This is a genomic window from Streptomyces sp. NPDC048566 (genome assembly GCF_043199735.1).
Taxonomy (GTDB): domain Bacteria; phylum Actinomycetota; class Actinomycetes; order Streptomycetales; family Streptomycetaceae; genus Streptomyces.
In genome coordinates, this window is record NZ_JBICWL010000006.1 from 57,672 (window position 1) to 171,027 (window position 113,356).

Sequence of the window (113,356 nt, forward strand, 5' to 3'; positions counted from 1 at the left end):
TGCTGGGCGGCGCGGGCCGCGGCGCGGGTACGGGCCCCGGCGGCGGTGGCACCATCTCCGCGGTGAACCCGCTGGTCTCGCTGCGCGACAGTCTGAACGTGGACGAGGACCGCACGGTCATGACCTACCGCACGAACACCGAGGAGACCCAGGACCTGTATCTGCGGATCGTCGCCCTGGACGACTTCGACGGGACGGCCTGGAAGCCGGCGCAGCGGCACATCGAGGACGTGCCGGCGGTGTTCCCGGCGCCGGTCGGTCTCGCCGGGGAGGTGCGGCGGTCGGCGATCCGGACCCGCATCTCGGCCGCCGAGTGGTACGGGCAGGACTGGCTGCCGATGCCCTATCCGGCCAGCAAGGTCGACATCAGCGGCTCCTGGCGCTACGAACCGGTGGGGCGGACCCTCGTCGGGGACCACGGCCAGAACACCCGCGGTGTGCAGTACGAGGTGACCAGCCTGATGGTGCAGCCGACGGCTCGGCAGCTGGCGGACGCGCCGGAACCGCCGGCCGCCCTGCGGCGGGAGTTCACCCGGGTGCCGGAGTCGCTGCCCGCGGTCGTCGGGAACACGGCCCGGAAGGTCACCGAGGGCGCCGCCAACCCCTACGAGGAGGCGGTCAAGCTCCAGGACTACTTCGCCGTCAGCGGCAACTTCCGCTACGACACCCAGGTGCAGGCCGGCAGCGGGTCCGCGGCGATCGCGCGCTTCCTGAAGGACAAGGAGGGCTTCTGCGTCCACTTCTCCTTCGCGATGGCGGCGATGGCCCGGACACTGGGCATCCCGGCCCGGGTGGCGGTCGGTTTCACGCCGGGCACTCCGCAGGCCGACGGGTCGATGGCGATCGGGCTGCGGGACGCGCACGCCTGGCCCGAGCTGTACTTCGAGGGGGTCGGCTGGACCCGCTTCGAGCCCACCCCGAGCCGCGGCACGGTTCCCTCCTACACCCAGTCGGACAGCCCCGGCACCGATGTGCCGACCGTGCCGAAGCCGTCTTCCTCGGCGTCCGCGGCGGCCTCCGCGGCGCCGTCGGCCGAGGAGAGCTGCTCGCCCCAGCTGCGCAGGCTTCAGGCCTGCCCGGGCCAGTCCGCGGCGGCTGCGGTCGGCCCGTCGGACGACGACTGGCCCTGGTTCAGGATTCTCGGGCTCACGCTGGCCGGGCTGCTGGTGCTGGGCGCTCCGCTGCTGCCGATGCTCTGGCGCGCCCGGGTCCGGGCCGTCCGGCTCGGCGGCCACGGCCGCACCGAGGCCGACGTCCCGGCGTACACGCTGGGCGCCTGGCGGGAGGTGACGGACACGGCCTGGGACCACGGGATCGCGCCGGAGGAGTCCCAGACCCCGCGCAAGGCGGCCGAGCGGATCGTGCGGCTGGGCTCCCTCGACCCGGACGCCGCGGCCTCGGTGCACCGGCTGGCCGCGGCGGTGGAGCAGGTGCTCTACGCTCCGCGCCCCCGGCCGGTGGCGGGTCTCGCGGACGACGCGCGCCGGGTCGACCGGGCCCTGCGGGCCTCCGCGAGCCGTCCGGCCCGGCTGCGCGCATTGCTCGCCCCGCGTTCGGCCGTCCGGGTGGCCTGGTCCGCCGCGGCGGCCTGGGCGAGGCTCGGATCGCGTGTGACGGCGCGCCTGGACGCACTCCGGCGCCGGCCGACGGGTCAGAACACCTGAGTGAGGCGGGTGGGGCCGGACGGAGGCGTCCCGGCCCACCCGCGGCCCGCACCCGGGGTGCGCGTGGCGCCGGTGGCGACCGAACCGCTCGCGGGGCTCCGGCCGATGTCTCGCGGGCGCGCGCGACCATGCGGGCCCTCGGTACGGGCGCGCACGGAACAGGCCACCCCCTGGGACGCGCCCGCCCCGGACCCCGGGAACATCCGGTTCGGCTTCGGCGGTCGGGGGTCCGCTTCGGGTGAGCGCGCGCGGCGTGGTGTGCGGGGCGCGGTGTGCGGGGCCGAGGGCCGGTGGCCCACTGAGACGGCCGTCGCCCGTCGCCCGCACCCGCCCGCCCGGCCCTCTTCCAGCAGCGGCGGACCGGGCGGAGAACAGGCGGACCCGCACCCGGCAGCGGCGCACCAGGCGGAGAACAGGCGGACCGGCGGCCGGCAGCGGCGGACCGGACGGAAGAGGGCCGGTGGCCCACTGGGGCGGCCGGTGCCCGCACCCGCCCGTCGGCCCCCTTCCGGCAGCGACGGACCAGGCGGAGAACGGGCGGAGAACCGGTCAGCGGCGGCTCTCACGGCCGCCGGCAGCGCGGACGGAAAGCCGCCGGCAGTGCCGACGGCGGGCCGCCGGGCGCGGGCCGGGCACACGTGTGAGGGGGCGTCCACCCGAACGGGTGGACGCCCCCTCACACACGAGGTCTATGCCGACCGCACGGAGGTCTAGTGACCGCCCTGCTCGTCGCGACGTCGCTGCCAGCGCTGTTCGATCCGGTCCATCACGGACCGGCGTTGCCGGGCCTGACGGCGAGCGGCGGGCGCACCCGCCGCGGTCTGCTGTTCACCCGGCTTGGGGGCTTTGCGCCAGCCGGTGACGGCGAGCACCGCGCACCCCAGCATGACGAGGAAGCCCACCACGCTCAGCCAGATCTGAACCGCGACCATTCCTGCCATGAGGAGCGCGATACCCACCAGGAAGCCCGCGACCGCCTGGTAGACCCGTCGCCGGGTGTACGTACGCAGCCCGCTTCCCTCAAGCGCTGTCGCGAACTTGGGATCTTCGGCGTACAGCGCTCGCTCCATCTGCTCGAGCATTCGCTGCTCGTGCTCCGAGAGCGGCACGGAGTCCTCCTCATCGTGCAGTCGCCGGGGCGACCGGGGGTCCCCTTCAGGATAGGCAGGGAATCGCCCCCGTGAAACCCGCCCCTCTACGCCAATCCGCCAACCGGAACCCGCCATGGCACCCGATTCGCTGAGGCGTGCATTCCCCGGCGAACGGTCCGTCATGCCGGACGGTCTCCCTCGATCATACGGCGCCGGGCACCCGATCGGGTGGTGTGTGGCGTACTCCATCTGACGCCCCGGTGCTGATCAGCGGTGCACCACGGGCGGCACCCGGTCCTCGGCGGCCCCACGGGCCTCACCGAGCACATGGAGCTGGGTGGCCACCGAGTGGAACGCGGCGAGCTCGGCCGCGGCGGCCTCCAGCTTCAGCAGGGCTTCCAGCGCGCCGGGCTCGGTGTCCACCAGGACCCCGGGCACCAGGTCCGCGAAGACCCGGACGCCGTGGACCGCGGCCACGTGCAGGCCCGCCCCGGCAACCAGGGCGGTGAGCTGCTCGGTGGTGAAGCGGTGCGGGACGGGATCACCCTCGCCCCAGCGGCCGTCCGGGTCGTCGAGGGCGTGCCGGGCCTCCGTGAAGTGGCCGGCGAGGGCCCGGGACAGCACGGCGCCGCCGAGGCCGGCGGCGAGGAGGCTGAGGACGCCCTCCGGCCGCAGCGCGTCCACCACGTTGCGGACGCCTTCGGCCGGACTGTCCACGTACTCCAGCACTCCGTGGCAGAGCACGGCGTCGTAGCCGCCGCGCTCGACCACGTCGAAGAGTCCGTGCGCGTCGCCCTGGACGCCCTGCACCCGGTCCTCCACCCCGGCCTCGGCGGCCCGGCGCTCCAGCGCGAAGAGTGCGTTCGGGCTGGGGTCGACGACGGTGACCCGGTGGCCGAGGCGGGCGACGGGCACGGCGAAGTTGCCGCTGCCGCCTCCGGTGTCCAGGACGTCGAGCGCCTCCCGTCCGGCGGCCTTGACCCGGCGGTCGAGAGCGTCCTTGAGGACCTCCCAGACCACGGCGGTACGGAGAGAAGCGCGGGGGCGCATCGGGTCCGACACGGCAGTTGACTCCTCGGCGCGGCACCGCCGGGCGAACGGCGGAGCGATCTTCGGGCCTCCCGGCGGGAGGCAGCAGGCGCCTCCACCCTATTGCCTCGGCGGCCGGGGCAAGGCCCCCCGTCCCAGGCGATCCGCAGCCGCCGGGTCCCGGCCCGGCACCCGGCTCAGCCCGCGTCGGGAACGCGCTCGGCCCGGCCCCGCCTGCCCTCGCCTGCGGCGGCATCCCCCGCGCTCCCGCGGTCGACGGGCCCGCCGCCCTCGCTCCGCGCGGCGGCCTCGCCCGGCCCGGTCTCCCGGTCCTGACGGGGCTGGGGCAGCACGGGTTGCAGCACGAGCAGGCGCTCGACGAGCCGCAGGAACATCGCGACGTCGCGTATCAGGTCGTCGGCGTCGCGGGTGGTGGCCGCTCCGGTGATCCCCGCCTCGGCGCGGGCGCGGCGGGTCGCCCCCGAGGCGAACAGCGCGCTCCACTCGGTCAGTTCGGGCGCGATCTCGGGGAGGACCTCCCAGGCGCTGCGGATGCGCGCCCTCCGGCGGGAGGTGGGCTCCGGGCGGCCCCGGGCGGCCAGTACGGCGGCGGCGGTGCGGAGCGCCGCCAAGTGGGCGGTCGCGTAGCGCTCGTTCGGCGTCTCCAGCGCCGCCGCCTCGTCGAGGCCGGCGCGGGCCTGGGCGAGCAGGTCGAGGGCGGCGGGCGGCGCGGTGGCCCGGCGCAGGACGGGGTGCACGTCGCCGGCGGAGCCGGTCAGTGAGGGGGCAGGGCCGGTGGCGCGGCGCCGGCGGGCGGCGCTTGCGGACGAGCTGGCCATGACGAACCTCCTGTCGTCGTGTGACGGCACTGTGGCCGTATGTGCTCATCGTGCGGTATGCCACTGACAATCCGTTCTGACCTGGGACTTTGCTTCGATCGAAAGTTCGGGCTAGTTTTTGCACTGACCAGTCAGTTCAAAAAGTTCGACGTTCCAGGGGATGGGGAAGCTGTGGACGGTCCGCGGGGACTGCGCGTCACGGCCGAGGGGTTCGGGCTCGAAGGGCCCCGCGGCTGGGCGTTCCGGGGGGTGCGGCTGGACGCGGAACCCGGATCGCTGCTGGCGATCCAGGGACCGTCCGGGTCCGGCCGCACCTGCCTCCTGCTCGCGCTCACGGGGCGGATGCGGGCCACCGAGGGGACGGCGACCGTCGGGGAGGCCCGGCTGCCGAAGCAGTCGGGCACGGTGCGGCGGGCGAGCGCGCTGGCGCACGTACCGGGCGTCACGGACCTCGATCCCGCCCTGACCGTGGGCGAGCACCTGCGGGAGCGGGCTCTCCTGGAGCGGCGCTTCGGCGCTCCGCTGCGCACGCTGCTGCGACCGCGCGGCGAGCGGGCGCGCGAGACCGGCCGGCGCGTCGACGGCGCGCTGGCCGCCGCGGGGCTCGACCTGCGGGACCTCCCCAAGGGCTCCCGGACCGCCGTACGGGACCTGGAGCGTGCCGAGGTGCTGCGGCTGGAGATCGCCCTGGCCCTGATCGGCCGGCCCCGGCTGCTCGGCGTCGACGACGCCGACCTCAAACTCCGGGACGCCGAGCGGGCCGAACTGTGGACGCTGCTCGCCTCGCTGGCGGCCTCCGGGATCACCGTCCTCGCGGTGTGCGGCGAGGCCCCGGACGGCGTCCGGACCGTCTCCACCACCGGAGCGCCGGCGGCCGGGACGGCCGGCACCGGCACCTCCGTCGGCACCGGCACCACCGACGCCGAAGCCGACGGGGACGCCGAAGACGCCGATGCCGACCGCGCATCGGGCGCGGCCACCGGCACGGCGGCAGCGGCCACGGCAAGGGATGGCACCGAAACCGAAACCGACAGCGACAGCGACAGCGACAGCGACAGCGACAGCGAAGTCAACGACGACGACAAGGAGTCGGGCGATGCGCTCGCCGAAACTCGCCGCCCTTGAGCTGCGCCGGTTCGGCCGGGGCCGGCTCCCCCGGGCGGCGATGGCCGCCCTCCTGCTGCTGCCCCTGCTTTACGGCGCCCTCTACCTGTGGTCGTTCTGGGACCCCTACGGCCGCCTGGACCGCATCCCCGTCGCCCTGGTGAACGACGACCGGGGAGCGACGGCCGGCGGCCGGCGGATCGACGTCGGCGACGACATCACCGAGGGCCTGCGCGACAGCGACACCTTCGAGTGGCACCAGGTGAGCGACGCCGAGGCGCGGCGGGGTATCGAGGACGGCACCTACTACCTGTCGCTCACCATGCCGGGCGACTTCAGCGAGCGCATCGCGTCGAGTTCGGGGGCCTCGCCGGAGACGAGCGCCCTCCAGGTGCGCACCAACGACGCGAACAACTACATCGTCGGGCAGATCTCGCGGTCGGTGTTCGGCGAGGTGCGCACGGCGGCGTCCACGAAGGCGTCGCGCTCCTTCCTCGACAGGATCTTCATCTCGTTCTCGGACATCCACGGGAAGACCGTGGAGGCGGCCGAGGGCGCGGACCGGCTCAACGGGGGCCTGGGCAAGGCGAAGAAGGGTTCCAAGACCCTCGCGGACGGGCTGAAGGAGGCCAGGAAGGGCAGCGGGAAGCTCTCCGGCGGGCTGCGCAAGCTCACCAAGGGCGCGAGCGACCTGGAGGACGGGTCGCGCCGGGTGGCGGACGGCACCCGGCAGTTGGCGGACAAGGTCAACGGGGTCTCGGACTCCGTGGGCCCGTTCCTGAAGGACAACGAGAAGACGATCGGGGACACCGCACAGCTCGTCGCCGACTCCACCAGCGCGATCCGCCGCAATCTGGACACCCTGGTGGAGGCGGCGCCGATCGCGGCCAAGGGAGCGCACCTGGCGTCCGAGCGCATGGACGACATCCACCACAGGCGCTGCGAGGTCCTGCCGATCCCCGACCCGGCGTGCCCCGACCTCAAGAAGGCCAAGGAGACGGCCGAGGACGTGGCGAAGGTCGCCGACGACGTGGACACGCTGGTCGACGACCAGGACGGCGACCTCGTCGCCATGGACAAGAACCTCAAGGCCCTGGGGAAGCAGGCGCAGGCGCTCGCCGACCGCTCGCCTCATCTCTCCGAGGACCTGACGGACGCCGTCTCCCGGATCAACAAACTGAACGACGGTGCCGCGGACGTCGCCAAGGGCGCGAAGAAGCTGCACGCCGGGCTCGGCACCGCCAAGAGCGGCGCCGCCGACCTCGACGACGGCCTCGGGCGTCTGACGTCGGGCGCGAACACCCTGGACGGAGGGCTCTACAAACTCGTCGGCGGCTCCGACAAGCTGGCCGGGGGGCTGCACGACGGCGCCGGGAAGATCCCCGACTACGACGAGCAGGACCGGGACCGGCGCACCCAGGTCATGGCCGACCCGGTCCAACTGGCGTCCAGGGACCTGCACAAGGCGCCCAACTACGGCACCGGGTTCGCGCCGTACTTCATCCCGCTGTCCCTGTGGGTCGGGGCGATGGTGGCGTACATGCTGATCCAGCCGCTGAACCGGCGCGCGCTCGCGGCGGGGGCCTCGGCCTGGCGCGTCGCGCTCGCGGGGTGGCTGCCGGTCGCCGTCGTCGGAGTGCTCCAGACGGCCGCGCTGATGGCCGTGCTGCACTGGGCGATCGGGCTGCGGATGGCCCACCCGACCGGAACCGTCGGCTTCCTGTTCCTCGTCACCCTGTGCTTCGCGGCGATCGTGCAGTGGCTGAACGCGCGCTTCGGAGCGGCGGGCCGCATCCTCGTCCTCGCGCTGCTGATGCTCCAGCTGACCTCGGCCGGCGGCACGTACCCCGTCCAGACCAGTCCGGGCTTCTTCAACGCGATCCACCCCTACCTGCCGATGAGTTACGTGGTGCAGGCGCTGCGCCGGCTGATCACCGGGGGCGGGCCGGGGCCGGTCTGGACCGCGTGCGCCGTGCTGGCCGCCTTCACGGTGGGCGCGCTCGCGCTGACCGCCCTGGCGGCGCGCCGCCGACAGGTGTGGACCCTCGACCGGCTGCACCCGGAGCTGAGCCTGTGAGCCGGGGCGCGGGGGCTCCTGTGAGAATCGGGGCCATGGACAGCAGCAGCACCACGACGGGCGGCGGGGGCCGGCGCGAGGCCACCCGGCAGAAGCTCTACGAGGCGGCCGTCACCCTGATCGCCGAACAGGGCTTCTCCGCCACCACGGTCGACGAGATCGCGGAGCGCGCGGGGGTCGCGAAGGGCACCGTCTACTACAACTTCGCGAGCAAGTCGGTCCTCTTCGAGGAGCTGCTGCGGCACGGCGTGGGTCTCCTCACCGCCTCGCTGCGGGAGGCCGCGGAGGGGACCGCACGGGCCGGCGGCGGCAACGTCGACGCGCTGGACGCGATGATCCGCGCGGGCCTCGTCTTCATCGACCGCTACCCCGCCTTCACGCAGTTGTACGTGGCCGAGCTGTGGCGCACCAACCGGGCCTGGCAGTCCACCCTGATGGTGGTGCGGCAGCAGGCGGTCGCGGTCGTCGAGGACGTGCTGCGCGACGCGGTCGCCGCGGGCGAGCTCAGCGACGAGATCGACATCCCGCTGACGGCCGCGGCCCTGGTCGGGATGGTCCTGGTCGCCGCACTGGACTGGCAGGCGTTCCAGCCCGAGCGGTCCCTGGACGACGTCCACGCGGCGCTCTCGCTGCTCCTCCAGGGACGGGTCGGCGGCCGGAGCTGACGCACCCGTGCGCCGGCCCCGGTCCCGGCCGTGGCCCCGAGGCCGCTGCCGCGACCGGGACCGGCGCACCGCCGCGCTCCCCCGCGGGACCCCGAGGGGTGGCCGCGGGGTCTTCCCCGTGTCTCGCTCCCGCCGGCCCGGCCGGCGGAAGGAGCGGCCGAGGGCGCGTGTCCCGTTCCGCCGCCCCGTGTCGGCGGTGCCGGAGCCGCGCCCTCCTCCGTGCCTCCACTCTCCCGTCCCGCGGTCCGGAGGCCATCCGTGCGCCTACTCATCCCGGCGTCCGGGTACGGGTACTCAGGTCTGCGCGCGGATGCCCATGACGAGCGCGCCGCGCGGTGACTACGATCGCCTCCGTGTCCGTACTCCCCCTGGTCTTCACGAGCGGCTGGGCGAGCGGCGTCAACGCGTACGCGGTGGTGCTGCTGCTCGGCCTCTTCGGCGCGACCGGACTGACCGACGAGGTCCCGCAGACCCTCCAGCGCCCCGAGATCCTCGTGACGGTCGGCGTGCTGTTCCTCCTGGAGGCGGTCGCGGACAAGATCCCGTACGTCGACTCGGTCTGGGACTCCGTGCACACCGTGGTCCGGCCCGCCGCGGGCGCCTGGGTCGGCGCGCTGCTGGCGGGGCAGAGCGGTTCGGTCTCGGATCTGTGGGCGGGCGTGCTCGGCGGCTCCACGGCGCTGGCCAGCCACACCGTCAAGGCCGGGACCAGGATGGCGATCAACACCTCGCCCGAGCCGTTCAGCAACCTGGTGATGAGCACCGCCGAGGATCTCGGGGTCGCCGCCGTCCTCACCTTCGCCCTGTTCCACCCGGTGGCCGCCGCGATCATCGCCGCCGTCCTGCTGGCCGCCGGTCTCGTGGTGATCTGCTTCCTCGTCTCCCGCATCCGCAGGTTCCTGCGCCGCCGGGCGCGGCGCCGCGAGGAGCGGCGGCTCGCGGAGCGGGCCGAACCGTCGCCCGGACGGCCCGACCCCGTCCGCCGGGACTGAGCGGCGCGGGCTCCCCTCCCGGCGCCGGGAGGGCCGGCCGCCCTCGCCGCCGGTCGGCCGGCGGCGGCCGATAAAGTCGCCGGCATGGGACGGATTGCGGTGATCGGCGCCGGGATGGGCGCCATGGCGTCCGCCGCCCGGCTGGCCGTCGCGGGCCACCGGGTGGTGGTGTTCGAGCGGGCGTCGACGTACGGGGGCTCCGTGGGCCGCTTCGAGCGGGACGGCTTCGCCTTCGACACCGGTCCGGGGCTGCTGCCGCTGCCCGCGGTGTACCGCGATCTCTTCGTCAAGACGGGCAGGGAGCCGCTGGAGGAGTGCGTCGGCCTCGTGCAGGCCGACCCCTCCGCGCGCCACGTGTTCGCCGACGGGACCGCGGTGTCCCTGCCGAACGCCTCCCGCGCGGGGGTGCTCTGCGCACTGGACGCGGCGCTCGGCGACGGCGCGGGCGCGCGGTGGGGCGACTTCCTGGTACGGGCCCGCGAGGCCTGGGACCGGGCGCGCAGACCGCTTCTCGAGGAGCCGCTGTGGCCGAACTGGCGGGTGCTGGCCGAGCGGGACCCCTATCCGGCGGTGCCGCACAGGAAGCTGCTGCGCACCCGCCGGGCGGTCACGCTCGCCGAGGTCGGTGCCTGGGAGCTGCGGGACGCCCGCCTGGCCGCCCTGCTGGAGAGCCACGCCCTGGCGTACGGGCTCGATCCCCGGACGGCGCCGGCGAGCGCCGCGGTCCTGCCGTACATGGAGCACGCGTTCGGCACCTGGTACGTGCGCGGCGGTCTGCGGGAACTGGCCCGCGCGGTGTACGAGCGGTGCCTGGCGCGCGGAGTGGAGTTCCGGTTCGGGACGCCGGTCGGACGGATCGTGGAGCAGGACGGCCGGGTGGCCGGCGTGGAACTGTCCGCGGGCGCGGAGGCCGGCGGGCCGGGGCGGGGCTCCTTCGAGGCGGCGGACGCCGTGGTGGCCGGCGTCGCCCCCGAGGTGCTGGAGTCCCTGCTGTCCGGGACGGTGGTCCGCGGCGCCGACGACGTGGCCGGGCCGCCGCGGGGGGCGAGCCGGCTGACCGTGCACCTCGCGCTGCGCGGAGGGCGGCCGGCGGGGACGGCGCATCGCACGGTGGTCCACACGGCCGACCGGGACGGGGAGCTGGACCGGCTCTTCGGTGAGCGTCCGGGACCGCCGGCGTCGCCGACCGTCGCGGTCTCGCGCCCCGGCGACCCGGCGCTGGTGCCCGACACGGACCACGAGGCGGTCACGCTGACCGTCACGGTGCCCTCCGGCGTGCCGGTGTCCGCGGCGGACGTGGAGCGCGTCCTCGACGCCGCCGAGCCCGCCCTGCCGGGTCTGCGGGAACGGCTGCTGTGGCACGAGAGCAGGACCCCCGCCGACATCGCGGAGGCGACCGGCGCCCCGGGAGGCGCGGTGCCCGCGCCGGCGCTCGCCGCGGCAGGAGGCCGCCTGCTGTACCCGGCGAACAGCACCCGGCTGCCGGGGCTGTTCACGGCCGGGGGCTGGGCGCATCCCGGCGGCGGACTGCCGCACGCGGGCATGTCGGGTGCCCTGGTGGCGGGGCTGATCGTGGAGGGGCCGGACTTCCGGGGTTCGCAGTGACCGCGGGTCGCGCGTGCGGCGGTGTCCGGGCCGCCCGCGGGCCGTGCGCCCGGCGCTCGGGTCAGTAGCGGTACTGCTCGTCGTATCCGGTGGCGCCGTTCCCCTGGTAGGGGTACTGCTGCTGCTCGGGCGGGAGTTCGCCGCCGTAGGTGTCGTCGGTGTCGCGCTGCTGCGGCACCCAGACGCCGCCGGCCGGCGTCTCCCCCGCGTAGCCGCCGTTGCCGTACTGCTGCTGCTGGCCGTAGCCCTGCTGCGCGTACTGCTGGTCGCCGTAGCCCGTGGTGTCGTACGAGGCGCCGTAGGTCTGGGTGCCGTTGTACGGGTCCGCGTAGGCCGCGTACTGCTGCTGGCCGTTGTCGTAGCCGTACTGCTGCTGGTCGTAGGCCGGGTAGCCGTCGTAGCCGTAGCCCTGCTGGTCCGGGGACTGGGCCGTGGCCGCGTAGGCCTGCTGGTCCTGGGCCGGGTCGGCGTAGGACGGGTCGGCGCCGTAGCCGGCGGTGTCGTACACCCCGTAGGAGCCGGTGTCCTCGGGCAGTGGCTGCGGCTCGTAGACCGCGGTCGACTCGGCGGACGAGGGGTCCGGGGCGCCGGGGGGCATGAACCGGTCGGACGGGGCGGGCGCGAAGACGTCGTCGTCCCCCGCGTACGGGTCGTCGTCGTGCCCGAAGGCGGCCTCGGCGGGCACGTCCGGGCCGTGGCTCTCGGCCGGCGGGTCCGCGGGCTCCGGCTCGCCGCGGCGGCGCTTGCTCGCCTTGGCCGGACGCTCCGCGTCCTCCGGCGCCGAGCGCCCGTTGATGGCCCAGCCCTGGGCGAAGCCCTTGCGGAAGGAGAGGGTCACGTACGTCTGGCCGACGGTGAAGGCGATCGCGCCGAGGCCGATGACGACGACGGAGTGCATCAGGACGCCGAGGACGACACCGAGGAAGCCGACGAAGGCGAGCAGCCGGAACCTCAGGCGCGCCTTGTACTGCAGGAGGACCTCGCCGAGCAGCCACAGCGCGACGATGCCGAACGCAAGATAGAGGACCGTCAAGCCCATGTACGCCCCTCTCCCAGTGGCCGCACGCAGTCTGTCGTACGCGGGTGCGACCGGTCTAGGCCTGCTGTGGGTGGTGCAGGCCCAGATTCTCGTAGATCTCCAGTGTCGCCGTGGAGTTGTTCAGCGTGATGAAGTGCAGTCCGGGGACCCCTTCGTCCAACAGCCTCGCACAGAACTCCGTCGCGAACTCGATGCCAATGGAGCGTACAGCGGCCGGATCGTCTTTGACTGTGAGGATCCGCTCCTTCAGGACGTCCGGGAAGGAGGCGTTGGACAGCTTCGGCAGCCGCTCCAGCATCCGCACGCTCGTCACGGGCATGATCTCCGGGATGACCGGCGTCTCGCAGCCCGCGGCGGCGACGCGGTCGCGCAGCCTCAGGTAGGACTCCGGCCGGAAGAACATCTGGGTGATGGCGTAGTCGGCGCCCGCGCGGCACTTGTCGACGAAGTGGGAGACGTCCACGTCCCAGTGCGCGGACCGGGGGTGCATCTCGGGGAAGGCGGCGACGCCGACGCAGAAGTCACCCGACTCCTTGATGAGGCGCACGAGTTCGGCGGCGTAGGTCAGGCCCTTGGGGTGTGCCACCCACTCGCCCATCGGGTCGCCCGGCGGGTCGCCGCGCACGGCGAGCATGTTGCGGATGCCGGCGTCCGCGTACTGGCCGATGATGTTGCGCAGTTCCGCGACCGAGTGGTCGACGGCCGTCAGGTGGGCGACCGGGGTGAGCGTCGTGTCGAGCACGATCTGCTCGGTCTCCTTGACCGTGCCGGCCCGGGTGGAGCCGCCGGCCCCGTAGGTCACCGAGACGAAGTCGGGGGCCACGGCCTCGACCCGCCGCAGGGCGTTCCACAGGTTCCGCTCGCCCTTCGGGGTCTTGGGCGCGGAGAACTCGAACGAGCAGGTCTGTTTGCCGGTCGCGAGCATGTCGCGCACCGTTCGCGCGCGATCAGTCCTGGTGGAGGCAGATCCGAGGGCCATAGTCGCAGGTTAGCCAGCGGGGGCCGGTCCCCCAACCGAACCGATGGGATTTGTCCCATCTGTCGGCTTCTTGTCCACCCCTCGGACAGCCGGGCCGTTCCCGGCCGGCGGTCACCCCCCGTTCCCGGCCGGGAGCGGGCCGCGACGCCGGCCGAGGCGAGGCCGGCGGGCCGGCGCCTCCCGGACGGCCCGACGGCCTCGCGGGCCGCCGCCGTACGCCCGCCGCGGGAGGGACGGAGCCCGGTGGGAGACGGTCCTACGCGGCGCGCAGCCGCTTGGCGAACTCGGCGGCCGCGGCGCCCGGGTCCTCCGCCTCGGTGATGGCCCGGACCACGACGACCCGGCGGGCGCCCGCTTCGAGGACCTCGTCGAGGCGGCCGAGGTCGATGCCGCCGATCGCGAACCAGGGGCGGTCGGTGCCGAGGCCGGCGGCGTGCCGGACGAGACCGAGGCCGGGGGCGTGCCGGCCGGGCTTGGTGGGGGTGGGCCAGCAGGGGCCGGTGCAGAAGTAGTCCACGCCGTCCTGGGCGGCGGCGGCCTCGGCCTCCGGACCCGCGTGGGTGGAGCGGCCGATCAGCACCCCGTCGCCGACGATCGCGCGGGCGGCGGGGACGGGCAGGTCGCCCTGGCCGAGGTGCAGCACGTCGGCGCCCGCCGCGTGGGCCACGTCGGCCCGGTCGTTGACCGCGAGGAGCTTGCCGTGGCGGGCGCAGGCGTCGGCGAGGACCCGCAGGTGCTCCAGCTCCTGGGCCGCCTCCATGCCCTTGTCGCGCAACTGCACGATGTCCACGCCGCTCGCGAGGACCGTGTCGGCGAACTCGGCGAGGTCGCCCTGGCGCCTGCGGGCGTCGGTGCAGAGGTAGACGCGGGCGTCGGCGAGGCGGGCGCGGGCGGAAGTGGCGGCTGCTGCGGGCATGCGTGGGTCCCCCGTGGTCGGTGCGCGGGGAGCGCGGCGGCCGGGTGCCCGGCCGCCGCGCTCGCCGCGCCGAATCGTCTCGAACAGGTCAGACGGCGAGCGCCTGGGCGCGGCGCTTCACCTCCGTGCCGCGATTCTCGCTCAGCGCCTGCGCGGGGGTGCCGGGCAGGGTGGGGTCGGGGGTGAAGAGCCATTCGAGGGCCTCTTCGTCGGTGAAGCCGTCGTCCCGCAGGAGCGTCAGGGTGCCGGACAGGCCCTTGACGACCTTCTGCTCGTTCCCGTCGATGAAGGCGGCGGGGACGTGCAGCGCGCGGTTCTCACCACGGCGTACGGCGATCAGCTGGCCGTCCTTGACCAGCTGCCGGACGCGGGTCACCTCGACGCCGAACTGCTCGGCGATGTCGGGGAGGGTGAGCCAGGCGGGGACGAGAGCATCGATCTTTGCGTCAATCTCGGTCACGGGACAAGCCTGCCATCCCGGACCGACAGTCGGAAGCCGAGGGCGTCCGACCCGGGACGGGCTCAGGCGGGCGGGGTCTGCGCGGTGGCCGTCTTCAGCGGCCTCGACGGGTCCGCGAGCAGCGGCGCGTCCATGAGGGCCCCCGCCTCGATGAGCCGCCGGCCCTGCGCCAGATCCCTCGGGCGGCCCACCGCCAGCAGGGCGACCAGGCGTGTCCCGCGCAGCCAGCACACCGACCAGGCGGCGCCCGCGGGGTCGCCCCGCCACACCAGCTCGTCGGCGGGCGTGTGGTGGCCGACGTACTGCACGAAACGACCGAACTGCTCGGACCAGAAGTAGGGCACCGGGTCGTAGGCGGCGGGCGTCGCTCCCACGATGTTGGCGGCGACGGTGCGGGGCCCCTGGAGCGCGTTGTCCCAGTGGTGGACCAGGAGGCGGTCCTCGTAGCGTCCGGACGGGAAGGAGGCGCAGTCGCCGACGGCGTACACGTCCGGCAGCGAGGTGCGCAGGTGGGCGTCGGCGAGGATCTCCCGGTCGGCTCCGAGGGCGATGCCGGAGCCGGCGATCCAGCCGGTCGCGGGCCGCGCGCCGATCCCGACGACCACGGCGCCCGCGGGCACCCGGGAGCCGTCGTCCAGCACCACGGCCCCCGGCTCGACGCGCTCCACGCGGGTGCGCGTGCGCAGCGTGGCCCCGCTGTCGGCGTACCAGGCGGCCATCGGGGCGGCCACCTCGGCGGGCAGCACGGCGGCCAGCGGCCGGTCGGCGGCCTCGACGACGGTCACCGCGCAGCCCGCCTCACGCGCCGCGGTGGCGAACTCGGCGCCGATCCAGCCCGCTCCGACGACCACGATGCCCTGCCGGCCCAGCAGGACGGGGCGCAGCCGTTCGGCGTCGTCCAGCGTGCGCAGCAGGTGCACTCCCGGCAGTCCCTCCGCGCCGGGGAGACGGATGGGTTCGGCGCCGGTCGCCACGACCAGGACGTCGTAGGGGACGGGCCCCGCGGCGGTGTCGAGTTCGTGGTCCGCGGCGCGCACGCCGAGGGCCTCCAGGCCGAGCCGCAGCTCGATGTCGAGGGCCGCGAAGTCGACGTCGAGGGCCGCGCCGTCCGCCGTGCCGAGCAGGACCGCCTTGGACAGCGGCGGCCGGTCGTAGGGCTGGTGGGGCTCCGCTCCGATCAGCGTGACGGTGCCGGTGAACCCCTGTTCGCGCAGGGCGACCGCCGTCTGCACCCCGGCCATGCCCGCGCCCACCACCACGACCCGCCGCGCGGTGGACCCCTGCGCCTTCGCCTGCGTCTGCTCGCTCACCAGATCACCATAGACACCTGACGTTGCGTCAGTCATCGCTCACGTCCGGTGATCCGCCGCACAGCGGCCGGCGGAAAAGGCGCCCCCGCGGACGGCGGCCGCTCCCGGCCGCCGGGCACGGCCGGCGGCCGGACGCGGCGGACACCCGGACCGCCCCCGCGCCGAGGGCCCGCTCCGCCGCGGAGCACGGAGCCGTCCGCCCGGGCGCCGGGCCGAGGCTCCCTTACCGGCTCGCGGGGCGCGGGCTAGGGTGGCGGACGCAAAGCACTCGCGGGAGCCCGGCGCAACGGGCTGAGAGGGAGGCTGGGGCGGCCTCCGACCGTACGAACCTGATCCGGGTCATGCCGGCGAAGGGAGGGGCTGGACGCCCATGTCGCCTACACACTCGTCCACACGACCGTCCGACGTCCTCGTCATCGGGGGCGGGATCATCGGCCTGGTCACGGCCTGGCGGGCCGCGCAGCGCGGACTCGCCACCGCGCTCGTCGATCCCGAGCCCGGCGGTGGGGCCGCGCAGGTCGCGGCCGGGATGCTCGCCGCCGTCACCGAACTGCACTACGGCGAGGAGACCCTGCTCGGGCTCAACCTCGCCTCGGCGCGCCGCTACCCGGAGTTCGTCGCCGAGCTCACCGAGGCGAGCGGCCGGGACCCGGGCCACCGGCAGTGCGGCACCCTGGCGGTCGCGCTGGACGCCGACGACCGCGCCCACCTGCGGGACCTGCACGCGCTGCAGAGCCGCTGCGGACTGGCGTCGCAGTGGCTGACAGGCCGGGAGTGCCGCCGCCTGGAGCCGATGCTCGCCCCCGGGGTGCGCGGCGGCCTGCGGGTCGACGGCGACCACCAGATCGACCCGCGGCGCCTCGCCGCGGCCCTGCTCACGGCGTGCGAGCGGGCCGGGGTGCGCCTGCACCGGACCTGGGCGCAGCGGCTGACCGTCGACCGCGACCGGGCCACCGGGGTGGTGACCGCCGACGGCACGGCGCTCGGCGCGGGCCGGGTGGTGCTCGCGGCCGGAAGCCTGAGCGGCCGGCTGGAAGGCGTCCCGGCCGACGTCCTGCCGCCGGTCCGTCCGGTGAAGGGCCAGGTGCTCCGGCTGGCGGTGCCGCGCGACCGCCCGCCGCTGCTGAACCGCACGGTGCGGGCCGTGGTCCGCGGCAGCCACGTCTACCTGGTGCCGCGGGAGAACGGCGAGCTCGTCGTGGGCGCGACCAGCGAGGAACTGGGCTGGGACACGACGGTGACGGCGGGCGGCGTGTACGAGCTGCTGCGCGACGCCCACGAGCTGGTCCCCGGGATCACCGAGCTGCCGCTCACCGAGACCCGCGCGGGCCTGCGCCCCGGCTCCCCCGACAACGCGCCGCTGCTCGGCCCCACCGCACTGGAGGGTCTGCTGCTGGCCACCGGCCACTTCCGCAACGGGGTGCTGCTCACCCCGGTCACCGGCGACGTGCTGGCGCACGTCCTGACCACCGGCGAACTCCCCGCCGAAGCCCGCCCGTTCTCCCCCCGGCGCTTCGGCGCCTCCGCCCTCTCGGAGCAGCCCGCATGAACATCGTCGTCAACGGAGAGCGGCGGCGGATCGCCGCCGGGACCGCTCTCGACGCCCTCGTCGCGACCCTCACCCCGGCGCCCTCGGGGGTGGCCGCCGCCCTGAACGAGACCGTCGTCCCCCGCGGACGGTGGTCGTCCACGGCGCTGGCCGAGGGCGACCGCGTCGAGGTCCTCACCGCCGTACAAGGAGGCTGACCGATGGCCGACGACCCCTTCCTCCTCGGAGGCGGCAGCTACACCTCCCGGCTCGTCATGGGCACGGGCGGGGCGCCCAGCCTCGACGTGCTGGAGCGCGCCCTGGTGGCGTCCGGCACGGAGCTGACGACCGTCGCGATGCGGCGGGTGGACCCGTCCGTGCACGGTTCGGTGCTGTCGGTGCTGGACCGGCTCGGCATCCGCGTGCTGCCGAACACGGCCGGCTGCCACACCGCCGGCGAGGCCGTCCTCACCGCACGCCTCGCGCGCGAGGCGCTCGGCACCGACCTGGTCAAACTGGAGGTCATCGCCGACGAGCGCACCCTGCTACCCGATCCGGTGGAGCTGCTCGACGCGGCGGAGACCCTCGTCGACGACGGCTTCACCGTGCTGCCCTACACCAACGACGACCCGGTGCTCGCCCGCAAGCTGGAGGACGTGGGCTGCGCGGCGGTCATGCCCCTCGGCTCGCCCATCGGCTCCGGGCTGGGCATCCGCAACCCGCACAACTTCGAGCTGATCGTCGAGCGCGCGCGGGTACCGGTGATTCTGGACGCCGGGGCCGGTACGGCCTCGGACGCGGCGCTCGCGATGGAGCTGGGCTGCGCGGGCGTGATGCTCGCCTCGGCGGTGACGCGCGCCCAGGAGCCGGTGCTGATGGCGGAGGCGATGCGGCACGCGGTGGAGGGTGGCCGGCTGGCCCGGCGGGCGGGGCGCATCCCGCGCCGGCACTTCGCCTCCGCCTCCTCCCCCACCGAGGGCCGGGCGGACCTGGACCCGGAGCGGCCGGCCTTCTGACCGGGGCGACGGCCCGCGCGGCGGCGCCCCTCTCGGCGGGCGCGGGCGGGCCGGGCCCGTCCCGCGCCGTGGGGGGACGCGCCTCCCCGAACGGGGCCGGCGCGGGCGGGCGCCGCCGTCGCGGGCGGGGGCCGCCGTCGCGGGCGGGGGCCGCGGCGGTCGCGAACCGGGTCCGCGACCGGGGCGTCGGGGCCCGGCGGAGCGGGTGCGAGCGGGGCGGGCGCGGGCGGGCGGGCCGGTCGGCGGCGGTGCGTCGCGCGTCACAGGTCGGTCGCAGTCGTGCCCCGGTATCGGCCGAACGGGCCGGTCCGACAGTGGCGGCTCGTAGACTCACCTGCGTGGATACGACCCTTCAGGACCCGCTTGTCGGACACGTGCTCGACGGCCGCTACCGCGTCGACGCACGGATCGCGGTGGGCGGGATGGCCACGGTCTACCGGGCCCTGGACATCCGCCTCGACCGCGTGGTCGCGCTCAAGGTGATGCACCCGGCGCTGGCCGCGGACGGCTCCTTCGTCGACCGGTTCATCCGGGAGGCCAAGTCGGTGGCGCGGCTCGCGCACCCGAACGTGGTGCAGGTCTTCGACCAGGGGACGGACGGGTCGTACGTCTACCTGGCCATGGAGTACATCGCCGGCTGCACCCTGCGCGACGTGCTGCGCGAGCGCGGCGCGCTCCAGCCGCGCGCGGCGCTCGACATCCTGGAGCCGGTGCTCGCCGCGCTCGGCGCCGCGCACCGCGCCGGGTTCGTGCACCGCGACATGAAGCCGGAGAACGTCCTCATCGGGGACGACGGCCGGGTCAAGGTCGCCGACTTCGGCCTGGTGCGCGGGGTGGACACCGTGACGAGCACGACGGGCGCCGTCCTCGGCACCGTCTCCTACCTGGCGCCGGAGCAGATCGAGCACGGGACCGCCGACCCCCGCGTCGACGTGTACGCCTGCGGGGTCGTCCTGCACGAGATGCTCACCGGAGCCAAGCCGCACACCGGGGACTCCCCCGCCCAGGTCCTCTACCAGCACCTCCACGCGGACGTTCCCCCGCCCTCGGCCAGGGTGCCGGGCATGGCGCACGACCTGGACCGGCTGGTCACCGGCTCCACCGCCCGCACCCCGCAGGTGCGTCCCGCCGACGCGGTGGCGCTGCTCGGCCTGGTCCTGGAGACCCGCTCGGCGCTGACGGACGAGCAGCTCGACGCCGTCCCGCCGGGCGCGCTCTCCGCGGGCCACGACAACGCCGGCGACCGGACGAGCGTGATCCCCCGCTCGCTGTCCGCGCAGCGCCCGCTGCCGGTGAACGAGGACGAGGACGCCGGGGTCGACCGGACGAGCCGGTTCGAGAGCACCGGCCTCCTCCAGGCCCCGCCCACCGCTGCGCGGCGTCCCGGGAGGCGTCCGCGGCGCGGGCCGCTGCTCGTGGTCGCCGCCGTGCTGCTGGCCCTCGGCCTGGGCGGCGGGGTCTGGTACATCAACTCCGGGCAGTTCACCAAGGTCCCGCCGGTCCTCACGCAGACCGAGCAGCAGGCCAGGGAACGCCTGCGGGGTGCCGGCCTGGACGTGGGGCAGGTGGAGCACGCCTACAGCGACACCGTGAAGCGCGGCAGCGTCATCGGCACCGACCCGGGGGTCGGGGAGCGTATCCGGGAGAACGGCTCCGTGACACTGACCGTGTCGGACGGCCCGCGGACGGTGAAGGTGCCCGACCTGACGGGCGTCGCCCTCGGCCGGGCACGGGCCGAGCTGAAGGACGCCGGACTCGCCGCGGGGATGGTCACCGAGGAGTTCAGCGACGACGTGCCCCGGGGCTCCGTCATCGGCACCGACCCCGGCACCGGCACCACGCGGCGCGCCGGTTCGGCGATCGCGCTGGTGGTGAGCAAGGGCAGCCCGGTGGAGGTGCCCGACGTCACGGGGTCGTCCGTCGAGGACGCGACGGCGGAGCTGGAGGACGCCGGGCTGAAGGTGAAGGTCGCCGCGAAGCAGGTGACCTCCGAGTTCGACAAGGGCCAGGTCGCCGGCCAGTCCCCGGACTCCGGCCGGGAGGCGGCCACGGGCGACACGGTGACGCTGACGGTCTCCAAGGGCCCCGAGATGGTCCAGGTCCCCGACGTCGTCGGCGACAGCGTGGACGAGGCCAGGCAGAAGCTGGAGGACGCCGGGTTCGCGGTGGACGAGGACCGCGGCCTGCTCGGACTCTTCGGCGACACGGTCAAGGCCCAGTCCGTGGACGGCGGGGAGCGCGCGCCCAAGGGCTCGACGATCAAGATCCGGATTCGCTGAGCCCGGCGCGCACCCGGCTCGCCCGTCGAGCGGCCCGGCCCGTCCCGAGGACCGCCCGCGGGCCGGCCGGCCGCGCATGACACCCTGACCGGTGTGATCGGCAACAAGCTCCGCAATCCCGTCGGCGGCCACGTCCCGGTGGCCGGCGGTCTCAGCTCCGTCGGCCTGCCTTACGCGCGCGACCTGGCGGCCGAGGCCGTGCAGGTCTTCGTCGCCAACCCGCGCGGCTGGGCGACACCGGCGGGCAACCCGAAGCAGGACGAGGCGTTCCGCGCGGCGTGCGCCGCCGAGTCCGTCCCCGCCTACGTCCACGCCCCCTATCTGATCAACTTCGGGTCGCACACCGAGGCCACGGTCGAGAAGTCGGTCGCCTCGCTGCGGCACTCGCTGCGCCGCGGCCGGGAGATCGGCGCCCTGGGCGTCGTCGTGCACACCGGCAGTGCCACCGGCGGGCGGGACCGGTCGGTCGCCCTGGACCAGGTGCGGACCCGTCTGCTGCCGCTGCTGGACGAGCTCACCCACGACGACGACCCGTTCCTGCTGCTGGAGTCGACCGCGGGCCAGGGCGCCTCGCTGTGCTCCCGGACCTGGGACTTCGGTCCGTACTTCGAGGCCCTCGACGCCCATCCCAAGCTGGGCGTCTGCCTGGACACCTGCCACATCTTCGCGGCCGGCCACGACCTGACCGGCCCGAGCGGCATGCGGCAGACGCTGGACCTGCTGGTCGACACCGTCGGCGAGGGGCGGCTCCGGCTGATCCACGCCAACGACTCCAAGGACGTGGTCGGCGCGCACAAGGACCGGCACGAGAACATCGGGTCCGGCCACATCGGCGAGGAGCCGTTCCGCGCCATGATGAGCCACCCCGCCACCGAGGGCGTTCCGCTGATCATCGAGACGCCCGGCGGCAAGGAGGGGCACGCCGCGGACATCGCGCGGCTGAAGCGGCTCCGCGACGACCGACCCGGGGGACGCACCCCCGGGGGATGACCGGACGCGCGGTGCGGACACCGCCGCACGGCCCACCGGCCGCGGCGAGCGGCCCGCGCGGTCCGCGCCCACCGCCCGCGCCGCCCGAAACGGCGGCGCCGGACCTCAGAGTTCGGGGCCGTCCCCGGGCTCCTCCTGGTAGGAGTAGCGCTGCTCGCGCCAGGGGTCGCCCACGTTGTGGTAGCCCCGCTCCTCCCAGAAGCCGCGCCGGTCGGCCGTCATGTACTCGATGCCCCGGACCCACTTGGGGCCCTTCCACGCGTAGAGCTGCGGGACGACCAGGCGCAGCGGGAAGCCGTGCTCCGCCGTCAGCAGCTCGCCGTCCTTGTGGGTGGCGAAGATGGTGCGCTCGGCGGCGAAGTCGGCGAGGCGCAGGTTCGAGCTGAAGCCGTACTCGGCCCAGACCATGACGTGGGTGACGGCGGGCGAGGGCGGGGCGATCTCCAGGATCGTGCGGGCGGGCACGCCGCCCCATTCGGCCCCGAGCATGCTGAACTTGGTCACGCAGTGCAGGTCGGCTACGACGGAGGCGTACGGGAGGGCGGTGAACTCCTCGTGGGTCCAGCAGTGCTTCCCGGCGTCGGCGGTGGCCCCGAAGACGCGGAACTCCCAGCGCTCGGGGCGGAACTTGGGGACCGGCCCGTAGTGGGTGACCGGCCAGCCGCGCTGGAGCCGCTGCCCCGGCGGAAGCTCCGACAGTGCCGTGTCTCCCGTTTCCCGCTCCGCCGGCTGACCCATGCCTCCATCCTGACAGACCGGGGGCCGTGCCCATGACCAGCCCGCTCCCGAATCGGGCATCTGCCACTAAGCGTGCACTTACTGGACGGTTTCGGTGGCCGGTGCGAAGATGCGGCGCAACCTGCCCAGTCCCCCGCGTGGAAGGAGCCGCTGCGATGCAGGGCGACCCCGAGGTCATCGAATTCCTGAACGAGCAGCTGACCGGCGAGCTGACGGCGATCAACCAGTACTTCCTGCACGCGAAGATGCAGGAGAACTTCGGCTGGACGAAGCTCGCCAAGTACACCCGCAGCGAGTCCTTCGACGAGATGAAGCACGCGGAGGTGCTCACCGACCGCATCCTCTTCCTGGACGGCCTGCCGAACTACCAGCGGCTCTTCCACGTGCGGGTGGGACAGACCGTCACGGAGATGTTCCAGGCCGACCGGCAGGTCGAGGTCGAGGCGATCGACCGGCTGCGGCGCGGGATCGAGGTGATGCGGGCGAAGGGGGACATCACGTCGGCGAACATCTTCGAGTCGATCCTGGAGGACGAGGAGCACCACATCGACTACCTCGACACCCAGCTCGAACTGGTGGAGAAACTCGGCGAGGCGCTCTACATCGCGCAGCTCATCGAGCAGCCGGAGAGCTAGTTCCGCGACAGGCGACGGCATCGGTCGCCGCGGGGCGCGCCCTTCCCGTGTCCCGTCCGGGAGGCTACGCGGCGTCGCGCCCGGCGGTGCCGCGCGGTGCGGTCGCGCGCAGGACGGCCTCGTACGGGGCCCGCACCCGCTCCTGCACCCCGGCCGGGGCCTGGACCTCGGCGAGGACCGGCACGTCCTGGCCGGCGAGCCGGCGGCGAGGGCAGGAGCCCCGGCCGAGCAGCGACTGGATCTGCCGCACGCAGGACCCGCAGTCCGTGCCCGCCTTGGAGGCCGAGGCGATCTGGCGGGGCGTGCAGGCGCCGTCCGCCGCATGCTCCCTCACCTGCTCCTCGGTGATGCCGAAGCAACTGCACACGTACACGCGGTCCACCTCCCGCCGAATGGTCGGTCACGCCGTCCCGATAATCGGTGAGGCTAACCTAACCTTACCCGGCGCGCCGGAGGGACAAAAGGGGGGTGGGGCGCGGATCGGCTGTGATCCGCGCCCCACCCCCCTTCTCGGGCGACAGGCTCCCCCGGGAGCCGGGGCTCACTGGTCGCGGTACATCTCCGCGACCAGGAAGGCCAGGTCCAGGGACTGGCTGCGGTTCAGGCGGGGGTCGCAGGCCGTCTCGTACCGCTGGTGCAGGTCGTCGACGAAGATCTCGTCGCCGCCGCCCACGCACTCGGTGACGTCGTCACCGGTGAGCTCGACGTGGATGCCTCCGGGGTGCGTGCCGAGGCCCTTGTGGACCTCGAAGAAGCCCTTGACCTCGTCGAGCACGTCGTCGAAACGCCGCGTCTTGTGGCCCGAGGCCGCCTCGAAGGTGTTGCCGTGCATCGGGTCGGTCACCCAGGCCACGGTCGCGCCGGACGCGGTGACCTTCTCCACCAGCTCAGGCAGCTTGTCCCGGACCTTGTCGGCGCCCATGCGGACGATGAAGGTGAGCCGTCCCGGCTCGCGGTCGGGGTCGAGCCGCTCGATGTACTGGAGCGCCTCCTCGGCCGTCGTCGTCGGGCCGAGCTTGATGCCGATCGGGTTGCGGATCTTCGAGGCGAACTCGATGTGCGCGCCGTCGAGCTGACGGGTGCGCTCGCCGATCCACACCATGTGGCCCGACACGTCGTACAGGTGGCCCGTCCGCGAGTCGACACGGGTCAGCGCCGACTCGTAGTCCAGGAGCAGCGCCTCGTGGGAGGCGTAGAACTCGACGGTCTTGAACTCCTCCGGGTCGGTGCCGCAGGCCCGCATGAAGTTCATCGCGTTGTCGATCTCGCGGGCGAGCTGCTCGTAGCGCTGGCCCGAGGGGGACGACTTCACGAAGTCCTGGTTCCAGGCGTGCACCTGGCGCAGGTCGGCGTAGCCGCCGGTGGCGAAGGCGCGCACCAGGTTGAGCGTGGAGGCGGAGGCGTTGTACATCCGCTTGAGGCGCTCGGGGTCCGGGACGCGGGCCTTCTCGTTGAACTCGAAGCCGTTGACCGAGTCGCCCCGGTAGGTCGGCAGGGTCACGCCGTCGCGGGTCTCGGTGCCCTTGGAGCGCGGCTTGGAGTACTGGCCGGCGATGCGGCCGACCTTCACCACCGGCACGGAGGCGGCGTACGTGAGGACGGCGCCCATCTGGAGCAGCGTCTTGAGCTTGTTGCGGATCTGGTCGGCCGACACGGCGTCGAACGCCTCGGCGCAGTCGCCGCCCTGGAGGAGGAACGCCTCTCCCTTGGCGACGGATGCCATCCGGGCGCGCAGCTGGTCGCACTCGCCCGCGAAGACGAGCGGCGGATACGACTCGAGGTCCGCGATCACATCGCGCAGAGCCTCGGCATCGGGGTACTCGGGCTGCTGCGCCGCGGGCAGGTCTCGCCAGGTGTTGCCAGCGCTCGCGCTGGACTTAGCGTTCACGGTCACCCCCACAACATTACGGGGTCGTGTCGGGCGCTCCGTCACATGCTCATCAATTGAGACGAACCCCGCTCGATCGGCGTGTCCCCGGGGGCCGCGTCCGGGCGGCGGCACGGCCCACGGGGCCGCGGCTAGTCCACGTCCAGGCGGTCGCGGTCGATGGAGATGGTCACCCCGCCGTGGGTCTCGGTGGTGTCGCCGAGGTACTGGTGGACGCGCCGGTGCCCGGACCACAGCGTCGCGGGGATCGACGCGTCGGAGGTGGTCGAGGTGCCGTTCCAGCGGGCGAAGTGGATCACGTCCGGCAGGGTGACCTCGTCGCGGTGCGCGATCAGGTCGGCGACCAGGGACGAGGTGTTGCCGTAGGCACCGGCCCGGTAGCCGAGCGCGTGCAGGCGCTCGGTGTAGGCGTCGAGGTAGCCGAGCACCTGGTCGGTGAGCTTCCCGCCGCGCTCGTAGTGCTCCAGGTCGTTGTAGAGCACGGCGCCCTTGCCGAAGCCGAGCGCCGCGGCCTGCGCCGCCGCGTCGTCGGCGGCGGCGGTGCCCTGGGACACCGGGCTGGTGATGGCCGCGCAGCCCCCGCAGCTGCCGCCGTCGGCGGCGGAGGGCTGACGGCCGACGTAGAGCGGGAAGAACCGCCAGCCGCGTTCGTACTGGGCGCGCACCCAGCCGGCGGTCAGGTGCTGCTGGGCGCAGGCGCGGTTCAGGCCGCCGATGTAGACGCCGACGGCTCCGTAGTCGGAGTGGTCGCGCCAGGCGTCCATCGCGCTCTGGCTCGGCGCGGTGCAGGCGTCGAAGCCCTCGCCCCGGAAGGAGGTCGCGTCGGTTGGCAGCGGGGCCGCGGCGGGCCGGTCGGCGGGGGTCCCGGACGTCGCGGTGACGGGCAGCCCGGCGCCGCGCAGGATGCGCTGGATGCGGGTGCGGTCGCGGCCGTAGGCGGCGGTGACGGCGATCCGGTCGGCGGTCGCCCGGTAGGTGCGGGCCGTGACGTTCTCGGTGACGGCCCGCGCGGCGGAGCGCGCGGGCTGGACCAGCAGCGCCTCGGTGCGCCCGCTGGCCCGGGCCGGGCAGTTCTGGTCGCCGCCGGGGGTGCCGAGGTAGACGGCGTGCCGGTCGAAGCGGACACAGGCGTCCGGGTGGCGGTCGAGGTCCACGATCCGCCAGGAGGCGGGGACGGTGAACGCGTGGCCCCGGTAGGCGATCCGCGTGACGTCCTCGGGGTCGGCCGCGCGCGGGGCGGAGCGCGCCGCGCCGAGCGGTCCGGCGGCGAGGGCGGCGGCCGCGAGGAGGACGGTCAGGGTGCGGGCGGCGGCCCTGCGGGGCCGGGGCGGGCGGGCTGGGGGCATGGCGGGGGGCTCCTCGGTCGGGTGGTGCTGTCTGGCCATCCATGGCCGGTGACCGGCCTCCCGGAACGCCGCGCGGAAGCGGTTCACGCTGTTGCCCGTCCGTGACGTCGGGTAGGGTGCGGCGCATGTTCGCGCTCAGGAACCAGAACTGGTGGTGGACCGCTCGTCCGGCGGCCCACTGACAGCGCGTGCACACGACGTCGCGAAGGCCGCCCGAGGGGCGGCCTTCGGCGTTCGCGGGCCCGGGCCGTTCCTCTCCGAGATGCATGATCCGAGAGAAGGAACGCGCCCATGAACCTGTCCGACCTGCCGGCCGATCCCCGTCCGTTCGCCCTGCTGCGCCGCCGCACCCCGGGCCGCGACCACGACGTCGTGGAGCTGCTGCTGGGCCCGGTGCGCGAGGTGGAGCACCTCGCCGAGCTGCCCGGGGAGTGCCTCGCGCTGATTCCGTTCCGGCAGATCCGCGAGCGCGGCTTCGACGTCCGTGACGACGGCACCCCGCTCGCCGTGCTGGTCCCCGAGGAGCGGCACGAACTGCCGCTCGGCCGGGTGCTGGAGGAGTTGCCGGCGCACGGCGTGCGGGTCGAGGACGGCGGCTTCGACATCGGCGACGAGGAGTACTCCGCGATCGTCGAGCGGGTGCTGCGCGAGGAGATCGGTCACGGCGAGGGCGCCAACTTCGTGATCCGGCGCACCTACGAGGGGCGGATCGCGGACTTCACGCGGGCGGACGCGCTGGCCCTGTTCCGCCGGCTGCTGCTCGGCGAGCGCGGCGCGTACTGGACGTTCGTCGTGCACACCGGGGAGCGCACGCTGGTCGGGGCGAGCCCGGAGGTGCACGTCCGGATGTCCGGCGGCACCGTGGTGATGAACCCGATCAGCGGCACGTACCGCTATCCGGCGGGCGGGCCGACCCCCGAGGACCTGCTCGCGTTCCTCTCCGACGGCAAGGAGATCGAGGAGCTCTCCATGGTCGTCGACGAGGAGCTGAAGATGATGTGCACCGTCGGCGACCGGGGCGGGGTCGTGGTCGGACCGCGGCTCAAGGAGATGGCGCACCTCGCGCACACCGAGTACGAGCTGCGCGGCCGGACGTCCCTGGACGTGCGCGAGGTGCTGCGGGAGACCCTGTTCGCGGCGACGGTCACCGGCTCCCCGGTGCAGAACGCCTGCCGGGTCATCGAGCGGCACGAGACGGGTGGGCGGGGCTACTACGCCGGTGCCCTGGCGCTGGTCGGCCGGGACCGGGGGGACGGGCCGGACGGCGCCCTCGGCGCGCAGACGCTGGACTCCCCCATCCTCATCCGCACGGCCGACATCGGCGCGGACGGACGGCTGCGGGTCCCGGTCGGCGCCACGCTCGTCCGGGGGTCGGACCCGGCCGGCGAGGTGGCCGAGACGCACGCGAAGGCGGCCGGGGTGCTGGCCGCGCTGGGGGTCGGGCCCGGCCGTCCGCTCCCGGACGCGGCGCGGCCCCGGCTGGGCGAGGACCCGCGGGTGCGGGCGTCGCTGGACGGCCGCCGCGCCTCGCTGGCACCGTTCTGGCTGCGGATGCAGGAGCGCCCGGCGCGGCCGGCCGGGCACGCGCTGGTCGTCGACGCCGAGGACACCTTCACGGCGATGCTGGCGCACGTGCTCCGGTCCTCGGGGCTCGACGTGACGGTGCGGCGCTTCGACGAGCCGGGGCTGCGGGAGGCCGCCCTCGGGCACCGCGGACCGGTGGTCCTCGGCCCCGGTCCGGGCGACCCCGGCGCTCCGGCGGACCCCCGGATGCGGTTCCTGCGGGAGCTGACCGCGGCGCTGATCCGCGGGCACCGGGACGGCGTGCTCGGGGTCTGCCTCGGGCACGAGCTGATCGCGGCCGAACTGGGCCTGGACATCGTCCGCAAGGACGTCCCGTACCAGGGGGCGCAGACCGTGATCGACCTGTTCGGGCGCCCGGAGACCGTCGGCTTCTACAACAGCTTCACGGCGCGCTGCGACGAGGAGGCGCTGCCGGAGCTCTCGGCGCACGGCGTCGAGGTGAGCCGTGCGGCGAACGGCGAGGTGCACGCGCTGCGCGGTCCGGGCTTCGCCGGGGTGCAGTTCCACCCGGAGTCGGTGCTGAGCCTGAACGGGGCGGCGATCGTCGGGGAGCTGGTCGGTCAGCTCCGGGGCACCAGCACGTTCTCCGAGCGGCGGCCCTTCGCGTAGTCGAGGACGTTGCGGACGGTGGTGTCCACGATCTGGCTGACCGCGTCGGCGGTGTAGTACGCCTGGTGCGAGGTGACCAGGACGTTCGGGAAGGTGACGAGGCGGGCCAGGGTGTCGTCCTCGACGGCTTCGAGGGACTTGTCGAGGAAGAACAGTCCGGCCTCGGCCTCGTACACGTCGAGGCCGACGCCGGTGAAGCGGCCCTCGCGGAGCTGGTCGACCAGCGCCGGGCTGTCGATGAGGCCGCCGCGGCTGGAGTTGACCAGGACGGCGTCGTCCTTCATCAGCCGCAGCGCCCCGGCGTCGATCAGGTGCAGGGTCTGCGGCACCAGCGGGACGTGCAGGGAGACCAGGTCGGACTCGGCGAGGAGGCGTTCCTTGGGGACGTACTCCATGCCGAGGGCGAGGCACGCGGGGTTCTCGGCGATGTCCCAGCCGAGCAGCCTCATGCCGAAGCCGTGGGCGATCCGGGCGAAGGCCTCGCCGATCTTCCCGGTGCCGAGGACGCCGGCCGTGCGCCCGTGCATGTCGCGGCCCATGAGCCCGTCGAGCCGGAAGTCGAAGTCGCGGGTGCGGTTCGCGGCCCGCACGACGCGGCGGTTGACGGCCATGCCGAGCGTCCAGGCGAACTCGGCGACCGAGTAGGGCGAGTAGTACGAGACCCGGGCGACGGTCATGCCGAGGCGTTCGGCGACGTCGAGGTCGATGTTGTTGAAGCCGGTGGAGCGCTGGGCGACGAACTGGGTTCCGCCGGCCGCCAGGGTCTGCAGCACCCGGTTGCCCAGACCGCAGTTGACACTCGTGGAGACGGCCTCGTGGCCGGCGGCGATCGGCGCGGTGTCCTCGGTGAGGAAGACGTCCAGGCAGTGCACGTCGTGGTGTCCGGCGAAGGCCCGCTCGATCAGCGGCTTCTCGTCGGACTGGACCCCGAACGCCAGAATCTCCACCGAGGGCTCCCGTTCTGCGAGGGCATGGGCCGGATGACGAATATACGGCCCGCGCCCCCGGCTCGCAGGGGCGCCGCCGGGGCGGGCGGCGCCCCTGCGAGCCGTCGCCGGGACCGTGCGCGGCGCCCGCGGGTGGAAGGCGTCAGCCGAAGAAGACGCCGATCTCCTCGTACAGCCTCGGGTCGACCGTCTTCAGACGGGCGGTGGCCTCCGCGATGGGGACCCGGACGACGTCCGTGCCGCGCAGGGCGACCATCCTGCCGAAGTCGCCGTCCCGGACGGCCTCGATCGCGTGCAGGCCGAAGCGGGTGGCGAGCCAGCGGTCGAAGGCGCTGGGCGTCCCGCCGCGCTGGACGTGGCCGAGAACGGTGGTGCGGGCCTCCTTGCCGGTGCGCCGCTCGATCTCCTTGGCCAGCCACTCGCCGACGCCGGAGAGCCGCACGTGCCCGAACGAGTCCAGCGTGCCGTCCTTGAGGACCATCTCGCCGTCCTTGGGCATGGCGCCCTCCGCGACGACCACGATCGGCGCGTAGGAGGCCCGGAAGCGGGAGGTCACCCAGGCGCACACCTGGTCGACGTCGAAGCGCTGCTCGGGGATGAGCACGACGTTCGCGCCGCCGGCCAGGCCGGCGTGCACGGCGATCCAGCCGGCATGACGGCCCATCACCTCGCAGACCAGTACCCGCATGTGCGACTCGGCCGTGGTGTGGAGGCGGTCGATGGCCTCGGTCGCGATGCCGACCGCCGTGTCGAAGCCGAAGGTGTAGTCGGTGGCGGACAGGTCGTTGTCTATGGTCTTCGGCACGCCGACGACGGCGACGCCGTGCGCGTCGCCGAGCCGGGCGGCGACACCGAGGGTGTCCTCGCCGCCGATCACGATCAGCGCGTCGACCTCCTGCTTGGCGAGGTTCTCCTTGATCCGGCGGACGCCGTCGTCCTGCTGGAAGGGGTTGGTGCGCGAGGACCCGAGGATGGTGCCGCCGCGCGGCAGGATGCCCCGGACGGCGGGGATGTCCAGCCGGACCGTGTCGTCCTCCAGCGGCCCCCGCCAGCCGTCCCGGAAGCCGACGAAGTCGTAGCCGTACTCCTGTACGCCCTTGCGGACGATGCCCCGGATGACGGCGTTGAGTCCGGGGCAGTCGCCGCCTCCGGTCAGTACTCCGACCCGCATGGAAAGTCCCTTCGCCGATGGGCTGTCGGACTCACGCTAATAGTGATCCACGTCACTCCGGGATGGTGCGGATGGTCAATTCCAGCGCATTTTCCGGTAGTTGATCAGCGTGGATCACCCGAAGGAGCACATCGGGTGGGTGCCGGGCGGTTCAGGCGTCGTCCAGCCCGCGCTCGATGGCGTAGCGGACGAGCTCGACGCGGTTGTGGAGCTGGAGCTTGCCCAGGGTGTTCTGCACATGGTTCTGGACCGTGCGGTGCGAGATGACCAGGCGCTCGGCGATCTGCTTGTAGCTCAGGCCCTTGGCGACCAGCCGCAGCACCTCCGTCTCGCGGTCGGTCAGGCGCGGGGCGCGCGGCTCGTCCGAGCCCGCGGCGGCGGCCGGTTCGGCGGCCAGGCGCCGGTACTCGCCGAGGACCAGGCCCGCGAGCCCCGGCGTGAACACGGGGTCCCCGGCGGCCGTCCGGCGCACCGCGTCGGTCAGCTCCTGCGTGGACGCCGACTTCAGGAGGTAGCCGGTGGCGCCCGACTTCACCGCCTCCAGCACGTCGGCGTGCTCGCCGCTGGCCGACAGGACCAGGACGCGCAGGCCGGGCACGGTGCCCACGAGTTCCCGGCAGACCTGGACGCCGGGCTTCGCGGGCAGGTTCAGGTCGAGAACGAGGACGTCGGGCGCGGCGGCGAGCGCACGGCGCACGGCCTGCTCGCCGTCGCCCGCGGTGGCCACCACCTCGCATCCGGCGGCCTGGAGGTCCCGGGCCACCGCGTCCCGCCACATCGGGTGGTCGTCCACCACCATGACCCTCACCGGCCCCTCGCCGGTCCCCCGCTCCGCCGCCGTGCCGTCCGTCATCGCAGTCCCCTCGTGTCCGTCATCGTGCGTCCGCCTTCCCCTGCGCGGCCTTCGGTACCGTCAGCTCGACCTCCGTGCCCTGCCCCGGCACCGAGAGCAGCTCGGCCGTGCCGCCCAGGTCGCGCAGCCGGCCGCGGATCGACAGCGCCACGCCGAGCCGGCCCTCGCCCTCGGCCTGGTCGAGCCGGCCCTCCGGGATGCCGGGCCCTTCGTCGCGCACGGTCACGACGATCTCGTCCGGTTCGTCCTCGACCAGGATCCACGCGCGGGCGTCCGGGCCGACGTGCCGGCGGACGTTGTCCAGGGCGGCGCCGACGGCCGCGGCCAGTTCGCGTGCGGCGGCGGGGGCGAGCGGCACCGGGGCACCGGGCTCCGAGAACGTCACGCGCGCGGTGGCGTAGGGAGCGAGCAGGCGGCGCAGGTCGACCGGGCCCGCGTCGGCGCCGCCGGGGTCGCCGGGTTCGTCGACGGCCCGGACGAGAGCGCCGTCAGCGGCGTCCTGCGAGACCCGGGAGAGGGGCACCATGCCGCCGGAGACCAGGGTGCGCAGCGCGACCTCCTGCTCCCCGGCCAGCCGGCCCAGTTCGGCGGCCTCCCCGCCCAGCGCGCTGCCCCGCCGCTGCACCATGGCGAGGACCTGGAGCACGCCGTCGTGGATGTCGCGGGCGAGCCGTTCGCGTTCGCGGGTGGCGGCCTCGATCTCCAGCGCGCGGGCGAGGGTGCGCTCGGAGGCACGGGCCACCTCGACGACGTACCCGATGGCGATCGAGGCGACCCAGACGAGGATCACGTTGTGCACGGTGTCGCGGGTCGGGGCGCCGCGCTCGGCGAGGTTGGCGGCGGCGACGAGCGTGGAGGCGAACGCCGCCCACCGCCAGCCGCCCTTGATCGCGAACGCCAGGACGGCGCCGGCGGTCCAGATCGACGGGAGCGTGGGACCGCCCGCGTCGATGCGCTCACCCGCGTCGGCGACGCGGGTGAGCAGGATGCCGGCGATCGCGACGGTGAGATCGGCGGCGAGGAACGGCTTGGTGCAGCGCGCCGCGCCGGAGACCCGCGGCAGCGTGGCCAGGGTCCAGACGAACAGCACCGCGTAGTACGCGACGGCCACCGCGGGGCGGGGGAAACGGTCGTAGGCGGTGGCGAACAGCCCGACCGCGTAGAACAGGGTCAGCACCCGGTACGCGGTCAGGGCGCGCCACAGCGGCTGCTCGACCGACATCCTCATGACTCTCTCGCGCCTGACCATGCCCCACCCCCGTGCCCTCGTCACGACGGACGCTTGCGGCGACCGGATCGTTGCGTCCGGGCCGGCCCGTCTCTCCGGCGGCGGTCGGGCGACCGCCGCCCGGACGCGTCCGCCCGTCCCCGTTCCGGGCGTCCTCGGGCCCGGCGCTCCCCCGTGCGTCCGGCCCGCGGCCCCCGCCCCGTACCGCCCGCCGCGTCCCGGCGGGCTCCCCGCCCGGCGCCTGCCGGGCGGTCACCGGCCCGGCCCCTACGGCGTCCCGTCCGCCTGCCCGCGCGCCTGCGCGAGGGCGGCCTTCTCGGACTTCTCGGCCTTCTCGGCCTCCTTGCCGGCTTCCTTCTCGGCCTTGGCCGCCTCCGCGATCTGCCGCTTCGCGGCGGTCGCGTAGATGTCCACGTACTCCTGGCCGGAGAGCTTCATGATCTCGTACATGACCTCGTCGGTCACCGCGCGCAGCACGAAGCGGTCGTGCTCCATGCCGTTGTACCGGCTGAAGTCCAGCGGCCTGCCGATCCGGATGCCGGGGCGCATCAGCTTGGGCACCACCTTGCCCGGCGGCTGGATCTTCTCGGTGTCGATCATGGCGACCGGGATGACCGGCGCGCCGGTGGCCAGGGCCACGCGCGCCAGGCCCCCCGGCTTGCCCCGGTAGAGCCGGCCGTCCGGCGACCGGGTGCCCTCCGGGTAGATGCCGAACAGCTCGCCGCGCTCGATGACGTCTATGCCGCTCTTGATCGCCGCCTCGCCCGCGCCGCGGGCACCGGAACGGTCCACCGGCAGCTGGCCCACGCCCTTGAAGAACGCGGCCGTCATCCGCCCCTTCAGCCCGGGCGTCGTGAAGTACTCGGCCTTCGCGATGAAGGTGACCTTGCGGTCGAGGACCGCGGGGAGGAAGAAGGAGTCCGAGAACGACAGGTGATTGCTCGCCAGGATGGCGGCCCCTTCGGCAGGGATGTTCTCGAGGCCCTCCACCCAGGGCCTGAAGGCGAGCTTCAGTGACCCTCCGATGGAAAACTTCATTGCGCCGTAGATCACCCGCGTGCCTCCTGTGTCGTGGATCAGACCTTAACCCGGAGCACTGCCGAAGGCGCCGACGACCCTGGTCGGTGTCAGTACCGTCGCGTACGGTGAAGCACACCCGGAGTCGTACGCGTCCTTCTCACGAACAGGAGACCGAGGTGCCGGTCCTTCCCGGAGCCGAGCCGTTCCGCCACGAGGGCGGAGAGGTCGGCGTCCTCCTCTGCCACGGTTTCACCGGCTCCCCGCAGTCGCTCCGCCCGTGGGCGGAGTTCCTGGCCGAGCGCGGCCTCACCGTCGCGCTGCCCCTGCTGCCCGGGCACGGCACCCGCTGGGAGGACATGCAGCTCACCGGCTGGCAGGACTGGTACGCGGAGCTCGACCGCGAGCTGCGCGCCCTGCGCGAACGGTGCTCGCGGGTCTTCGTGTTCGGACTCTCCATGGGCGGAGCGCTGGCCCTGCGGCTCGCCGCCCGGCACGGCGACGCGATCACCGGTGTGGTGGTCGTCAACCCGCTGAACAAGGTGCACGGCCTCGCGGCCCGCGCGCTGCCGGTCGTCCGCCACCTGGTCCCCTCCACCAAGGGCATCGCGAGCGACATCGCCAAGGAGGGCTCCGAGGAGATCGGCTACACGCGCGTCCCGCTGCACGCCGCGCACTCGATGCGGAAACTGTGCGCCGTCGTGGACGCGGAGCTTCCCCAGGTCACCCAGCCGCTCCTGCTGCTGCACAGCCTCCGGGACCACGTGGTCTCCCCCGCCGACTCGGCCCGCATCCTGGGCCGGGTGTCGTCCACGGACCTGACGGAGTCGGTGCTGGAACAGAGCTACCACGTCGCGACGTTGGACCATGACGCGGACCGGATCTTCGAGGAGAGCTACGCCTTCGTCGGCCGCCTCGCTCCCGAGGCGGGCAGGGAGACCGGACCGGGTCGGGTGGACCAGGAGGAAGGGACGGCAGCCGGTGGCTGAGCAGGACGCGGACCGCGGCGATTCCGAGGAGAAGGGCGTCCCGGTCGGCGAGCCCCTCGACGGGGCGCGCGGCGAGGGCCTCGGGGAGAGGCACGCGGACCCCGCGGCCGGACCGCTCGGCGAACCGCCGGGCGACGCTCGGACCGAGGCCGCGGGCACGGGCACGGGCACGGACGGGGGATCCGGCACCGGGGAGGGCGTGCCGTTCGACGAGGACGCCGCCTGGCGGTCGATCGTGCGCGGATACGGCGAGGAGCCGCCGGACCCGCCGGGCGCCCGGCCGTTCAAGCCCGTGGAGGACCTGGCCCTGCCGGACCCCGTGCCGGACGGCGGCCCCGAGGAGGACGGGAGCAGCTCCGGACGGCGCGACGCGGAGGGGGGCGACGACGCGGACGGGAAGCCGGCTCCGGACGCCGCCGAGGATGGTCCGGCCTCCGTCAGACCGCTCGGCGGCTCGATCGCCTTCGCCCCCGGCGTGGGCGCCGGCGCGGGGCCGCGGGACCACACCGTCGCCGAGCCCTCCGACGGCGATTTCGACGAGGACGACGAGGGCCACTTCGTACCGCCGGAGCCGCCGCCGCTCCCGGCCGCGGACACGACCGCCAAGTTCGCCTGGCTCGGCGTGCTCGGCGGCCCCGTCCTGCTGCTGCTCGCGGTGCTGCTCGGCTGGGACATGACCTGGTGGCTCACCACCCTCGGCATCGGCGGCTTCCTCGGCGGCTTCGCCACGCTGGTGATGCGGATGCAGGACGACGAGGACGACCTCGACGATCCGGGCCGCGGCGCGGTGGTCTGACCGGCCCCGGCACGGCCGCCGGGCCGGAGCGGCGGGCCACCGCGGTCGCCGGGGCCACCCGGGCGCGGCACCGCGCCCGCCCCGCGCCGCCGGGCACGGCCCGGGACGGTCCCCGGGGCCTGTCCGGCGGTTCCCGCCCGCCTCGCGCCGCCCCGCACGCGCTCTCGCCGCACCCGACGCCGCGAGGCCGCCCGCCGGGCGACCGGCGGGAGAGGTCGGACGGGACTCCTAGGCCGCGGGCACCCTGAGGGCGGCCAGGACGGGCAGATGGTCCGTGGCCGCGCCCAGGTCGCGCGCGCTGACGCCGGGTAGGCCGAGGGGCACCCCGCAGCCGAGGATCTCGACGCCCGGCGTCGCGAAGATCGCGTCGATGCGGCGCTCCGGCTCGTCCCGCGTCCAGGTGTGCTCCCCTCCCCAGGGGCGGGTGGCCCAGCCGTCCTGGAGGGTGCCCGCGAGGCGCCGGAAGGTCGGTCCCGTCGGCCGTTCGTTGAGGTCGCCGCCCGCGACGGCGTACGGGGTGCCGAGGTCCGCGAGCCGGTCCAGGAGCAGGCCGCCGTGGGCTCTGCGCTCGTCCTGGTGCAGCGACAGATGGCAGCTCAGCACGCCGAGCCGGGCTCCCCCGATCCGGACGACCGCGGTGGCGAAGCCGCGCCGGTGCCGGCCGGGGACGGGGGGCAGCAGCACGTCCTCGGTGCGCTCGACGGTGGCCCGCAGCGAGCACAGCAGGGCGGGACCGGAGGCGGTCGCCCCGCCGGACAGGACGACCTGGCCGGAGGCCGCGGCCAGGCGGGCGAGCTTCTTGCGCCACCGGAAGAAGCGCGGGGCCTCCTGGAGCAGGACGAGGTCGGGCGCGCAGGCGGTGATCACACGGGCGAGCGCGGCGGTGTCGTCGCGCATCGAGCGGATGTTGTAGCTGAGCACCCGGACGACCGCCGAACCGTCGGGTTCGGTGCGGGAGGCGGGCAGCGGACTGGCGGTGGGGCTGGTCGGCATGGCGATCAAGATACGCGCTGCGGGCGGACCCGGCGGGCGGACAGCGCGGTGCGCGGGCTCGCGGGGCAGCGCGGGGCCCGGGGGCGTCCGCACGACGGCGCCCGCCGGCCCCAGGGGGGCCGGCGGGCGCCGTCGTGCAGCGGTGTGCGTCACATGATCGGGTCGGGCTCCCGGGCCAGGTCGGCCGCGCCGACCAGTCCCGCCTTGTTGCCCAGCTGGGCCGCGATCACGTCGGCCACCGGACGCCAGTTGCCGCCCACCAGCCAGCGCTTGTACGACTTGCGGATCGGGTCGAGCACCAGCTCGCCCTCGTCCGACAGACCGCCGCCGACGATGAAGGCGGAGGGGTCGAACAGCGAGGCGAGGTCGGCGAGACCGGCGCCGGCCCAACGGGCCAGCTCGCGGTAGGAGTCCACCGCCACCGCGTCGCCCTGCCGGGCCGCCATGGAGATGTGCTTGCCCTCGATGCCGTCGGGGGTGCCGTCGCCCAGTCCGAGCAGCACCTCGGCCGCCTCCGGGGTGGCGTTGGCCCGCTGCTTGGCATAGCGGACGAGGGCGCGTCCGGAGGCGTACTGCTCCCAGCAGCCCTGCGAACCGCAGCCGCACAGCAGGCCGTCCGGGACCATCCGGATGTGGCCGAACTCGGCGGCCACGCCGAAGTGCCCGCGGCGCAGCTTGTTGCCGATGATGATGCCGCCGCCCAGGCCGGTGCCCAGGGTGATGCAGATGACGTTGCGGTGCCCCTTGCCCGCACCGAACCTGTACTCCCCCCAGGCGGCCGCGTTCGCGTCGTTCTCCACGACGACGGGCAGGCCCACGCGCTGCTCGACCTCGGCCTTGAGCGGCTCCTGGCGCCAGTCGATGTTCGGCGCGAAGTAGACCGTCGAGCGCTGGCGGTTCACGTATCCGGCGGCACCGATGCCGACGCCGACGATGTCGTGGCCGGCGCGCGCCCCCTCCACGGCCGAGGCGATGGCGTCCACGATGGCCTGCGGCGTGCTGGGAGTCGGCACCTTGTGGGTCGAGAGGATGCTGCCTTCCTCGTCGACCACACCGGCCGCGATCTTCGTACCGCCGATATCGACGCCGATGGTGAGTCCCATGAATCCCTCAGTTTCGGTCGAGCCCCGCTACGGCCAACCGTACCCGAGCGGCCCTCAGTCCAGGTCGATGTGTTCCCCGGGACCGGGCTCGTCGTCCCCGGTTCCGCCGCGCCCGCCGCTCCAGCGGCGCTCCTGGGTCTCGACGGCCGAGCGGTAGGCGGCCAGCAGTTCGGAACCCGCGGCGGCGAGGTGGTCGAAGACGTCGGGGTTCCGCTCGATCACCGGCTCCACCGTGGCCTTCGCCTGCCGCACGACCTGGTCGACCATCTGCTGCGCGGTGCCCGAGGCGACCGCCTCGAACAGCGGCGACCGGGCGCCGGAGAGCTTGCCGGCGACGGCGTCGAGGAGCCTGCGCAGTTCGTCGGCGGCGGAGCCGGGCGGCGGGCCGTGCCGGGCGCGGCGGCGGGCCCGTTCGGCGGCCAGGTCCTCGGCGCACGCCGTCGCCCAGGCGTCGTCGTCCGTCGTGCGCGTCTCCTCGACCCGCACCTCGTCGGCCGGCTCCTCCCGGGCGGCGTCGGACGGGGGGCGCTCTTCGCTCATGGCGGACTCCTGCCTACGGGTGCGTACCTTCGACGTTACCCGAACGGCGGTACGCCGTTCACCGTCCCGACGGCGCCGGCCACGGCCCGTGAGCACGCGCCGGCCACCGGACGGGGTGCGACGGGCCGGGCCCCGCGGGCGCCGCCCGGCGCGCGCCCCGTCGTCCGCCGTCGGGGCGCGGGCGGTCACGTCCCGCGCGGCCAGAGGGCGGGGTCCGGCGCGAAGCGGATGCGCAGCTCCCCCTCCCGCAGGGCCGCGCCCGCCACGGTGCAGCGGCGCAGCGCGGACGGCAGCGGCACGATCCGGCGGAACGGGCCGACGGTGACGACGAGTTCGTCGCCGCGGCGGACGAGGTCGAGGTCGTCGCGTATCGCGCCGGGCAGCGGAATACTCCAGACGAGGACGCCGTCGTCCGCGAGACGGTCGGTCACGGGCCACTCGACGGGGTCGGGCGCGGGGTTGACGCCCGGCACCGGCAGCGCGGCGAGGTCGTGGGGGCCGCGCGGGTCGTGCCCGGCGTGCGGCACCTCCCGCGGGTCGTGGGATTGCGCCCACTCCTCCAGCGTCTTGCGCTGCTGGGCGGCCAGGGCCGCCAGCCAGATGTCCTGGGTGGCGGCCGGCAGCACCCGGTTCGCGATCAGCGTCTCGACGGGCAGGCCGCGCAGCGCGAGGGCGGTGGTCGCGGTGCGCACGGCGTCGGAGCCGGCCGGCCCCGGCTCGGCGACCAGCCGCAGGGTCGTGGCGCGGTCCTCGAGAACGGCCTGCACGGCGGCGAGCTCGACGTCCCAGCGGGCCGCCGTCTCGTACAGCCACTCGGAGGGCATCGGCACGCCCGCGAGGCGGCCGAGGACGGGGCGCAGGGCGCGGGCGGCCTGGCGCTCGGGCGGCAGCAGGCGGCGCAGGTAGCGGCGGAGCTCCTCGGGCAGGGAGAGCAGCGCGAGGGCCTGCGGGGCCGGCGGCAGGTCCACGACGAGGAGGCCGTAGGCGTCCGACAGCGCGGCGTCGCGCAGCGCCCGGAGCAGGGCGAGTTCCTCCGCGCCGGGCAGCGGGGTGACTTCCTCGGCGTCCAGTCGGGAGGCTCCGAGCAGGTCGAGGGCGGTGCTGGCGCGCCGCTGGAACGCGGTGAGGTCCTCGCGGAAGCGGGCGGCGGCGTCGGGGCGCCAGGCGGTGAGGCCGGGGGCCGCCTCGACGGGGTCCGGGCCGGTGGGCACGCCGAGGGCGGCGCCGAGGGTGTCGGTCCGGTCGGCGGTGAGCACCAGGGTGCGGGTGCCGTCGCGGGCCGCCTTCAGCGCGGTGGCCGCGGCGACGGTGGTACGGCCGGTGCCGCCCTGGCCGGTGATCAGGATGGTGCGCATGGGGGTGAACGCTACCGGGCCGCGGGCCTGCGCCGGTCCCGGGCGAGGCCCGGAGGGCGGTGCAGGGTCTGCGGCCGACCGCCCGCCGGGGTCGGCCGAGCGCGTGCGGGCCGCGTGGAGCGCCGTCCCGCTCCGGACGTGCCCGGCGGGCGGTGGCGCGTCCGGGGTGGCGGTGGCGCGTCCGGGGTGGCGGGCCCCGCGGACGCGTCCGGGACGCCGTGCCGTACGCGGCGCGGGCGTCCGGGGCACCGCGGACCCGCTCGACCTCGCGGACCCGCCCGGGGGACGAGCACGACATGGCGCCGCGCGGCCTGCTCACCCGTCGCGGCTGCCGCGCCGCGGAGTCGGTTCGGCCCGCGAGCCGGGGCGCCTTCGCGGCGGCGACGCCGCACCGGCTCGGCGTCGCGCACCGGGCGCGGCGCGGGCACCTCGTCCGGCGGGGGCTCACGCCGCCCGCGGTGGACGGGGCGGGAGACCGCGCGGCGCGGGAAGAGGTGCGGCACAGGGCGCGGTCGCGTCTGCCGTCGGGGCGGGGCGGTGGCGGACGTGCGGGAGGCGAGGGGCCGGAAGGCGGGCCGCCCGCGCGGCCGGAGCGGCTAGGCCGTCTCCTCGACGCGCTTCTTCAGGCCGGCCAGGGCGCGGTCGATGATGACCTTCTCGGCCTTGCGCTTGATCATTCCGAGCATCGGGATCTTGACGTCGACGGTGAGGCGGTAGGTCACCTCGGTCACCCCGGTCCCGACGGGCGCCAGCAGGTAGGAGCCGTCCAGCGAGCGGAGCATCTGGGACTTGACCAGGGTCCAGGAGACCTCGCGGTCGCCGGTCCAGGTGTACCCGAGGGTCTGGTCGTCCTTGATGGCGCCGGCGTCCATGACCAGCCGGACCTGCTCGGCGCGGCCCCTGTCGTCCGTCGCCAGCACCTCGGCCTCCTTCACCTCACCCGTCCAGTCCGGGTAGCGGGCGAAGTCGGCGATCACCGCCATGACCTCCTCCGGTGCCGCCTTGATCGTGATGCTCGAACTGGTGTGTTCCGCCATCGCGGTGGCTCCTCCAGATGCGGTCCGGTGAGGGAGGTGGGTGCGCACGTCCGTGCAGCGTGAAGGCTACCGCGCAGCGTGCCGGTGGCCGTCACCCCGCCCTGCGTTCGCCACCGGGGCGGCTCACCACTCCAGCACCCAGGGGCGCCCCGACCCCGCGAAGTGCCCCACGTTCACGCATTCCGTCGAGCCCACGCGCATCCGCCGCACGAGGGGCTGGTGGACGTGCCCGAACAGCGCGTAGCGGGGGCGCGTGCGCCGGATCGCGTCGAGCAGGGCGCGGGAGCCCCGTTCGAAGCGGCGCGCGACGGTGTCGTACACCAGCTCGGGAACCTCCGGCGGGATGTGCGTGCAGAGCACGTCGACCTCGCCGACCGCCTCGATCTTGGCCGCGTACTCCTCGTCACCGATCTCGTAGGGGGTGCGCATCGGTGTGCGCAGGCCCCCGCCGACGAAGCCGAAGACCCGGCCGCCGATCTCCACCCGCGTCCCGTCGAGGACGGTCGTCCCCGGCCCGGCGTACTCGGGCCACAGATCCGGCATGTCGACGTTGCCGTAGGTGGCGTACGTCGGGGTGGGGAACGCGGCGAACAGCTCGGCGTACTGCTTGCGCACGGCCCCCTCGATGGCCGCGGCCCGTTCGGTGCCGATGCCCGCCCACAGCCGGGCGCCGAAGGCGCGGGCCTCCTCGAAGCGGCGGGCGGTGCGCAGCTCGACGATGCGGTCGGCGTTCTCCACCCCGAACAGGTCGGGGAAGATGCCGCGCGAGTGGTCGGCGTAGTCCAGGAAGAGGACCAGGTCACCGAGGCAGATCAGGGCGTCGGCCCCGTCGCCCGCCCGGGCCAGGTCCGCCACGTTGCCGTGCACGTCGCTGACCACGTGAACGCGCGTCCTCGGGTTTCCGGCCGGTGTGAGTGCCATGACGATCAAGCGTAGGCGTGTGCGGCAAACGTGAACAGAGGCGGCCGGACCTGCGATTACTGGCTAGTCGGGAAGGCCGTGGACTACTCTGCGCGAAGGAAAGCCCCTATGTGTGACGCATGGAACATCTCGTCGGACCCCCCTGTCGAAGAAGCCATACCGGCGGGTAACGTCCGGGCAGTCCAGTCGTACTCAGGATTTCAACCAGTGATTCCCGAGTACCTGCCCGAGCCTTGGACCGCACCGTCGCATCACACAGAGTCGTGGCGCCGGCGCCCTATGAGGAGCAGCAGTCTTGCGCGAGTTCAGCCTTCCGGCCTTGTACGAGGTCCCTGCGGACGGAAATCTCACCGACATCGTCCGCCGAAACGCCGCGCAGCATCCCGATGTCGCCGTCATCGCCCGCAAGGTGGGCGGCACGTGGACGGACGTCAGCGCCACCACCTTCCTCGCCGAGGTGCGCGCCGCGGCCAAGGGCCTGATCGCGTCGGGCGTGGGGCCCGGCGACCGGGTCGCCCTGATGTCCCGCACCCGCTACGAGTGGACGCTGCTCGACTTCGCGATCTGGAGCGCCGGCGCGATCACCGTGCCGGTGTACGAGACCAGTTCCCCCGAGCAGGTGCAGTGGATCCTCGGCGACTCGGGCGCGACCGCCTGCGTCGTGGAGCTGGCCACGCACGCCGCCGCCGTCGACGCGGTGCGCGACCGGCTGCCGGCCCTCAAGCACGTCTGGCAGATCGAGGCGGGCGGGGTCGAGGAGCTGGGGCGCCTCGGCGCGGACGTCGGCGACGCCACGGTCGAGGAGCGCAGCTCGCTCGCCAAGGCCGACGACCCGGCGACCATCGTCTACACCTCCGGCACGACCGGCCGGCCCAAGGGCTGCGTCCTCACCCACCGCGCCTTCTTCGCCGAGTGCGGCAACATCGTCGAGCGGCTGCGTCCGCTGTTCCGCACCGGCGAGTGCTCCGTCCTGCTCTTCCTGCCGCTGGCCCACGTCTTCGGACGGCTGGTGCAGATCGCGCCGATGATGGCGCCGATCAAGCTGGGCTGCGTGCCGGACATCAAGAACCTGACCGACGAGCTCGCCGCGTTCCGGCCCACGCTCATCCTCGGTGTGCCGCGCGTCTTCGAGAAGGTCTACAACTCGGCGCGCGCCAAGGCCCAGGCGGACGGCAAGGGCAAGATCTTCGACAAGGCCGCCGACACCGCCATCGCGTACAGCCGCGCCCTGGACACCCCCTCGGGACCGTCGCTCGGCCTGAAGATCAAGTACCGGACGTTCGACAAGCTCGTCTACAGCAAGCTGCGGGCGGTCCTCGGCGGGCGCGGCGAGTACGCGATCTCCGGCGGCGCCCCGCTGGGCGAGCGGCTCGGCCACTTCTTCCGCGGCATCGGCTTCACCGTCCTGGAGGGCTACGGCCTCACCGAGTCCTGCGCGGCCACGGCCTTCAACCCGTGGGACCGCACCAAGATCGGCACGGTCGGCCAGCCGCTGCCCGGCTCCGTGATCCGCATCGCCGACGACGGCGAGGTGCTGCTGCACGGCGACCACCTGTTCAAGGAGTACTGGAACAACGAGGGCGCGACCGCCGAGGCGCTGGCCGACGGCTGGTTCCACACCGGTGACATCGGCACCCTCGACGAGGACGGCTACCTCAGCATCACCGGCCGGAAGAAGGAGATCATCGTCACGGCCGGCGGCAAGAACGTCGCACCGGCCGTGATCGAGGACCGCATCCGCGCGCACGCGCTGGTCGCCGAGTGCATGGTCGTCGGCGACGGGCGCCCGTTCGTCGGCGCGCTGGTCACGGTCGACGAGGAGTTCCTGGTCCGCTGGGCCGAGGAGCACGGGAAGCCGGTGAGTTCGACCGCGGCGACGCTGCGCGAGGACCCGGACCTGCTCGCCGCCGTCCAGGACGCGGTGGACGACGGCAACGCCGCGGTGTCCAAGGCGGAGTCCGTGCGCAAGTTCCGCATCCTCGCGCACCAGTTCACCGAGGAGTCGGGCCATCTGACGCCCTCGCTGAAGCTGAAGCGGAACGTGGTGGCCAAGGACTACGCCGCCGAGATCGAGGCGCTCTACCGGGCCTGACGCCCCCGGCGGCGGGGTCCGGTGCGGGCCCCGTCGGGTCCGTGCCGCGCCGGCGGCCCCCGCACGCCGGCGCCCGAGCCCCGGCCGCCCCGCCGCTTGGACCGCCCGTTCCCCGCGGGCCGGGCCGTCCCGCCCGGCCGGGCCGGGCGGCAGTGGGCGACCGCCGACCGGGCCGCGGCCGAGCGCGAGCATGCCGACGCCGGAGCGCCCGCACGTGGCCGCCCCGCCGTTCCCCGCGCCCGTCACCAGGGCCTCTCCCCCACGCCACGCCGCGCGTACCGGGCCCGGCCCGGCTGCCGGAACCCGCCGCGGCGGCGCACGCCGCTCAGCCGGCGAACACGCGCTCGCCGGCCGCTCGGACCGTTCCCGCGCCCCGGCGCCGGGGCGGGGACGGTCGCGGCCGCCCGGGGCCGCATGTACGGGCGTGGTTCAGAGGAGTTCCCTCAAACGCTCGGCCAGCAGGTCCCAGCGCCACTTCTCCTCGACCCAGGCGCGGCCCCGCTCCCCCATGCGGCGCCGGAGTCCGGGGTCGCCGAGCAGCGTGACGAGGCGGTCGGCGGTCTCCTCGGCCGAGCCGCCGTGGACGACCCAGCCGGTCTCGCCGTCGAGGACGGCGTCGGGCGCGCCGCCGGAGTCTCCGGCCACCACCGGAAGCCCGGTCGCCGACGCCTCCAGGTACACGATGCCGAGCCCCTCCACGTCGAGTCCGCCGCGGCGGGTGCGGCACGGCATCGCGAAGACGTCCCCGGCGCCGTAGTGCGCGGGCAGCTCCGACCAGGGCACCGCCCCGGTGAACCGGACCGCCCCGGCCACCCCGGTGGCCCGGGCGAGGGAGCGCAGGTCCTTGTCGTAGGGGCCGCCGCCGACGATCAGCAGCACGGCCCGGGGGTGCTCCGCCAGCACCTTCGGCATCGCGCGGACCAGGGTGTCCTGGCCCTTGCGCGGCACGAGCCGGGACACGCAGACCACGACCGGACGGTCCGACAGGCCCAGCCGGGCACGGACCGCGTCGCCGCCGGACGCGGGGTGGAAGGTCCCCTCGTCGACGCCGGGCGGCAGCTGGACCATGCGGGCGGCGGCCGCCGGCGTCAGCGCGGCGGCGATCCGGGAGCGCGTGTACTCGCCGAGGTAGGTGACGGTGTCGGTGGACTCGCCGACGCGGCGCAGCAGGGTGCGGGCGACGGGCAGCTGGGCCCAGCCGGCCTCGTGCCCGTGGGTGGTCGCCACCAGCCGGCGCGCTCCGGCCCGGCGCAGGGCGGGTGCCATCAGGCCGAGCGGGGCGGCTGCCCCGAACCAGACGGAGGTGCAGCCGTGTTCGCGCAGCAGGCCCGCGGCGCGGCGGGTGACGCGCGGGGTCGGCAGCAGCATCGTGGCGCGGTCCCGCACCACGGTGAAGGGCTGTTCGGCGTCGAACGCGGCGGTCGCCTCCGCGCCCTCGCGGCCGCGCTTCCACGTCGAGGCGTAGACGACGAGCCGCTCGGGGTCCAGGCGCAGCGCCATGTTGTGCAGGAAGGCCTGGATGCCGCCCGGGCGCGGCGGGAAGTCGTTCGTCACGATCAGGGTCTTGTGCATCGTGTTCGACACTATCGAACCTATACTCACTGGTCGGCACGGCGGCGCCGGACGGCTCGCCCGCCGGCCGGCCCCGCTCCTCCGGCGCGGCGGCGGCGCGCAGCAATCGCGGACGAAGAGGACCAGGTGGGCATGACGGGGACGGGTCCCGGCCGGGCGAGGGCCGCGTTCGGCGTGACCGCGCTGCTCGGCGTCTGGGCGCTGACCCGGGTGCTGCTGCTGCTCTTCGTCACGAAGGTGTGGGTCTTCCCCGGCCCGGACGTCACGAGCGACGTGTCGGTCATCTACCAGGGCTGGTACGACGTCCTGCGCCACGGTTCCTTCCCCCGCGACGACGTCACCTGGCAGTATCCGCCGGCCGCCGCCCTCGCGATCCTCTCCCCGGGCCTGCTGCCGTTCCTGGACTACCCGCACGCCTTCTTCGTGCTCGCCTTCGTCGCGGACCTGCTGGTGCTGGCGCTGCTGCTGTACGCGGCCTCGCGGCCGGGCGCCGGGCGGCGCGGCGTCTGGGTGTGGGTGGTCGGCGTGCCGCTGCTCGGCCCGACGGTGTACTCCCGCTACGACATCATGGTGACGGCCGTCGCGGTGGCGGCGCTGCTGGCCGGGGCGCGCCGTCCGCGGGTGGCGGGAGCGCTCGTGGCGTTCGGCGCGCTGGTCAAGGTGTGGCCGGTGCTGCTGCTCGTCGGTGCCGTGCGGCGGCGGACCTGGGTGTCGGCGGCGGTGACGGCGGCGGTCACGGCCGCGGTGTTCCTGGTGACGATGCCGGGCGCCTTCGCCTTCCTGGCCTTCCAGCGCGACCGCGGCACGGAGGTCGAGTCGCTCGGCTCCCTGGTCTTCCACGTGGCCCGGCACCACGGCTGGGACGGGCAGGTGCTGCTCAACTACGGCTCGGTGGAGTTCCTCGGTCCGCACGTCGACACGGTGAGCACGGCGGCGCTGGCGCTGACGGCGCTCGCCTTCGGCTGGCTGCTGGTGTGGCGGCTGAGCGCCCGCCGGTTCCCGCCGCACACACTCGCGGACGCGGCGTTCACGGCCGTCCTGATGTTCACCGCGACGAGCAGGGTCATCAGCCCGCAGTACCTGGTGTGGCTGGTCGGTCTCGCCGCGGTCTGCCTGTGCTCGCGGTCGAGCAGGATGGCGCCACCCTCCGCCCTGGTGCTCGTCGCGTGCTTCGTGACGGTGCTGGAGTTCCCGGTCTACTTCGCGGACGTCGTGGCCAGCGACGCGCTGGGCATCACGCTGCTGGTGGTCCGCAACGGCCTGCTGGTGGCCGCTTCGCTGCTCGCGGCCCGGTCCCTGTGGCGGGCCACCGTCTCCGAGCCGGCCCCGGACCTCCCGGCGCCCGCGGCTCGCACGGACCGGAGCCTGACCTCCTCCTGAGCACGGCACGGCCCGCGACGGTGCCGGTTTGGACCGTCAGCCCAGCTGTTCCCCGAGATACTCCCGCCATCGCCGAGTGAACGCCTGCGGCGTCGTGTGCAGCACGTCCCGCAGCGCGTCCTCGACGGCGCCGGACCGCTCCCGGTGGTCGCCGACGGCCCGGTAGAAGGCGTCCAGGCGCGCCTCGCCCCAGTGCCCGGCGATCAGCCGGCAGGCCATCCAGCCGCCCTCGTACGCCTGCGCGAGTGCGGTCGCGTCGCTGGTGAAGGCGAAGTCCTCGTCGTCGGGCAGCGCGGCCGGCGCCCGCCCCTCGGCCACGGAGCGCTGGAGCTCGGAGGCGATCTGCCCGGGGGCCCGCCCGCCCTCGCGGTAGCCGACCCAGTCCGCGTACCCCTCGGAGAGCCACAGCGGGGTGGCGGGCGTGGTGTGGGCGCGGGTGGCGACGTGCGTGCTCTCGTGGGTGAGGACGACCTGTCTGCCGAAGTCCCCGAGGACGCCGTACGCGTCCGGGTTGACGATGATCCGGTCCGCGGGTGCCGCCGCCGGGTCGTCCCCGGCGGCTCCGGCGGGCCGCTTCCGCGCCTGGCTCACCTCGCCGGTGGTGACCGCGGCGATCCCCCGGTACCCGGCCGCCGGTGCGCCGAGCAGCTCCGCCATGTCCTCGATCGACCGCGGCACCAGGACGACGACGTGCTCCGGCCAGTCGGTGCCCCAGGCCCGTGACACGGCGGGCACGGCCCGGTCGGCGAGTGCGGCGAAGGACCGGAGCCGCTCACCGGACTGCCCGACCCCGAGGACGAGGCTGTGCGCTCCCCGGACCACCGTCACGGTGCCCTGCTCCCACAGCTGCCGGCCGCTGCCGGTCGCGGGCTCGTCGGAGTCCACGCGCCAGGTGCCGCCGGCGCGGGACAGCCGCAGGGTGCGGTCGGCGGTGACGGGCGAGGTGTCGTAGCCCGCGATGCGGTAGCGGAGCCGGGCGCGGGCGGTGGCACGGTCGCCGGAGACGGTCAGCCGGTCGAGGCGGTAGGACCAGGCGGCGAGCGGCACCTCGCGCAGGTGGGCGAACGCGTCGGAGGCGGCCGAGGGGTCCCCGGTGGCCCGGTACGCTCCCACGTCCCCGGCCAGCACGGCGGCGGCCCGCCGGTCCAGGACCTCGCGCACGGCGGCGGACCGCGTGCCGGAGGAGGGGCCGCCGGAACAGCCGGAGCCGGTCAGCACGGCGAGCACGGCGAGCAGCAGCACCGGCAGCAGCCCCGCCCGCGACGCACGCCTTCGACCAGCCACGTCCACGATCGTACGGGGCGCGCGCCGCACGGGCCGGGGCGTGCCGCGCCGGGGCGGCCCCCCGGCCGGGGGGCGACCGGCCGGCCGTCGGTGCGTCAGGGCCGGGTGACGGAGGCGACGGGCATCATGCCGACGGGGTCGTAGCGCACCGGGGCGCCCGGGTAGGGCGCGTGGATCACCTGGCCGTTGCCCACGTACATGCCGACATGGCTCGCGTCGGACCGGTAGGTGACGAGGTCTCCGGGGCGGGCCTGGGAGAGCGGCACCTGCCGTCCGGCGTACCGCTGGGCCTGCGAGGTGCGCGGGAGGCCGACGCCGGCCCGCGCGTAGGACCACTGCATGAGGCCCGAGCAGTCGAAGGCGCCGGGGCCGTTCGCGCCCCACACGTAGGGGCGGCCCAGCGCCGAGCGCGCCGCGGCCACCGCGGCGGCGGCGCGCGCCGAGGAGGGGCCGCCGTCACCGGGTTCGGGAAGGTCGAAGCGGGCGGAGCGGGAAGCGCGGCCGTAGGCGGCGCGGTCGGCGCCGGGCATCGCGTTCAGCAGCCGGCGGGCCCGGGCGAGCTTCCGCTCGACGGTGCGCTTGTGCTCGGCGACGGCCTTGCGGCTGCGCTCCAGCTCGGCGAGTTTCCCGCCGGCCTCGGCGCGCCGCTGGGACAACTCGCGCAGGGCGGCCCGCAGGTCCCGGAGTTCGCCGGCCTGGTGGGCGGTGATGCGGTCGAGGACGGCGGCCTTGTCGAGGTAGTCGGCCGGATCGTCGGAGAAGAGCAGCGCGAGGGAGGGGTCCATGCCGCCGGAGCGGTACTGGGCCCCGGCGAGCGAACCGAGCGCCTCGCGCAGGGTGTTGACGCGCTCCTGCTGCCGGGCGAGCTCGTCCTGCGCGCTGCCGAGCTGCCGGCGCAGCGTGCCGGCGCGCTCGCCGGCCTTGTTGTACGCCTCGGTGGCCTTCTCGGCCTGGGTGTACAGGCGGTCCACCTCGGTGCGGGTGTCCTCCTGCGGTGCCGCGGAGGCGGGCAGGGTACCGAGCGCGGCTGCCGCCGCGGACATCACGCAGGCGGCGATGCCGAAGGCGCCGGCGCCCCGGTCGAAGCCGGTCGGTGCAAGGCGGCGATGAAACCCCACGGGTGGCCGCGCTCCCTTCCGCTGACGGTCCCCCGCCGTCGGGGGAAACGCGGCAGACAGTAGCCGTGCGACCGGGCACCGGCCAAAGACCTCCGCGGGCACGCACAGTGACGCCCCGCCGGAGACGCAGGTCACCGACGGGGCGTGGGGTCAGCGCGAGTTGTCGCAATTCGCCCGTTTGGGCGGCGCGGCGGAGGAGGCCTCCGGGCGGCGGAGACGGGCCCGGGGAGGCCCGCCCCGATCAGATGCGGACGCCGAACTGGAAGGGCATGTTGCCGATCGCCTCGTAGCGGACGACGGCGCCGGTGTGCGGGGCGTGGAGCACCTGGCCGTTGCCCGCGTAGAGGCCGACGTGGTGGAAGTCGCCGTAGAAGATGACCAGGTCGCCGACCTGGAGGCCGCTCTGCGAGTAGATCCGGGTGCCGGCGTTGGCCTGGGCCTCGGAGGTGCGCGGTATGGAGACGCCGGCCTGGGCGTAGGCCCAAGAGGTGAGGCCGGAGCAGTCGAAGGAGCTGGGGCCCGAGGCGCCGTAGACGTAGGGCGATCCGATGGCGCGCTGGGCGGCGGAGAACGCGGCGCCCGCGCGGCCGGAGCCCTTGCTGGTGCCGAGGTTCACGCGCTCGGTGGCGCGGGTGGCGCGCTCCTGCTCCTTGGCGGCGAGGGCGGCCTTCTCCTGCGCGGTCAGCGAGTTGAGGAGCTTCTGGGCCTCGCCCAGCTTGCCCTGGACTTCCTTCTTCTTCTTGGCGAGCTCGGTCCGGGTGTCGGCGAGGTCCTTGAGCTTCTCGGACGCCTCGGAGCGCTGCTGGGCGAGCGAGCGCTGCTTCTCCTGGACCTTCTTGAGCGACTCGACCTGCTGGGCGCTGAGCTGGTCCATGGCCGAGGCCTTGTCCAGGTAGCTGTCCGGGTCGGAGGAGAGGAAGAGCGCCACGGACGGGTCGATGCCGCCGGTGCGGTACTGGGCGCTGGCCATCGAACCGAGGCCGTCCCGGAGGTCGTTGAGCTCCTCCTGGCCGCGGGCGACGTTGTCCTGGAGGGAGCTGATCTCCTTCTGGAGCTTCTCCTGCTTCTCCTTGGCGCCGTCGAGCTTCTCCGTGGCCTTCTCGGCCTCTTCGTAGAGCTTGTCGACCTTGGACTTGACCTCGTCCTTGCTGGGCTTCTCGGACGGCGCGGCGTTGGCGACGTTGGCGCTGAGGGCAACGGCAGCGGCGGCGGCGGTGGTGAGCACGGTCACGCGGGTGCGGCTCGGCTGCTTGGGTCGACGGTGGGACGCCACGAAGGCGAGCTCCTTCTTCCTCCAGCCGCCTGCCGCGTCACGCCGACGGGCGGTGCCCCTCCACCGTCACTCCCCATGAGTGATCGCCCTAGTCGGAGGTTCGAGGCATGACCCTAGTGACCTTCTTGTGATCAGTTCAAATCCAAACCTGAAAATTCTTTGTCACGGAGCGCATTCTTTGCTTTCAACTCACGTGCAGTGATGCGCGCCTGACACTACGTCGTGTGAACACCGGACCAATAGGGGCATCGGGCGCAGAGGTCGCGCATGGCGCGTACGCACGCCGATGCGGCGTAGCGCCCAGATCGCCGGACGCGCACAGCGGCCGTCCGCACGGAGACGCAGGCGGCCCCGGGGACGCGGAGGGAAGACCTCTCAGCCGTGCGTGAAGCGCTTCAGCAGGACCGCGGAGGCCACCGGGCGGGCGCCCGCCCGGGCGACGCCGTCGGCCACCTCGCGGTCGGTCGAGACGACGATGACGGGCCGGCCGGGCGGCTCGGCCCGCACGAGCTGGCGGATCAGCTCGTCCGCGGTGACCCCGGGCTTGGAGAACAGCACCCGCACCCCGCGCGGGGGCGCCAGCAGCACCGGGGCGGCCAGCTCGGCCCCGTCGAAGACGCAGGTCACCTCGGCGCCGGTCTGCGCGGCCAGCTGGGAGAGCTGACCGAGCAGTCTGAGCCGCTGCTTCTCCAGCGGCATCTGCGGATAGCCCGTCTTGGTGACGTTGTAGCCGTCGACCACCAGGTGCGCCTGGGGCAGCGCGAGCAACTGGTCCAGGATCGCGGGGTCGTTCTCCGACAGGGCGCGGGCGGCGATGTCCTTCGGCGTCATCCGGCCGGGCTCGACCGCCTCCACCGTCTCCGCGGGCCGCACCGAGACCGGAGGGAGCGCCAGTTCGCGGCGCAGCCCCTGGGCGGCGTCCAGCACCGTGTCGAGCAGCAGCCGCACCCGCATGTCCTCGACGCTGCGCCCCTCCCGCGCGGCCTTGCGGGTGGCCTCCAGCGCCGCCTCCGCCTCGGCGAGCCGCGCCTTGAGCCGGCGGCTCTCGCTCTCCGCGGCCGACACCTGGGCCTGGCTCTCCGCCCGGGCCGCGTCACTCTCCCCCTGGAGCTTGCGCACCGCCGCCTCGCCGCGCTTGACGTCGCTGAGCGCCCCGCGCAGCTTCCGGCGCACCGCGTCCGCTTCCCTGCGCGCCGCGTCCAGCTCCGTGCGCAGCCGCTCCGTCTCGGACCGCACCTGGCCGCGCGCCGCGGCGAGTTCCTCGCGCAGCCGCTCCAGCTCGGCCCGGTTCTCGTCGTCGGCACGCTCGGCGTCCGCCCGCACGGCCTCCTCGCCCGCGGCGGTCACGAGCTTCACCCAGCCCGCGGGGCGCAGCACGTAGGCCGCGGCCGCCACATCGAGCGGATCCGCGGCCGGCGGGGGCGTGGCCGCGTCGAGGGCGGCGCAGAGTTCGGACTGCGCCTCTCTCAGCTTCTCCGCGATGCGCTGCCGGAACAGCGCATCGCTCTCCAGCGCCGCCGCCATCGCGTTGCCGGCGAACTTCGCGCGCCGGTTCGGCGCGAACCGGGCGTACTGCCGCAGCTGCGCGGGCAGTTCGGCCACCGTCAGGCCGCCGAAGCCGTCCGAGACGATCTGCACGACGCGCCGGCGCACACCGTCGGGCAGCGGACGATCGAGCAGCTCGGCGGCGCCGTCGTCCGGCTCGCCCGCGGTCTCCATCATCCGTCACCCCAATATCCGTGCGGGCCCCGCTCCCTCAGGAGCCGGCGCCCGGCCTGTCCACGAGTTCGACCTGATCCACCGCGTTGCACCAGCGGCACCGCACCGACTCGATGGTCTCACTGACCACCTCGCGTTCCTCGACCGTCGGCTCGCCGGCCAGGTCGAGGTGCAGGTACTCGACGACCTTGGAGGAGCGGGTCACGTCGAACCGCGTGAGATTGCCGCAGAGCGAGCAGCGCCAGCGGGTCTTGGCGTCCGGCAGGGGAACCGTCATGTGGCAGTCGCTTTCCTTCTCGTGTCCGTCCGGCACCGGTCGCCCGGCCCGTGTGGCTCGTAACCCTACGGCCTGGCGGGTAGTCGACGCTCGGGCGTCCACGGCGGCGAGGCGGTCCGCACCGGTCCGTCCGGTACGTCATGCTCTGCACCATGATCGGCAAGTGGAACACGGCAATCGGCAGAGCGGTCCGGTCCCCGTCGGCACCGGTGACGTACGGGCTGATCGTCCTGTGCTGTCTGGTCTTCGTGATCGGGCCGGCCTCGGGGCTCCTTCCGGTGTACGGGACCGGGGACGGGCTGCCGGCCGTCCAGCGGGCGTACTTCCGGCGCTGGGGCGTGGTGCCGGCCGACCTCTTCGGCGGGCCCCCGCACGAGCTGCTGACCCCGGTCACGGCCCTGTTCATCCACGGCAGCTGGCTCCACCTCCTGGGCAACATGCTCTTCTTCTACGTCTTCGGACCGCTGACCGAGGAGCGCATGGGCCACGTCGAGTTCGCCCTGTTCTACCTCGGCTGCGGCTACCTGGCCCTGCTCGGCTACGCGGCGGCCAACGCGTCGTCGGAGCAGTCCCTGGTCGGGGCGTCCGGGGCGATCTCCGCGGTGCTCGGCGCGTTCCTCTACCTGTTCCCCAAGGCCAGGGTGACCAGTCTCCTGCCGTTCCTGTTCTTCCTGCCACTGCGGTTCCCGGCCTGGGTGGTGCTGCCGTTCTGGTTCGCCCTGCAGTGGCTGGCGGCGGGCCGCAGCACCTCGGGGCCCGGCGTCGCCTACCTGGCGCACGTGGTGGGCTTCTGCGCGGGCTTCGTCTACGCGTGGGCGCGCTTCGGGCGGCGCGGCGGCGCCCTGCCCGCGCTCACCGGCCCGGCCGGGGCGGCCCCGCCGGGCGGACGGGGCCGGGCGGGGCGCGAGTAGGGTGAGATCCCCCAGCCGCGGCCCCCGAGGGAGAGAACCAGCCGTGATCACCGCGATCGTCCTCATCAAGACCAGCGTGGACCGCATCCCCGAGATCGCCGAGTCGGTCGCGGCGCTGGAGAGCGTCAGCGAGGTCTTCTCCGTGACCGGCACCTACGACCTGATCGCCATGGTCCGGGTCCGGGCGCACGACGACCTCGCGGACGTCATCCCCGGCAGCATCAGCAAGATCCCCGGCGTCGAGGCGACCGACACGCACGTGGCGTTCCGCACGTACTCCCAGCACGACCTGGAGGCGGCGTTCGCGATCGGTCTCGACTCCTGACCGGCGCGGACACCGCCCCGCGGCGGGCGGCCCCCGGCTCCCGGACCCCGCGGTCCGCGCCGGCCGGGCCGGGCCGAAGGCCCTAGACCGCCGGCACGCAGCGCCCGTCCCGGGTCCGGTACCGCCACCGCGCACCGTCCCGGACCAGCTCGCGCACGGCGCGGACGAACCGCTCGACGTGCTCGTCGGGCGTGCCCGCGCCGAAGCTGACCCGGATCGCGTTCAGCGCCTGCCCGCCGGGCGCCGCCTCCGGCGCGCCGCACTCGCCCCCGGCGCCCGGCTCGCCGCCGAGCAGCGTGCGGACCAGCGGGTGGGCGCAGAAGAGGCCGTCGCGGACCCCGATGCCGTACTCGGCGGACAGCGCGGCGGCGAAGTGCGAGCTGTTCCAGCCCTCCACGACGAAGGAGAGGACGCCGACCCGCGGGGCGTCGTCGCCGAACAGGGAGAGGAACCGGACCTCGGGGAGATCGGCGAGACCCGCGCGGACGGTGCGGATCAGGTGCCGCTCACGGGCGATCAGGTTGTCGAAGCCCTCCTCGGCGAGCGCCTTGCAGGCCGAGGCGACGGCGTGGGCGCCGATGACGTTCGGCGAGCCCGCCTCGTGCCGGGCGGCGCCCTCGTGCCAGGTCACGTCCAGCCCTCCGTCCGCGCTCCGGCGCACCGTGCGGCTGGCGCCGCCGCCCGCCAGGTAGGGCTCCGCCGCGCGCAGCCAGTCGCAGCGGCCGGCGAGGACCCCGGAGCCGAACGGCGCGTACAGCTTGTGCCCGGAGAACGCCACCCAGTCGACGTCGAGGTCCCGGACCGAGACGGGGTGGTGCGGGGCGAGCTGGGCGGCGTCGAGCACGATCCGGGCACCGTGGGCGTGCGCGGCGGCGGCGAGCTCGCGCACCGGCCACAGCTCCCCCGTGACGTTCGAGGCGCCGGTGACGCAGACCAGGGCCGGCCCGTGGGGGTCCCGGGCGGCCAGCGCGCGCTCCAGGGTCGCGACGGCCTCGTCCGGGGTGCGCGGGGCGTCCAGGCACGTCACGTCGGCGTCCCGCCAGGGCAGCAGGGCGGCGTGGTGCTCGGTCTCGAAGACGAAGACCCGGCAGCCGGCCGGGAGGGCGGCGGCCAGCAGGTTGAGCGAGTCGGTGGTGGAGCGGGTGAAGACGACCTGGTCGTCGGCCCGGCAGCCGAGGAATCCGGCGACCGTGGCGCGGGCGTTCTCGAAGAGGTCGGTGGACAGCTGGGAGAGGTACCCGGCACCCCGGTGGACGCTGCCGTAGTAGGGGGCGTACGCGGCGACGTCGTCCCACACCCGCTGGAGGGCGGGCGCGCTGGCGGCGTAGTCGAGAGCGGCGTAGGCGACCTCGCCGCCGGTGACGAGCGGCACGGTGACGTCCCGGCCGAGGACGGGCAGCGGGGGGCGGACGCAGGAGGAGGAGGAGGAGGCGACGGCGGTGGTGGCGGCGACGGCGGTGGTGGTCGCGGACATGGCGGGCTCCTGTGAGGCAGGCGGGATCGCCGCGCGAGCCGGCCTGCCCGGGGAGGGCGGCGCTCGGCGCGGGGAGGGGGAAGGTGTGCGGAGGCGGGGCTCGACGCCCTAGCGCATTCGCTTGCTCACGGAAGGCTCCCTCGAACGACCAGGACCCCTGGTGCATCCACTCCGAGGAGTGCGAGGGGTCCGCGCTTGCCGCAGACCTCGCTGCCTGCGGCCTGGTCCTCACCCGGGGCACCCCGCCACGGACGGAGGGTTGCCGGACAGCCGGCCGGGGCCTGATGGCTGTCGCTCATGACCTGATACGAAATCTTGCCAGAAGATCCCCGGCGCGCAAGACGCGGTCCGGATGGCGGACCGCGCCCCGCGTCGCCCCACCGGCGGTCAGGCGTTGCTGGCCGCCACCCATCGGTCCAGGGTGCGGCGGGCGGCCCCGGAGTCGATCGCCTCGGCCGCCCGCGCCATGCCGGCCCGGAGCTGGTCGGCGAGCGGCGCGTCCTCGGGGGACAGGGCGACCAGCGCCGCCGCCGAGTTGAGCAGCACCGCGTCGCGCACCGGCCCGGCCTCGCCGTCGAGCAGCCGGCGGGCGACGTCCGCGTTGTGGGCCGCGTCGGCGCCGCGCAGTGCCTCCACCGGGACGACGTCGAGGCCGACGTCGCGGGGGTGGAAGTACTCCTCGGCGACCTTGCCGTCGCGGACCACCCAGACCCGGGAGCCGGCGGTGGTGGTCAGCTCGTCGAGACCGTCGTCGCCGCGGAAGACGAGCGAGGAGTTGCCGCGCTCGGCGAAGACACCCGCCACGATGGGCGCCATCCGGGGGTCGGCCACGCCGACCGCCTGGGCCCTGACCCGGGCCGGGTTGGTGAGCGGGCCCAGCACGTTGAAGGTCGTGCGGATGCCGAGCTGGCCGCGCGCCGCCGCGGCGTGGCGCAGGGCCGGGTGGAACTTCACCGCGAAGCAGAAGGTGATCCCGGCCTCCTCGGCGACCTCCGCGACCCGCTTCACGGTCAGCTGGAGGTTCACGCCGAGCTTCTCCAGGACGTCCGAGGAACCGGACGCCGAGGACGCGGCCCGGTTGCCGTGCTTGACGACCTTGGCGCCCGTTCCGGCCACCACGATGGAGGACATCGTGGAGATGTTGACGGTCTTGGCGCCGTCGCCTCCCGTGCCGACGATGTCGACGGTCCGCCCGGGCACCTCGATCACGTTGGCGTGCTCGTACATCGCCCGGACCAGGCCGGAGATCTCCTGGACGGTCTCGCCCTTGGCCCGCAGGGCCACCACGAAGGCCGCGATCTGCGCGTCGGTCGCCTCGCCCCGCATGATGCGGTCCATCGCCCAGGCGGTGTCGTCGGCGCTCTGGTCGCGGCCTTCGAGGAGGCCGTTCAGCACCTCGGGCCAGGAACGGACCGCCGCGGTGTCGCCTCCGGCGGGGTTCACAGCGCTCATGGTCGCTCCTGGGTGTCCGGGTCGGGTGCGGGGCGATCGCCCCGCGGTACGGGTGAGTCCACCCTATCCAGCCCCGCGGACGGCAAGGAGCCCCGTCCGTGGACGGGGCTCCTGCCGTGGCGAACTACCGGCGTGGGGTGGACCGGGGATCAGTGGTGGCCGTGGCCGCTCGTGATCTCCTTGTACTCCTCGACGGTGGGCTTGGGGATCTGGTTGTCCTCCCCGTAGTAGCCCCGGCTCATCTTGGCGCGCAGCCGCTGGGCGCTGTTGACCTTGCGCTCGACACCGTTCTCGTCGACCGCCGGGCCGATCTCGGCCGGCTTGTACTGCTCGTGCGCGGTGAGCGTGTGCAGCGCGTCCTGGCTGAGCGGCTCGTGCACCTCGATGAACTCACCGTGCGGGAGCCGCTTGATGATGCCCGACTCGCGGCCGTGCAGCACCTTGTCCCGGTCCCGGCGCTGGAGGCCGAGGCAGATCCGCTTGGTCGCGAGGAAGGTGAGCACCGGCACGACGAAGAAGGAGATCCGCACGAACCAGGTGATCGCGTTGATCGACAGGTGGAAGTGCGTGGCCCAGATGTCGTTGCCGCCGCCGACGAGGAGCACGAAGTACCAGCTGATCCAGGCGGCGCCGAACGCGGTCCGGGTCGGGACGTTGCGCGGGCGGTCCAGGATGTGGTGCTCGCGCTTGTCGCCGGTGACCCAGGACTCGATGAACGGGTAGACCGCGATCGCGACCAGCACGAGCGGGAAGATGACCAGCGGGATGAACACGCCCAGGACGAGCGTGTGACCCCAGAGGTTGATCTCCCAGCCCGGCATGACACGGATCAGGCCCTCGGAGAAGCCCATGTACCAGTCGGGCTGGGCGCCCGTGGACACCTGGTCCGGACGGTAGGGGCCCAGCGACCAGATCGGGTTGATCGAGGCGATCGCCGCGATGGCTGCGATGACGCCGAAGACCAGGAAGAAGAAGCCTCCGGCCTTGGCCATGTAGACCGGCAGCAGCGGCATGCCGACGACGTTCTTGTTCGTCTTGCCGGGACCCGCGAACTGGGTGTGCTTGTGGTAGAAGACCAGGATCAGGTGGCCGACGACCAGGCCGAGCATGATGCCCGGCAGCAGCAGCACGTGCACCGAGTAGAACCGGGCCACGAAGTCGCCGCCGGGGAACTCGCCGCCGAAGAGGAAGAACGACAGGTACGTGCCGACGATCGGCACGGACAGGATCGCGCCCTCCATGAAGCGGACACCGGTACCGGAGAGCAGGTCGTCCGGCAGCGAGTAACCGGTGAAGCCGGTGAACATGCCGAGGACGAACAGCAGGAATCCGAAGACCCAGTTGACCTCGCGGGGCTTGCGGAACGCACCCGTGAAGAACACGCGCATCATGTGCACGAACATGCCGGCGAGGAAGATCAGCGCGGCCCAGTGGTGGATCTGCCGGATGAGCAGGCCACCGCGCACATCGAAGGAGATGTGCATGGTCGAGTTGAACGCCTCGGACATCAGCTGTCCCTGCAGCGGGACGTAGCTGCCGTGGTACTCCACCTCGTTCATCGACGGGTGGAAGAACAGCGTCAGGTACACACCCGTGAGGATGATGATGATGAAGCTGTAGAGGCAGACCTCACCCAGCATGAACGACCAGTGGTCGGGGAAGATCTTGCGCATGTTGGCCTTGGCCAGGGAGTAGATCCCCAGGCGGCCGTCGGCCCAGTCGGCCACCCGCTCACCGGCGGGCGCCTTCTCGCGCGAGCGCGAGTCGGAGGTGTTGTTGGTACTCATCCGCGCTCCCAGAATGCAGGACCGACGGGCACCTCGAAGTCGCCGAGCGCTTCGAGGTAGCCCTCATCGTTCACCCCGATGCGCAGCTGCGGCAGCGGGTGACCGGCCGGGCCGAAGATGACTCGGGCACCGTCGGAGAGGTCGAAGGTGGACTGGTGGCACGGGCAGAGCGCGTGGTGCGTCTGCTGCTCGTACAGCGAGATCGGGCAGCCGACGTGGGTGCAGATCTTCGAGTACGCCACGATGCCCTGGTAGGACCACTCGAGTTCCTGCTTGTCCTTGATGTTGTCCGGCTGGAGCCGAATGATCATCAGGGCCGCCTTGGCGATCTCCTTCTGGAAGTCCTCGTCGTGCTCCTCCAGGCCCTCGGGCTTGACGAAGGTGAGCGAACCGACGGCGACGTCCGAGGGGCGCAGCGGCTCGTTCGTGTTCATGTTCACGAGGAGCTTGCCCTTGGACCACAGGGTGTGGCGGAGCTTCGTGCCGGGCAGCGTGCCGAGGTCGCGCAGCAGCACGACGCCGGAGAGCGGGAACAGGGCCAGCGCGCCGAACATGGTGTTGCGGATCAGCTTGCGGCGGCCGAGCGCGGACTCCTTCGCGCCCTGCTTGAAGTCGGCCATGACCTTGGCCTTGACCTCGGGCTCCGCCTCGATCGGGTGCCGCTCGTCGGCGACCTCCACGTCGGACATCAGGGTGCGGGCCCAGTGGACCGCGCCCGCGCCGATGGCGAACAGCGCGACACCGAGCGACAGGCCGAGCGCGAAGTTCAGGGCGCTGATGTGCCCGATCGGGAAGACGTAGATCGACTTGTCGTTGGGGATCGCCACGTACGAGGCGATGAAGGCGACGGTCGCCAGCATCGACAGCGTGAACAGCATGGCGACGACCCGCTCGGACCGCTTGGCGGCCCGCTCGTCGATGTCCTGGACGCGGTGCTCGTGGGGCGGCAGTCCCGGGTCGGCGAACGGGTTCTGCTCGTCCGCGACGGCTACCGAGGCGTGACCGTGACCGGCGTGGTCGTCGGTGGCCCGCTCAGCGGGCACGTTCTCTTCTGGAATGTCTTGGCTACTCATGACTTCTTGGCCTTTGCGGTCCGAGCGGCGACCCAGACGGCGACGGCGACCAGGGCGCCGAGTCCGAAGATCCAGCCGAACAGGCCCTCGCTGACCGGCCCGAGGCCGCCCAGTTCGAGGCCGCCGGGGCTCTCGGTGTCGTCACCGTTGACCGCGTCGAGGTACGCGATGATGTCCTTCTTGTTCTTCTCCGTCAGCGTGGTGTCGGGGAAGGACGGCATGTTCTGCGGGCCCGTCTGCATGGCCTCGTAGATGTGCTTGGGTTCGACGCCCTCAAGGCTCGGCGCGAACTTGCCGTGCGTCAGCGCGCCGCCCTTGCCGGTGAAGTTGTGGCACTGCGCGCAGTTGGTCCGGAAGAGTTCGCCGCCCTTGGCGATGTCCGCGCCCTCGGGGCTGACCTGGCTCTTCGTGGGAACCGAGGGACCGGCGCCGAGCGAGGCGATGTACGCCGCGAGCTGGTCGATCTCGGCCTGCGAGTAGATGACCTTCTTCTTCGGGATCTGCGCGCCGGGCTGCTGGGCCGGCATGCGGCCGGTGCCGACCTGGAAGTCGACCGCCGCGGCGCCCACTCCCACCAGGCTCGGCCCGTCGGAGGTGCCCTGACCGCCGGTTCCGTGGCAGCTTGCGCAGCCCACGGCGTACAGCTTCTTGCCCTCGGTGATGGCGAGGGACTGGGCGGTTTCATCGGCCTGCGCCTTGCCCGCGGGTGCGAACGCGGCGTACAGCCCCCCGGTGGCCGCCAGCGCGAGGAGTAGGACGACGACCGCCGCCAGCGGATGGCGTCGTCGTGCGGAGAGCTTTTTCACGGATTACCCCGGTGTCAGGATCTTCTGCGTCGGTGCTTCTGGATGTTTCGGGCGCCGGGCCCGATTACTTGATCAGGTAGATCGTGGCGAAGAGGCCGATCCAGACGACATCGACGAAGTGCCAGTAGTAGGACACGACGATGGCTGCGGTCGCCTGCTCATGGGTGAACCTCCGAGCCGCGTAGGTGCGCCCAAGGACCAGCAGGAAGGCGATGAGCCCGCCCGTCACGTGCAGTCCGTGGAAGCCGGTGGTCAGGTAGAACACCGAGCCGTACGGGTCGGAGGAGAGCGAGAGCCCGTCCTTCTTGACCAGTTCGGTGTACTCGAAGACCTGACCGCCGATGAAGATCGCACCCATGATGAAGGTGACGATGAACCACATCCTGAGCTTCTTCACGTCCCCGCGCTCGGCGGCGAAGACGCCGAGCTGGCAGGTCAGGGAGGAGAGCACCAGGATCGTGGTGTTCGTCGCCGAGAACGGAAGGTTCAGGCTGGAGGCCATTTCCTTCCAGTGATCCGGCCCGGTCACCGATCGCAGGGTGAAGTACATCGCGAAGAGGGCCGCGAAGAACATCAGCTCGGAACTCAGCCAGATGATGGTTCCGACGCTGGTGAGGTTCGGCCGATTGACCGACGGGTGCGCGTGCCCGGTTTCTACTGTCGTTGCTGTCGCCACGACCGACATTATGTCGGTCGCTTATCCAGCCCTCACGCCGGGGGGTGCCGTTCGGGGTGTTGATGGGGTGTGTCCAGCCCGTATGGCCCATCGAAGCCCTGTCCGAACCGGTGTTGGGGCGGTGTGCGAGGGAGTAGCATCCGCGCATCGGGCAGGCTCCGGCCGGCCCGGGCGCTCCATGTCCGTACGACGCCGACGTCCCGGAGGAAGAATGCAGCCGACCGCAACGGTGCTGGTCTACAGCGACGACTCCAACACCCGCGCGCAGGTGCGGCTCGCCACCGGGCGCAGGCCCGCCCCGGACGTTCCCCCGGTGGAGTTCGTCGAGTGCGCGACCCCGGCCGCCGTGATCAGGGAGCTCGACAAGGGCGGCATCGACGTCTGCGTGCTGGACGGCGAGGCGGTGCCCATGGGCGGCATGGGTCTGTGCCGGCAGATCAAGGACGAGATCTTCCACTGCCCGCCGGCGCTCGTCCTCATCGGGCGCCCCCAGGACGCCTGGCTGGCCACCTGGAGCCGTGCGGACGCCGCCGTCACCCTTCCGGTGGACCCGGTGGAGTTCGCCGACTCCCTGGCCTCCCTGCTGCGCCGCAAGAACCTCCAGAGCGCCTGAGGGCCGGCGCCCGCGGGCCGCGTCCGCACGTGCCCGCCGTCCCCGTCCGGGTGAACGGCGGGGACGGCGGGCGCGCGGCGTCGGGGACGGCGCAGCCGCCTCACACACTCTCGGGGCGGAGTCTCGCGCGCTCGGCCGGGTTCGGGGCGTCCGCGGAGCCGCCCACCAGGGCACTGCCGTCGCGCCAGCTCTTCCAGCCGAGGTTCCAGTCGCCGAAGCCGTTGCCGAACGCGTCCATCGTGTCACCGTCGGAGTTGACCACCTTGACGATGTCGCCGACGTTGAACGTGTCGAAGAACCACTCGGCGTTGCTGGTGCTCATGCCGGTGCAGCCGTGGCTGACGTTGGCGTACCCCTGGGAGCCGGTGGACCAGGGGGCGGCGTGCACGTACTCGCCGCTCCAGGTGACCCGGGTGGCGTAGTACACCGGCAGGTCGTAGGAGTCCGCGCTGCCCTCGGCGATGCCGATGCTGGTGCCGCGCATCCGTACGAAGTACTCCTTGCCCAGCACCACCTTGACGCCGTTGCGGGTGTCGAAGCCGGGCTTGCCGGTGGTGACGGGGATCTGGTTGATCTGCTCGCCGTTGCGGTAGACGGTCAGCGTGTGCGTGGCGGCGTCGGTGAGGGCGATCAGCCGGTCGCCCGTGGTGATCTTCAGCGTCTTGGCGTTGCCGCCCCACAGCCGGTCGCCGATCTTGATACCGCCCAGGTTGCTGTGCGCGGTTATGGTCGCGTGGGTCGGCCAGTACTCCTTGGGCCGGTAGTGGAGCGTCTTGTCGTCCACCCAGTGCCAGGCGCCCTCCACCGCGGGGGTGGAGTCGACCTTGAGGGCGCGCTCGACGACCGCGCGGGCCGCCTTGTCCTTGACGGGGGCGCTCAGCTCGGCGGTGACGGGCTGGCCGACGCCGTACTTGCCGGCCTTGGGGCCGAAGGTGACGTCGAGCGTCTTCTTGGTCTTGGGCGTGCCGGTGTCGAAGCCGACGACCTTGCGGCCCGGGGCGCCGTCCTCGTCCTCGGTGCTCACCCGGACCGTGTAGTGGGCTCCTGCGGCCAGTGGGGAGGTGCTGTGCCAGCGAGCGCCGTCGGCGGCCAGCTCGCCCGCCACGTAGCGCCCTGAGGCGTCGGTGGCCGTCACGTCGGTGATGCGCCCGTCGTCGTCGGAGGTGATGACGAGCGGCTTGTCGGGGTCGACCTTGCCGGGCTTCTTCTCTCCGACGGGGCCGCTGAACGAGATCTGTCCCGCCGCGTCGTACGGCTTCGCCGAGAGCGGGTGGTCGTCGGAGCCGCAGGCGGTGGCGGCCGCTCCGAGGGCGACCACCAGCGCGGTGCAGCTGACGACCGTGCGGATGCGCGGTGAGTGGCTCATGGGCTCACGCTATGGACGCCCGCCCGGTACGGCGCGCCGGGTGGGCCGAGCGAGGGACGCGGGGCGTGGCAAACGAGGGAGCCCGGACCCTCCTGACGGAGTGTCCGGGCTCCCCGGGGTGCTGCGCGTGCTACTGCGTGCGGTTCTCGCCGTGGTAGTACTCGAAGACCCAGCCCCACAGGCCGATCAGGATGATCGGGGCCGAGAAGTAGAGCAGCCACCAGCCGAAGACGACGCCCATGAAGGCCAGGGCACCGCCGACGCCGAGCGCGAGCGGCTGCCAGCTGTGCGGGCTGAAGAAGCCCACCTCGCCGGCCTCGTCCGCGACGTCGGCCTCCTTGTTGTCCTGCGCCATCTTGTCGACCCGCCGGGCCGTGAAGGCCAGGTAGTAGCCGATCATGACGCTCAGGCCGAAGCCCATGAAGAGGGCCGTGGTGCCGGCCGGCTCCTTGGACCAGACTCCGTAGACGATCCCCATGACGAGGATGAACGCGGAGAGCCAGAGGAACATCTTTCCTTGGACCTTCACTTGCCGGCCTCCTTGCCACCAGCCAGAGCCGACGAACCGTGACCGGCGTGCTCGAGCTGTTCGAGCGCGGCGATCTCGGGGTGGTGCAGGTCGAACGCCGGGGATTCACTGCGGATCCGCGGCAGGGTGATGAAGTTGTGCCGCGGCGGCGGGCACGAGGTGGCCCACTCCAGCGAGCGGCCGTAGCCCCACGGGTCGTCGACCTCGACCTTCTTGCCGTACTTCGCCGTCTTCCACACGTTGTAGAGGAACGGCAGGATCGACAGGCCGAGCAGGAACGAGCTGATCGTGGAGATCGTGTTCAGCGCGGTGAAGCCGTCGGCCGCGAGGTAGTCCGCGTACCGGCGCGGCATGCCCTCGGCGCCCAGCCAGTGCTGCACCAGGAACGTGCCGTGGAAGCCGATGAACAGCGTCCAGAAGGTGATCTTGCCGAGGCGCTCGTCGAGCATCTTGCCGGTCATCTTCGGCCACCAGAAGTGGAAGCCGGAGAACATCGCGAACACCACGGTGCCGAACACCACGTAGTGGAAGTGCGCCACCACGAAGTAGGAGTCGGAGACGTGGAAGTCCATCGGCGGCGAGGCCAGGATGACGCCGGTCAGACCACCGAAGGTGAAGGTGATGAGGAAGCCGACGGCCCAGAGCATCGGTGTCTCGAAGGACAGCGAGCCCTTCCACATCGTGCCGATCCAGTTGAAGAACTTCACGCCGGTCGGGACCGCGATGAGGAACGTCATGAAGGAGAAGAACGGCAGCAGCACACCGCCGGTGACGTACATGTGGTGCGCCCACACCGTCACCGACAGGCCCGCGATCGCGATGGTCGCGCCGATCAGGCCCATGTAGCCGAACATCGGCTTGCGGGAGAAGACCGGGATGACCTCGGAGATGATGCCGAAGAACGGCAGCGCGATGATGTACACCTCGGGATGGCCGAAGAACCAGAAGAGGTGCTGCCACAGCAGCGCTCCGCCGTTGGCCGCGTCGAAGACGTGGGCCCCGAATTTTCGGTCCGCCTCCAGGGCGAACAGGGCCGCCGCGAGGACGGGGAAGGCGAGCAGCACCAGCACGGCGGTGAGCAGCACGTTCCAGACGAAGATCGGCATGCGGAACATCGTCATGCCGGGCGCGCGCATGCAGATGATCGTGGTGATGAAGTTGACCGCGCCGAGGATGGTGCCGAAGCCGGAGAAGGCCAGACCCATGATCCACATGTCAGCGCCGATGCCCGGCGAGCGGACCGCGTCGGAGAGCGGGCTGTAGGCGAACCAGCCGAAGTCGGCCGCGCCCTGCGGGGTGAGGAAGCCACCGACCGCGATCGTCGAGCCGAACAGGTAGAGCCAGTAGGCGAACATGTTCAGCCGCGGGAACGCCACGTCGGGCGCGCCGATCTGGAGCGGCATGATCCAGTTCGTGAATCCGGCGAACAGCGGCGTCGCGAACATCAGCAGCATGATCGTGCCGTGCATCGTGAACGCCTGGTTGAACTGCTCGTTCGACATGATCTGCAGCCCGGGCCGCGCCAGTTCGGCCCGCATCAGCAGCGCCATGACGCCGCCGATGCAGAAGAACGCGAACGACGTGACCAGGTAGAGCGTGCCGATCGTCTTGTGGTCGGTGGTGGTGAGCCACTTGATCACGACACTACCCGGCTGCTTGCGCCGAACCGGCAGCTCGCTCTCGTAGGAGGATTCGGCTGCGTCGGCACCCTGGGGTTCGTTGAGGATGCTCACAGGTTGTTCGTCTCCCGGTTCTTCTCGTGGCCCGTCTGCTCAATGCCGGCCGGGACGTAACCGGTCTGTCCCTTCGCCGCGAGCTCCTTGAGGTGGGCCTCGTAGCGCTCGGGGGAGACGACCTTCACGTTGAAGAGCATCCGGGAGTGGTCGACGCCGCAGAGCTCGGCGCACTTGCCCAGGAAGGTGCCCTCGTGGTTCGGGGTCACCTGGAAGGAGTTGGTGTGCCCCGGGATGACGTCCTGCTTCATGAGGAACGGCACCACCCAGAAGGAGTGGATGACGTCACGCGACGTGAGGACGAAGCGGACCGTCTTGCCCTTGGGCAGCCAGAGGGTCGGACCCGGGTTCTTGGTCTGCGGGTTCTTCGTGCCGGGCGTGCCGACCTCGTAGACACCGCCGGCGTCGGCCGGGAAGTCCTTCTTGAACCGGTCGGGAATCGCCGCCAGGTTCGGGTCCGTCTTGGCGTTCCCGGTCGAGCCGGGGACGTCCGCGACGTAGTTGAAGCCCCAGCTCCACTGGAAGCCGACCACGTTGACCGTGACGTCGGGCTTCTTGTCGAGGCTGAGCAGCTTCGTCTCGTCGCGGGCGGTGAAGTAGAACAGCACCGAGACGATGATGAGCGGGACCACGGTGTACAGCGCCTCGATGGGCATGTTGTACCGGGTCTGCTGAGGAACCTCGACCTTGGTCCGGCTGCGCCGGTGGAAGACGACGCTCCACAGGATCAGGCCCCAGACCAGCACGCCCGTGGCGAGCGCGGCCGCCCACGAGCCCTGCCAGAGGGAGAGGATCCGCGGAGCCTCGTCCGTCACCGGGGTGGGCATACCAAGGCGGGGGAAGTCTTCCCAGTTGTACGAGCAACCAGTGGCTGTCGCCAGGACCAGGCCCGCAGTCATTGCCTGCAGCAGCTTCCGCCGCATCGGGCGCCGCGGCGTGGGGGTACCGCCCGCGCCCCCCAGGGCGTGGGGGAGGTCGGAGCCGTTGGGACTCACGTAGCGCCTTCCCGAGAGTCTCGCCCGCGCTGTTGGCTGCGGCCTTCTCGCTGGTCGGTCGCCGCCCTGCGTCGGGCAGGGGTTTGGATGTTTATGCGGACCAAACCCTACTGGACGCTATTTGGGGTCGCGCGGGGAGGGTGCCCAACGCGCCGCCCGACTCCCCGAAGGAGTGCCGTTTGCCCGGTGGGGCCCTCGCGATACACCTGGAATGCCCCACTCCGGATGCCTTCTGACGGCCCCTTCGGGGCGACGGACTAGCGTGGTGGGGTGTCCTACTTCGACGCCGCGTCCGCGGCTCCGCTGCACCCCGTCGCCCGCCAGGCCCTCCAGGCCTCGCTCGACGAGGGCTGGGCCGACCCCGCCCGGCTGTACCGGGAGGGCCGGCGGGCCCGGCTGCTGCTCGACGCCGCGCGCGAGGCGGCGGCCGACGCGGTGGGCTGCCGCCCGGACGAGCTGTCCTTCACCCCGTCCGGGACCCGGGCCGTGCACAGCGGTGTCGCCGGCGCGCTGGCCGGCCGGCGGCGGACCGGAAGCCACCTGATCGTGTCGGCCGTCGAACACGCGTCGGTACTCCATTCGGCGCAGGCCCACGAGGCGGCGGGCGGCACGGTGACGCATGTCCCGGTGGACCGGACGGGCCGGGTGTCCCCCTCCGGCTACGCGCGGGCCATGGGCGAGGGCACCGCGCTGGCCTGCCTCCAGTCCGCCAACCACGAGGTGGGCACGGAACAGCCGGTGGCCGAGGTGGCACAGGTGTGCCGGGGGGCGGGCGTGCCGCTTCTGGTGGACGCCGCGCAGTCGCTGGGCTGGGGCCGGGTGAAGGGCGACTGGTCGCTGCTGACGGCGAGTGCCCACAAATGGGGCGGGCCGTCGGGCGTCGGGCTGCTCGTGGTGCGCAAGGGCACCCGCTTCGCCCCCCAAGGGCCCGCGGACGAGCGGGAGTCGGGGCGGGCGCCCGGTTTCGAGAACATCCCGGCCGTCGTGGCGGCGGCTGCCTCGCTGCGCGCGGTCCACGCGGAGGCCGCGCGGGAGGCGGCGCGGCTGCGGGAGCTGACGGAGCGGATCCGCGCCCGGGTGCCGGGCCTGGTCCCGGACGTCGAGGTGGTGGGCGACCCGGTGCGCCGGCTGCCGGGCATCGTCACCTTCTCGTGTCTCTATGTCGACGGGGAGACACTGCTGCACGAGCTGGACCGGGCGGGCTTCTCCGTGTCCTCGGGCTCCTCGTGCACCAGCAGCACGCTCACGCCCAGCCATGTCCTGGAGGCCATGGGCGTCCTGAGCGAGGGGAACGTCCGGGTGTCGCTGCCGCCGGGCACCGGGCGGGAGGACGTCGAGCGGTTCCTGTCCGTGCTGCCGGGGACGGTCGCTGCGGTGCGCGAGAAGCTGGGCGCGCCGACGGAGGCGACGCCCTCGTCCGCCCCGGCCGACGCGGTCGTGGTCGACGCCCTGGGCCGGCGGTGCCCGATCCCCGTCATCGAGCTGGCCAAGGTCATCGGGGACGTACCGGTCGGCGGCACCGTCCGGGTCCTCGCCGACGACGAGGCGGCCCGGCTCGACATCCCGGCGTGGTGCGACATGCGCGGGCAGGAGTACGTCGGCGAGGAGCCGGCGGAGCGCGGCGCCGTCTACGTGGTGCGCCGGCTGTCCTGACCGCGGACGCCAACGGCAGGCCGCGGCCGTCGGGCGCGGTGCCCGGCCGCCGCCACCCGCCGCGGCTGCGCAAGCGGGGCGAACCGTCCGGCGGACGGGGACGAACGCGGCGGTACCGGCCTCCGGTCGCGTCTCGCGGGAGACGGGAGGTGGGAGCGGCGGGGTCGGCCCGGCCCCGCGGACGGGGTCCGGGCCGGCCCTCTAGGAGAGGTGCGCCTGCACCTCGGCGGCGGCCTCGTGGCCGTACGCCTTGGTGAAGCGATCCATGAAGTGCGCCCGGCGCAGCTGGTACTCCTGCGTGCCGACCGTCTCGATGACCAGGGTGGCCAGCATGCAGCCGACCTGGGCGGCGCGCTCGTGCGAGACACCCCAGGCGAGCCCGGACAGGAAGCCGGCGCGGAACGCGTCGCCGACACCGGTCGGGTCGGCCTTCAGCTCCTCCTCCGGGCAGCCGACCTCGATCGGGTCCTCCCCGTCGCGCTCGATGCGCACGCCCCGCGCGCCGAGGGTGGTCACCCGGTGGCCGACCTTGGCGAGGATCTCCCGGTCGCTCCAGCCGGTCTTGGACTCGATGAGCCCCTTCTCGTACTCGTTGGAGAACAGGTACGTGGCGCCGTCCAGCAGTATCCGGATCTCGTCGCCGTTCATCCGGGCGATCTGCTGCGAGAAGTCGGCGGCGAACGCAATGGCGCGCGAGCGGCACTCCTCGGTGTGGCGCAGCATCCCCTCGGGGTCGTCCGCGCCGATCAGCACCAGGTCCAGGCCGCCGACCCGGTCCGCGACCGACTTGAGCTCGATGAGGCGGGCCTCGCTCATCGCGCCGGTGTAGAAGGAGCCGATCTGGTTGTGGTCGGCGTCCGTCGTGCAGACGAAGCGCGCGGTGTGCAGCACCTCGGAGATCCGCACGGAGTCGGTGTCGACGCCGTTGCGCTCCAGCCAGGCGCGGTAGTCGGCGAAGTCGGATCCGGCCGCGCCGACGAGGATCGGCCGGGTGCCGAGCTGGCCCATGCCGAACGCGATGTTCGCGCCGACCCCGCCCCGGCGGACGTCGAGGTTGTCGACCAGGAAGGAGAGGGAGACCGTGTGCAGCTGGTCCGCGACCAACTGGTCGGCGAAACGGCCGGGAAAGGTCATGAGGTGGTCGGTGGCGATGGAGCCGGTGACTGCGATACGCACGGCGAGGACACGCTCCTGCGAGGGGAAGGGATTGACAGTTAACGCTACCGGGTCGGCACCGGACCCCTGAAGCGGGCAAAACTACCCGATAGTAGATCTTTCTTCGTCGCGGCGGCCGTGCATACGGTTCCCGTATGACGAATCTCAAGGTGCCCGGCTCCGCAGTGCTCGGCCCGGTCGGCGAACCGGACGGCGATCTCGCCACGCTGCGGGGCGACTGCGCCCGGATGGCCGGGAACTGGGCGGCCCCCGAGGCGGTCTCCGTGCTCCCCGTCTCCCCCGCGCTCATCCACGGAGTGAGCGTGCCGCCCGCCTCCGCGCGGCTGCTGGAGGGGATGTCCGACTACGGCGACTGACGCGTGCCGCCGGACCGGCGCCGCCGAACGGGTGAGAGACCGGTGGCGCCGATCGGGTGAAGGACGCGGAGCGCCCGCGGGGAACCGCGCGCTCCCCCGCTGCGTCCCATCGCCGTCCCCTGTAAGGGGGATGCGGTGTACGACCCCGTGGAGCCCGCCTCGGCGCGGACCCGGCCCGGGGACAGCAGTGGAGCCGAAGGAGCGATGCGGTGAGCACCGAGCGACCCGACAACGACGCGACCGACCCCGTCGAGAGTGCGGGCGGGAGTCCTGTCGAGGGCACCGCGGAGGACACCGGACGCCCCGTGGCGGGCACCGGCGACGACAGCACCGCGGAGCCCGGCGGGGACGACGGCGGGGACGACGGCGGGCGGGACGGGAGCCTCCCCGCGGGCGCCGGCGCGTCGCCGGGCGCCCGGCGCGCGGAGGACCGGGAGTCCGGGAGTGTCCGGGAGAGCGCAGGCGACCGGGAGATCGCGGAGGTCCGCGGCGGGGGCGACGCTCCGGCGGCGCCGCGCCGCCGGCACACCTCCGCGATCGTCGCGGTCGCCTCGGCGGTGCTGCTCGTCGGTGGCGGCGGGGCGTACGTCGCGACGAGCGCCGCCGGCGGCGGCTCCGCGGGGGCTCCCGGTGGCGACGGCACTCCCCCGCCGCTCGCCCTGGACGGCTACTCCGAGATCACCACGTCCACCGGAGCCACCGGCGGCACGAACGGCATCGCCCCCGGCGAGCCCGATCCCTACGGCACGACCTACCGCGCCGAGGGCGCCCTGCCCTCGGGCCCCGACTCCGCGCCGGTGTACTGGGCCGAGGGCCGGGTCTCCCGGGCGGAGGTGGAGCGCCTCGCGAAGGCCCTGGATCTCGCGGGCACGCCCCGGCTGGCAGGGGGCGCCTGGACGGTCGGTGCGGTGAAGGACGGCTCCGAGCCCGTTCTGCGGGTCGGCGTGGAGGCGCCGGGGGTCTGGACGTTCAGCCGGTTCGTGCCCGGGACCGACGACTGCCCGCGCGGCAAGGCGTGCGGTCCGGGCGGCACCGGCGACCGGCCGGGCACGGGACCGGGTCCGGTGAGCGAGGCGGCGGCGAAGAAGGCCGCGGCCCCCGTCCTCGCCGCGTCCGGGCAGGACGACGCCCGGCTCGACGCGAGTCAGCTCATGGACCGGGTACGGGTGGTGAACGCCGACCCGGTGGTGGGCGGCCTGCCGACCCACGGGTGGACGACCGGCATCCGCGTCGACGGGGAGGGCCGGGTCATCGGCGGGAGCGGCCGGTTGAAGGCGCCGGTGGAGGGCGACCGCTATCCCGTCCTGAGCGCGCGGCGCACGCTGGACAGGATGAACGGGCGGCCCTCGGGCGCCTCGCCGTCGGCGCGCGGGCGCATGGGCATCGGCGGCTGCGCGAGCCCCATGCCGCTCAAGGACCGGTACGAGATGCCGTGCGAGCACCCCACCTCCGCGCCCTCGACGCGGACGGCGACCGTGGAGAAGGCGACGTTCGGGCTGGCGGCGCACCGGGCGAACGGCCGGCAGGCGCTGGTGCCGTCGTGGCTGTTCGAGGTGCGGGCGGCTGATGCGGGAGACGCCTACACGGTGACGCATCCCGCGGTGGACCCGCGGTTCCTGGCCGCCCCGGACACGCCGGGACAGCCGACCCCGGCCCCGACGTCGCCGGGTGATCCGTCCGCCTCGTCCCCCCCGGTCGCCTCGCGGGACGTGCACGTGCAGGGGTACACGGCGGACGGCCGGGAGCTGACGGTCGCCTTCACCGGCGGGGTCTGCTCCGACTACACGGTGACGGTGAAGGAGACCGGGCGGACGGTGACCGTCGACGTCACCGAGAAGCCCGAGCGGGGCAGGACCTGCATCATGATCGCCAAGCTCTACGAGCGGACGGTGCGGCTGGACTCCCCCCTGGACGGCCGGACCGTCCTCGGCAGCGACGGCCGGGCGATCCACCAGGGTCGGGTGACGATGCCGGAGGCGTCGGCGTCGATCGAGCCGGGACCGCGCTGACGACACCCCGGGGAACACCGCGTGGCCGGAGCGGGCGGACCGGGCGGGGACGGCATCCCCCGGCGGCGGGCGGGGTCGGCATCTCCCGGCGGCGGGCGGGCCGGGGCACGCGACGGCTCCCGGTGCGACCGGGAGCGGGCCTACGGCCGACGGCGTCCGGACGCGGGACGGCGCCCGCCGGCGGCTGAGCCCGGGAGGGCGACAGCGCGCGGTGAGGGCGGGCCCGAGGACGGCCACCGGCCCGCTTGCCTCCGGGCGCGCGCCGCCCGCGCCCGGCCCGGAACACGCGAAGACGGCGTCCTCCCTGCCGGGAGGCGCCGTCTTCGTCCGTACGCGCGGCTGTCCGGATCGCCGGACGCTCCCCGGGCCGCGGGAACGGCTCGGGCGGTCGGCGCGGGTCGACCCCGGGGCCCGGTGGCTGCCGGGCCCGGCCGGGCGTCCTAGCTGAAGGAGTCGCCGCAGGCGCAGGAGCCCGTCGCGTTCGGGTTGTCGATCGTGAAGCCCTGCTTCTCGATGGTGTCCACGAAGTCGATGGAGGCGCCGCCCAGGTACGGGGCGCTCATGCGGTCGGTGACGACCTTGACGCCGTCGAAGTCCTTCACGACGTCGCCGTCGAGGGAGCGCTCGTCGAAGAACAGCTGGTACCGCAGGCCGGAGCAGCCGCCGGGCTGAACGGCGACGCGCAGCGCCAGGTCCTCACGGCCTTCCTGGTCGAGCAGGGCCTTGACCTTGGCCGCGGCGGCGTCGGACAGGATGATGCCGTCGCTCACGGTGGTGGTCTCGTCCGATACGGACATCTGCTTCTCTCCCGGGTTGTACGGAGACTGCTTGCCGACGGTTGCAACCGGCGGGGCCGCGGATTCATTCCGGGCCGTGTGCGTGTCTTTGCCTTCTCCGTTCATGCTCGCACACCCGCCTCCGCACGGGCCACGGCCTGTGGACAACCCCACCCGCGGCCGGGCACCGGCTGCCGCGGGGGCGCCACCCGCCACGACGGCGGCCGGGATTCACGTCACATGGACACGATGGACATCGTCAACATGACGTGAAGCGGTTATGATAGATAGCGTCATTTAGACGAAAAGGCATCGTTCCGCCGGCCCCGCACCGCGGGCCCGGCGAGCCGCGGAACAGAAAGGGTGCGTGTCGTGACCACCGCCCAGACCCAGGATCTCGACGTAACTCCGACGCCCCTCGCCCTGCTGCTGCTCGGCCGCGAGGCCGACCCGAGGAGCGAGCGCGGCGTCGAGTGCCCCGGTGACCTGCCCTCGCCGTCCGACCCCGACCTGGTCGAGCGGGCCCGCGCGGCGAAGGAGAAGCTCGGCGACAAGGTCTTCGTGCTCGGGCACCACTACCAGCGCGACGAGGTCATCCAGTTCGCGGACGTGACCGGCGACTCCTTCAAGCTGGCGCGGGACGCCGCCGCCCGGCCGGAGGCCGAGTACATCGTCTTCTGCGGTGTGCACTTCATGGCCGAGTCGGCCGACATCCTCACCGGCGACGACCAGAAGGTCGTGCTGCCGGACCTGGCCGCGGGCTGCTCGATGGCCGACATGGCCACCGCCGAGCAGGTCGCCGAGTGCTGGGACGTGCTGACCGAGGCCGGCGTGGCCGACCAGGTCGTCCCCGTCTCGTACATGAACTCGTCCGCCGACATCAAGGCGTTCACGGGCCGGCACGGCGGCACGATCTGCACCTCGTCGAACGCCGAGCGGGCGCTGGAGTGGGCCTTCGAGCAGGGGTCCAAGGTGCTCTTCCTGCCCGACCAGCACCTCGGGCGCAACACCGCCGTCCGCGACATGGGCCTGTCCCTGGACGACTGCGTGCTCTACAACCCGCACAAGCCGGGCGGCGGCCTGACCCCGGAGCAGCTCCGCGACGCGAAGATGATCCTGTGGCGCGGCCACTGCTCGGTGCACGGCCGGTTCAGCCTCGACTCGGTGAACGACGTGCGCGAGCGCATCCCCGGCGTCAACGTGCTGGTGCACCCCGAGTGCCGGCACGAGGTCGTCGCGGCGGCCGATCTGGTGGGTTCCACCGAGTACATCATCAAGACGCTGGAGGCGGCACCGGCCGGCTCGAAGTGGGCGATCGGCACGGAGCTGAACCTCGTGCGGCGTCTCGCGCGGCGCTTCGCGCCCGAGGGCAAGGAGATCGTCTTCCTCGACAAGACGGTCTGCTTCTGCTCCACGATGAACCGCATCGACCTGCCCCATCTGGTGTGGACCCTGGAGTCCCTCGCCGAGGGCAGCCTGGTCAACCGGATCGAGGTCGACCAGGAGACCGAGGCGTACGCCAAGCTGGCGCTGGAGCGGATGCTGGCGCTGCCGTAGCCCGTCCCGTCCTCGGGGGCGGCCAAGGCCCCGGGCCCGGCGGGTGAACGCCGGGACCCGGGGCCTTCGTGCGCGACCCGCCGGGCCGCGGCCGGCTCCGGGGGGCCTCGCCGTCCTCGCGGTCCCGGGCTCCGCGCCGGGCTCGTCACCGGGGGCTGCTCTGCGACGGCGGGTCGCCGACCGCTTCGCCGCTTTCGTGACCGCCGGACGTCCGCGGCGGAGTTCGACGTGCCGCGCGGACCGCCGGGTCGGGTGGCAGGACCGCGGGTGGAGCCGCCCGGACCGCCGGTCCGGGCCGCGGCGCCCGCGGGGGGGGTCTCGGGGCCGCCGGGACGCGCCGCGGGGTCCGCGCCGGCCGCGCCGGTGCGGTCGGCCCAGGCGGCCCCGTGCCCACTTCCCGGCGCGGAACCCGCTCCGGGCCGGGGTGCGCCCCGCTGGACCTCACTCCCCCCGGGGACGGACCAGGCCCGACTCGTACGCGATGACGACCAGTTGCGCCCGGTCGCGGGCGCCCAGCTTGGCCATGGCCCGGTTGACGTGCGTCTTCACCGTGAGCGGGCTGACGTCGAGGCGTTCGGCGATCCCGTCGTTGGAGAGCCCGCCGGCGACCTGGACGAGGACCTCGCGCTCGCGGCCGGTGAGCGCGGCGAGCCGGGCGGCCCCGGCCGGGCCGGGACCGTCCTCGGGGTCGTCGCCCCGCGCGAGGAACCGGGCGATCAGGCCCTTGGTCGCGACCGGGGAGAGCAGCGCGTCGCCGTCCGCCGCGATCCGGATGGCGCTCAGCAGCTCGCCCGGTTCGGCCCCCTTGCCGAGGAAGCCGGACGCGCCCGCCCGCAGCGACCGCACGACGTACTCGTCGACCTCGAAGGTCGTCAGCATCACCACCCGGACGTGCGCGAGGCCCGGATCGGCGGTGATCAGCCGGGTGGCGGCGAGGCCGTCCGTCCCCGGCATCCGGATGTCCATCAGCACGACGTCGGCCCGCTCGCTCCGGGTCACCGCGACCGCCTCGGCGCCGTCGGACGCCTCCCCGACCACCTCCATGTCCGGCTCGGAGTCGACCAGCACGCGGAACGCGCTGCGCAGCAGCGCCTGGTCGTCGGCGAGCACGACGCGGATGGTCATACGGGGTCCCCCAGGGCAGGCGCGCGGTTCTCGACGGGAAGGATCGCATGGACGCGGAAGCCGCCCCCGAAGCGGGGACCGGCCGTGCAGCTCCCGCCGATCGCGGTGACCCGTTCGCGCATGCCGAGCAGGCCGTGGCCGCCGCCCTCCCGGGGGCCGGTGTCCGCCTCGGGTCCGGGCCCGTGCGCGGGGCCGGCGCCGGGCCCGCCGTCGAGGACGGTCACCTCCACCCGCGTCCCCACCCGCACGACGCTGACCTCGGCCTTCGCCGCGGTGCCGGCGTGCTTGCGCACGTTGGTCAGCGCCTCCTGGATGACCCGGTACGCGGCGAGGTCGACGGCGGCGGGCAGCGGGTCGCCCTGGTCGGAGCGGGCCACCTCGACGGGCAGGCCGGCGTTGCGGAAGGTGTCGGCGAGTTCGTCCAGCCGGGCCAGGCCCGGGGCGGGTTCGGTGGGCGCCTCGGGGTCGCCGGTCTGGCGCAGCAGGCCCACGGTGGCGCGCAGCTCGTTCAGCGCGGACCGGCTGGCCTCGCGGACGTGGCCGAGGGCCTCCTTGGCCTGGTCGGGCCGCTTGTCCATGACGTGGGAGGCGACCCCGGCCTGCACGTTGACGAGGGCGATGTGGTGGGCGACGACGTCGTGCAGGTCGCGGGCGATGCGCAGCCGCTCCTCGGCGACGCGACGGCGCGCCTCCTCCTCGCGGGTGCGCTCGGCACGCTCGGCGCGCTCGCGGATGGCGTCGACGAAGGCGCGCCGGCTGCGCACGGCGTCGCCCGCCGCGGCGGCCATGCCGGTCCAGGCGAAGATGCCGAGGTTCTCCTGGGCGTACCAGGGCAGCGGTCCCGCGAGCATGGCGACGGCGGTCAGGACGGTCATGGTGACCAGCCCGACCCGCCAGGTCGTGGGGCGGTCGGTCGTGGAGGCCACGGTGAACAGCGCCACGACGGCGGACATGACGACGGGGGCCCGCGGATCGCCGGTGACCAGCTCGGCGAGCGAGAACGCGGCGGTGGCCGCGAGGATCCGCAACGGGGCTCGGCGGCGCAGGACGAGCGCGCCGGCGCCGAGCACCATGAGGACGAGGCTGAGGGCGTCGGGGGTGCGGGCGCTCCAGGTGGTGCCGTTCTCGCCGTGCGGGTCGACGAAGGAGCCGGCCGCCATACAGGCGAGGACGCCGGTGGCGAGCGCGGCGTCCAGGGCGAGGGGGTGGGCCCGCAGCCAGTCCCTCGAACGCTCCAGGGTGCTCACCCCGCCAACGGTACGGTGCGCCGCCCGCCGGGGAGGCGGACGGCGGGTGGCGCCCGGTCGCCGCTCCGGGCGCGCGAGGCTCCGGGCGCGCCGCCCGCTCCCCGCCGCCCCTCAGAGGGGCGGGCGGGGTCCGGCCGGCGTGCCCCGGGGAAGGGCCGGGCCGGGCGGCTCAGCCGGGGATCAGGCCGTCGTCGCTGAGCATCTCCCGGACCTCGTCGAGGGTGGCGTCCGGGGACGGGAGGATAAGTTCCGACGGCTCCAGGGAGTCGTCGGGGAGCGGGACGCCGGACGCGCGGACCGCTTCCAGGAGCGCACCGAGGGTGCGCCGGAAGCCGCTCTCGTCGCCGCTCTCCATCTCGGCGAGCAGTTCGTCGTCCAGCTTGTTCAGCTCGGTGAGGCGGGCGTCGTCCAGCCTCACCTGCCCCTCCCCCATGATCCGTACGATCATGTCGCCCTCCTCAGGCGTGGGCCCGGTCGGTCACTGCTTGTCGAAACGGGGGGTGTCCCGGGGCTGCGGGGACGGCTGGGACCGGTCCGCGCCGCCCTCGATCGCCTGCTGCTGCGCCGAGGACCCGCCGGCCAGCTCCGCCTTCATGCGCTGCAGCTCCAGCTCCACATCCGTACCACCCGAGAGCCGGTCCAGCTCGCTCTGGATGTCGTCCTTGGCGAGGCCGGACTGGTCGTCCAGGGCGCCGGAGGCGAGCAGTTCGTCGATCGCGCCGGCCCGCGCCTGGAGCTGCGCGGTCTTGTCCTCGGCCCGCTGGATGGCCATGCCGACGTCGCCCATCTCCTCGGAGATGCCCGAGAAGGCCTCCCCGATCCGGGTCTGCGCCTGGGCCGCGGTGTAGGTGGCCTTGATGGTCTCCTTCTTCGTGCGGAAGGCGTCGACCTTGGCCTGGAGGCGCTGGGCCGCGAGGGTGAGCTTCTCCTCCTCGCCCTGGAGCGTCTGGTGCTGGGTCTCCAGGTCGGTGACCTGCTGCTGGAGCGCGGCGCGGCGGGACAGCGCCTCGCGGGCCAGGTCCTCGCGGCCGAGCGCGAGGGCCTTGCGCCCCTGGTCCTCCAGCTTGGCGGACTGGCCCTGGAGCTGGTTGAGCTGCAGTTCCAGGCGCTTGCGGCTGGTCGCCACGTCGGCGACGCCGCGGCGCACCTTCTGGAGCAGCTCCAGCTGCTTCTGGTACGAGTAATCGAGGGTCTCGCGCGGGTCCTCGGCCCGGTCAAGGGCCTTGTTCGCCTTCGCGCGGAAGATCATCCCCATACGCTTCATGACACCGCTCATGGGCTTCGCGCGCCCCCTTCTGACGGACTCCGGCTCCAGGTACTGCAACAGAACCCACAGTACGGGCCCTGCATCCATTACCGCACTGTTCGGGGACGGATGCGCTCATCCCCAGGGACGACTGCGAGCGGCACCACTCCGGCGTAGGGAGGAGGTGACCCCCGAGGCACCGGGGCGGGACGTCCCCTCTGTCCCCCTTACGGACGTACGGCGTTGCCGGATCGTTCCCCGCGCGAACGGCGTCCATACCCGCGCACCCCGTACCCTTGGGTTTTGTGTTCCGAAGCCGTGCGAAGGAAGAGAAGGCCCCCGCCGACAAGGCGCCGGTGACCGACTCCAAAGTGACCCGTGACCCGCAGGCCCCCAAGGGCCGCCCCACGCCCAAGCGCAGTGAGGCCCAGACCCAGCGCCGCAGCGTCGCCCAGACGCCGACGACGCGCAAGGAGGCGGCCAAGCGGCAGCGCGACGAGCGCCGTACCCAGATGGAGCGCCAGCGCCAGGCGCTGGCCAGCGGGGACGAACGCTACCTGCCGGTGCGCGACAAGGGCCCCGTGCGCCGCTTCGCGCGCGACTACGTGGACGCGCGCTTCTGCGTCGCGGAGTTCTTCCTCCCCCTCGCCGTGGTCATCCTCGTCATGAGCATGCTGCGGGTCGGCGCGCTGCAGAACATCGCGCTGCTGCTGTGGCTGGTCGTCATCGTGCTCATCGTGATCGACTCGGTCGTCATCGCCCTGCGCCTGCGCAAGCAGCTCGCCCGGCGCTTCCCCGGCCAGTCCACCCGGGGCGCGGTCCGCTACGCGCTGATGCGCACCCTCCAGATGCGTCGACTCCGGCTGCCGAAGCCGCAGGTCAAGCGCGGAGAGCGGCCCTGAGCACGACGTCGTTCTCCGGGGACGCGGCGGATGCCTGGCTGAGCAGGCTGGGCGGTCTGCGCGACGTCGTACGCCAGGAGCTGGTGGCCCGGCAGCTCGACGAGCAGATAGCCGGGCGGTATCCGGTGGGGCGCCGGCTGCGCGTGCTGGACGTCGGGACGGGCCAGGGTACGCAGGCACTGCGGCTGGCCCGCGCCGGGCACCGGGTGACCGGCCTGGAGCAGGACGCGACGATGCTGGCGGTCGCCCGCGCGGCGCTGGCCGCCGAGCCCGAGGGAATCCGGGGCCGGGTGCGGCTCATCGAGGGCGACGGCCGGGAGACCGGCGTGCACTTCCTGCCGGGCAGTTTCGACGTGGTGCTGTGCCACGGCGTCCTGATGTACGTACAGGAGCCGGACGCGCTCCTCGCGGGCCTGGCGCGCATGCTGGCGCCGGGCGGGCTGCTGTCGCTGCTGGTGCGCAACGCGGACGCGCTGGCCATGCGGCCGGGGCTGTACGGCGACTGGGCGGGAACGCTCGCCGCCTTCGACACGACCGCGTACACCAACCGGCTCGGCCTCGACGTCCGGGCCGACCGCCTTTCGGCGCTGACCGGCGCGCTCGCCGGCATCGGGGCGCCGCTGCACGCGTGGTACGGGGTCCGGGTCTTCACGGACACGGCCCCCGACGGGGCGGCCCTGCCGGAGGACCCGCGGGAGGCGGAGGCCCTGCTGGCGGCCGAGGAGCGGGCCGGGCGCACCGACCCCTACCGCCGGGTGGCGGCGCTGCTGCACCTGTGCGGCGTCCGCGGCTGACCGCCGCCGCGGGACGGAGCACGCGCCGCCCCCGCCGGACGGGCAGCGCGGCCGCCACCGGCCCCGGCGACCGTCGTCGGCACGACGTCCCGCGTCCTTCGTCGCGCTCGCCCCGCCTCCGGGCCGGGAACGATCGCACCGGATCACCGAGGACGGCCGGGCCCACCGGTTCCGGGCGGGCCGCGCACGGCACGCGGGGCGGGCTCCGCGCCGGCCTGGTGCCGTGACCGGAAAGGTTCGCCGGACGGCTCGCGGTGTCCGCTGCGGTGCGGCGCACGGCGGAGCGTCTCCCGCGTACCGGTCGCACTCGGGTGATGCGACGACGCGGCGAGGTGCCGGGCCGGGCGTCGCGAGCCGGTGAGTCCTTCCGGTCAGGGCACCGGCGGCCGGCACCGACCGGTCGGGCGCCGGGGTCCGGCCCCGGCGCCCCCGGGCGGCCTACTCCGGTTCGGCGTGCAGGCTCATCGGACCGTAGATCTTCGTGGAGTCCTCGAAGAGGAACACCTGGTCCGCGCCGCCGGCCAGCAGGTCCTTCCACACCTCGCCGATCCACGACTCCGCGTCACCCTGCGTGGTGAACTCCTCGGGCTGCACCACGGGTTGGACCTCTGTCCCGTCGGACTTCTCGAACCGCCACGTCCATGCCGCCATGTACGCCTCCCAGGTGTGAGCACACTGCACAGCGCGAGCCGGACAAGATCCGGCTCCCGGGCGAAAGCCTAGCCGGACGCGCAAGAGCTGCGGGGACACGGAAAAATCGTCGGCGTGGAACTGACTCTGCTCGGCACCGGTGCCCCCGCGGGCCTGCCCCGCCCCGACTGTCCCTGCGCGTCCTGCGCGTCCGCGCTCGGCGATCGGGCGCGGGCGGCGACCTCGCTGCTCGTCGACGGCACGCTGCTGCTCGACCTGACCCCCGGCGCCGCCTTCGCGGCAGCGCGGGCGGGACGGTCGCTGGGCGGGGTCCGGCAGGTGCTGCTCTCGCATCCGCACGACGGGCCCGCCGTGGAGGTGCCGGCCGGGCTGCCGCAGCCCGGCCGGGTGCCGGACGGGCGGGAGCTGGCGCTGCTGACCGGGCACCGGGTGCGGGCGGTGCCGGTGGACGCGCCCGGCACCGGGTACGCGGTGACCGGACCGGACGGGCTGCGCCTGCTGTACCTGCCGCCGGGCGGGGCCCCCGCGGGTCTGGACGGGGACGGCGACCGGTACGCGATGGTGCTGCTCGACGTGGCGGGGCGGCCCGACGCGCTGGCGAGGCTGCGGGCGGCCGGCGCGGTCGGCCCGACGACGGACGTCCTCGCGGTGCACCTGGACCACGACGTGCCGCCCGGGCCCGAGTCGCGGCGGCGGCTCGCGGCGGCGGGGGCACGGGCGGTGCCCGACGGCACGACGCTCGACGTGGGCGTCTACGAGGACGTGCCGGACGTGCCCCGCCGCACGCTGGTACTGGGCGGGGCGCGGTCGGGGAAGTCGGTGGAGGCGGAACGGCGCCTGGAGGCGTTCCCCGAGGTCCTGTACGTCGCCACCGGCGGCACCCGCGGCGGGGACGCGGAGTGGGCCGTGCGGGTGAGCGCCCACCGGGAGCGGCGGCCCGGATCGTGGCGCACGGTGGAGACCTGCGACCTGGTCCCGCTGCTGGGGCGGGACGGACCGCCGCTGCTCGTCGACTGCCTCTCGCTGTGGCTGACCGACGCCATGGACCGCGTGAACGCCTGGGACGACGCCGAGTGGGCCTCGGGCGGCGAACGGGCCCTGCGCGCCCGCACCGAGGAGCTGCTGGCCGCGGTCCGCGGCACCCGCCGCACGGTGGTCGCCGTCTCCAACGAGGTGGGGTCGGGCATCGTCCCGGCGACCGCGTCCGGCCGCCGCTACCGCGACGAACTCGGCCGTCTCAACGCCCGGTTCGCCGACGAGTGCGAGCACGTGCTGCTGCTGGTGGCGGGGCAGGCGCTGCGGCTGCGCGGGTGAGGACCGCGAACCGTCCCGACGGGAGGCGGCCCCGCGGGAGCGGGGCCGAAGGTCACGGGCGGGCCTGCGCGACGGAGCCCGCGTACGGGTCCGGCTCGGCGCCGCCCGTGTCGAGCCGGAACGGCGGGTAGACGTCCGTCATCAGGGCGGCGTACGCGGCGACCCGCAGCACCCAGCGGTCGAGGCCGACGACCAGGTCGAACAGGCCGCGCGGGTAGGTCCCGGTGAACGCCAGCGCCACGGCGGCGATCAGCGCCAGCACCGTGACCAGGCCGAGGTCCCACCGCCCGTAGCCGCCCAGGAAGAATCCGATGACGATGTAGTGCGGGATGGCCAGCAGCCACCACTTCACGAGCACCAGGCCGCGGGAGAGCCGCTCGGGACGGGCGATCTCCAGGCGGGCCGGGTAGCCGGGGTCGTCGCCGAGACGGAACGGCGGATAGCGGTCGGTGGCCAGCGCCCCGTACCCGTAGTAGGCCACCCGCCAGCTCCAGCGCAGCACGCCGACGTTGAAGTCGAACAGCGCCCTGGGGTAGCGCTCGGTGAACAGGATGGCGAAGAACGCGATCACGCTCACGCAGGTGAAGGCGATCCACAGGAAGAACAGCACCACGTAGTGCGGGACGAGCAGCAGCCACTTCACCAGCCAGAGCCATCGGGACAGCGGGGTGTCCGGCACCGCGGTCACCCGCACGGGGCGGTCCGGTGTTCCCGTCACGGTCGTCATGGGATCAGCTCCTTCGGCCTCTCGCGCCGGCGCGGCACGGGGACTCGGTACCAGCGTGCGGGCCGGCCGGCGTCAAGGGGAGGGACCTCGCGGGCAGACCGGGGACCGGTGGTCCCGGATCGGCCGGGCCCGCCGGGTCTCCCGCCCCCCGGGCCCGGCCCGGCCGACTGGGCCGAAGGGGTGGCGGCCGGGCGCGGGGCGCCGGCCGTACCGGCGCCCGGGAGCGGGGTCCGCCGCGGGGCGACCGTTCGCGGCGGACCGCTCAGGACTCCCGGCGGGCGACGACGCGGTAGGCGTTGGAGAAGCGGGTGCGGCGCAGCAGGGGGGCCAGCAGGTGGTCCAGCCCGGCGGTCGCGGCCAGCAGCGGGGCGGACGCCCGGGACAGGCCGGTCCGCAGGCCGCGCTGGAGCGGTGTGGGGGGCGCGGGACGCCAGGGGGCGTCGGGGCCGGGGAGGGCGCGGCCGAGGGCCAGGGCGGCGGCGCCCGCGAGGTCGTGGGGGACGTGCGGGGCGCGGCGGTCCGTCACGACCACCGCGCAGCCGAGCGACTCCAGTTCGCCGAGCAGGTTGGGCAGCGGCATCAGGTGCAGATGGCCGGGCTGGCCGTGCGCCGTCCACCACCGGCCGAGCAGCGGGCCGAACGCGCTGTCCGGGTCGGGCGACTCGACCAGGAGATGCCCGCCGGGGCGCAGCACCCCCAGGGCCGCGCGCAGTTCCTCGCGGGGGTCGGGGGTGTGCTCCAGGTGGTGGAACATGCTCACCACGTCGTACCGGCCGCGCAGCCGCTCCGCGATCCGCGGGTCGGTGAGCCGGCCGACGTGGGCCTCCTCCACCCGCCCGGCGGCCCGCGCCCGCTCGACGCGCCGCGTCGCGTCGAGCCCGTCGAAGGCGGTGTACGGGTGGATCTCGCGGGCCGCCTCGGGGAAGCGGCCGAGCCCGGTGCCGACGTCGAGCCAGCTCTCCGGCTCGGGGAAGGGCAGCAGGGCGCGGGCGGCGGCGAGGTGACGCCGGGTGCCGCCGCGGGCGCCGAGCAGCCGGCCGGCGAGGTCCTCGGCGGTCTCGTCCGGACCGTCCCGGTGGTAGAAGGCCCGCCCCTCCGCGGTGAGCCGGGGGTTCTGGAAGGTGTGCGCGCAGTCGCCGCAGGTGTCGACGACGAAGGTCCCCGGTCTGCGCAGCCGCAGGTCGGTGGTGCGCAGCCGGGTGCGCAGCCGCTGCGAGCCGCACCAGGGGCACGCGGCGCGGCGCGGCTCGTGGAACCGGGCGGTGCCCCGGGCCAGTTCGGCCGCGTAGGCGGCGCGGCGTTCGGCGATCGGCGGCGCAGTGCGGGGCATGGGGTGCTCCTGTCGGGGACGAGCCGTACGACAATCCGTCACAAACGGTACGGATGGCAGCGCCCCGGGGAGCGCAACGACGTGGCGCGGACGTGTTCGATCGGGGCCGGTACTGTTCGGCGAATGAGCTCGCTTAATCTCGACGACTTCTCCGATCTGATCGAGCGCCCCGACGGGGGCGTACGCCGGGACGCCGAGGCGCGCCGGGAGCGGCAGATCGTCCCGCCCGGGGCCCTGGGCCGCCTCGACGACCTGGGTGAGTGGCTGGCCGCGGCGCAGTCCGCGGTGCCGGTGCGGCCGATCGAGCACCCGCGCGTCCTTCTGTTCGCGGGCGACCACGGGATCGCCGCCCTCGGGGTGTCGGCCCGCCCCGCGGGCGGTGCGGCCCGGCTGGTCCGGTCGGTCCTGGAGGGCGCGAGTCCGGCAGCCGTGCTGGCCCGCCGGCTGGGCGTGCCGGTACGGGTGATCGACATGGCGCTGGAGGCCGGCACCGAGGGGCTGCCCGACGAGGTGGTGCGGCACCGCGTCCGGCGCGGTTCGGGCCGCATCGACGTCGAGGACGCGATGACCCTGGAGGAGGCGGAGGCGGCGTTCCGCGCGGGCGTCGCCCTCGCCGACGAGGAGGCCGACTCCGGGACGGACCTGGTGGTGCTCGGCGACATCAGCGTCGGCGGCACCACGGCGGCGGCCGTCCTGGTGGCGGCGCTGTGCGGCACGGACGCGTCGGTCGTGACCGGCCGGGGCGGCGAGGCCATCGACGACCTGACCTGGATGCGCAAGTGCGCCGCCGTGCGCGACGCTCTGCGCCGGGCCCGCCCGGTCCTCGGCGACCAGCTGCAGTTGCTCGCGACGGTGGGCGGCGCGGACCTGGCGGCGATGACCGGGTTCCTGCTGCAGAGCGCGGCACGCAAGATGCCGGTCATCCTGGACGGCGTCGTGGCGGCGGCGTGCGCGCTGGTCGGCCAGCGGGTCGCGTTCCGGGCCCCGGACTGGTGGCTGGCCGGGCAGCGCAGCGGGGAGCCGGCGCAGGCCAAGGCGCTGGACCGGATGGCCCTCGAACCCCTCCTCGACCAGGGGGTGACGGTCGGTGAGGGCGCGGGCGGGCTGCTCGCGCTGCCGCTGGTCCAGGCGGCTGCGGGGCTCGCGGCGGACCTGCCGGAGGCTCCTTCCCCCGCGGTCGCCGAGGAGCCCGGCAGCACCCCGGACACGGGCTCGGCGCCGCCCTCCGACACCGGGGCGGCCTCCGATGACGAGCCGTCGCCCGGCGCCGCACCGGTCCCGGACGCCACGCCGGCCTCCGGCGCCGAGCCCGGCACCGCCTCCTGACCCGCGTCCCGCGCCGCGCCCCGGCCGGCCCCTGACGGCGACCCGTCCGCCGCGGGGACCGGCCGCGCCGCGCGGGTCCGGCGGGAGGCGGCCCGGCACCGGCGGGTGGCGGCCCTGGACGCGGCGGCGCGGACCCCTCCCGCGCCCGTCCGGGGCGCGTCGGGCGCGGCCCGTCCCTCCCTCGAACCGGCGACCGCGCCCCATATCATCCCGCTTCATGGGAGATGCCCGAATTACCGCTGTCCTGGAACGGGCACCGGTCCGCCGGAGCGACGGGGAACGGCGGTCCACGGCCGCCTCGCGGCGGGCGGCGTCCGGCGCCGTCTGGTACCTGCGCGCGGTCGCCTTCGTGAACTTTCTGAGCGCCGTGTGGGTGTCGCTCGGGCAGGACGTGCGACGGCACAACACGGAGAACTACTTCACGCCCTACCTGCTCACCGCGGGGTTCGCGTCCGGGGTGTTCACCCTGTTCCTGGCCGTCACGATGGGGCGGCGCAAGCGGGCCGCGTGGATTCTCAACACCGTGCTGGGCGGCCTGTTCCTGCTCCTCTTCGCGGTCGCGATGGCCTTCCCGGAGATCCACCGGTACGCCCAGAACTGGGTGTCGTTCGTCCTGACCGCGGGTTTCGTGGGCGCGCTGGTGGCCGGCCGCCGGGAGTTCTACGCCAAGGGCGACCGCTCGAACCCCGCCCTCGCCGCGGTCGTCGCCGTGGGCGGGCTGCTGGTCGCCTCGCTGTGCGCGGCGCTACTCGTCACGGTCACCAACACCGCCCCGGACGCCGGCCGTTCGACCTTCCTCGACCGCTGGCGCCACGGCACGCTGCGGCTCGTCTCGGTGGCCGCGGACGAGTCCCCGCACCCCGGCATCGCGACGCCCAACTGGGCCGACGTCACGATCAACGTGCTGAGCACCCTGCTGGTGCTGGCCGTCCTGTACGCCGCGTTCCGGTCGCGGCGCGCCGTCGACCCGTTCACGGAGGAGGACGAGAGGCGCCTGCGGGTCCTGCTCGACCGCCACGGCGACCGGGACTCGCTCGGCTACTTCGCGCTGCGCCGGGAGAAGAGCGTGGTCTGGTCGCCGACCGGCAAGGCCGCGGTCGTCTACCGGGTGGTGGGCGGGGTCTCCCTGGCCGGGGGCGATCCGCTCGGGGACCCCGAGGCGTGGCCGGGCGCCATCGAGCCGTGGCTCGCGGAGGCCCGGGAGCACGGCTGGATCCCGGCGGTGATGGGCGCCGGCGAGGAGGCCGGCATGGTCTACGCGCGGCACGGTCTCGACGCGCTGGAACTGGGCGACGAAGCCGTCGTCGAGACCGCCGAGTTCACCCTCGAAGGCCGGGCGATGCGGACCGTCCGGCAGGCCCACAACCGGGTGCGGCGGGCCGGGTACCGGGTGCGGGTGCGGCGCCACGAGGAGATCCCGGCCGGCGAGATGGCGCATCTGCTGCGGTGCGCGGACGACTGGCGCGACGGAGCCACCGAACGCGGCTTCAGCATGGCGCTGGGACGGCTCGGCGACCCGGCCGACGGACGCTGCGTGATGCTCGAATGCACCGACGCCGACGGCGCGTTGCGGGCGCTGCTGTCGTTCGTGCCGTGGGGGCCGTGCGGGCTGTCGCTGGACCTGATGCGGCGTGACCGGGACTCCGAGAACGGGCTGATGGAGTTCATGGTGATCGAACTCCTGCGGCGGGCCGGGGAGATCGGGATCACTCAGGTCTCACTGAACTTCGCCATGTTCCGCTCGGTCTTCGAACGTGGCGGGCGCCTCGGCGCCGGTCCGGTGCTGCGGCTGTGGCGGTCGCTGCTCAGCTTCTTCTCCCGCTGGTGGCAGATCGAGTCGCTGTACCGGGCCAACGCCAAGTACCGGCCCATCTGGGAGCCGCGGTTCCTGCTCTTCGAGAAGAGCGCGGACCTGCCCCGCATCGCCGTCGCGTCCGCGCGCGCCGAGGGGTTCCTGGAAGCCCCGGGCCTGCCGAAGTGGCTGCACCGCAAGCACCTGGAGTCGCACAGATGAGACCGAGCGGGACCGGAGCCGGACCGGGCGCGGGAAGCGGCGGGTGAGCCGGCTCGCCCGCCCGGCTCGCGCCGAGTGGGGCCCGCTGTACCGCGCCGTACGCCGCGGCCTGGCGCGGCGGCGGTGGCGGGCGGTCCCGATGACGCTCGGCGCGGTCTGCCTGACGGCGCTCCTGCAGTTCGCGCAGAACCGGCCCTGGGGCTTCGGGGCGGTGCGGGTCCTCGGCTCGGTCCGGGCCGAGGACCCGCTGTGGCTCGCCCTGCTGCGCACCCCGCTGTCCGTGTACGTGCCGGCCCTCGACCTGCCGGTGTGGGGTGCGCTCGCGCAGATCCTGGTCGTCTTCGGGATCGCCGAGATCTGTCTGGGCTGGTGGCGCACGCTCGTCATCGGCTACGTCGCGACGCTGGCCGGGACGCTGTACGCGCGCGCCGGCATCGCGCTCGGCCCGGACCGCCCGCTGGGGCTGCCGCGCGCGGACGCCCTGATCGTGGACACCGGCCCGTCGGCGGCCGTGGTGGGTCTGGCGGTGTTCCTCGCCCTGCGCTACCGGGCGTACGCGACGGCCGGGCTGGTGGTCGCGGCGATGGTGGCCGAGGTCGGGGTGAAGGACAACCTGGCGGGCAAGGAGCATCTGGCGGCCATCGCGGCGGTACTGGCCCTGTACGGACTCTCCGCGCTCCGTCACCGGCGGTCGGTCAGGGCGGGGGCCGGCTCGGGGTCGGGTTTGCCGCCGATCCACTCCTGAAGCCTGCGGCTGGGTCCGGCCCAGCGGCGGTCGTGCCGGTAGGCGCGCAGCCGGGACCTGGCCCGGGCGCGCGGCCTGCGCCGGTAGAAGCGCCGGGCCCACGGCGAGCCGGGTTTGGCCAGCCGGACCATGCCGATCAGGGCGACGAAGGGCACGACGATCCCGAAGATCGCCATGCGCGTCTTGCCCTTGCTGAGGGCGAGCAGGGCGAAGCAGAAGTTCAGCGCGATGGTGACGATCGCGCCCGTACGGTCCTGGAGTTCCTGGTCGTTGACGTCGTTGACGCCGAACGGCGAGAAGCCCCCGAGCACCAGGCCGACGAGGGCCGCCGTCAGGACGACGACCTCGACGCTCTTGCGTCCGTCCTCGGTCCAGTAGACGTCGTCGAGGTGCAGGATCAGCGCGAACTCGTCGAGGACGAGGCCCGCCCCCACCCCGAAGATCACGGCGAAGGCGGACGCCCCGAAGCCGTACCGGCCGCTGGCCACCGCGCCGAACCCGCCGGTCACCGTGAGCACCACGCCGGGGACGACGTGGTGGATGTGCAGGTCGCCGGCCTTCACGTTGCCGAAGGGGCCCTTGCCGGCCCGGATCATCCGCACGATGACGCGGGTGACCGCGAAGGTCACGACGAACGAGGCGAGCGCCAGCAGCATGGGGAGCTTGCCGGGCTCGACGATGTTCCGCTCCAACCAATGACCCATATGCGAACTTTATCCAGTGGGGCCGCAACCGCCCTCCGGGCGCCCGGATACCCTGCGCCGATGCCCAGGACCCCTTCCGCCCCCACGCTCGCCGACGGCCTCCGCTTCGCCTTCGGCACCCTCACCGTGCTCCCCGTGACCGTGTCCCGCTGGGACAGGGACACCGCCCGCCGCGGCATGCTGTGCGCTCCGGCGGCGGGACTGGCGGTCGGGCTCGGCGCGGCCCTCACGGGGGCGGTGCTGTCGGCGGCGGGCGCCGGGCCGCTGCTCTCGGCCGTGGCCGCGGCGGCCGTGCCCGCCGTGCTGACCCGGGGGCTGCACCTGGACGGCCTCGCGGACACCGCCGACGGGCTGGGCAGCGGCAAGCCCGCCGAGGACGCGCTGCGGATCATGAAGCAGTCGGACATCGGCCCGTTCGGGGTGATCACCCTGCTGTTCGTGCTGCTGGCCCAGGTGGCCGCACTCGCCGAGGCGTACGGCACCTCGTGGGCCCGCGGCGCCCTGGCGGCCGTCGTCTCCGCGGTCGCGGCCCGGCTCGTCCTCACGCTCGCCGCCCGCAGGGGGGTGCCGCCGGCCCGTCCGGGGGGCCTGGGCGCCGCGGTCGCGGGCACCGTGCCGGCGCGCTCCGCACTGCCGGTGGCGGCGGCCGTCGCGCTGGCCGCCGCGGGCGCCGGGATGCTCGCCGGGCCGGGCGGCGCGGTGCGCGCGGCGGCGGCGGTCGCCGCCGCCTGCCTCGCGGCCGAGCTGCTGCTGCGGCACTGCACGCGCCGCTTCGGCGGCGTCACCGGAGACGTGTTCGGCGGCCTGGCCGAGACGGCCGCCACCACGGCGCTCGTGGTGTGCGCCCTCGGCTGAGGGCGCGCGGCGGCCGGCCACCCGCCGTGCCGTGGGCCCGTGCCGCGGTCTCCCCGGCGGGAATCCCCGTTTCGGTGGAAAACGAGGGGCATCAGCCGAAATCATGCGAAGCGGCGGACACCTCGCCCGCGGCGCCACCGGAAGTGTCCCGCGGGTGACCCCGGGTGAGGGACGGGAACCGGACAAGGGCACCACCGCCGGGCGAACACGCGCGGGAATGAGCGAAACCCTCCCCCGAGCGTAGGCTCGTCCCGGGTACTCGCCCGGCCCCTGGCAGGGGCCCCGGCGAGGACCGCCCCCGAGGACGGATCTAGGGTCGGCCGTCGGGCCCGGTCGACCCACCTCTCTCGGCCAGAAGAACTTTCAAGGAAGCGGAGATCTCACCACCGTGACTGCTCTCACTCTCAGCACCGCCGCGGCGTCAGGTCTGCGGGCCGACGCGATCGTCGTCGGCGTCGCGAAGGGCCCCAAGGGCCCGGTCGTCGCACCGGGCGCCGAGGCCGTGGACAAGGCGTACGACGGCGGACTCGCCGGAATCCTGGAGACCCTCGGCGCCTCCGGCTCCGAGGGCGAGGTGACCAAGCTGCCCGCGCCCTCCGGATTCAAGGCCCCCGTGGTGCTGGCCGTCGGTCTGGGAGCGGCCCCCGAGAAGGGCGACGGCTTCGACACCGAGGCCCTGCGCCGCGCCGCCGGCGCCGCGGCCCGCGCCCTCGCCGGCGCCAAGAAGGCCGGGTTCGCGCTGCCCGTGGCGGACGCCGCGGACGCCGGCGCGGTCGCCGAGGGGGCCGGCCTCGGCGGGTACTCCTTCGACGCCTACAAGGACAGCGGCCGCTCCAAGGACGCCGCGAAGAACGCCAAGGGCCCGCTCGGCGAGGTCGCGCTGCTCGGCGTCAAGCCCCGGGACGCCGCGTACAAGGCGGCCGTGGCCCGCGCCACCGCGCTGACCGCGGAGCTCAACCGCGCCCGCGACCTGGTCAACACCCCGCCGAACGACCTCAACCCGGAGTCCTTCGCCGCCGTCGCCACCGCGGCCGGCAAGGAGCACGGCATCAAGGTCCAGGTGCTCGACGAGAAGGCGCTCGCCAAGGGCGGCTACGGCGGCATCCTCGGCGTCGGCGCCGGCTCGGCCGCCGGTCCGCGCCTGGTGAAGCTGTCGTACACCTCCTCCAAGGCCAAGAAGCACCTCGCCTTCGTCGGCAAGGGCATCACCTACGACTCGGGCGGCATCTCGCTGAAGCCGGCCGGCCACAACGAGACGATGAAGTGCGACATGGCGGGTGCCGCCGCGGTCTTCGCCGCCGTCGTCACCGCCGCGCGCCTCGGCCTGGACGTCAACGTGACCGGCTGGCTCGCGCTCGCGGAGAACATGCCGTCGGGCTCCGCCACCCGCCCGGGTGACGTGCTGCGCATGTACAGCGGCAAGACCGTCGAGGTCCTCAACACCGACGCCGAGGGCCGTCTCGTCCTCGCGGACGCGCTGTGGAAGGCGTCCGAGGCGAAGCCGGACGCGATCGTCGACGTGGCGACGCTGACCGGTGCGATGGTCCTCGCGCTCGGCAACCGCACCTTCGGCGTGATGGCGAACGACGACGCCTTCCGCGCCGCGATCGTCGACGCCGCCGAGGAGGCCGGCGAGGAGTCCTGGCCGATGCCGCTGCCCGAGCACCTGCGCAAGGGCATGGACTCCCCCACCGCCGACATCGCCAACATGGGCGAGCGGATGGGCGGCGGCCTGGTCGCCGGCCTGTTCCTGCGGGAGTTCGTCGGCGAGGGCATCACCTGGGCGCACCTGGACATCGCCGGCCCGGCGTTCAACGAGGCCGGCCCGTTCGGCTACACCCCCAAGGGCGGCACCGGTTCCGCGGTCCGCACCCTGGTGCGGCTCGCGGAGCTGACCGCAGCCGGCGACCTGGGCTGAGCCACCGGCCGGCGGACGGCCCCGGGGGTGCCTCACCCGGGACCGCCCGCCGCGTCGCGACGGGGCGGTGCCCGCGACGAAATCCGCGGGTTCGCCCCGTCCCTCCCCCTGCCGACGTGATCGATCAGACGTCCCACACACCGGCCCGGCGTCTCGCTCGTCCTCGACAAGTGCGAAGATGGGTTCTCGGCAGGACAGGGCCCCCACCACAGGGCCGAAGAAGAGCGGCCGGACACCAGCCGCCGACCGGTCACTGGAGACCGGCGTGGCGCACATGCATGGAGGACGTGACGTGGCGAACGACGCCAGCACCGTTTTCGACCTAGTGATCCTCGGCGGCGGTAGCGGCGGTTACGCCGCGGCGCTGCGCGGAGCGCAGCTGGGCCTGGACGTCGCCCTGATCGAGAAGGACAAGGTCGGCGGTACCTGCCTGCACCGCGGGTGCATTCCCACCAAGGCCCTGCTGCACGCGGGCGAGATCGCCGACCAGGCCCGCGAGAGCGAGCAGTTCGGCGTCAAGGCCACCTTCGAGGGCATCGACGTACCCGCGGTCCACAAGTACAAGGACGGGGTCGTCTCCGGTCTGTACAAGGGTCTTCAGGGTCTCATCGCGTCCCGCAAGGTGACGTACATCGAGGGTGAGGGCCGGCTGTCCTCCCCGACCTCCGTCGACGTGAACGGACAGCGCGTCCAGGGCCGCCACGTGCTGCTCGCGACCGGCTCCGTGCCGAAGTCGCTGCCGGGCCTGGAGATCGACGGCGACCGCGTCATCTCCTCGGACCACGCCCTCGTGCTGGACCGCGTGCCGAAGTCCGCGATCATCCTGGGCGGCGGGGTCATCGGCGTGGAGTTCGCCTCCGCGTGGAAGTCCTTCGGCTCCGACGTGACGATCGTCGAGGGCCTCAAGCACCTCGCGCCCCTCGAGGACGAGAACTCCTCCAAGCTGCTGGAGCGCGCGTTCCGCAAGCGCGGCATCAAGTTCAACCTGGGCACCTTCTTCTCGAAGGCCGAGTACACCCAGAGCGGCGTGAAGGTCACCCTGGCCGACGGCAAGGAGTTCGAGGCCGAGGTGCTGCTCGTCGCCGTCGGCCGCGGCCCGGTCTCCGCCGGCCTCGGCTACGAGGAGCAGGGCGTCGCGATGGACCGCGGCTACGTCCTGGTCGACGAGTACATGCGCACGAACGTGCCCACCATCTCCGCCGTCGGCGACCTCGTCCCGACCCTCCAGCTCGCCCACGTGGGCTTCGCCGAGGGCATCCTGGTCGCGGAGCGCCTGGCCGGTCTGAAGACCGTCCCGATCGACTACGACGGTGTCCCCCGGGTGACGTACTGCCACCCCGAGGTCGCCTCCGTGGGCATCACCGAGGCGAAGGCCAAGGAGATCTACGGCGCGGACAAGGTCGTCGCTCTGAAGTACAACCTGGCGGGCAACGGCAAGAGCAAGATCCTCAACACCTCGGGCGAGATCAAGCTCGTCCAGGTGAAGGACGGTGCCGTGGTCGGCGTCCACATGGTCGGCGACCGCATGGGCGAGCAGGTCGGCGAGGCCCAGCTGATCTACAACTGGGAGGCGCTGCCCTCCGAGGTCGCCCAGCTCATCCACGCCCACCCGACGCAGAACGAGGCGCTCGGCGAGGCCCACCTCGCCCTCGCGGGCAAGCCGCTGCACTCGCACGACTGAGCCGGCCGCACGGCCGTCCCCGTCATCCGCGTCGAGCAGGACGCGACGACCACAGACTTCCGCACCTTCCCCGTTCTCGACCCCGGGTCGAGGCGGGGAGACCCCGCTAAGGAGCAACAGAAACCATGCCGGTTTCCGTAACCCTTCCGGCACTCGGTGAGAGCGTCACCGAGGGCACCGTCACCCGCTGGCTGAAGGCCGAGGGCGAGCGCGTCGAGGCCGACGAGCCGCTGCTGGAGGTGTCGACGGACAAGGTCGACACCGAGATCCCCTCGCCCGCCGCCGGCGTGCTCGCGTCCATCAAGGTCGCCGAGGACGAGACCGTCGAGGTCGGCGCCGAGCTGGCCGTCATCGACGACGGCACGGGCGCGCCCGCCGCCGCCCCGGCCCCGGCCGCCGAGGAGGCCCCGGCCGCCGAGCCGGAGCCCGCCCCGCAGGCCGCCCCCGCCCCCGCCGCCGAGGCCGAGGCCCCCGCGCCGGCTCCGACCGCCGAGGCCGCCTCCGGCGGCGGTTCCGCCGAGGGCACGGACGTCGTCCTGCCCGCGCTCGGCGAGTCCGTCACCGAGGGCACCGTCACCCGCTGGCTGAAGGAGGTCGGCGAGGAGGTCGCGGAGGACGAGCCGCTGCTGGAGGTGTCGACCGACAAGGTCGACACCGAGATCCCCTCGCCCACCGCCGGCGTGCTGCTGGAGATCGTGGTCGGCGAGGACGAGACCGCCGAGGTCGGCGCCAAGCTGGCCGTCATCGGTGCTCCCGGCGCCGCTCCGGCCGCCGCGGCGCCCGCCGCGCCCGCCGCCCCCGCGGAGAAGCCGGCCCCGGCCGCCGAACCGCAGGCCCCGGCAGCCCCCGCCGCCCCGGCCCCGGCCGCAGCGGCCCCGGCCCCCGCCCAGCCGCAGGCCCCGGCGGCTCCGGCCGCTCCGGCCCCCGCGCCGGCCGCGCCCGCCCCCGTCACCCCGGCCCCGGCTCCCGCCGCGACCTCCGGTGACGACGGCGCGTACGTGACCCCGCTGGTGCGCAAGCTCGCCGCCGAGAACGGCGTCGACCTGGCCGCCGTCAAGGGCACCGGCGTCGGCGGCCGTATCCGCAAGCAGGACGTCATCGCCGCCGCCGAGGCCGCGAAGGCCGCCGCTCCGGCTCCGGCCGCCGCCGCGGCGCCCGCCGCCGGGAAGGCTCCGGCGCTGGAGGCCTCCCCGCTGCGCGGACAGACCGTCAAGATGCCGCGCATCCGCAAGGTCATCGGCGACAACATGGTGAAGGCCCTGCACGAGCAGGCCCAGCTCTCCTCGGTCGTCGAGGTGGACATCACCCGCCTGATGAAGCTCCGCGCGCAGGCGAAGGACTCCTTCGCGGCCCGCGAGGGCGTCAAGCTCTCCCCCATGCCGTTCTTCGTGAAGGCGGCGGCCCAGGCGCTGAAGGCCCACCCGGCCGTCAACGCCCGGATCAACGTGGACGAGGGCACGATCACCTACTTCGACACCGAGAACATCGGTATCGCGGTGGACTCGGAGAAGGGCCTGATGACCCCGGTCATCAAGCGCGCGGGCGACCTGAACATCGCCGGCATCGCCAAGGCCACCGCCGACCTGGCCGGCAAGGTGCGGGCGAACAAGATCACCCCGGACGAGCTGTCCGGCGCGACCTTCACCGTCTCCAACACCGGTTCGCGCGGCGCGCTCTTCGACACGATCATCGTGCCCCCGAACCAGGTCGCGATCCTGGGCATCGGCGCCACGGTCAAGCGTCCGGCCGTCATCGAGACGGCCGAGGGCACCGTGATCGGCGTCCGCGACATGACCTACCTGACGCTCTCCTACGACCACCGTCTGGTGGACGGCGCCGACGCGGCCCGCTACCTGACCGCGGTCAAGGCGATCCTGGAGGCGGGCGAGTTCGAGGTCGAGCTCGGCCTGTAACCGCGTCCGCGAGGCGGCACCGCCCGCACGACCGCACCGCGCCCTCCGTCCGGCTCCCGGACGGAGGGCGCGGCGTTTCCCGGGAGGTGAGCGCCGCCCGCCCCGGGCGGCGGCCCTCCCCGCCGGGCCCCTCCCCGGCCCGGCTCCACCTCGGCAGGGGGGCCGTGGGCTCCCCCGCAGCACGGGGCCGGTGCGCCGCGCTCCGCCGCCGCGCCGCACGGGCCGCGTACCGGCCCAGCGGTCGGCCGTCGGGACGAGCCCGCGAAGCCGCTCTCCCGGGCCGGGCCCGCCGCCTGCCGGGCCCCCGGCCGACAGGGCGGCCCCGGCCACCCCGGCAGGGGGCGGCCCCGGCCACGCGGGGTGCCGCGGTGAGCGCGCCCCGGGTCCGCCGCGCGCGGGTCGGCGCGGGATCCATGAGCGGGCGGGGCGGCAGGCCGGCACCGCGCCCGCGACCGGCACGGACCACCGCGACGGCTTCCGCCCCCGCACCGTGCCCGAACACCCCGGTGGCCGTCCGTTCCTCCCCCCTTCGGCGGACCGGGGCGCGCCGTCGGCGCCGCTCCTCCTCGTGACCGCGGCACCGGGCCGCCGGGGTTCCGGAGGAGGCGGAGACGTGGGGCGTGCGGGGAGGGTCCGGCAGCCGTCCGCACCGGCGGGAGCGCTCTGACACCGTGTAAGTCTCGTCTCACCTGCGGTGAAGGGCCCCTTTGCGCTCCTCGTCGGCGCGGGCGCGGCCTTATTGTCTAAACGTCACCCGCCCCCGGGGTCCCGCACTCCTCCCAAAGGAGCCTCCATGACCGCGCCCGTCGTCCACTCGCTGCGCGAACAGATCCGCGAGCACATCGTGGAGGGGATCGTCAGCGGTCGCTGGAAGCCGGGCGAGCGGATCGTGGAGCGGCGGATCGCCACCGAGCTGGAGGTCAGCCAGACCCCGGTCCGGGAGGCGCTGCGCGAGCTGGAGTCGCTGCGGCTGATCGAGTCGGCGCCGAACAAGGGCGTACGGGTCCGGAACCTGACGGCCGCCGACCTGGAGGAGAGCTATCCGGTGCGGGCCGGCCTGGAGGCCATCGCCGCGGAGCTGGCGGCGGAGCGCCTCGCCGAGGACTGCTCGGCCCTGGAACCGCACGTGAGCGCGCTGTACGAGGCCGACCGGCTGTCCGACGGGACCGGACAGGTCCGGCACACCGTGGCCTTCCACCGGGAGCTGGTGCGGGCCGCGGGCAACTCCGTCCTGCTGCACACCTGGGAGGGGCTGGGCATCGAGGTGTTCACGGCCCTGTCCATAAGGTGGCTGGGCACGGTGCAGCAGTCGTACGCCGAGGAGCACGAGGCCCTCGTGGACGCCTTCCGGCGGCGGGACCCGCTCATCGCCGACCTGGTCAAGGCGCACGTCCTCGGCTGCGCGCCCCGCGCCTGAGGCCCACGGCCGTCCGGAGCCGCGATCGGCGGGTCCCGGCCGCGGGCGTCCGGCGTCCCGGGTCCGGCACCGGCAGCTCCCCTCCCCCTCCCCCTCCTGAGGCTCCCCTTCCCCCAGCTCCCCACCCCGCGCTCCGCCGCCCTCCTCCCGCGACGCCGACTCCCCCCTGCTCCTCGTCCCCGTTTCCGGCCTCCGGTACAGCGGAGCGCCTCGACGCTCAGGTGTGCCCCCACCTGCGAGAACCCCGCCGCTCGGCGGCACCCCGTGCCCGCGGGAAAGGCACCCGGTGCCGACTTTTGCGATCTGAAGAGGTTTTCTCCCGGAACCCTTTGATCGATCATCGATCAGGGAGTTACAGTCACCGACGGGCTCGCACCGGAGCCCGCCGCCCTGTCCTGCCACAGACCAAGGGCACCCCCGAAACCCCTTGCCGACGAGGGAACCCCCCTCCGCATCCGGAAGGCGGCGCAATGACCGACCCCACCGCAATCCAGCCGAGCGAGCTCGACCAGCTCCCGGACCGCGACCCCGAGGAGACCGCCGAATGGCAGGCCTCCCTGGACGCCGTCACCCAGGCGGCCGGGCCGCACCGTGCCGCGTACCTGATGCGCCGCACGCTGGAGCGCGCCGAGGGCAACGGTCTCGCGCTGCCCAAGCTGCTCGAGACGGACTACGTCAACTCCATCCCGACCTCCGCCGAGCCCGCCGTGGACGGCGACGAGGCGATGGAGTCCCGGATCACCGCGTGGAACCGCTGGAACGCGGCCGCGATGGTCACCCGGGGCGCGAAGCACGGCGTCGGCGGCCACATCGCCACCTTCGCCTCCGCCGCCTGGCTCTACGAGACGGGCTTCAACCACTTCTTCCAGGGCAAGGAGGGGGACGGCTCCGGCGACCAGCTCTACATCCAGGGCCACGCCTCCCCCGGCATCTACGCCCGCGCCTTCCTCGACGGGCGGCTGAACGAGCAGCACCTGGACAACTTCCGCCAGGAGTCGGGCGGCAACGGCCTCCCGTCGTACCCGCACCCGCGCCGGCTGCCCTGGATGTGGGAGTTCCCGACCGTCTCCATGGGCCTCGGCCCGCTGTCGGCGATCTACCAGGCCCGCTTCAACCGCTACCTCACCCACCGCGGCATCAAGGACGTCTCGGCGTCCCACGTGTGGGCGTTCCTCGGTGACGGCGAGATGGACGAGCCCGAGTCGACCGCGGCACTCGCACTCGCCTCCCGCGAGGGTCTGGACAACCTGACCTTCGTCATCAACTGCAACCTCCAGCGCCTCGACGGCCCGGTCCGCGCGAACTTCAAGATCGTGCAGGAGCTGGAGGCCCAGTTCCGCGGCGCCGGCTGGAACGTCGTGAAGTCGCTGTGGGGCAACGCCTGGGACGAGCTGTTCCGGCTCGACACCACGGGCGCGCTCGTGCGCCGCCTGCGCCAGGTACCGGACGCGCAGGTGCAGACGTACCAGACCCGCGACGCCGCCTACATCCGCCAGGACTTCTTCGGCGCCGACCCGGCGCTCGTCGAGATGGCGAAGCTGCTGAGCGACGACAAGATCCTGGAGTGCTTCCACCTCTCCCGCGGCGGCCACGAGCCGCGCAAGGTGTACGCGGCCTACAAGGCGGCCGTCGAGCACAAGGGCGCGCCGACCGTCATCCTCGCGCAGACCGTCAAGGGCCACACGCTCGGCGAGGGCTTCGCGTCGAAGAACGCCAACCACCAGATGAAGAAGCTGTCGACGGACGAGTTCCGGCAGATGCGCGACCTGCTCGACCTGCCCATCCCCGACAGCCGGTTCGTCGACGGCGTGGTCCCCTACGGCCACCCGGGCGCCGACTCCCCCGAGGTGCGCTACCTCCAGGAGCGCCGCGCCGCCCTCGGCGGTCCGGCCCCGGCCCGCCGCACGCACCCGCTGGCCCCGCTGCCCGCCGCCCCGGACAAGGCGTTCGCGTCCTTCGACAAGGGCTCCGGCTCGCAGAACGTGGCGACGACCATGGCGTTCGTCCGCCTGGTCAAGGACCTGGTGCGCGACAAGGAGACCGGCAGGCGCTGGGTGCCGATCGTCCCGGACGAGGCCCGTACCTTCGGTATGGAGTCGCTCTTCCCGTCGCTCGGCATCTACTCGCCCAAGGGCCAGACCTACGAGCCGGTCGACCGCGACCAGCTCATGTACTACAAGGAGGCCGAGAACGGCCAGATCCTCAACGAGGGGATCACCGAGGCCGGTTCGATGGCCGACTTCATCGCCGCGTCCACCGCGTACGCCACGCACGGCGAGGCGATGATCCCGTTCTACATCTTCTACTCGATGTTCGGCTGGCAGCGCACGGCCGACCAGATGTGGCAGCTCGGCGACCAGCTCGGCCGCGGCTTCCTGGTCGGCGCCACCGCCGGCCGCACCACCCTGACCGGCGAGGGCCTCCAGCACGCCGACGGCCACTCCCCCGTCATCGCCGCGACCAACCCGGCGGCGCTGTCCTACGACCCCGCGTTCGCCTACGAGATCGCGGCGATCGTCAAGGACGGCCTGCGCCGGATGTACGGCGAGGCCGCGCCGGGCGAGGACCCGAACGTCTTCTACTACCTGACCGTCTACAACGAGCCGATGCCGCAGCCCGCCAAGCCGGCCGGTGTCGACGAGGGCATCGTCAAGGGCCTGTACCGCTTCAACACCGCGGAGTCGGCGGGTCTGAACGTGGCCGGGGCGAACGCCCCGCGCATCCAGCTCCTCGGTTCGGGCACCGCGATCCACTGGACGCTCGCCGCCCAGAAGCTGCTCGCCGAGGAGTGGGGCGTGGCCGCCGACGTGTGGTCCGCGACCTCCTGGACCGAGCTGCGCCGCGACGCGCTGGACGCCGACGCGGCCCTGCTGCGCGGCGAGGACCGGGTGCCCTACGTCCGGGAGGCGCTGCACGGAGCGGAGGGCCCCGTCCTCGCGGTCTCCGACTACATGCGCCAGGTCCCGGACCAGATCGCGCAGTGGGTCGAGCAGGACTACTCCTCGCTCGGTGCCGACGGCTTCGGCCTCTCCGACACCCGCGAGGCGGCCCGCCGGCACTTCGGCGTCGACGCCGAGTCGATCGTCGTCGCGGCGCTCGCGCAGCTGGCCCGCCGCGGCGAGGTCAAGGCGTCCGCGGTCAAGGAGGCCAGGGAGCGCTACGGGCTGTAGACGCCGGCGGCCCGGGCCGCGGCGGTGAGGCTCTCCGGGAGGGGCACGGCGGACGCCGTGCCCCTCCCGGGCGTACGGGCGCGCGTGCGGCGGCCCCGGCGGCAGGCCGCGGGGCGGGCGGCCGGGCGGCGCGCGGTCTTCCGGGGCGCCGCCCCGGTGTCAGCGGTCCGTCCCCTCGGTGTCAGTGAGGCCCGGCATCATGGGTTCCATGCGTGCTGCTCGTCTGATCAAGATGGTGCTGCTGCTCCAGACCCGGGCGTCGATGACCGCCGCCGAGCTGGCGCGGGAGCTGGAGGTGTCCGAGCGCACGATCACCCGGGACGCGCAGGCGCTGTCGGAGGCGGGCATCCCGGTGTACGCGGACCGGGGCCGGGCCGGCGGGTACCGCCTGGTCGGCGGCTACCGCACCCGTCTGACGGGGCTGGCGCGCAGCGAGGCGGAGGCGCTGTTCCTGAGCGGGGTGCCGGGGGCGCTGCGCGACATGGGCCTCCAGGACACGGCGTCCGCGGCCCGGCTGAAGGTGTCGGCGGCGCTCCGGCCGTCGGTGCGGGACGCCTCGCGGACGGCGGCGCAGCGGTTCCATCTGGACGCCCCCGCGTGGTTCAGCGAGCCGCGGACGCCGGAACTGCTGCCGGCCGTCGCGGAGGCCGTGTGGGACGACCGCCCGGTCGTCGCGCGGTACCGGCGGGCCGCCTCCGAGGTGGAGCGGACGCTGGAACCGTACGGTCTCGTCCTCAAGGCGGGCCTGTGGTACCTGTGCGCGCGGGTGTCCGGCACGGAGGCCTTCCGGGTGTACCGGATCGACCGGTTCACCGCGGTCACGCCCGGCCCGGAGCGGTTCCGGCGGGAGGAGGGCTTCGACCTGCCGGGTTTCTGGGCGGAGCGGGCCGAGGAGTTCGCCCGGTCCGTGCTCCGCTCCGAGATCTCCGTGCGGCTGTCCCCGGACGGTGTGCGGCAGCTCCCGCACGTCCTCGATCCGGCGACCGCGAAGGGGGCGCTGGGCACCTCGGGGGTGCCCGACGAGCAGGGCTGGGTGACTGTCACGCTGCCGGTGGAGACCGAGGAGGTGGCCCGCGCCCAGCTGCGCGGGCTGGGCCCGGAGGTGGAGGTGCTCGCGCCGGCGTCGCTGCGGGAGCGCTGCGCGCGGGACGCCGCGCGATCGGCCGCGCTCTACCGGTGACGCGTCCGGCGGACCGCGCGCGCCCCGCCCCCGGAAAGGCGCCAAAGCGCCGGTCCCGCCTCGGCCGTGCGCGCATAACAATCTGCGCCACTCCGCGTGCGTCCCTCCTCCGCAGGCCCGATGCTTGTCCCGTGATGGACGAGACGGAGTTCTGGCAGCTGGTGGACTCGACCCGCGAGGCCGCCGAGGGCGACCCCGAGGAACAGGCCGACCTGCTGGTCGAGCGGCTCGTCCGGCTGGACCCGGACGCGGTCCTGGACTTCGCCCGCCACTTCGAGTCCCGCTACAACCGCGCCTACCGCTGGGATCTGTGGGGCGCCGCGTGGGTGCTGCTCGACGGGGCGAGCGACGACGCCTTCGACTTCTTCCGCTGCTGGCTGATCGGTCAGGGCAGGGAGGTGTTCGAGGGCGCGATGCACGACCCGGACGCGCTCGCCGGGCTGCTGGACGAGTTCGACGAGGAGATCGACGGCGACGGGGAGGAGCTGGGGTACGCGGCCGACGAGGCCTACGAGCAGCTCACCGGTGCCGTGGCGCCGGACCTCGGCATCCCGGTCGCGGCCTCCGAGCCGGTGGGCACGCCGCTCGACTTCGAGAACGAGTCCAAGCTGGCGGAGCGCTACCCCCGGCTGTGGGACCGCTTCCGCGAGGACTGAGCCGCGCCCCGAGCGCGCCCCGGCCGGTTCCGTGCACCGGCCCGCGCAGGGCCGGTGCACGGATGATCCACCGCACACGACCGGTCCGGACGACCGGCACGAACGACGGCCCGCACAGGGCCCGCCCGTACGGACCGGTCCGTACGGGCGGGCCCTGTGCGGGCCGGTTCGTAGGACCAGCCCGCGGCCGGTCCGCACGGTCCCCGCCGCATCCGGCCCGCACCGGTGCCCGACGGCGCGGCGCCCGTCCCGCGGCTGCGCGCCGCCCCGGGGCGGCGGGGCCCTGCCGCCGCGGGGCGGGCCGTGCCCGCGCACCGGCGGGGGCCGGGCGGGCGTCAGCGGCCCTGGTAGCGGGCCGCCTCGGCGCGGATCTCGGGCAGGCGGGCGGAGAGGGCCGCGCCGGGACAGCTCGTCATGAAGCCGTCGTCGTGTCCGGCGACGGTGGGCAGGACGGCGGTGGTGCCCTTGGCGTACCGGCTGAGGCTGTTGCTGGAGACCAGCCGCACGCCGGCGCGGGGGTCGATGCCGCTGAGACCGAGCTTCCACGCGGCGAGCCGGGCGATGGCCTCGGTCATGGCCCTGGGCACCGGGGTGCCCGCCGTGAAGGTGCCGATCGCGGCGATGCCGGCGGTGCGGTGGTTGAAGCCCTGGGCGTGGGCGCCGGTGACGGGCCGGTCGACGCCGCCGGCGCGGCCCTCGTAGATGGTGCCGCAGCGGTCGACGAGGAAGTTGTAGCCGATGTCGTCCCACCCCTTGGCGCCGGTCTGGCCCGCGTAGAAGTCGGCGATGATGCGGGGCACGTCGGCGCAGTCGTAGCCGTTCGGCGAGTCGGTGTGGTGCACGAAGACGGCGACGACGCGGTCGTCGTAGCGGGGCGGCGGCTGGCTGCGCGGGGCCGCGGGGTCGAGCCACACCGACCGCGGCTCGATGGGCGGCCGTGCGGCGGAGTGGTCCACCACCGTGCGGGCCGCCAGCGGCGCCCTGACGGCGGCACGCGCCGCGGTGCGGTCCACGCCCGCCGCGCAGGTCACGAGCGCCGCGACGGCCAGCAGGCCCGGCACGCAGGCCAGCAGGGCCAGGACGGGTTGCGACAGCGCCGCCCGGGGGCGGCGCGGGTCGCGGGATCCGGGGGGCCGGGGCTCGCGCCCCGAGCGTATTCGGACCCCGGCCGCCCGGTGGAGCGGGCGGCGCCCGTGGGGCGCGGGGCGCGTTCCGCGCCCCGCGTTCGGTATCCGAGGCCCCCGAGACTTCCCGAAGACACGCATGGACCCACCCTGGCCCGGATCCGAGCGGGCCGCGATGTGGACTGGGCCACCCGGTGGAACCATCGGACGTGTCCGGGACGTTTCTACCGGTCCACGGGTGTGTGGTCGTTCCCACGGCACCGCACGCGCGTGGCTGATCAATGGGCCCGCCCGGCACGTACTGAGGGGCCCCAGAGAAAGGCGGCTCCGTGGACGTGCTCGACCTCCTGCTGATGCTGGTGATCCTGGCCTACGCGGCGTCCGGATACCGCCGCGGCCTGGTCGCCGGCTGCGTCTCGCTGGCCGGTTTCGTGGGCGGCGCGGTGATCGGCGTGTGGGTGCTGCCCTGGATGATGGAGCTGGTCACGGCGGGCACCCCGGCGGCGACGGTCACCGCGGTGCTCACCGTGCTGGTGCCCGCCGTGGTGGGGCACGAACTGGCCGGCCGGCTGGCGCTGAAGCTGCGCCGGGAGCTGGACGGGGGGCCGCTGCGGGTGGCGGACGGCATCGGCGGGGCGGCGGCGAACACGCTGGCGGTCCTGCTGGTGGCGTGGGTCGCGGCGAGCGTGCTGGGGGCCTCCTCGTCCCCGGTGGTGACCCAGTCGATCCGCAACTCGGCGCTGCTCGGCGCCGTCCAGAAGACGATGCCGGAGACGACGCCGGCCTGGTTCTCGCGGGCCACCTCGGCGCTCACCGAGGCGGGCTTCCCGCAGGTCTTCAACCCGTTCGAGAACGAACCCGCGGCGGGCGTGGCGCGGCCCTCGGGCGACAGCGTGACCGCCTCCGCGACGAACGCGGCGAAGCTGAGCACGGTGAAGGTCGAGGGGGTCTCGGGCAACCAGGGCCGCGAGGGCAGCGGGTTCGTCTACTCCGCGCAGCGCGTGATGACCAACGCCCATGTGGTGGCGGGCATCGACCGGCCGACGGTGCGGGTGGGCGGGGTCGGCCGCCCGTACCCGGCGCGGGTGGTGCTGTTCGACCCGCAGAAGGACGTCGCGGTGCTGTGGGTGCCGGGCCTGCGGGCCCCGGTGCTGCCCTTCGACGGGGTCGCCGCCCGCGGCGACTCGGCGGTGGTGGCGGGCTATCCGCAGGACGGCGGCCTCGACCTCCAGGCGGCCACGGTGGCGAGCCGGATCAACGCCACGGGCCAGAACATCTACAACTCGGGCACGGTCACCCGCGAGATCTACTCGATCCGCTCGACGGTCCGCCCCGGCAACTCCGGCGGCCCGCTCCTGACCACCGACGGCAGGGTCTACGGGATGGTCTTCGCCCGCTCGACCTCGGACAGCGAGACGGGCTACGTGCTGACCGCGCACGAGGTGGCGGGCGACGCCCGCCGGGCGGCCCACGCCACCGCCCGTGTCGACACGGGCGCCCTGGTCACGTCCTGACCGGGCCGGCCGGTCCGGCACCGCCGCGGTCGCCGGCCCGACGGCCCCGGGCGCCGGCGCGGGCGGCCGTGCCGGCGGCCGACCGGGGCCGGCACGGGGACCGGGACCGGGCGGGTGGCGGTCGGTCCGGTCAGAGGGACCGGCCCATCAGCACGTCGTCCACGTACACGCCGTCGAGCAGGAACTCCCCCGGCAGGACGCCCTCGACGGCGAAGCCCTCGGAGGCGTAGAGGGCGCGCGCCGGGACGTTGTGGCCGAGCACCCGCAGGGTGACGCGCCGGGCGCCCTGACGCCGGGCCTCGGCGACGACGGCCCGCAGCAGGGCGCGGCCCACCCCGGCGCCACGGGCCTCCTCGGCCACGGCGAGTCCGAGGATCTGCCGGACGTGGGCGTTGCAGGCGAGCGGGGTGGGGAAGCCGAGCCGGATGTAGCCGACGATCCGGCCGTCCCGTTCGGCGACGAGATGGTCGCGCGGGCCGAAGCGCTCGCCGAAGAACGGCTCGTACGGCGGCCGGGGCCGGGGCATGACGGCGTGCAGCGTGGACCAGGTGTCGCGGTCGAGTCTGCCGAGTGCGTCCTCGTCGTCGAGGACGGCGGTGCGGAGGTGCGGGGCGACGGCCATGCCGATCACTGTACGACCGGCCGCCTCGCGGCCGGTCCGGGATTTCCGCTGCTTTCCGGGCAGGATGACGTCATGAGCGACTCCTCCCTGCCGCCGGGTTCGCGTATCGCGATCGCCGGCGCCTCCGGTCTCATCGGCTCCGAACTCGCCCGCTCCCTGCGGGCGGACGGGCACGAGGTGGTGCGGCTGGTCCGGCACGCCCCCGCCGCGCGGGAGGAGGTCCGCTGGGACCCGCAGCGCCGGCGGATCGACGCGGCCGGGCTCGCCGGATGCGCGGCCGTGGTCAACCTCGCCGGGGCCGGGGTGGCGTCCCGGCCGTGGACGCGGTCCTACAAACGGCAGATCCGGGACAGCCGGGTGCTGGGCACCGCGACGCTGGCCGAGGCGGTGGCCTCGCTCGACGAGCCGCCGCGGGTGTTCGTGAACGGGAGCGCGATCGGCTTCTACGGCGACACGGGCAGCCGGTCCGTGGACGAGTCGGCTCCGCGCGGCGAGGGGTTCCTCGCGTCGGTGTGCGAGGAGTGGGAGGCGGCCACCGCCCCCGCGCGGGACGCCGGGGTGCGCACGGTGCTGCCCCGCACCGGGCTGGTGGTGTCGCGGGCCGGCGGGGCCTGGGCGAAGCTGTTCCCGCTGTTCAAGGCGGGACTCGGAGGCCGGCTGGGCGACGGCCGCCAGTACTGGAGCTTCATCTCGCTGCACGACGAGGTGGCCGCGATCCGGCATCTCATGGACACGGAGTCGCTGTCCGGGCCGGTGAACCTGACGGCCCCCGACCCGCTCACCAACGGCGAGATCACCGAGGCCATGGGCCGGGTCCTGAACCGTCCGACGCTGCTGGCCACCCCCGCCCCGCTGATGCGCCTCGCCCTCGGTGAGATGTCCGGGGAGATCCTGGGCAGCCAGCGAGTGCTGCCCGCCCGCCTCCTGGAGTCGGGGTTCGCCTTCGCGTTCCCCTCGATCGACGGCACGCTGCGGGCCGCACTGGGCTGAGCGGGAGGACCGGGGGCAGGGGCGGGGGCGGTCCCGCTCGGCCCCGCTCCGCCGCCGGGGTGCCTCCCCCGGCGGGGGAATGCACCCCCCGTGCCCCCGTGCACGGCCGCCGCGCGACTTCCGCCGCCGCCGCACACCTCGCACCCTCGATCCGAACTCGGGTATTCCTGAAGCCTGTTGGGGGCATGACGTCTCCATCGGCCGCGCAACCTCGAGGAGGGGCACGTGCTAGAGCCCGCACGCCACGCCGCGCACAGGGCGGCGATCGCGGAAGACGTGGACGTCGTGGTCGTGGGAGCCGGCGCCGCCGGCCTCGCGGCCGCACGGCACCTGACCGGGGCGGGTCTGCGGACCGCCGTCCTGGAGGCCGCCCCGCATGTGGGGGGCCGCATGTCCACGGAGAAAGTCGACGGCTTCCGGCTGGACCGGCTCGGCCGGCTCCTGGCCACCTCCTACCCGGAACTGCGGCACACCCCCGGCCTGGACGCCCTGGCCCTGCGCCCGTTCTCGCCGGGCGTGCTGCTGCACAGCGACGGCCACCACCACCGGGTCGCCGCACCCGGCACATCGCGGAGCGCGAGGGGCGCACTCACAACTGCGCGCGCCCTCGCGAGCGCCCCCCGGCTGCCGCTGCCCCGCCCGGCACGCGGGACCTCCCGGCCGGGGGCGCTCGGCGGACCGCTGGACCCGTCGCGGCTGGCGATGGCCCTCGGACGGCTCGCCGCCACCGAGCCGGAACGGCTGCTCGCGCGCCCCGAGGGCACCACCGCCCGCGCCCTGGCCTCCCGGGGCCTGCCGCCGCGCACCGTCGAGGGCGTGCTGCGCCCCCTGCTGGCCGCGCTGCTGTGCGACCCGGACCTCACGACGTCCAGCCGCTGCGCGGACCTCGCCCTGCACTCCTTCGCCACCGGGCTGCTCTGCCTGCCGGAGGGCGGTGCGGACGCGCTCCCCGAACTGCTCGCGGCCGGCCTGCCGCCGGGCACGCTGCACACCAACGTCGAGGTCACCGCCGTGTCCACGACCACCGTGGCGACACGGGAGCACGGCGAGATCCGCTGCCGGGCCGTCCTGGTGGCCACCGGGGCCCGCGCCGCCGCGGAGCTGCTGCCGGGGCTGCGGGTCCCGGCCTTCCATCAGGTGACGGTCCTGCACCACACCACGGACGAGCCACCGCTCGCCGACCCGGCCCTCCTCCTGGACGCCGACCGGAGCGGGCCGGTGGCCCACACGGCCGTCGTCAGCCAGGTCGACCCGACGCGGGCGCCGGCGGGCCGCGCCCTGGTCTCCTCCACCGTGCTGGGCGGCACGCCCGGGCCGGCGCACCTGGACGCGGCGGTCCGCGCCCAGCTGGCCCGGATCTACGGGACCCCGACCGCCCGCTGGGAACTGCTGGCCGTGCACCACGAGCCCGAGGCGGTCCCGGCGATGGCACCGCCGCACGACGCCCGGCGGCCGGTGCGGCTGCTGGCGGGCCTGTACGTGTGCGGCGACCACCGGGACACGAGCACGGTGCAGGGCGCACTGCACTCCGCCCGGCGGGCCGCCCACGCCCTGCTGAGGGACCTGGGCGTCCGTCCGGCCCCGCCGGCCGGGCGGCTGGAGCCGGCCGCCGCCTGAGGCGCCCCGTCCGCCGGGCCCGACGGCGCCCGGCGGACGGCGGGCTTCCCGGTCTCCGGCACCCCAGGCCGGAGACCGGGGACGACGGGCCGCGCCCTCCGCGGCGGGAGGGCCCGTACCCCGGCACGCGCCGCCTCGCCGGGCCGGCGCGGTGAGGCGGCCGGGCCGCTCAGGCGAGGGCGGACACCTTGTCGCGGTAGCCGCGCACGGGCGCCGCGTCCTTGTACGGTTCCAGCCGCCGCTCGAAGTCCCGTACGTACTCCACGGCCCGCGCCGACCGCATCTCCGCCGCCTGCCCGGCCGCCTCCGCGCCCAGCAGGCAGGCCTGGTCCAGCTCGCCGAGACCGAGCCGGGCCGAGGCCAGTACCACCCGGCAGAACAGCCGGCTGCGGGCGTAGCCGGGCGCCCGCAGCTGCAGGGAGCGCTCGGCGTGCTGGGCGGCGGCACGGAACTGCTGGAGGTCCCGGTGGCAGTGCCCGAACTCGTCGGCGAGCTGGGCCTCGTCGAAGAACCGGGCCCAGTGCGGCGCCTCGTCGCCCGCCCGGGACGCCTCCAGCGCCCGCTCGGCGCGGACCAGGGAGGCCGTGCAGGCGCGCACCTCGCCGAGCACGCCGTGCCCGCGGGCCTCGACGGCGTGCAGCAGCGCCTGCACCTGGTGCGGTCCGGACGACCCGAGCCCCTGCTGGGCGACCCGGGCGAGCTGCACGGCCTCCCGCCCGTGCCCGAGGTAGACGGCCTGCCGGCTCATCGTGATGAGCACGTAGGCGCCGTAGACCCGGTCGCCGGCCGCCTGGGCGAGCCGCAGCGCCTGGACGAAGTAGCGCTGGGCGAGCCCGTGCGCGCCGATGTCGTACGAGGTCCACCCGGCGAGCCGGGTGAGGTCGGAGGCGGCGGCGAACAGGTGCCGGCCGGTCTGCTCGCCGTACGCGCCGCGCAGCATCGGCTCGGCCTCGTGCTCCAGGTAGCGGACCAGGGCCTGCCGGGCGTGCCCGCCGCCGTAGGCGTGGTCCAGGGCGCGGAACAGCTCGCCGACCGAGCGGAGGGCGGCGATGTCCCCGCCGGAGACCCGCTGGCCCGGCCCCCGTTCGGTACGGGCGCGGCGGTGGTGCGGGGCCGCCGGGTCCGGTGGCCCGGTGAGCCGGGGGGCGGCGGGCCGGCCCTGGGCCGGCACCCGGGAGGTCTGGTCGCCGTGGGCGACCCGGTCGTCGGCCCGGCCGATCAGCCAGTCCCGGCTGGGGACGACCAGACCGGCCGGGGTGAAGGCGATCTTGCGGAGTTCGGCGTGGCTGCCGGAGTCCTTGCGCCACAGGCCGCTGACGATGTCGACGGCCTCCTCGGGCGTCGCCGCGAACTCCAGTCCCGCGTACACGGGGGCGCAGGCGTCGAGCCCGAGGTCCTGCGCGGTCAGGCGCCGGCCGAGGCGGCGGGTGAAGACCTCGGCGATGAGCGCGGGCGTGGTTCCGCGGGGCTGCTGCCCGCGCAGCCACCGCGTCACCGAGGTCTTGTCGTATCTGAGGTCGAGTCCGTGTTCCAGGCCGAGCTGGTCCACGCGACGGGCGAGACCTGCGTTGGAGAACCCCGCTTCTGCGATGAGCGCGGCGAGCTGGCGGTTGGGAGTGCGCTGCGCGGGTCGTTCCGTCATCTGCGGTGCGGTCTCCTGCCTTTCGGGTCTCCCGGGGGCGTTTTCGGGGCGGCGTGGAGCATGCTCGGGCCGCCCCGAGGTCCCCCGGTGCCCGGATTGCCTGTGAGCAGCCCTTATGGCCTCGTGAACGGCGCGAATGTAGCGGAGCGTGAGCACGTCATCGCGCGCTTCGCCCTTCGTTCATCCGATCGTGTGAGGATTGACCGTCGGGCTGACGCGGCGCGGACGGACGTACAGTGGCGTAGGCGCGCGACGTACCTGACGAAAGGTTCCTCCGCGGGCCGCGCACGGGGCCGGGCCGGTCCCGGAAGCTTCGAGGGAGGCGCTTGCCGTGAGTGAGTTGCGGTTCGTCCGCAGGGGATTCGGTGCCGAGGCCGTCGAGTACCAGGAGGCGTGGGACGAGCAGCGCCGTCTGCACGCCGCCCGGTTCCTGGACGAGATCCCCGACACCTGTCTGCTCCTGGAGCACCCGCCCGTCTACACCGCGGGCCGGCGCACGGCGGACGGCGAGCGCCCGCTGGACGGCACGCCGGTCATCGACGTGGACCGCGGCGGCAAGATCACCTGGCACGGGCCCGGCCAGCTCGTCGGCTACCCCATCCAGAAGCTCCCGCGCCCGGTGGACGTGGTGGCCCACGTACGCCGCCTGGAAGAGGCGCTGATCCGCACGTGCGCGGAGTTCGGCGTGGAGACCAGCCGGGTCGAGGGCCGCAGCGGCGTGTGGGTCCTCGGCGACGCCAGGGACCCCGCCGACCGCCCCGCGCTCGGGGGGCTCTCCCTCGACTTCGACCCGCGGCTCGCGGACGAGGAGTTCGACCCGCGGCTCGACGGCCCGGAGTACGCGCCCTCCAACGCCGGCCAGCGCCGCGAGGACCGCAAGATCGCCGCGATCGGCATCCGGGTCGCCAAGGGCGTGACCATGCACGGCTTCGCCCTCAACGTGAACCCGGACAACGCCTGGTTCGACCGGATCATCCCCTGCGGCATCCGCGACGCGGGCGTGGCGTCCCTCGCGGGCGAACTCGGCCGCGACGTGACGATCGCCGAGGTCCTGCCGGTGGCCGAGCGCCATCTGCGGGACGTGCTGGAGAACGCCGACCTGCGGCCTCGGGCAGTGGAACGGACTCCGGCCTAGGCCCCGCAGCCGGGGCGTGCCCTCCGGGAATGGACCCCCGTTCCCGAAGGTTGCCCACCTCGGGGGTCGAGAACCGCACGGGCGTACCCTGGTGTACGCCGAAGAATCGAAGCTACAGGGAGCCGATGTGTCCGCAGTCGCACCCGACGGACGCAAGATGCTGCGCCTGGAGGTCCGGAACAGCCAGACCCCCATCGAGCGCAAGCCCGAGTGGATCAAGACCCGGGCGAAAATGGGCCCCGAGTACACGAAGATGCAGGGGCTCGTGAAGAGCGAGGGCCTGCACACGGTCTGCCAGGAGGCGGGCTGCCCCAACATCTACGAGTGCTGGGAAGACCGCGAGGCCACCTTCCTCATCGGCGGCGACCAGTGCACGCGGCGCTGCGACTTCTGCCAGATCGACACCGGCAGGCCCGAGGCGCTGGACCGCGACGAGCCCCGCCGGGTCGGCGAGTCCGTCGTCACGATGGACCTGAACTACGCCACCATCACCGGCGTCGCCCGCGACGACCTGGAGGACGGCGGGGCGTGGCTGTACGCCGAGACCGTCCGGCAGATCCACGCCCAGACGGCGGACCGGGCGGAGGGCCGCACCAAGGTCGAGCTGCTGGCCCCGGACTTCAACGCCGAGCCCGAGCAGCTCGCCGAGGTCTTCTCCTCGCGCCCCGAGGTCTTCGCGCACAACGTCGAGACCGTCCCGCGGATCTTCAAGCGCATCCGTCCGGGCTTCCGCTACGAGCGCTCGCTCAAGGTCATCACCGAGGCCCGCGACGTCGGCCTGGTCACGAAGTCGAACCTGATCCTCGGCATGGGCGAGACCCGCGAGGAGGTCGGCGAGGCGCTCCGGCAGCTGCACGACGCGGGCTGCGAGCTCATCACGATCACGCAGTACCTGCGGCCCTCCGTGCGCCACCACCCCGTCGAGCGCTGGGTCAAGCCGCACGAGTTCGTGGAGCTGAAGGAGGAGGCCGAGCAGATCGGCTTCTCCGGCGTGATGTCCGGCCCGCTGGTCCGGTCCTCGTACCGCGCCGGCCGGCTGTACACGATGGCCATCGAGAAGCGGGGGGCCTACGTCGCCTCCCAGGCGGTCTGACTACGCCGAACGGGGCAGCACCCGGACGAGCGATTCACACGAGGGCGGTGGCACGCGGTGCCACCGCCCTCGTGTGAATCCGGGCACAAGCAACTCACCGTTCACACCGGGGCGTTCACCGCACTCCCGGCCATCTGCGCAGTTGGCGAACCTCTCGGGGACGCGGTGTGGAAACGACCCCCGCCTTCCCGGTTTCACTGGTGTTTGACCGGTCGGTCACGCCCTGGTAACACCAATCAGTGACCCTGGTCTTACACCCCGTACCGTCCCGCACGAGCCGTCGATCCCGAGGGGGGACCTCCCACCATGCAGGCCGCGCCCGTTCGCGCCACCGCGATCCCGTCGTTCACCGATGCACTCCGTGCCGTCGAGTCGCTGCTCATGAGCAGCGGCCAGCGCACGGCCCGCCGCAACGCCTGGACCTCCGTCCTGGAGGACCGCCGCCGCGCCAAGGACCGGGTCGAGGCGCAGCTGGTGCTGGAGTCCTCGCTCACCCGCCGCTGACCCCGCTCCGCCCCGCGGCGGACCCCCGCCGCCCCGCTCGCCCGGTCCTGCCGTCGTAGGCGCCTCGCGGGCCACGTAGACTTCCCTGCATGGCGAGGAAGGAATCCGCAGCGGACGCTGCGAACCCCGGGCGACTCAAGCAGATCGTCCAGACGTACAAGATGACCCGCAGGGCCGACTCGATGATCGGTCTTGTTCTCGCGGCTGTCGGAATGGTCACCTTCGGTGTCATCCTCGCGATCGGCTTCTTGATCGGCCACCCGGTCTATCTCGGCATCCTCGGGCTCCTGCTCGCCTTCCTCGCGACGGCGATCGTCTTCGGGCGCAGGGCCGAGCGGGCCGCCTTCGGGCAGATGGAGGGCCAGCCCGGCGCCGCGGCGGCGGTCCTGGACAACGTCGGCCGGGGCTGGACCACCACCCCGGCGGTGGCGATGAACCGCAGCCAGGACGTGGTGCACCGCGCGGTCGGCAAGGCCGGCATCGTGCTGGTCGCCGAGGGCAACCCGAACCGGGTCAAGAGCCTGCTGGCCGCCGAGAAGAAGAAGATGGCGCGGATCGTCGCGGACGTTCCGGTCCACGACATCCTCGTGGGCACCGGCGAGAACGCGGTACCGCTGAAGAAGCTCCGCACGACGATGCTCAAGCTTCCGCGCGTGCTCACCGGCCCGCAGGTCACCGCGACCAACGACCGGCTGCGCGCGATGGGCGACCTCATGAGCAACATGCCGCTGCCGAAGGGCCCGATGCCCAAGGGCATGCGGATGCCGCGCGGCGGCAAGGGCCGCTGACCCTCCCCCGCGAACCCTGATGCGCCGATGGGGCGCCCGGAGACCTCTCCGGGCGCCCCATCGGCGCATCAGAACCCGCGCGTCGGACCCCGTCCGATCCGTACCGCCTTGCGGCACGCACCCCTGCGGGGCCGCGGCGACGGGACGCGGCGGGCGTCGCGTCGCGGCAGGCGGGTCGTGAGGCTCAGCCGCGGACTTCGATCGTGCGGGCCAGCCGGTCGTGCAGGCCGCGGCCGTCGCGGTCCCAGATCAGCGCCGGCACGGCCACGCAGAGCAGCACGGTGCGCAGCAGCACGCGCAGCGGGTTGAGCCGCCCGCCGCCCTCGGGCACGACCCGCAGGCCGAACAGGCGCTTGCCCGGGGTGAAGCCGACGGTACCGACCGTGAGCACGCCGAGGACGAAGAAGACGAGGAGCGCCCAGTTGCCCGTGGCCTGGTCGTAGCCGTGAGTGACGAGTCCGGAGGCGATCAGCAGGCACAGGCCCCAGTCGACGGCGAGCGCGCCGAGCCGGCGCCCCGGACGGGCGATGGAACCCGGTCCGTGTTCGGGCAGACCGAGCTGTTCGCCCCGGTATCCGAAGTCGGCCCCGGCCTCCTCGGCGGCGGCCCGGGGGCCGGAGAGCCACGATCCGATTGCTTGCCTGTTGTCCACGCCTCCACGGTACTGTGCCCGTTTTGACCTGTGGACAGGAGGGGCCTTCCGGCCCCGGGTCGGTTAACTTGGGCGAAACAAACGGGTCACGCTGGAGAAATCCCCCGTCCTTAAGGTCGGCTCCAGCGTGTGCCACCGCACTGGCAGCACGAACGAACTACCACCCCGGTCCACTGTGGGCGGGAGTAGGAGGAGCTGGATGTTCCAGAACGCCGACGAGGCCAAGAAGTTCATCGCGGACGAGGACGTCAAGTTCGTCGACGTCCGCTTCTGCGACCTGCCGGGTGTGATGCAGCACTTCACGATCCCGGCCGAGGCCTTCGACCCGGCCGAGGAGCTCGCGTTCGACGGGTCCTCCATCCGCGGCTTCCAGGCCATCCACGAGTCCGACATGGCGCTCCGCGCCGACCTGTCCACCGCGCGCGTCGACCCCTTCCGCCGCGACAAGACGGTCAACGTCAACTTCTTCATCCACGACCCGATCACGGGCGAGCAGTACTCGCGCGACCCGCGCAACGTCGCCAAGAAGGCCGAGGCCTACCTCGCGTCGACCGGTATCGCCGACACGGCGTACTTCGGTCCCGAGGCCGAGTTCTACGTCTTCGACAGCGTGCGGTTCCAGACCACCGCGAACGAGTCCTTCTACCACATCGACTCCGAGGCCGGCGCCTGGAACACCGGTGCGACCGAGGACAACCGCGGCTACAAGGTCCGCTACAAGGGCGGCTACTTCCCGACCCCGCCGGTGGACCACTTCGCCGACCTGCGGGCCGAGATCTCCCTGGAGCTGGCCAAGTCCGGCCTCCAGGTCGAGCGCCAGCACCACGAGGTGGGCACCGCCGGCCAGGCCGAGATCAACTACAAGTTCAACACGCTGCTCGCCGCGGCCGACGACCTGATGCTCTTCAAGTACATCGTGAAGAACGTCGCCTGGCGCAACGGCAAGACCGCGACCTTCATGCCGAAGCCGATCTTCGGCGACAACGGCTCGGGCATGCACGTCCACCAGTCGCTGTGGAGCGGCGGCTCCCCGCTGTTCTACGACGAGGCGGGGTACGCGGGCCTCTCGGACACCGCCCGCTACTACATCGGCGGCATCCTCAAGCACGCCCCGTCGCTGCTCGCGTTCACCAACCCGACGGTGAACTCCTACCACCGCCTGGTCCCCGGCTTCGAGGCCCCGGTCAACCTGGTGTACTCGCAGCGCAACCGCTCGGCCGCGATGCGTATCCCGATCACGGGCTCCAACCCGAAGGCCAAGCGCGTCGAGTTCCGCGCGCCCGACTCCTCCGGCAACCCCTACCTCGCCTTCTCCGCCCTGCTCATGGCGGGCCTGGACGGCGTCAAGAACAAGATCGAGCCGGCCGAGCCGATCGACAAGGACCTGTACGAGCTGGCCCCCGAGGAGCACGCGGGCGTCGCCCAGGTCCCGACCTCCCTCCCGG

General features: G+C 73.9%; 100 protein-coding genes and 2 riboswitches (2 of these 102 only partly in view). Of the genes, 47 read left to right on the forward strand and 53 right to left on the reverse strand.

All coding sequences use genetic code 11. The features are described from left to right. A protein-coding gene (locus ACGFS9_RS12710; protein ID WP_393252716.1) for a DUF3488 and DUF4129 domain-containing transglutaminase family protein crosses the window boundary here: on the forward strand, positions 1-1,664 show its 3' portion. Its footprint begins 727 nt before the window's first position; only the last 1,664 of its 2,391 coding nucleotides appear in the window; the start codon falls outside the window, past its left edge; the stop codon is at positions 1,662-1,664. A gap of 710 nt (positions 1,665-2,374) precedes the next feature. Here ACGFS9_RS12710 and ACGFS9_RS12715 read toward each other — a convergent pair. From ACGFS9_RS12715 to ACGFS9_RS12725, 3 genes are all read right to left on the reverse strand, one after another. Further along, positions 2,375-2,773: a DUF3040 domain-containing protein gene (locus ACGFS9_RS12715; protein ID WP_393252718.1), complete on the reverse strand. Its 399-nt coding sequence runs from the start codon at positions 2,771-2,773 to the stop codon at positions 2,375-2,377. A 249-nt stretch (positions 2,774-3,022) separates the two neighbouring features. Beyond that, positions 3,023-3,817 carry a class I SAM-dependent methyltransferase gene (locus tag ACGFS9_RS12720; RefSeq protein ID WP_393252720.1) on the reverse strand — a complete coding sequence of 265 codons (795 nt, stop codon included), beginning with the start codon at positions 3,815-3,817 and terminating at the stop codon, positions 3,023-3,025. Between the two features lie 164 nt (positions 3,818-3,981). Then, a complete protein-coding gene (locus tag ACGFS9_RS12725) occupies positions 3,982-4,623 on the reverse strand; it encodes an SAV_6107 family HEPN domain-containing protein (protein ID WP_393252722.1) in 642 nt (213 codons plus the stop codon). Positions 4,624-4,794: 171 nt separating this feature from the next. Here ACGFS9_RS12725 and ACGFS9_RS12730 point away from each other — a divergent pair, with 171 nt between their 5' ends. From ACGFS9_RS12730 to ACGFS9_RS12750, 5 genes are all read left to right on the forward strand, one after another. Further along, positions 4,795-5,748: an ATP-binding cassette domain-containing protein gene (locus ACGFS9_RS12730; RefSeq protein WP_393252724.1), complete on the forward strand. Its 954-nt coding sequence runs from the start codon at positions 4,795-4,797 to the stop codon at positions 5,746-5,748. Further along, positions 5,720-7,804 carry a YhgE/Pip family protein gene (locus ACGFS9_RS12735; protein ID WP_393252726.1) on the forward strand — a complete coding sequence of 695 codons (2,085 nt, stop codon included), beginning with the start codon at positions 5,720-5,722 and terminating at the stop codon, positions 7,802-7,804. Before ACGFS9_RS12730 ends, ACGFS9_RS12735 begins: the two co-directional genes overlap by 29 nt. Before the next feature lie 35 nt (positions 7,805-7,839). Next, positions 7,840-8,469 (forward strand): TetR/AcrR family transcriptional regulator, encoded by a 630-nt coding sequence (locus tag ACGFS9_RS12740; protein WP_393252728.1) that lies wholly within the window; start codon positions 7,840-7,842, stop codon positions 8,467-8,469. A gap of 353 nt (positions 8,470-8,822) precedes the next feature. Next, positions 8,823-9,461 carry a DUF4126 domain-containing protein gene (locus ACGFS9_RS12745; RefSeq protein ID WP_393252730.1) on the forward strand — a complete coding sequence of 213 codons (639 nt, stop codon included), beginning with the start codon at positions 8,823-8,825 and terminating at the stop codon, positions 9,459-9,461. Between the two features lie 84 nt (positions 9,462-9,545). Continuing rightward, positions 9,546-11,066 (forward strand): phytoene desaturase family protein, encoded by a 1,521-nt coding sequence (locus tag ACGFS9_RS12750; RefSeq protein WP_393252732.1) that lies wholly within the window; start codon positions 9,546-9,548, stop codon positions 11,064-11,066. 61 nt (positions 11,067-11,127) lie between these two features. On the opposite strand, the gene ACGFS9_RS12755 is transcribed toward ACGFS9_RS12750, so the two are convergent. From ACGFS9_RS12755 to ACGFS9_RS12775, 5 genes are all read right to left on the reverse strand, one after another. Continuing rightward, on the reverse strand, positions 11,128-12,105 hold the full coding sequence (locus ACGFS9_RS12755) for a hypothetical protein (RefSeq protein ID WP_393252734.1): 978 nt from the start codon (positions 12,103-12,105) through the stop codon (positions 11,128-11,130). A 55-nt stretch (positions 12,106-12,160) separates the two neighbouring features. Next, on the reverse strand, positions 12,161-13,084 hold the full coding sequence (gene metF / locus ACGFS9_RS12760) for a methylenetetrahydrofolate reductase [NAD(P)H] (protein ID WP_393252736.1): 924 nt from the start codon (positions 13,082-13,084) through the stop codon (positions 12,161-12,163). 256 nt (positions 13,085-13,340) lie between these two features. Then, the gene (gene thiE, locus ACGFS9_RS12765; RefSeq protein ID WP_393252738.1) at positions 13,341-14,000 is read right to left on the reverse strand and encodes a thiamine phosphate synthase; all 660 of its coding nucleotides are present in this window, start codon (positions 13,998-14,000) and stop codon (positions 13,341-13,343) included. 88 nt (positions 14,001-14,088) lie between these two features. Further along, entirely contained in the window at positions 14,089-14,460 is a 372-nt protein-coding gene (locus ACGFS9_RS12770; protein ID WP_393252740.1) for an Rv2175c family DNA-binding protein, read from the reverse strand. Positions 14,461-14,522: 62 nt separating this feature from the next. Continuing rightward, a complete protein-coding gene (locus ACGFS9_RS12775) occupies positions 14,523-15,770 on the reverse strand; it encodes an NAD(P)/FAD-dependent oxidoreductase (RefSeq protein ID WP_393252742.1) in 1,248 nt (415 codons plus the stop codon). A gap of 260 nt (positions 15,771-16,030) precedes the next feature. Beyond that, positions 16,031-16,143, forward strand: a riboswitch (TPP riboswitch). Here ACGFS9_RS12775 and thiO point away from each other — a divergent pair. The 5 genes from thiO to ACGFS9_RS12800 all read left to right on the forward strand — a co-directional run bounded on the left by thiO (position 16,141) and on the right by ACGFS9_RS12800 (position 21,583). Next, the gene (gene thiO, locus ACGFS9_RS12780) at positions 16,141-17,319 is read left to right on the forward strand and encodes a glycine oxidase ThiO (protein ID WP_393252743.1); all 1,179 of its coding nucleotides are present in this window, start codon (positions 16,141-16,143) and stop codon (positions 17,317-17,319) included. (Overlaps the previous riboswitch by 3 nt.) Beyond that, positions 17,316-17,516: a sulfur carrier protein ThiS gene (thiS, locus tag ACGFS9_RS12785; RefSeq protein WP_393252744.1), complete on the forward strand. Its 201-nt coding sequence runs from the start codon at positions 17,316-17,318 to the stop codon at positions 17,514-17,516. Before thiO ends, thiS begins: the two co-directional genes overlap by 4 nt. A 3-nt stretch (positions 17,517-17,519) precedes the next feature. After that, positions 17,520-18,314 carry a thiazole synthase gene (locus ACGFS9_RS12790; protein WP_393252745.1) on the forward strand — a complete coding sequence of 265 codons (795 nt, stop codon included), beginning with the start codon at positions 17,520-17,522 and terminating at the stop codon, positions 18,312-18,314. A gap of 338 nt (positions 18,315-18,652) precedes the next feature. Beyond that, positions 18,653-20,593 carry a Stk1 family PASTA domain-containing Ser/Thr kinase gene (pknB, locus tag ACGFS9_RS12795; RefSeq protein WP_393252746.1) on the forward strand — a complete coding sequence of 647 codons (1,941 nt, stop codon included), beginning with the start codon at positions 18,653-18,655 and terminating at the stop codon, positions 20,591-20,593. 84 nt (positions 20,594-20,677) lie between these two features. Next, positions 20,678-21,583, forward strand: coding sequence for a deoxyribonuclease IV (locus tag ACGFS9_RS12800; protein ID WP_393253068.1), 906 nt, complete (start codon positions 20,678-20,680; stop codon positions 21,581-21,583). Between the two features lie 105 nt (positions 21,584-21,688). Here ACGFS9_RS12800 and ACGFS9_RS12805 read toward each other — a convergent pair whose 3' ends face one another. Further along, the gene (locus ACGFS9_RS12805) at positions 21,689-22,321 is read right to left on the reverse strand and encodes a sulfite oxidase-like oxidoreductase (RefSeq protein ID WP_393252747.1); all 633 of its coding nucleotides are present in this window, start codon (positions 22,319-22,321) and stop codon (positions 21,689-21,691) included. 155 nt (positions 22,322-22,476) lie between these two features. Here ACGFS9_RS12805 and bfr point away from each other — a divergent pair, with 155 nt between their 5' ends. Continuing rightward, a complete protein-coding gene (gene bfr, locus ACGFS9_RS12810) occupies positions 22,477-22,956 on the forward strand; it encodes a bacterioferritin (RefSeq protein WP_393252748.1) in 480 nt (159 codons plus the stop codon). 64 nt (positions 22,957-23,020) lie between these two features. On the opposite strand, the gene ACGFS9_RS12815 is transcribed toward bfr, so the two are convergent. From ACGFS9_RS12815 to ACGFS9_RS12825, 3 genes are all read right to left on the reverse strand, one after another. Then, positions 23,021-23,338 carry a bacterioferritin-associated ferredoxin gene (locus ACGFS9_RS12815; RefSeq protein ID WP_393252750.1) on the reverse strand — a complete coding sequence of 106 codons (318 nt, stop codon included), beginning with the start codon at positions 23,336-23,338 and terminating at the stop codon, positions 23,021-23,023. Between the two features lie 159 nt (positions 23,339-23,497). Beyond that, positions 23,498-24,850, reverse strand: a complete 1,353-nt coding sequence (locus ACGFS9_RS12820; protein ID WP_393252752.1) for a class II 3-deoxy-7-phosphoheptulonate synthase — start codon at positions 24,848-24,850, stop codon at positions 23,498-23,500. Positions 24,851-24,975: 125 nt separating this feature from the next. After that, complete coding sequence (locus ACGFS9_RS12825; RefSeq protein ID WP_393252754.1) at positions 24,976-26,190, reverse strand: glycoside hydrolase domain-containing protein; 1,215 nt, start codon at positions 26,188-26,190, stop codon at positions 24,976-24,978. Between the two features lie 125 nt (positions 26,191-26,315). Between ACGFS9_RS12825 and ACGFS9_RS12830 the strand changes: the two genes are divergently transcribed. Continuing rightward, the gene (locus tag ACGFS9_RS12830) at positions 26,316-26,372 is read left to right on the forward strand and encodes a trp operon leader peptide (RefSeq protein ID WP_393253070.1); all 57 of its coding nucleotides are present in this window, start codon (positions 26,316-26,318) and stop codon (positions 26,370-26,372) included. Between the two features lie 109 nt (positions 26,373-26,481). Then, entirely contained in the window at positions 26,482-28,383 is a 1,902-nt protein-coding gene (locus tag ACGFS9_RS12835) for an anthranilate synthase family protein (RefSeq protein ID WP_393252755.1), read from the forward strand. Here ACGFS9_RS12835 and ACGFS9_RS12840 read toward each other — a convergent pair. From ACGFS9_RS12840 to ACGFS9_RS12860, 5 genes are all read right to left on the reverse strand, one after another. After that, on the reverse strand, positions 28,335-29,330 hold the full coding sequence (locus tag ACGFS9_RS12840; protein ID WP_393252756.1) for a 2-hydroxyacid dehydrogenase: 996 nt from the start codon (positions 29,328-29,330) through the stop codon (positions 28,335-28,337). The two genes, ACGFS9_RS12835 and ACGFS9_RS12840, sit on opposite strands and share 49 nt — an antisense overlap. A 142-nt stretch (positions 29,331-29,472) precedes the next feature. Continuing rightward, positions 29,473-30,501, reverse strand: coding sequence for a 6-phosphofructokinase (locus ACGFS9_RS12845; RefSeq protein ID WP_393252758.1), 1,029 nt, complete (start codon positions 30,499-30,501; stop codon positions 29,473-29,475). Positions 30,502-30,652: 151 nt separating this feature from the next. After that, positions 30,653-31,354, reverse strand: coding sequence for a response regulator (locus ACGFS9_RS12850; protein ID WP_393252759.1), 702 nt, complete (start codon positions 31,352-31,354; stop codon positions 30,653-30,655). 19 nt (positions 31,355-31,373) lie between these two features. Then, positions 31,374-32,603: a MacS family sensor histidine kinase gene (gene macS / locus ACGFS9_RS12855; protein WP_393252761.1), complete on the reverse strand. Its 1,230-nt coding sequence runs from the start codon at positions 32,601-32,603 to the stop codon at positions 31,374-31,376. 246 nt (positions 32,604-32,849) lie between these two features. After that, positions 32,850-33,620 (reverse strand): lysophospholipid acyltransferase family protein, encoded by a 771-nt coding sequence (locus ACGFS9_RS12860; protein WP_393252763.1) that lies wholly within the window; start codon positions 33,618-33,620, stop codon positions 32,850-32,852. Positions 33,621-33,778: 158 nt separating this feature from the next. Between ACGFS9_RS12860 and ACGFS9_RS12865 the strand changes: the two genes are divergently transcribed. After that, on the forward strand, positions 33,779-34,588 hold the full coding sequence (locus tag ACGFS9_RS12865) for an alpha/beta hydrolase (protein ID WP_393252764.1): 810 nt from the start codon (positions 33,779-33,781) through the stop codon (positions 34,586-34,588). Beyond that, positions 34,581-35,384, forward strand: coding sequence for a hypothetical protein (locus tag ACGFS9_RS12870; RefSeq protein WP_393252765.1), 804 nt, complete (start codon positions 34,581-34,583; stop codon positions 35,382-35,384). Before ACGFS9_RS12865 ends, ACGFS9_RS12870 begins: the two co-directional genes overlap by 8 nt. Positions 35,385-35,612: 228 nt before the next feature. Here ACGFS9_RS12870 and ACGFS9_RS12875 read toward each other — a convergent pair whose 3' ends face one another. From ACGFS9_RS12875 to ACGFS9_RS12900, 6 genes are all read right to left on the reverse strand, one after another. Beyond that, positions 35,613-36,377, reverse strand: a complete 765-nt coding sequence (locus tag ACGFS9_RS12875) for an endonuclease/exonuclease/phosphatase family protein (RefSeq protein ID WP_393252766.1) — start codon at positions 36,375-36,377, stop codon at positions 35,613-35,615. A 149-nt stretch (positions 36,378-36,526) separates the two neighbouring features. Further along, complete coding sequence (locus tag ACGFS9_RS12880) at positions 36,527-37,480, reverse strand: ROK family glucokinase (protein WP_393252768.1); 954 nt, start codon at positions 37,478-37,480, stop codon at positions 36,527-36,529. Positions 37,481-37,534: 54 nt separating this feature from the next. Then, positions 37,535-38,020, reverse strand: a complete 486-nt coding sequence (locus tag ACGFS9_RS12885; RefSeq protein ID WP_393252769.1) for a DUF5304 domain-containing protein — start codon at positions 38,018-38,020, stop codon at positions 37,535-37,537. 185 nt (positions 38,021-38,205) lie between these two features. Beyond that, complete coding sequence (locus ACGFS9_RS12890; protein ID WP_393252770.1) at positions 38,206-39,375, reverse strand: ArsA family ATPase; 1,170 nt, start codon at positions 39,373-39,375, stop codon at positions 38,206-38,208. Positions 39,376-39,971: 596 nt separating this feature from the next. Further along, positions 39,972-40,412, reverse strand: coding sequence for an SRPBCC family protein (locus tag ACGFS9_RS12895; protein WP_393252771.1), 441 nt, complete (start codon positions 40,410-40,412; stop codon positions 39,972-39,974). 123 nt (positions 40,413-40,535) lie between these two features. Next, positions 40,536-41,333 carry a metallophosphoesterase gene (locus ACGFS9_RS12900; RefSeq protein WP_393252773.1) on the reverse strand — a complete coding sequence of 266 codons (798 nt, stop codon included), beginning with the start codon at positions 41,331-41,333 and terminating at the stop codon, positions 40,536-40,538. Between the two features lie 295 nt (positions 41,334-41,628). Here ACGFS9_RS12900 and ACGFS9_RS12905 point away from each other — a divergent pair, with 295 nt between their 5' ends. After that, positions 41,629-43,425: an AMP-dependent synthetase/ligase gene (locus tag ACGFS9_RS12905; RefSeq protein WP_393252775.1), complete on the forward strand. Its 1,797-nt coding sequence runs from the start codon at positions 41,629-41,631 to the stop codon at positions 43,423-43,425. Between the two features lie 429 nt (positions 43,426-43,854). Here the strand turns inward: ACGFS9_RS12905 and ACGFS9_RS12910 are convergent, their stop codons facing one another. Continuing rightward, complete coding sequence (locus ACGFS9_RS12910; RefSeq protein WP_393252776.1) at positions 43,855-44,997, reverse strand: glycosyltransferase family 4 protein; 1,143 nt, start codon at positions 44,995-44,997, stop codon at positions 43,855-43,857. A gap of 132 nt (positions 44,998-45,129) precedes the next feature. Between ACGFS9_RS12910 and ACGFS9_RS12915 the strand changes: the two genes are divergently transcribed. After that, positions 45,130-46,377 carry a glycosyltransferase 87 family protein gene (locus ACGFS9_RS12915; protein ID WP_393252778.1) on the forward strand — a complete coding sequence of 416 codons (1,248 nt, stop codon included), beginning with the start codon at positions 45,130-45,132 and terminating at the stop codon, positions 46,375-46,377. Between the two features lie 36 nt (positions 46,378-46,413). Here ACGFS9_RS12915 and ACGFS9_RS12920 read toward each other — a convergent pair whose 3' ends face one another. From ACGFS9_RS12920 to ACGFS9_RS12940, 5 genes are all read right to left on the reverse strand, one after another. Further along, positions 46,414-47,661 carry a hypothetical protein gene (locus tag ACGFS9_RS12920; RefSeq protein WP_393252779.1) on the reverse strand — a complete coding sequence of 416 codons (1,248 nt, stop codon included), beginning with the start codon at positions 47,659-47,661 and terminating at the stop codon, positions 46,414-46,416. 95 nt (positions 47,662-47,756) lie between these two features. Beyond that, positions 47,757-48,779: an NlpC/P60 family protein gene (locus ACGFS9_RS12925; protein WP_393252780.1), complete on the reverse strand. Its 1,023-nt coding sequence runs from the start codon at positions 48,777-48,779 to the stop codon at positions 47,757-47,759. A gap of 241 nt (positions 48,780-49,020) precedes the next feature. Then, a complete protein-coding gene (locus tag ACGFS9_RS12930; RefSeq protein WP_393252781.1) occupies positions 49,021-50,052 on the reverse strand; it encodes an NlpC/P60 family protein in 1,032 nt (343 codons plus the stop codon). A gap of 375 nt (positions 50,053-50,427) precedes the next feature. Next, entirely contained in the window at positions 50,428-51,774 is a 1,347-nt protein-coding gene (locus ACGFS9_RS12935) for an NYN domain-containing protein (RefSeq protein ID WP_393252782.1), read from the reverse strand. 34 nt (positions 51,775-51,808) lie between these two features. Continuing rightward, positions 51,809-52,048, reverse strand: a complete 240-nt coding sequence (locus tag ACGFS9_RS12940) for a hypothetical protein (protein WP_393252784.1) — start codon at positions 52,046-52,048, stop codon at positions 51,809-51,811. A 152-nt stretch (positions 52,049-52,200) separates the two neighbouring features. On the opposite strand from ACGFS9_RS12940, the gene ACGFS9_RS12945 reads away from it, so the two are divergent. Continuing rightward, positions 52,201-52,959 carry a rhomboid family intramembrane serine protease gene (locus ACGFS9_RS12945; protein WP_393252785.1) on the forward strand — a complete coding sequence of 253 codons (759 nt, stop codon included), beginning with the start codon at positions 52,201-52,203 and terminating at the stop codon, positions 52,957-52,959. A 43-nt stretch (positions 52,960-53,002) separates the two neighbouring features. Next, entirely contained in the window at positions 53,003-53,284 is a 282-nt protein-coding gene (locus tag ACGFS9_RS12950) for an Lrp/AsnC family transcriptional regulator (protein WP_393252786.1), read from the forward strand. Between the two features lie 82 nt (positions 53,285-53,366). Here ACGFS9_RS12950 and ACGFS9_RS12955 read toward each other — a convergent pair whose 3' ends face one another. From ACGFS9_RS12955 to ACGFS9_RS12980, 6 genes are all read right to left on the reverse strand, one after another. Beyond that, positions 53,367-54,758: an aminotransferase class V-fold PLP-dependent enzyme gene (locus ACGFS9_RS12955; protein WP_393252787.1), complete on the reverse strand. Its 1,392-nt coding sequence runs from the start codon at positions 54,756-54,758 to the stop codon at positions 53,367-53,369. Between the two features lie 186 nt (positions 54,759-54,944). Next, a riboswitch (SAM riboswitch) is annotated at positions 54,945-55,061 on the reverse strand. 84 nt (positions 55,062-55,145) lie between these two features. Continuing rightward, complete coding sequence (gene trpD, locus ACGFS9_RS12960; RefSeq protein WP_393252789.1) at positions 55,146-56,210, reverse strand: anthranilate phosphoribosyltransferase; 1,065 nt, start codon at positions 56,208-56,210, stop codon at positions 55,146-55,148. Between the two features lie 149 nt (positions 56,211-56,359). Further along, a complete protein-coding gene (locus ACGFS9_RS12965) occupies positions 56,360-57,997 on the reverse strand; it encodes a cytochrome bc complex cytochrome b subunit (RefSeq protein ID WP_393252791.1) in 1,638 nt (545 codons plus the stop codon). Next, a complete protein-coding gene (locus tag ACGFS9_RS12970; protein WP_393252792.1) occupies positions 57,994-59,070 on the reverse strand; it encodes a Rieske 2Fe-2S domain-containing protein in 1,077 nt (358 codons plus the stop codon). Before ACGFS9_RS12970 ends, ACGFS9_RS12965 begins: the two co-directional genes overlap by 4 nt. Continuing rightward, positions 59,067-59,876: a c-type cytochrome gene (locus ACGFS9_RS12975; RefSeq protein WP_393252793.1), complete on the reverse strand. Its 810-nt coding sequence runs from the start codon at positions 59,874-59,876 to the stop codon at positions 59,067-59,069. Before ACGFS9_RS12975 ends, ACGFS9_RS12970 begins: the two co-directional genes overlap by 4 nt. Positions 59,877-59,940: 64 nt before the next feature. Continuing rightward, positions 59,941-60,561 carry a heme-copper oxidase subunit III gene (locus ACGFS9_RS12980; RefSeq protein WP_328453310.1) on the reverse strand — a complete coding sequence of 207 codons (621 nt, stop codon included), beginning with the start codon at positions 60,559-60,561 and terminating at the stop codon, positions 59,941-59,943. A 202-nt stretch (positions 60,562-60,763) separates the two neighbouring features. On the opposite strand from ACGFS9_RS12980, the gene ACGFS9_RS12985 reads away from it, so the two are divergent. Further along, complete coding sequence (locus tag ACGFS9_RS12985) at positions 60,764-61,165, forward strand: hypothetical protein (RefSeq protein ID WP_393252794.1); 402 nt, start codon at positions 60,764-60,766, stop codon at positions 61,163-61,165. Between the two features lie 100 nt (positions 61,166-61,265). Here ACGFS9_RS12985 and ACGFS9_RS12990 read toward each other — a convergent pair whose 3' ends face one another. The 4 genes from ACGFS9_RS12990 to coxB form a co-directional block, all read right to left on the reverse strand. Further along, on the reverse strand, positions 61,266-62,531 hold the full coding sequence (locus ACGFS9_RS12990; protein ID WP_393252795.1) for an Ig-like domain-containing protein: 1,266 nt from the start codon (positions 62,529-62,531) through the stop codon (positions 61,266-61,268). 130 nt (positions 62,532-62,661) lie between these two features. Then, positions 62,662-63,060, reverse strand: a complete 399-nt coding sequence (locus tag ACGFS9_RS12995) for a cytochrome c oxidase subunit 4 (RefSeq protein WP_393252797.1) — start codon at positions 63,058-63,060, stop codon at positions 62,662-62,664. After that, positions 63,057-64,793, reverse strand: a complete 1,737-nt coding sequence (ctaD, locus tag ACGFS9_RS13000; protein ID WP_393252798.1) for a cytochrome c oxidase subunit I — start codon at positions 64,791-64,793, stop codon at positions 63,057-63,059. The genes ACGFS9_RS12995 and ctaD overlap by 4 nt, the downstream gene beginning before the upstream one ends. After that, entirely contained in the window at positions 64,790-65,788 is a 999-nt protein-coding gene (gene coxB, locus ACGFS9_RS13005) for a cytochrome c oxidase subunit II (RefSeq protein ID WP_393252799.1), read from the reverse strand. The genes ctaD and coxB overlap by 4 nt, the downstream gene beginning before the upstream one ends. A gap of 270 nt (positions 65,789-66,058) precedes the next feature. On the opposite strand from coxB, the gene ACGFS9_RS13010 reads away from it, so the two are divergent. Next, positions 66,059-67,441 (forward strand): cysteine desulfurase/sulfurtransferase TusA family protein, encoded by a 1,383-nt coding sequence (locus ACGFS9_RS13010; RefSeq protein ID WP_393252800.1) that lies wholly within the window; start codon positions 66,059-66,061, stop codon positions 67,439-67,441. A gap of 201 nt (positions 67,442-67,642) precedes the next feature. Here ACGFS9_RS13010 and ACGFS9_RS13015 read toward each other — a convergent pair whose 3' ends face one another. Beyond that, positions 67,643-68,617, reverse strand: a complete 975-nt coding sequence (locus ACGFS9_RS13015; protein ID WP_393252801.1) for a carbohydrate kinase family protein — start codon at positions 68,615-68,617, stop codon at positions 67,643-67,645. 134 nt (positions 68,618-68,751) lie between these two features. On the opposite strand from ACGFS9_RS13015, the gene ACGFS9_RS13020 reads away from it, so the two are divergent. After that, the gene (locus ACGFS9_RS13020) at positions 68,752-68,973 is read left to right on the forward strand and encodes a hypothetical protein (protein WP_393252802.1); all 222 of its coding nucleotides are present in this window, start codon (positions 68,752-68,754) and stop codon (positions 68,971-68,973) included. 209 nt (positions 68,974-69,182) lie between these two features. After that, positions 69,183-70,982: a hypothetical protein gene (locus ACGFS9_RS13025; RefSeq protein ID WP_393252803.1), complete on the forward strand. Its 1,800-nt coding sequence runs from the start codon at positions 69,183-69,185 to the stop codon at positions 70,980-70,982. A 440-nt stretch (positions 70,983-71,422) separates the two neighbouring features. Here the strand turns inward: ACGFS9_RS13025 and ACGFS9_RS13030 are convergent, their stop codons facing one another. Beyond that, positions 71,423-71,779, reverse strand: coding sequence for an iron-sulfur cluster assembly accessory protein (locus tag ACGFS9_RS13030; protein WP_010987443.1), 357 nt, complete (start codon positions 71,777-71,779; stop codon positions 71,423-71,425). 351 nt (positions 71,780-72,130) lie between these two features. On the opposite strand from ACGFS9_RS13030, the gene nadA reads away from it, so the two are divergent. Then, complete coding sequence (gene nadA, locus ACGFS9_RS13035) at positions 72,131-73,315, forward strand: quinolinate synthase NadA (RefSeq protein WP_393252805.1); 1,185 nt, start codon at positions 72,131-72,133, stop codon at positions 73,313-73,315. A 441-nt stretch (positions 73,316-73,756) separates the two neighbouring features. Here the strand turns inward: nadA and ACGFS9_RS13040 are convergent, their stop codons facing one another. The 4 genes from ACGFS9_RS13040 to ACGFS9_RS13055 all read right to left on the reverse strand — a co-directional run bounded on the left by ACGFS9_RS13040 (position 73,757) and on the right by ACGFS9_RS13055 (position 76,963). Then, positions 73,757-74,440: a response regulator gene (locus ACGFS9_RS13040; protein ID WP_393252806.1), complete on the reverse strand. Its 684-nt coding sequence runs from the start codon at positions 74,438-74,440 to the stop codon at positions 73,757-73,759. Then, positions 74,437-75,687: a sensor histidine kinase gene (locus ACGFS9_RS13045; protein WP_393252807.1), complete on the reverse strand. Its 1,251-nt coding sequence runs from the start codon at positions 75,685-75,687 to the stop codon at positions 74,437-74,439. The genes ACGFS9_RS13040 and ACGFS9_RS13045 overlap by 4 nt, the downstream gene beginning before the upstream one ends. Before the next feature lie 169 nt (positions 75,688-75,856). After that, a complete protein-coding gene (locus ACGFS9_RS13050; protein WP_393252808.1) occupies positions 75,857-76,135 on the reverse strand; it encodes a hypothetical protein in 279 nt (92 codons plus the stop codon). Between the two features lie 30 nt (positions 76,136-76,165). Continuing rightward, positions 76,166-76,963, reverse strand: coding sequence for a PspA/IM30 family protein (locus tag ACGFS9_RS13055; RefSeq protein WP_393252810.1), 798 nt, complete (start codon positions 76,961-76,963; stop codon positions 76,166-76,168). Positions 76,964-77,208: 245 nt separating this feature from the next. Here ACGFS9_RS13055 and ACGFS9_RS13060 point away from each other — a divergent pair, with 245 nt between their 5' ends. Next, complete coding sequence (locus tag ACGFS9_RS13060) at positions 77,209-77,835, forward strand: DUF3043 domain-containing protein (RefSeq protein ID WP_393253072.1); 627 nt, start codon at positions 77,209-77,211, stop codon at positions 77,833-77,835. An 83-nt stretch (positions 77,836-77,918) separates the two neighbouring features. Further along, positions 77,919-78,629 carry a class I SAM-dependent methyltransferase gene (locus tag ACGFS9_RS13065; RefSeq protein ID WP_393252812.1) on the forward strand — a complete coding sequence of 237 codons (711 nt, stop codon included), beginning with the start codon at positions 77,919-77,921 and terminating at the stop codon, positions 78,627-78,629. Between the two features lie 438 nt (positions 78,630-79,067). Here ACGFS9_RS13065 and ACGFS9_RS13070 read toward each other — a convergent pair whose 3' ends face one another. Next, positions 79,068-79,280, reverse strand: a complete 213-nt coding sequence (locus ACGFS9_RS13070) for a hypothetical protein (RefSeq protein ID WP_393252813.1) — start codon at positions 79,278-79,280, stop codon at positions 79,068-79,070. A gap of 114 nt (positions 79,281-79,394) precedes the next feature. On the opposite strand from ACGFS9_RS13070, the gene ACGFS9_RS13075 reads away from it, so the two are divergent. After that, the gene (locus ACGFS9_RS13075) at positions 79,395-80,594 is read left to right on the forward strand and encodes a bifunctional adenosylcobinamide kinase/adenosylcobinamide-phosphate guanylyltransferase (RefSeq protein WP_393252814.1); all 1,200 of its coding nucleotides are present in this window, start codon (positions 79,395-79,397) and stop codon (positions 80,592-80,594) included. A 52-nt stretch (positions 80,595-80,646) separates the two neighbouring features. On the opposite strand, the gene ACGFS9_RS13080 is transcribed toward ACGFS9_RS13075, so the two are convergent. Further along, entirely contained in the window at positions 80,647-81,321 is a 675-nt protein-coding gene (locus tag ACGFS9_RS13080; protein WP_393252815.1) for a DUF4389 domain-containing protein, read from the reverse strand. Between the two features lie 262 nt (positions 81,322-81,583). After that, positions 81,584-82,651 (reverse strand): class I SAM-dependent methyltransferase, encoded by a 1,068-nt coding sequence (locus ACGFS9_RS13085; protein WP_393252816.1) that lies wholly within the window; start codon positions 82,649-82,651, stop codon positions 81,584-81,586. 123 nt (positions 82,652-82,774) lie between these two features. Here ACGFS9_RS13085 and cobT point away from each other — a divergent pair, with 123 nt between their 5' ends. The 3 genes from cobT to ACGFS9_RS13100 all read left to right on the forward strand — a co-directional run bounded on the left by cobT (position 82,775) and on the right by ACGFS9_RS13100 (position 86,736). Continuing rightward, the gene (gene cobT, locus ACGFS9_RS13090) at positions 82,775-83,977 is read left to right on the forward strand and encodes a nicotinate-nucleotide--dimethylbenzimidazole phosphoribosyltransferase (RefSeq protein ID WP_393252818.1); all 1,203 of its coding nucleotides are present in this window, start codon (positions 82,775-82,777) and stop codon (positions 83,975-83,977) included. Between the two features lie 217 nt (positions 83,978-84,194). Next, a complete protein-coding gene (locus ACGFS9_RS13095) occupies positions 84,195-85,991 on the forward strand; it encodes a phosphatidylglycerol lysyltransferase domain-containing protein (protein WP_393252819.1) in 1,797 nt (598 codons plus the stop codon). 43 nt (positions 85,992-86,034) lie between these two features. After that, positions 86,035-86,736, forward strand: a complete 702-nt coding sequence (locus tag ACGFS9_RS13100) for a hypothetical protein (protein WP_393252820.1) — start codon at positions 86,035-86,037, stop codon at positions 86,734-86,736. Here ACGFS9_RS13100 and ACGFS9_RS13105 read toward each other — a convergent pair. Next, a complete protein-coding gene (locus tag ACGFS9_RS13105; protein ID WP_393252822.1) occupies positions 86,673-87,440 on the reverse strand; it encodes a hypothetical protein in 768 nt (255 codons plus the stop codon). The two genes, ACGFS9_RS13100 and ACGFS9_RS13105, sit on opposite strands and share 64 nt — an antisense overlap. A 60-nt stretch (positions 87,441-87,500) precedes the next feature. On the opposite strand from ACGFS9_RS13105, the gene ACGFS9_RS13110 reads away from it, so the two are divergent. From ACGFS9_RS13110 to ACGFS9_RS13145, 8 genes are all read left to right on the forward strand, one after another. Next, positions 87,501-88,295, forward strand: coding sequence for an adenosylcobinamide-GDP ribazoletransferase (locus ACGFS9_RS13110; protein ID WP_393252824.1), 795 nt, complete (start codon positions 87,501-87,503; stop codon positions 88,293-88,295). A 388-nt stretch (positions 88,296-88,683) separates the two neighbouring features. Continuing rightward, positions 88,684-90,213 (forward strand): leucyl aminopeptidase, encoded by a 1,530-nt coding sequence (locus ACGFS9_RS13115; protein WP_393252826.1) that lies wholly within the window; start codon positions 88,684-88,686, stop codon positions 90,211-90,213. Positions 90,214-90,505: 292 nt separating this feature from the next. Continuing rightward, positions 90,506-91,894: a dihydrolipoyl dehydrogenase gene (gene lpdA, locus ACGFS9_RS13120; protein ID WP_393252827.1), complete on the forward strand. Its 1,389-nt coding sequence runs from the start codon at positions 90,506-90,508 to the stop codon at positions 91,892-91,894. Positions 91,895-92,019: 125 nt separating this feature from the next. Next, positions 92,020-93,807 carry a 2-oxoglutarate dehydrogenase, E2 component, dihydrolipoamide succinyltransferase gene (gene sucB, locus ACGFS9_RS13125; RefSeq protein ID WP_393252828.1) on the forward strand — a complete coding sequence of 596 codons (1,788 nt, stop codon included), beginning with the start codon at positions 92,020-92,022 and terminating at the stop codon, positions 93,805-93,807. 793 nt (positions 93,808-94,600) lie between these two features. After that, positions 94,601-95,224, forward strand: a complete 624-nt coding sequence (locus ACGFS9_RS13130) for a GntR family transcriptional regulator (protein ID WP_393252830.1) — start codon at positions 94,601-94,603, stop codon at positions 95,222-95,224. 470 nt (positions 95,225-95,694) lie between these two features. After that, positions 95,695-98,394, forward strand: a complete 2,700-nt coding sequence (gene aceE, locus ACGFS9_RS13135; protein ID WP_393252832.1) for a pyruvate dehydrogenase (acetyl-transferring), homodimeric type — start codon at positions 95,695-95,697, stop codon at positions 98,392-98,394. Between the two features lie 208 nt (positions 98,395-98,602). Continuing rightward, positions 98,603-99,574 (forward strand): helix-turn-helix transcriptional regulator, encoded by a 972-nt coding sequence (locus tag ACGFS9_RS13140; RefSeq protein ID WP_393252833.1) that lies wholly within the window; start codon positions 98,603-98,605, stop codon positions 99,572-99,574. 134 nt (positions 99,575-99,708) lie between these two features. Next, entirely contained in the window at positions 99,709-100,230 is a 522-nt protein-coding gene (locus tag ACGFS9_RS13145) for a DUF4240 domain-containing protein (RefSeq protein ID WP_393253074.1), read from the forward strand. Positions 100,231-100,565: 335 nt separating this feature from the next. On the opposite strand, the gene ACGFS9_RS13150 is transcribed toward ACGFS9_RS13145, so the two are convergent. Continuing rightward, entirely contained in the window at positions 100,566-101,291 is a 726-nt protein-coding gene (locus tag ACGFS9_RS13150) for a peptidoglycan recognition protein (protein ID WP_393252835.1), read from the reverse strand. Between the two features lie 392 nt (positions 101,292-101,683). Here ACGFS9_RS13150 and ACGFS9_RS13155 point away from each other — a divergent pair, with 392 nt between their 5' ends. Then, positions 101,684-102,868, forward strand: coding sequence for a MarP family serine protease (locus ACGFS9_RS13155; RefSeq protein ID WP_393252837.1), 1,185 nt, complete (start codon positions 101,684-101,686; stop codon positions 102,866-102,868). Between the two features lie 130 nt (positions 102,869-102,998). On the opposite strand, the gene ACGFS9_RS13160 is transcribed toward ACGFS9_RS13155, so the two are convergent. Continuing rightward, positions 102,999-103,490: a GNAT family N-acetyltransferase gene (locus ACGFS9_RS13160; protein ID WP_393252839.1), complete on the reverse strand. Its 492-nt coding sequence runs from the start codon at positions 103,488-103,490 to the stop codon at positions 102,999-103,001. Positions 103,491-103,562: 72 nt separating this feature from the next. Here ACGFS9_RS13160 and ACGFS9_RS13165 point away from each other — a divergent pair, with 72 nt between their 5' ends. Together ACGFS9_RS13165 and ACGFS9_RS13170 are read left to right on the forward strand one after the other, a co-directional pair. Further along, the gene (locus ACGFS9_RS13165) at positions 103,563-104,480 is read left to right on the forward strand and encodes a TIGR01777 family oxidoreductase (protein WP_393252840.1); all 918 of its coding nucleotides are present in this window, start codon (positions 103,563-103,565) and stop codon (positions 104,478-104,480) included. 225 nt (positions 104,481-104,705) lie between these two features. Continuing rightward, entirely contained in the window at positions 104,706-106,097 is a 1,392-nt protein-coding gene (locus ACGFS9_RS13170; RefSeq protein WP_393252842.1) for an NAD(P)/FAD-dependent oxidoreductase, read from the forward strand. Between the two features lie 169 nt (positions 106,098-106,266). Here ACGFS9_RS13170 and ACGFS9_RS13175 read toward each other — a convergent pair whose 3' ends face one another. After that, complete coding sequence (locus tag ACGFS9_RS13175) at positions 106,267-107,739, reverse strand: regulator (protein WP_393252844.1); 1,473 nt, start codon at positions 107,737-107,739, stop codon at positions 106,267-106,269. Positions 107,740-108,070: 331 nt separating this feature from the next. Between ACGFS9_RS13175 and lipB the strand changes: the two genes are divergently transcribed. From lipB to ACGFS9_RS13195, 4 genes are all read left to right on the forward strand, one after another. Then, positions 108,071-108,874 (forward strand): lipoyl(octanoyl) transferase LipB, encoded by an 804-nt coding sequence (gene lipB / locus ACGFS9_RS13180; protein WP_393252845.1) that lies wholly within the window; start codon positions 108,071-108,073, stop codon positions 108,872-108,874. 127 nt (positions 108,875-109,001) lie between these two features. Beyond that, positions 109,002-109,967, forward strand: coding sequence for a lipoyl synthase (gene lipA / locus ACGFS9_RS13185; RefSeq protein WP_393252847.1), 966 nt, complete (start codon positions 109,002-109,004; stop codon positions 109,965-109,967). Between the two features lie 306 nt (positions 109,968-110,273). Beyond that, positions 110,274-110,471: a hypothetical protein gene (locus tag ACGFS9_RS13190; protein ID WP_393252849.1), complete on the forward strand. Its 198-nt coding sequence runs from the start codon at positions 110,274-110,276 to the stop codon at positions 110,469-110,471. 89 nt (positions 110,472-110,560) lie between these two features. Then, positions 110,561-111,259, forward strand: coding sequence for a DUF4191 domain-containing protein (locus ACGFS9_RS13195; protein ID WP_393252850.1), 699 nt, complete (start codon positions 110,561-110,563; stop codon positions 111,257-111,259). Positions 111,260-111,443: 184 nt separating this feature from the next. Here ACGFS9_RS13195 and ACGFS9_RS13200 read toward each other — a convergent pair whose 3' ends face one another. Continuing rightward, a complete protein-coding gene (locus ACGFS9_RS13200) occupies positions 111,444-111,911 on the reverse strand; it encodes an RDD family protein (RefSeq protein ID WP_393252852.1) in 468 nt (155 codons plus the stop codon). 199 nt (positions 111,912-112,110) lie between these two features. Here ACGFS9_RS13200 and glnA point away from each other — a divergent pair, with 199 nt between their 5' ends. Further along, on the forward strand, positions 112,111-113,356 hold the 5' portion of the coding sequence (gene glnA / locus ACGFS9_RS13205; RefSeq protein WP_393252853.1) for a type I glutamate--ammonia ligase. 164 nt of this gene lie beyond the right edge of the window; only the first 1,246 of its 1,410 coding nucleotides appear in the window; it begins with the start codon at positions 112,111-112,113; the stop codon falls past the right edge of the window.

Excerpts from the sequence above, each read along its gene's own strand:
- ACGFS9_RS12735 (WP_393252726.1), top strand. The coding sequence starts at position 5,720 with ATGCGCTCGCCGAAACTCGCCGCCCTTGAGCTGCGCCGGTTCGGCCGG.
- ACGFS9_RS13030 (WP_010987443.1), bottom strand. The coding sequence starts at position 71,779 with ATGTCCGTATCGGACGAGACCACCACCGTGAGCGACGGCATCATCCTG.
- ACGFS9_RS12850 (WP_393252759.1), bottom strand. The coding sequence starts at position 31,354 with ATGACGGACGGCACGGCGGCGGAGCGGGGGACCGGCGAGGGGCCGGTG.
- ACGFS9_RS12990 (WP_393252795.1), bottom strand. The coding sequence starts at position 62,531 with ATGAGCCACTCACCGCGCATCCGCACGGTCGTCAGCTGCACCGCGCTG.
- ACGFS9_RS13145 (WP_393253074.1), top strand. The coding sequence starts at position 99,709 with ATGGACGAGACGGAGTTCTGGCAGCTGGTGGACTCGACCCGCGAGGCC.
- ACGFS9_RS12750 (WP_393252732.1), top strand. The coding sequence starts at position 9,546 with ATGGGACGGATTGCGGTGATCGGCGCCGGGATGGGCGCCATGGCGTCC.
- ACGFS9_RS13140 (WP_393252833.1), top strand. The coding sequence starts at position 98,603 with ATGCGTGCTGCTCGTCTGATCAAGATGGTGCTGCTGCTCCAGACCCGG.
- ACGFS9_RS12860 (WP_393252763.1), bottom strand. The coding sequence starts at position 33,620 with ATGAAGTTTTCCATCGGAGGGTCACTGAAGCTCGCCTTCAGGCCCTGG.
- ACGFS9_RS13095 (WP_393252819.1), top strand. The coding sequence starts at position 84,195 with ATGGGAGATGCCCGAATTACCGCTGTCCTGGAACGGGCACCGGTCCGC.
- cobT (WP_393252818.1), top strand. The coding sequence starts at position 82,775 with ATGAGCTCGCTTAATCTCGACGACTTCTCCGATCTGATCGAGCGCCCC.
- ACGFS9_RS13080 (WP_393252815.1), bottom strand. The coding sequence starts at position 81,321 with ATGACGACCGTGACGGGAACACCGGACCGCCCCGTGCGGGTGACCGCG.
- ACGFS9_RS13110 (WP_393252824.1), top strand. The coding sequence starts at position 87,501 with ATGCCCAGGACCCCTTCCGCCCCCACGCTCGCCGACGGCCTCCGCTTC.
- ACGFS9_RS13105 (WP_393252822.1), bottom strand. The coding sequence starts at position 87,440 with ATGGGTCATTGGTTGGAGCGGAACATCGTCGAGCCCGGCAAGCTCCCC.
- ACGFS9_RS12985 (WP_393252794.1), top strand. The coding sequence starts at position 60,764 with ATGCAGCCGACCGCAACGGTGCTGGTCTACAGCGACGACTCCAACACC.
- ACGFS9_RS13160 (WP_393252839.1), bottom strand. The coding sequence starts at position 103,490 with ATGGCCGTCGCCCCGCACCTCCGCACCGCCGTCCTCGACGACGAGGAC.
- ACGFS9_RS12740 (WP_393252728.1), top strand. The coding sequence starts at position 7,840 with ATGGACAGCAGCAGCACCACGACGGGCGGCGGGGGCCGGCGCGAGGCC.
- ACGFS9_RS12825 (WP_393252754.1), bottom strand. The coding sequence starts at position 26,190 with ATGCCCCCAGCCCGCCCGCCCCGGCCCCGCAGGGCCGCCGCCCGCACC.
- ACGFS9_RS13055 (WP_393252810.1), bottom strand. The coding sequence starts at position 76,963 with ATGAGCGGTGTCATGAAGCGTATGGGGATGATCTTCCGCGCGAAGGCG.
- ACGFS9_RS13195 (WP_393252850.1), top strand. The coding sequence starts at position 110,561 with ATGGCGAGGAAGGAATCCGCAGCGGACGCTGCGAACCCCGGGCGACTC.
- ACGFS9_RS12935 (WP_393252782.1), bottom strand. The coding sequence starts at position 51,774 with ATGATGGAGACCGCGGGCGAGCCGGACGACGGCGCCGCCGAGCTGCTC.
- ACGFS9_RS12955 (WP_393252787.1), bottom strand. The coding sequence starts at position 54,758 with ATGTCCGCGACCACCACCGCCGTCGCCGCCACCACCGCCGTCGCCTCC.
- ACGFS9_RS13070 (WP_393252813.1), bottom strand. The coding sequence starts at position 79,280 with ATGGCGGCATGGACGTGGCGGTTCGAGAAGTCCGACGGGACAGAGGTC.
- ACGFS9_RS12940 (WP_393252784.1), bottom strand. The coding sequence starts at position 52,048 with ATGACGGTTCCCCTGCCGGACGCCAAGACCCGCTGGCGCTGCTCGCTC.
- ACGFS9_RS12970 (WP_393252792.1), bottom strand. The coding sequence starts at position 59,070 with ATGAGTAGCCAAGACATTCCAGAAGAGAACGTGCCCGCTGAGCGGGCC.
- ACGFS9_RS12755 (WP_393252734.1), bottom strand. The coding sequence starts at position 12,105 with ATGGGCTTGACGGTCCTCTATCTTGCGTTCGGCATCGTCGCGCTGTGG.
- thiE (WP_393252738.1), bottom strand. The coding sequence starts at position 14,000 with ATGCCCGCAGCAGCCGCCACTTCCGCCCGCGCCCGCCTCGCCGACGCC.
- ACGFS9_RS12980 (WP_328453310.1), bottom strand. The coding sequence starts at position 60,561 with ATGTCGGTCGTGGCGACAGCAACGACAGTAGAAACCGGGCACGCGCAC.
- ACGFS9_RS13165 (WP_393252840.1), top strand. The coding sequence starts at position 103,563 with ATGAGCGACTCCTCCCTGCCGCCGGGTTCGCGTATCGCGATCGCCGGC.
- metF (WP_393252736.1), bottom strand. The coding sequence starts at position 13,084 with ATGGCCCTCGGATCTGCCTCCACCAGGACTGATCGCGCGCGAACGGTG.
- ACGFS9_RS12880 (WP_393252768.1), bottom strand. The coding sequence starts at position 37,480 with ATGGGACTCACCATCGGCGTCGATATCGGCGGTACGAAGATCGCGGCC.
- ACGFS9_RS12910 (WP_393252776.1), bottom strand. The coding sequence starts at position 44,997 with ATGCACAAGACCCTGATCGTGACGAACGACTTCCCGCCGCGCCCGGGC.
- ACGFS9_RS13130 (WP_393252830.1), top strand. The coding sequence starts at position 94,601 with ATGACCGCGCCCGTCGTCCACTCGCTGCGCGAACAGATCCGCGAGCAC.
- ACGFS9_RS12790 (WP_393252745.1), top strand. The coding sequence starts at position 17,520 with ATGGCCGACGACCCCTTCCTCCTCGGAGGCGGCAGCTACACCTCCCGG.
- aceE (WP_393252832.1), top strand. The coding sequence starts at position 95,695 with ATGACCGACCCCACCGCAATCCAGCCGAGCGAGCTCGACCAGCTCCCG.
- ACGFS9_RS13085 (WP_393252816.1), bottom strand. The coding sequence starts at position 82,651 with ATGCCCCGCACTGCGCCGCCGATCGCCGAACGCCGCGCCGCCTACGCG.
- ACGFS9_RS12945 (WP_393252785.1), top strand. The coding sequence starts at position 52,201 with ATGATCGGCAAGTGGAACACGGCAATCGGCAGAGCGGTCCGGTCCCCG.
- ACGFS9_RS12875 (WP_393252766.1), bottom strand. The coding sequence starts at position 36,377 with ATGCCGACCAGCCCCACCGCCAGTCCGCTGCCCGCCTCCCGCACCGAA.
- ACGFS9_RS13040 (WP_393252806.1), bottom strand. The coding sequence starts at position 74,440 with ATGACCATCCGCGTCGTGCTCGCCGACGACCAGGCGCTGCTGCGCAGC.
- ACGFS9_RS12895 (WP_393252771.1), bottom strand. The coding sequence starts at position 40,412 with ATGGCGGAACACACCAGTTCGAGCATCACGATCAAGGCGGCACCGGAG.
- ACGFS9_RS13050 (WP_393252808.1), bottom strand. The coding sequence starts at position 76,135 with ATGATCGTACGGATCATGGGGGAGGGGCAGGTGAGGCTGGACGACGCC.
- sucB (WP_393252828.1), top strand. The coding sequence starts at position 92,020 with ATGCCGGTTTCCGTAACCCTTCCGGCACTCGGTGAGAGCGTCACCGAG.
- ACGFS9_RS12900 (WP_393252773.1), bottom strand. The coding sequence starts at position 41,333 with ATGGCACTCACACCGGCCGGAAACCCGAGGACGCGCGTTCACGTGGTC.
- ACGFS9_RS13175 (WP_393252844.1), bottom strand. The coding sequence starts at position 107,739 with ATGACGGAACGACCCGCGCAGCGCACTCCCAACCGCCAGCTCGCCGCG.
- ACGFS9_RS12835 (WP_393252755.1), top strand. The coding sequence starts at position 26,482 with ATGAACCTGTCCGACCTGCCGGCCGATCCCCGTCCGTTCGCCCTGCTG.
- ACGFS9_RS12965 (WP_393252791.1), bottom strand. The coding sequence starts at position 57,997 with ATGAGTACCAACAACACCTCCGACTCGCGCTCGCGCGAGAAGGCGCCC.
- ACGFS9_RS13190 (WP_393252849.1), top strand. The coding sequence starts at position 110,274 with ATGCAGGCCGCGCCCGTTCGCGCCACCGCGATCCCGTCGTTCACCGAT.
- trpD (WP_393252789.1), bottom strand. The coding sequence starts at position 56,210 with ATGAGCGCTGTGAACCCCGCCGGAGGCGACACCGCGGCGGTCCGTTCC.
- thiS (WP_393252744.1), top strand. The coding sequence starts at position 17,316 with ATGAACATCGTCGTCAACGGAGAGCGGCGGCGGATCGCCGCCGGGACC.
- macS (WP_393252761.1), bottom strand. The coding sequence starts at position 32,603 with ATGGTCAGGCGCGAGAGAGTCATGAGGATGTCGGTCGAGCAGCCGCTG.
- ACGFS9_RS12845 (WP_393252758.1), bottom strand. The coding sequence starts at position 30,501 with ATGCGGGTCGGAGTACTGACCGGAGGCGGCGACTGCCCCGGACTCAAC.
- ACGFS9_RS12805 (WP_393252747.1), bottom strand. The coding sequence starts at position 22,321 with ATGGGTCAGCCGGCGGAGCGGGAAACGGGAGACACGGCACTGTCGGAG.
- ACGFS9_RS12885 (WP_393252769.1), bottom strand. The coding sequence starts at position 38,020 with ATGAGCGAAGAGCGCCCCCCGTCCGACGCCGCCCGGGAGGAGCCGGCC.
- thiO (WP_393252743.1), top strand. The coding sequence starts at position 16,141 with ATGTCGCCTACACACTCGTCCACACGACCGTCCGACGTCCTCGTCATC.
- ACGFS9_RS12915 (WP_393252778.1), top strand. The coding sequence starts at position 45,130 with ATGACGGGGACGGGTCCCGGCCGGGCGAGGGCCGCGTTCGGCGTGACC.
- ACGFS9_RS13020 (WP_393252802.1), top strand. The coding sequence starts at position 68,752 with ATGACGAATCTCAAGGTGCCCGGCTCCGCAGTGCTCGGCCCGGTCGGC.
- ACGFS9_RS12725 (WP_393252722.1), bottom strand. The coding sequence starts at position 4,623 with ATGGCCAGCTCGTCCGCAAGCGCCGCCCGCCGGCGCCGCGCCACCGGC.
- ACGFS9_RS12890 (WP_393252770.1), bottom strand. The coding sequence starts at position 39,375 with ATGCGCACCATCCTGATCACCGGCCAGGGCGGCACCGGCCGTACCACC.
- bfr (WP_393252748.1), top strand. The coding sequence starts at position 22,477 with ATGCAGGGCGACCCCGAGGTCATCGAATTCCTGAACGAGCAGCTGACC.